Origin of the sequence: Mesorhizobium sp. LSJC285A00, from assembly GCF_000503155.1 — a bacterium.
GTDB lineage: Bacteria > Pseudomonadota > Alphaproteobacteria > Rhizobiales > Rhizobiaceae > Mesorhizobium.
In genome coordinates this window covers 1-113,105 of the sequence record NZ_AYVK01000011.1, presented here as the reverse complement: position 1 = coordinate 113,105, position 113,105 = coordinate 1, and the positions used below count along the sequence as shown (strand labels likewise).

The following is a 113,105-nucleotide window of genomic DNA, read 5'->3' as shown; positions in this document are numbered from 1 at the left end:
ATGGGGCCGTCTGGCGTTGGCAAGTCTACCATTGCCTGCACCTATTGCTATGCCGCACTCGAGCGTGGCGAGCGTGTGCTGGTGCTGTTGTTTGACGAGACAAAGCGCATCTTCTTGGCGCGCGCCGCCGGGCTCGGCATGGACCTGGAGCCGTTTGCCGAGGACGGCACGCTGATGCTTGAATCTGTCAATCCGGCTGAGCTTTCACCAGGCGAATTGTCTTCGCGCATCCAAGCGGCCGTCGAAGAATCCAATGTGCGGATCGTCGTGATCGACAGCCTAACTGGCTATCTCAATGCCATGTCCGAAGAACAACATCTGGTGCTTCAGATGCACGAGATCCTCACCTATCTCAATCAGAAGGCAGTGGCGACGATCCTGCTGTTGGCCAATCACGGGCTGTTTGGGCAAACGGCAGCGCCGGTCGACATGACCTATCTCTGCGATTCCATCATGCTTCTGCGCTTCTTCGAGAACGCAGGTCAGTTGAGACGCGCGATTTCCGTTGTCAAGAAACGTGTCGGCCCCCACGAAGAGACGATTCGTGAGTTTAAAATCGGCGGTAACGGCGTGGCCGTAGGTGAGCCACTGGAACAATTCCGCGGCATCCTGATGGGATCTCCGGAATTTGAAGGCAAGCCGACAGACCTTCTGAGGGATAAGGCGCTGTGATGTCGTCCAGCCCCGCCGTTCTCGTGCTGGCGCCGCTTGGCCGTGACGCGAGGATCGCGGCCTCCATCCTGGCTACAAACCAGATTGCCTCGCGTGTGTGCGGCAGCTTGGAAGAGGCAGTGCCGCTTCTCGACGAGGCTCAGTGCCTTGTCGTGGCCGAGGAGGCCCTGCTCAGTTCCGATCGAACGCAGTTTGCGGCCTGGCTTGAAGCCCAACCCGCATGGTCGGATTTTCCGATCGTGCTTCTGACGATGCGGGGGAACGAAGTCGACACGCGGATGGCATTTCTGGACCGCTATCTGATCGTGCTTGAACGGCCATTTCTGGCTTCGAGCCTCGCCAACTCGGTGCGCTCCGCCTTGCGTGCCCGCGCCCGCCAGCGTGAGGTCCAGTCCTACATCGAACAGAAGCGGGAGGTCGCCGATCGGCAGAAATTGCTCATCCGCGAGCTGCATCACCGCGTCAAGAACACGCTGGCCAACGTTCGCGCCATGATGGGCGCGACGGCCAAGTCGAGCGGCAACGTCGATGATTTCGTACGCGATTTTTCAGCCAGGCTCGTTTCCCTGGCCCAGACCCATTCGATGCTTACCGACGATTATTGGCAGACTGCCTCCCTGCACAAGCTGCTCGAAAGCGAGCTTGACCACTATGAGACGCGCGACAGGCCGCGTATCGTTCTGGAAGGCCCGAACGTAGCGCTAGTCGCCGACATTGCGGTCCCTGTCGGGATGGCTTTCCACGAACTGGCCTCCAATTCGTCGAAGTTTGGCGCGCTTTCGCAAACGGGAGGCCGCCTTGATGTCCGCTGGTCGTTAGGCGGGTCCGGCGATACACAGATCGTCAATCTTGACTGGCGGGAACGAGATGGGCCGAAAGTCGAGCAGCCCAGTCGCCGGGGGTTTGGCACGACACTTCTGGAAAAAGTCGTGACCGTGCAATGCAACGCCAAGATCGAATTGAACTACCATCGTGACGGCTTGCAGTTCACCATGGCCTTGCCGTTGCGAAACACGCGCCTTGTGCCGGCTTACTGAGCGGCAACGGAAAGGCTGGCTGGGCGCCGCGATAGGGATTAACTGAGCGTCACTCGGCAGGCTGGTCTAGCGCTTTAGCCAAAACATCAGTTCCGAAAAAGACCGCCTCTATATCTCCCATATGCCTCTGCAACATTGCGAGAGCTCCGGCGTGGTCTATGCGGCCGACCTTGGTGATGAAGTCGAACTCGTGCCGCGGCGCTGTGACCCGGGTCATGCGTCCTAGACGAAACCTTGGGCTCCCGGAGCGCAGTTTTGTCGCCTTCGTGGTCACCCCCCGCCATTTTGCTCACGATCCTCGTTGATAGCCCGGATGCGCATCTGAATCATCTGCGACCCGTCTGGGTTCCGACTGGCGTCGTAAAAAACCAAGAGGCCCGCAGACAGGCTCGATCGACGGTCAGCTATCCCGAACAGCAAACGAAATCACCCTTGCCTTTGGCCAACCAACTTTCGCCAGATCACCTTCGCAATGGCTGCGGCCCCAGTACGGTCGGACAGCCCGCGCCTCTGGCGGCCGAAGTGAGGCGCCGGGAACATACAACGTCGGTCGTTGTTTCTCTGATCAGGAGGAAAGATGATGGCAGACGATAAGAGCAAGCGTGATTTTCGAGATCGCAACCGTGTATCAGTCGATGAAGATTATGAGGTTGGCTATTTCGCCAAACAGCATCGTATCACGCCAGAACGCGCGAGCTAATCAGAGAACACGGCAACGACCGGAAGAGGCTCGGACGCGAGGCAAGGAAACTCGCTGATACCGGCTGATGGTCGCGACGCATCACGCGGCTTTTCGACGAGCGGGTCTGAAAGGCTGCGCGAGCGTGAAAACGTCTGGCCGGATGCCCGCCTCGACTTGCTTCCATGTGACCGGGTGGGCAATTGGGAAGCCGGGCCGCGCTCGCGGGGAAAAAGCGCCTATTGCGGTATTGCCCTGTCCGTTGCGGAGATAGTCGAGAAAGATCCGGCCTCCTCGGGCTGCGGGGTCAGCTGACAACAGGTATCGGTCAGGATCGGTATCAACCAGACGGTGGGCGAGCGACTTGGCCAGTTTCCGGGCGCTGTCATGGGTCATCTTCGCAACGAGCGGGGCCATCAAGTGGATGCCTTTGCCGCCAGTGACCTTTGGCCAGCTCTCCAAGCCTGCCGCTTCCAAGATGCCCCGTAGCGCCAGCGTGGCCTCGATCACATCGTCCCATGGAACGCCTTCTCCGGGATCGAGGTCGAGGACGAGCCGGTCCGCATGTTCGATGTCATCAATCGTCGCGTTCCACGGATGAAGCTCAACGGCATCCATCTCGACCAAGCCAAGCAGACCATCCATGTCATCTATCCATACCCGAATGCCTTCGCCGCCTTCGCGCTTTTGAACCCGGAGCTGATGTACGGACGCCGGTATCCGAGGTAGCGGTCCCTTGTGATAGAAGGTTGCGCCGGAGGCGTGGCGGACCAGCTTCAGCGGTCGCCGAACCAGATCAACTAGAGCTTGATCAGCGACCCGCCGCCAATAGTCTGCCAGCTCTTCCTTGGAAGGTGCAACCGCATCGGGTAGCAGCTGGAGAATGTTCTCGCGCGGGACGCCGTGTTGGCCTTCCGACCTCCGCTTGGAGGGCGACGGAGGCTTGGGCGGGATTGCCTGAAGGTCCTCGCGGAGTCCCTTGAAGACCGCCTCACGCAAGATGCCCCGGTCCGACACGCCACTGAATTGCACCTCGGCAAGAACGTCTGGTTCGACCCATGTCGCCTTGGGCTTCTTGATCGGCTCCGACAGCGGTGACTTGGCGGTTACAAGCGGATCAAGCCGCTCCCTAACGCGCCGGGCTGCGTCCAGCGTATAGCCGGTCTGGGCCTTCCCGGCATAAAGCAGCCGGTCGCCCTCTCGCCTGCCGATGTACAACGATGCGATGCGGCGCGGCTGCGCGCCAAGTTTCTCGACGAAAGCCACGATTGGAAAAGTGTCGCTCTTGACACATTTGACCTTGACCCAACTGGTCTGGACGCCCGAGCGGTAGTGAGCATCCGCTCGCTTGGATACGATTCCCTCTATGCCCATCCGGCAGGCATGGTCGAACATATCATTGCCGTTCACCTCCAGATGCTCGGCATAAGTCAGGGTTGGCTCGGTTTCGGTCAGCAGCTTCTTCAGCGCAGCCTTGCGCTTCACTAACGGTTGTTCCCGTAGATCACGGCCATCGAGGTACAGGAGGTCGAAAGCGTAGAGAGTCATCCGCAGCGAACTTGGGTTGCCCAGCTCACGTTCCAGGGCTTGATAGTCCGGCAGGCCGGTGTCGCCCAGGACGACAGCTTCACTATCGATGATAGCGGATTTGACCGGCAGGCTTGCCGCGGCCTGAACAATCCTCTTGTAACGGTGGGACCAATCGTGGCCGCGACGTGTGAATGCTCGCGCCTTTCCGCCTTCAACGACCAGCTGCGTCCTGTAGCCGTCATATTTGATCTCGTGAAGCCAATCTCCGCCTTCGGGAGCTTTCTCGACCAGTGTGGGCGATTGGAACTCGATGAACGAAAGCCGGTCAATGGCACTGGTCATATGCTCGCGACTCCAGGAATCGCGACTCAAGCCCCAGCGCCCCTGTCGGTTCCGAGCCTTTTAGAAGAATTGCATCGCGACGATTGCTTATCCGCCTCACTTGTTGATGTGACGGCGCAGCAGTCTGATGTTGCGATTGTTCGCCTTAAAATAGACGTCGAAGATCGAGCCGAGAATTGGGACACTTCCTACGAGCGTATCCAGCAGCACGTTGCCTAGCATGCGGGCGACCAACCCATTTCCGGCACCGACGTTTCGAGCTCGCAAGACGATGTAGGCCGAGATAATGCCCGTCGCCGCATCTCCGAGTACGGGAACCAGACCTACGAGCGCATCCAGTCCAAAACGAATTGATGTGCCTGGAATGCGCCAGCGGGAATCGAGTAGCGCGGCCAATAGATCCAACTCGGCAAGTACGTTTGCTGTATGACCACCGTGACCGCCCTGCCCGATCATGCCAACTCGCGCGCCAGTACGATTTAGTATCTCTCCCTGATGGATAGCCGTCACCTTAGATATCGCTTTGACCGCCTGAATTCGCTTGCGTCCTGTGCGATGGCACGTCGTCGAGCAAGGTCGTCTCACCGGAGCTTTTCGGCGCCTCAACGGGCAATTCACCAGTAGGCGTCATCTTGCTGACGGCCTCAGGCAAATCTCGCGTGATCCGGCTTATGAGTTCCTCGCGCGAAAGGCCGGTCTGCATCGAGAGGGAAGTCAGGGTTTCTTCGTCTATGGCTGCTTCCACCTCGCTTGGCTGGATCGGCTCGTTCGGCCCGGTGCCTACCCACGAATCGACCTTCGATCCGGCGCCTGCCCCTCTGAACCGGTCGAGAATATCGCCAAGCGCGGTCCCCGAAACGCCTTTTGAAAGCTGATCCAGAATCCCGCCTTGCGGATCATTTGGGTTGCGATCACCCGCTCCACGGATCATGTCGCCGATCTTGTCGCGATTTTGGTATGCCAAGACGCCGAGCATCGCGATCGCCAATTTTCCCAGGTTAGCCATTGGTACCTCCACTGTTCAATGGACAAGGGCTCAACATCACAAAAGTTCCGACCGGCGACGATCTAATTGAATAAGGGCTGGCGTATCGACACAGACGTGAGCGGTGCTGCCTAACCGGCTTGTTTCCGTTTGCGGTGCGGCTTCGGCCTCGCAGACGCTGATCGTGCAAAGCTCGTTGCCTGCCTGATCGCGCATGCGCACTAACCATCCGGTCATATCGTCATCGCCCGATTACGCAACGGATCGCTTCGGCGCGAGCGGCCTCAAAACTTGGCGTCTCGGCAGGCGGAACCTGGCGAGCCTGGTCGGCGTCGCGATAGTAGAACGTATAAGCGAGATGGATCCCGCGCGCTGCCTTAGAGTATGGAACTACCACCCTCATCTTTGACGGGGGTTTGGCCAAACAGCGAACATCGGCTAGGCCTAAGACGATCGATCGAGGTCGACTCGCGCGACGGCGTAGGCGCCAAGCGAGATGCTTTGATCATCCAGCGGTCTTGCGGAACTTTCCATGAAGTCGGGATCGGTTGCCGCCCGCTCGAACTGCTCGGCGCCGAGAAGAGCAATGCGGGCGCTGCTCGGCGAATCCGAAAGCCTCACAGATTGCGTCTTGGCGGTAAGGTTAGCGACCCACAGGGTCACGCGGCGATCTTTTTCAGCCGCGATCGTCACGACGCCGTCACAGCCGGAAGTTCCTACGGACAGCAAGGTGGCTCCGCCGAGCTTTGAGAGACCAGCCAAGACATGGAAAGCGGGATAGACCGTTGGGCCATCCTGCTGGTCATACCATGGCTGCACGAAATCAGCCTTCCTATGGATTTGGCCAAAGGGGCCGGCGAAGTCACCGAACGCGACGGCATCGATTCCTTCGCGAGCGCAGGCCGCGAAATATCCGACAGTCCAAGCCGCATTGAACAGCCCGCGCTGACGAGGATCAATGCGCGATAGACAGACGCGAGCGTTCGCTTCATTCGGCGTAGTGGATTTTCCGTATGGGTTCTCACGGCAGCCGAGCTGGATGGGACCGATACGCAGTGGCAAGCGTTCCCCCATGAAAGCATGCGCGGAGCGGATTAGATGGGGGATTGCCTGAAGTGTCTCCATCACCGAGACATCATCTGCGGCGTGCACGCTGGGACAGGTGGTGAAGGTCACGTAGTCGAGCGCTTCGGCTGGCGGACGCTTGCGGTTGAGTTCGGTGAAGTAAGCGGCCATGCCGCCGCCCAGCGCGATGCCCGGGAAAGCCCGGCGAGCGGCGGAGTAGCTTTCGTGGAAGCTGGGCATAGTCGGCCACGGTGCTCCCGGCTGTACGGATGTCATGTCCTGCGCCGGAAAGACGGAGACAGCTTCTAGTTTGAGGCCGAGTGAGTGGACAGCATCCGCGACCGGCGCCAATTCGCCGAATGGATCGCGCGTGCCCTTGGTGATAATCTCGAGGACCACTCCAGCGCCGGTCAGCCGTGCGAGCGCGGCGTAGCTTTCTAGTTCGTCCTGGCCGTGTGCGATCCGGAGATCGACCTGGCAGACCATCCACTGGGGAGCCATTCGTCGTAGGAGCTCGGGGGTTTCGAGCGCGTGCTTTGCCTCGTCGGCGGCGACGCCGACGCCAGTGCGGGGCACTCGGCCGACCGGTCCGCCGATCGTCAGGTTGATGAGTGGATTGCGATTTTCAGACGTCCCGGCAGGGAGCGTTCCTGACACGTGAAGCCGGACGGCCTGCGTGAATTTCTGGCCCCTGGGCAGTCTGTAAGGCCACGGGCGACGCAGAGGGCGGACATATGTTTTATACGAGGCGTCAGACCAATTGCGTTGGTCCTCCATCTCAAAGGCATCACCCTCCATGGTGCATGTCGCCCAGATCCCAGGCGCGATCTCGTGCGACAACGCCCGGATGTCGGTGAACGGACATTTTGGATCGATGTGGTCCGGCAAGAACGATAGCTCGTCGTGACCATCCTCATGCAGCACCTTTATCGGCTTGCCGGCTAAGCCCTCGATCGGATGAAGGACGACGAAGCCGGTCCGATTCGTCAAAAGGTCGGTCTCGGGCTCTGCCTCCGCCACAAACGACAGCGCACCATCGCCACGGCCTGAGACGCGCGCCCGGTAAATCAGGCGGCCGGATGTTGCAGCACATGTTGCACGGTATTCAATGGCGAACGCATCCGGCCTCTCGTCGATCCGCAGATCATCGAGAACGGTGGTACATGTTCCCCAGTTTTCGTCCCGTACAAGAAACGAGATTCCGCGCAAGACCTCGATCGTCCCAACGTGGATGTAACGCAACGCCCCATTGTCGAACGCGACCGACAAGGATCCGGCGCGCAGCGTGCGCAGCGGTGCCTCGAGCTCTTCGGTGCCACACAAGCGGACTGCCAGGGAAGCTGCCGAGGTCAAATTGCGCGCTCCGTCGTGGCGTCGAAGATCGAGGCCCGGTTCATGTTGATGTCGATCGCAAGCTTCTCGCCCGGACGGCTGACATCGTGCGCCTGCAGCTCAGCCATCACCGGCGCGCCGGCCAGTCGGAATGTCGCGTAACTGCGCGAGCCGGTCGGCTGCAGCAGGTCGATCGTTGCCTCATAGCGAAACGTGCCCTGCTCCGGCGTTGCAGTGTGCGCACGAGTGAGGTGTTCTGGCCTCAACCCGAGCAGCACCTGCTGTCCGTCCGCGACGCCCTTCAGCCCCCTGCCGCGCGCTAAAGGCAGCAGTGCATCCGCGAGCCGGATGGCAGCGGCGCCTGCGTCCAAGGCAAGGGTACCTGGCAGGAAGCTCATCCGCGGCGAACCCAGGAACCCAGCGACGAACGTTGAGGCCGGGTGCTCGAACAACTCGAGTGGCGCGCCCTGCTGCTCTATCAACCCGTCGCGCATCAGCACGATGCGGTCAGCCAACGTCATCGCTTCGATCTGGTCATGGGTGACGTAGATCATCGTTGTCGCAATGTCCTGGTGAAGGCGTTTGATTTCGCCGCGCATTTCGTCGCGAAGCTGTGCGTCGAGGTTGGACAGCGGCTCGTCGAACAAAAAGATGCGCGGGTTGCGGACTATGGCGCGGCCGATGGCGACGCGCTGGCGCTGGCCGCCGGATAATTGGCGCGGAAAACGCCCCAGCAAGGGAGTGATGCCAAGCATGCGTGCCGCCTCGGCCACGCGCACCTCGACCTCTGGCTTCGGCATCTTGCGAGCCTTGAGGCCGAAGCCAATGTTCTTGGCCACGCTCATATGCGGATAGAGCGCATAATCTTGAAACACCATTGCCACGTCGCGATCGCGCGGCCGGAAATCATTGACCACCTCGCCGCCGATCTCGATCGTGCCTTCCGATATCTCCTCCAGGCCGGCGATGGTCCGGAGCAGCGTGGACTTGCCGCAGCCGGACGGTCCAACCAGAACGGTGAACTGGCCGTCGCGAATGTCCAGGTCGATGCCGCGCACGGCATGGAACGCGCCGTAGCGCTTGTGCAAGCCGGTAATTTTGACTTCGGCCATGCGGGAGCTTTCCTAACCGCGAACGGCGCCGAGCGTCAGCCCGCGCACCAGATGACGTTGAGCAAGGACCCCAAGGGCGATCGATGGCACAAGGGAGACGATGGCAAGGGCCGCGGCTTCGCCATATTGCGCGCCCTGGAAGCCGATGAAGGCGCGGAAGACCGTTGGCAGTGTAAAGGCAGTTCGGCTGGTCAAGATCAGAGCGAAGAAGAACTCCGTCCAGCATGCAATGAAGGCGAAGACAGCCGCCGCGACGATGCCCGGTGCTGCGAGCGGCACGGCAACGCGCCAGAACGCCTCCCATCTCGTGCAGCCATCGACGAGGGCCGCCTCCTCCATCGACTTCGGCATGCCGCGGAAATAGGCGAACATCATCCACACCGAGACCGGCAGCGTGAAGACCGTATAGGCGATGATCAGGCCGACATGAGTGTCGTAGAGCCCGACCTGGCGATAGATCAGGAACACCGGCAGCACGATCCCGATCGGCGGCAAAAAGCGCTGCGACAGCACCCAGAAAGACAGATGCTTGCCGCCGGTGTCGTAGCGCGCCAGGCTATAGGCCATCAGCGTGCCGAGCAGCGCCGAAAGCGCCGTGGCCGAAAGCGAAATAATCAGGCTGTTGATGAGCCCGTCGAGACCACGATAGGCGAACAGCGCAGCTTTGTAGTGGACAAGCGTCGGAGCGGCGGGGAACCAGACAGGCGGTACGGTGAGGTAGTCGTCGCTGGGCTTGATGGAGGTGTTGAACATCCAGTAGAGCGGCCAGAGCACGAACACCAGGAAGAACCCCAGCAGCAGAATTCGGCCGATCGGCAACGACCGGCGTTTCCTGCGGCGGGCGGGCGCGACGGCGGCCATCAGACCGGTTCCACCTTCAAGAGCCGACGCACCAGCAACGTCACGATGAGCGCCGTAAAGATCAGGAACAGCCAACTTCCTGCTGTTGCCTGCGACAGATGAAACTGCGTGAAGCCTATGGTATAAAGATAATAGGAGGCCGTGTAGGTTTGTGTTCCTGGGCCACCCCCTGTCATGATGAAAATGGTATCGAACATACGGATTGCGTCGAGCAGACGGAAGGTCAGCGCCAGCAGCATCATCGACCCGAGATGCGGGAGCGTGATCGCCCAAAAAACCTGCCAGGCGTTGACGCCGTCGAGTTCTGCCGCCTCATAGAGATTGGGTGGGATTGCGGTCAGCCCGGCGAGCAGGATGACGAACATGAACGGCGTCCACTGCCAGACATCGGCGATGATCAGCGAGACGTAGAGCCACGGGCGCTCCGTCATCCAGCCGATCGTAACCTCCTGCCCCAATAGTTGCGTCAGGACATAGTTGGTCGGTCCAAAAGGCCGCTGTAAGAGCAGCGTCCAGGCTTGGCCAACGATGACCGGGCTGATGAACAGCGGCACGATCAGGATCGACATGATCACACCGCGGCCCGGAAAGCTGCGCACCATTGTCAGCGCCACCAGGAGGCCGAGAACGAACTCTATAGCGACGCTGATGCCCGACAGCGATGCTGTCAGCAACAGCGACCAACGTGCTACGGGATCGAACACGACCCGCTCGAAGTTCTTCAATCCGACAAAGGCGTGGCCCGGCACCTGGAAGTCGTAGTTGATGAAGGATACCACCAGCGAGAACAGAAGCGGATAGATCGACAGTGCCAATATCAGCAGCACAGCGGGGGCGACCAGCAGCCACTTGAAATGACGGTCAGCCCATTGGGCAAAGGCAGACAGCCGGGGCGGTGCGCCGGCGGCCTTCAAATGGCGGATCGTGGCTGTGGGCTGCATAGGCGTATCCAATCGCCGCTTAGCGGGGAGGTGTTGCGAGCCAAGCGCCCGCAACACCAATTGCTCCAGAGAGTCCGCCTCCCTTCAGAGGGTGACCGCCATGCCAAGTTTTTCCACCGTGTTGTCGGCGGTGGCGCCAGGCAGTTTCAAGAACTCGGTGTAGAAGCCCTTCTGCGAATCCACACCCAGTCGGTCGGTCGTCTCGTTCCACTCGGCGGCCGCCGTTTCAAGCGACGCCTTCGGATCCGCACCAGCCCACACCGCCGTGCACATGCGATCGATGCTCAAGAAGTAGTCCTGCGCGCCTGGCATGATCGGGTCGAGCAGACCGACGTTTGCCGAGTTGTTGAGGTTGGCAAGGTACTCCTTGGCACTCGGGAAGAGCGCGCCGTAGAGCTCGGACTTGAAGTGCGAGATGCGGTACGGGTCGCGTAGCGCGTAGGGCAGCATGCAACGTGCCAGCGAGACGGGTGGCGAGCATACCCACTGCATGAACAGATACGCCGCCTCAGGGTTGGGCGAGTCGGCCGACAGTGCCTTGTTGTAGCCGGTGGCATGTTCCGGATTTCCCGGAACCACGGCATAGCCGACCTTGCCGGCGATTTGGGACTGCGGAATGAAGTTGATTGCCGTGGCCGACTGCGAATAGTTCGCCGCCATACGGCCGCTAGGAGGCCAGGAATAGATCATCGCGACTTTGCCGGTCAGGAAAGCCGCCCACAAGGAGACGGCGTCGAGCTCGTTGTTGCCGGGGATCGAGGCCTTGTTTGCGGCGAGCATGTTTGTCAGCGTCTTGACGCCGGCATCCGAAACCAAACCTGCCTTCATGTCGTCGCCGAAGAGTTTTCCGCCGTTGGCCCGGTACTGCTGCAGAAAGTCGAACTGATTGCCGGGGCTGCCCGCCTTGCGGAAATGTCCCGCGCCATAGACCTTTGGCGCCATCTGGTCGGTGATGAACTGGGCGATCTGGGCATATTCTTCCCATGTCTTGGGCGGTCCAAGCTTGGTGTTGAACTTCGCCTGGAAAGCCTCCATCATTTTCGGATCCTCGAAAATGTCCTTGCGGTAGTAGAGAGCGAACATGTCGCCGTCGTCGAAGAACCCCCAGATCTTGCCCTTGTAGGTCGGCAGCGCCTTGTACAGGGGATGATAGTCCTCGAGGTCTGCCGGGTTCATGTATTTGGCGATGTAGTCGTCTAGCGGGGCGATGACGCCGCCATCGGCAAGCGACGGCGTCCAGGCCGGCGAGATGTCGAGGACGTCATAGGCACCCGAGCCGGCGATGTGCTCGGCGACCGCCTTGGAGTACTGGTCCGGGTTCGACAGCTCGACGACATTCGACTTCATCCCGGTAAGCTGCTCCCACATCGGCCCGCTGAAATTGCGCGGGTCGAGTGCCTGCAGGCCAGCCTCGTAGGTCATGTTGAGGGTGACGCCCGAATGCGCCTTGGCCGCCTCCGCCGCGCGAAAGGCGGAACCGTCCGCAGGCCCTTCCTTCGATGCTTTCAGGGCTGCGGCCTGCGCCTGGCCGAGCGGCGACGTGCCGTCCGCCAATTCCAATGTTTGCTGCGCCAGCGCCCAATCGGTCATCATCCCCAGCAGCGGGCCGGACACGGCCAACATGCCGGTCATCTGACCGAAGCGGGTGATGAAAGTTCGGCGGGTGGTTTCGCCGCGCATGAAGGCGTCGACCTCTGCTTCGAGACCTGCCTGAAAGTCACGTTTTTCACGATCGTTCATAGTGCTTGGTCCTCCCATTTTCCTTTTGCTTCACTCGTCCGCCGGCGCAGCGGTCAAGCATTTCCTCCCGTAAGGTCGCCGCAAACAGGCCGCGGCGGCGCGCCGAAAATCAGTGTCACTCCTAGGTTCCAAAGCGGGCGGCGAGCCCAGACAGCCTGGTCTTCCACAGCTCGCTCGAAAGCACCTCGCGATTGACCACGCCGCGCGGCTCGCGACCGCGCTGCACCTCCATTACCGCTTTGACGTCCGCCGCACCGTTGCCGGCAAAGCACTGGTCGGTCCAGCAAAGCGCGTGCGGCGCCAGGATGACATTGTCGAGTTTGAGGATCGCATCGTCTGCGTCGGGAGGCTCTTGTTCCAGCACGTCGAGACCGGCGCCGGCGATGCGGCGCTCCTGCAGTGCTTGCGTCAGCGCTTTCTGGTCGACGATCGGGCCGCGCGCGGTGTTGATCAGGTAAGCTGTCGGCTTCATCAGGGCGATCCGCTCGGCATTGACGATGTGGTGGGTCTGGGGTGACAGGGGGCAACTCACCGACAGCACGTCGGCGCGGCGAAACAGATCCTCCAGCCCTACCAGCTCGACGCCCAGGTCGGCAGCGACCCCCTTGTCGGCAAACGGGTCATGGGCAATGAATTGCATGTCAAAGGGCTTCGCCAAGCGGAAGACCTCGGCACCGATGTTGCCGATGCCCAGCGACCCAAGCGTACGCCCGACGAGGCCGACCCCCATATGTTCGGAGCGCTTCTCAAAACCAACAGACCCTTTGCGGGTGAGCGCGTCCTTTGTCAGCAGCTTGCCGGTCAGCGCCAGCATGAAGGTGACGACGGATACGGCGACGGGCCGTCGCACGCCATCGGGCGTGATGACCAAGGCAATACCGGCTGCGGTGCATGCCTCAACGTCGACAGTGTCGTAGCCGACCCCGAAGCGGGCAACGACGGCCAGGCGGCCGCTCCTGGGGACACTCGTGGCATCGAAACGATGGGCGAGGAGGATCAGCGCATCGAAATCCTCAAGTTGGTCGGCGCGAAGCGGACTGTTTGACTCCAGGAACACCATCTCGACAGCTGTCGCATTGCGCAGCGGCTCCAGATCGAAATCTGGGTAGGTCGGCGAGCCGTCCGGCCTGCGGAAATCACCGGAAAGCGCCACCCTGAATTTCACGCTGTCCATCGTCTCCTCCGCTCCTATTGGCACCCGGCCCGGATCTTGGAAACCGCGTCGGCGATCGCGTCGTGCAGGACCCAAACGTCGCCTGAATAACAAATGAAATCGAAGCCCTGTGCGTAGAACTCGTGTCCCTGGGCGACGTTGGGCACCAAGCGTCCAAGCGATTTGTTGTGCTTCTTGGCGGCGGCAACGATTTTGGCCATTGCAGCAGTGAAAGTGGGGTGGGCGAAGTCGCCAGGAATGCCGAGCGAGACGGACAGATCGAAATGTCCGACCCACAGACAATCGACCCCGTCCAGTCCCGCGATGCCGTCAATGTTCTTGACGCCGTCGGCGGTCTCGATCAGGCAGATGAACGTCGAGCGCTTGTTGGCGGCATCGAATTTGTCAGCGACCGAGCCCGGACGGTAACGGTCATGAGCGATCTGCAGCGCCACGCCGCGGGCGCCGGCAGGGTGGTATTTCATGGAGTTGATGATGTGCTGCGCCTGTTCGACGCTGCTCACCATCGGCGCGATCAGGCCTTCGGCGCCCATGTCCATGGCGCGGGCGAGGAAATGGTAGTCCTGCGACGGCACACGCACCATGACCGGCAGATCGGCCGCCTCGAAATAACGGATCGCACTCTTCAGCGTTTCCAAGCTAAATCCCGAATGCTCCATGTCGAAAAAGACGAAATCGCAGCCAGCGGACTTCAGGATGTGACCGATTCCCGGCGTGGCGAACTCGGCGACGAGCGTACCGAGCTTGACCCGCCTGTGAGAAGCTAACGCCCTGAGACTTGGCTCCGACATGCACTTCCTCCCGTTCGCCCCAATGGGCCAATCCGCCTATGTTCGCTTCAATGCGTGGCTTCAAGAACGAGGTCGCAGGTCGTCACCAACTTGGTCACGACGAGCGGCGCGCTCTGCGTATTGAATTCGTCGAAATGAGCGGTGCGGCAGTGGTCCTCGAATGCGGCCTCGCTATCGTAAATCTCATAGAGCAGGACCCGATCCAGTTCGCCGCGCGCCTCCGTCACGTCAAAGCGGCGACAGCCGGCCTCGGTGCGCATCGAGGCGGTCGCATTGGCGTCGACAAGTTCTCGGAATCTGTCCCGGGCACCAGGCCTCAGGCGGAAATCGACCCAGACGACAAATCCGGTCATCACTTGGGCCTCGCAAGTTGCAGATACCGCTTGGCCACATATTCGAGATGGCTGCGCATGGCCGTCTCTGACGCGTCTGGATCGCGCGCGGCGACGGCCTCGAAGATTTCGCGATGAGCCTGGTAAGCCTTGCGGTCTTCACCCTTGGCCAATGTGGTGCGACGCTGTTCGAGCAACCATTCAGCCAAGGCCGCGTGAATAGCTGTAAAGATCCGATTGCGGGTGATTACCGCCAGCACGTAATGGAAGTCTACGTCCGTGCGCTCGAAGCGCGCCAGATCGCCGATCGACTGCCGGTTGAGTTCGAGCGCCTCATTGAGGCTGTCAATGTCTTCCGGGGTAGCATGCACAGCGGCGTTGCGGGCAAGACCGACCTCGAAAAACAAGCGCGCGCTCTGGAAGTCGTGAACGCCTCCCGGCGCCGAAATCATGTGCCGAGCCGGCCCTGAAAGGGCGTCAATCACGAATTGAGGAGTGGGTCGAGTGACGCGGGCACGCTCCCCCGATTTTACCTCGACAAGGCCCATTTTGCTCAGATGCAGCAGCGCCTCACGGATGGAAGGCCGCCCTACCCCGAACTGCCGCATGAGTTCCCGTTCAGATGGGAGACGGTCGGCTTCGGCCAACTCTCCCTCTCGGATCATCCGTTCGAGGTGCGCTGCCACCTCGTCCGAAAGCTTCCGCTGCTTGATCAGAACTCCGATCATGTGGCATACCTGTTATACCAGTCAGGTACGTTATGATCCCATAGCACCCTTGTCAACGATGTCTAAGCATCCGGTAGCCGAGCCGTTTAATCACTCCGCCGATGTCGAGGCGTCCTTTGCACACGCCTTCAACGTCTTCACCAAGGATATCGGTGACTTGAGGAGCGCGAGCACACTCTGCTCGGTGTTCCGATCGGGGACCGTCTTCGAACCCTGGGTCGGGTGGTCAGTTTCAACTGCGGTGTGGACCGCAGTGAGTGCCACCGGGCCGTGTGCTGGCCGAGACCTACCCAACCGCCTGCTTATGAGCCGCAACATGAGCCCTCGATGGCAAAGTAGACCTCGACCTGAGCAAGACCAGCGAATGGAAGTGGGGTTCACAGCCGAGGCGGAAAACGCGAACTCTCGCTGGTGGACCCATTTGGCAATACGCCTGCTCCATCTCGTAATCTTTTTGCGCCGCCGCAATGCCGCAAAGGAAGGTGGTGTCGGGTCAGTTCTCTCTAGGCTCCAGAGCGCTCGTCACGTTGTGCCCATCCTCGTGCGGTGGGCGGCCGCCGCTTGAGGATGCGCATTTGAAACTGGTTTTCTCAAGATCTTTTAGTCCTGAGGGCCTCAGGCGGGGGCGCTTGCCATTTAGTTATCGTCACCTGCAAATGCCGAACCCGCACTCGACGCCAATCTACGCGTTGGCCAGTTTGCGACATCTGGTTTCGGCGATTCCGCTTTCAGTAGCGACGATCATGCTGGACGGCTGATATGAGGCGCGTTCCCGCCTGGCAGCTTAGGGGCAGCAAGCAGGACGTCGGCTTTCTTGCCTCGACCTGGCCTAAGCAGTCATTCAATTCGTGGCCTCAAGCAGCTCATCCACGCTCCTCCTGACGCGGCGCGCCATCCAGCCGATCTCGGGCTGATGTGCGTGGACGGCAGTCGTCCTTTGACCACCGCTTCTGGCGGCGCCGATTGGCGAGCCGCCTCGCCATCATTAGCTATGGAACGGAAAAGAAACCATTCAGCATCAGACTACCGCTTTTCGACGCACCTTTTCGAATATGTCGGAACGAGCGCTTGTCGCGCAGCCCACGATGCCCCCCATTGGTGAACCGGTTCCATGAAGAGTCTGACAATACGCCACCGCATCCTCGTCAGTTTCGCAGCCGTTCTGGTGGTCATGTCCGTGATAGCCCTCATCGCGTACGCCTGGTTTCTTCAGGCGGGGGAGGAGGCGACTGAGGTCGAGAAGGGCATCCTTCCGGACCTTTATCACAGTACCGAGATCATGACGGGCCAGATGGCGGCCCATAGTCTGCTTCAGGAATATGCCCTTCAGGACAACCCGTCAGACAGAAGCACGGTTGAAAACGCGATCACGACCAATCGCAACCAGGTGCAGCGGTCGATGGACGACTATGAGGCAACGATCGTCTCCGATATCGACAAGCAGAATTATGCAGCCGTCAAACAACTCGCCAACCAATTCCGTCTGGCTGAAACTGCTGTGCTGGAAACAAGCCGGGCTGCCTTGTCGAAAGGTGAAACTCCCAATGAAAGCCCAGCTATCAAGAACGAAGTAGAGCCGATCTTTGTAAAATTGCAGTCCGCTCTGCAGGCCATGGTTGAGGATCACAGAGGCGAGGCAAACAGCGCGACGCAGCGGATCAGCTCGATCGTCAGAACGGCCGAAGTCGGTTTGAGCGTTGGCTTGTTGATAGCCCTCGGGCTAGCCCTTCTTTTGGGTTACCAGCTGTTTCGCGCCATTACAGGTCCGCTCACCCGTTTGGTCGACTCGGTTCAATTGATGCGGCAAGGCGACTTCAGCGAACGGCTCGATCTGAGGCGCCGAGACGAATTCAGCGTGCTTGCCGACGGCTTCAACGCAATGGCGGACGATCTCACAACCCTCATTGGTCAGGTTCAAAGGTCCAGCATACAGGTCGGCACGTCGATAACTGAGATCGCCGCCACCTCCAAGCAACAGCAGGCAACTGCGACTGAAATCGCAGCGACCACAACAGAAATCCGAGCGACAGCCAAGGAAATCTCCGCCACATCAAACGAACTGGTCCGCACGATGAACGAGGTCTCCACAGTTGCCGAACAAACCGCTGCCGTGGCTGGCGGGGGGCAAGCGGGGCTGACCCGTATGGAAGAAACCATGCAGCAGGTCATGGAAGCGGCTGGCGCGATCAATTCCAAACTGGCGATCCTGAGCGAGAAAGCCGGCAGCATCAATCAGGTGGTGACGACCATCACCAAAGTGGCCGATCAGACGAACCTGTTGTCGCTCAACGCTTCCATCGAGGCGGAGAAGGCAGGCCAATATGGCCGGGGTTTTGCAGTGGTGGCGACGGAAATCCGAAGGCTCGCGGACCAGACAGCTGTCTCCACCTACGATATCGAGCAAATGGTCAAGGACATCCAGTCGGCAGTCGCGGCCGGGGTGATGGGCATGGACAAGTTTTCCGAGCAGGTCCGTCGGGGTATGCAGGACATCCAGCAGGTCGGCGGGCAACTCTTCGAGATCATTCAGCAGGTTCAGGGGCTGGTGCCACGTTTCGAAGTCGCCAATGAAGGCATGCAAGCACAGGCGACCGGCGCGGGGCAGATCAGCGACACGCTAACCCAGCTAAGCGAGGCAGCTCAGCAAACAGTCGAGTCCCTTCAGCAATCGACGCTCGCGATCGACGAGCTCAATCAAGTCTCAGGCGGCATGCGAAGTAGCATATCGAGGTTCAAGCTACGAGCATAGCGAGCCGGCAGTAGGAGGTGACAATGCTATTCCTCGCCTTCAGCATGGGTCCGGATCGCTACTTGATCGATGTCCACAAAATTGAAGAGGTGCTGCCCTATATCGACGTGAAAGTTCTTCCGGGTGCGCCAACTGGTGTGGTGGGTTTGGTCAGCTATAACGGAATACCCATCCCCCTGATCGATGTCACCCTTCTTGCGCTTGGCCGACCATCGGAGCGCCTGTTGAGCACCCGGATCGTTGTGACGCGCTATCCGGCGGATGATGGCGAGCGACGCCTGCTGGGGCTGATCGCGGAACGGGTGACGGATACGATCGAGCGAGACCCGGCCGATTTCGCGCCGTTCGGACTGGAACCAGGAACCCCGCCCTATCTTGGGCCGGTGGCTTCCGATGGTTCGGAGATCATTCAGTGGGTCAAAGTGGAAGCGCTGCTTTCGGAAGAGATTCGTACCGCTTTGCTCCGCCAGGCGGCAATAGGTGATCAATGACCGGAGCAATAGAAAAGCTCCTGACGGAAACCATTGGACTAGACAGTGCCAGCGTTGGTCCGACAGTGGTTCGTCAGGCGGTCAGAGAACGGATGGAAGCATGCCGGATAACCAACCCTCAGGCCTATAGGGAACACTTGGCCGGTTCCTCGCAGGAGCTGCAGGAGCTGATCAATGCGGTGGTGATCCCAGAGACCTGGTTCTTTCGCGACCGAGAAGCGTTCACGATGCTGGCGCGGCATGCGCGCGCGCACAAGCCTGCTCAGCCGATAAGAATCCTGAGCCTGCCATGTTCAACCGGCGAAGAGGCTTACTCGGTCGCCATGGCCATGTTCGATGCCGGCTTTGAGGCGCGTGAGTTCAAGATCGATGGCGTGGACGTCAGCAGCCGCAATATCGCGACGGCTGAACGCGCCATCTATGGCCGCAATTCGTTTCGCGGCAGCCATCTCGAATTCAAGGATCGCTATTTCGAAGCGACCGAGGGCGGGTTGCGGCCTGTTGCTGGGGTGCTGAAACAGGTTCGGTTCATGGTAGGAAACCTGTTCGGTTCTCACGCGCCTTTCGGGCAAGAGGTCTATGACATCCTGCTTTGCCGCAATTTGCTGATCTATTTCAATCGAGAGCTGCAGGATCGCGCATTGATCTGCCTGAAGGACCTGCTGGCCAAAGACGGACTTCTTCTGGTCGGTCCGGCGGAAGCAGCTCTTCCAAGGGTGCATGGCTTTATTTCCGCTGAATGGCCATTGGCCTTCGCCTTTCTGAAATCGGAGCCCGTCAAGACCACGGCGCCGAAAGTTTCGGCCGCCGTCCCGGTGCGGACGCCAAGCCCTAAGGTCAACAAGAGCGAGCCTCTTCGTCCGTTCCGACCGACAATTGGCAATGAAGGCCGCGGGCAGGCTCCGGCCAAGCCGCTTGCACACGCCTCGGAAAGCCTCATCGCGGTTGAACGGATCGCCAATGCAGGACGCGTAAAGGAGGCACAGGAGGTCGCCCTGGCGCATCTCAAGGAGTTCGGTCCTTCCGCAGAAATCTTCTACCTGCTGGGCCTCGTCCAGGATGCGGATGGTTCTGCACCCGAAGCCGCGCAAAGTTATCGCAAGGCGCTCTATCTCGCGCCAAATCATCGAGAAGCTCTTGTCCATCTGGCCTTGCTGCTTAGCAAGCAAGGCGACCATAACGGCGCCGAGGCGCTGGCCGGCCGGCTGGGTCGGGTCCAGAAAAGGAGCGGCAGTTGATGGCGGCTTCGACAAGGATCGCTCAGCCGGTGGAGCAGATCGAAATCAACGACTGCTGGCGGCAAATAGGCGTACGGGGTGACAAGTCATGTCCGCTACTAGAGCAGCATCTCCACTGCCGGAATTGCCCGACCTACAAGAAGATCGCACGACGCCTCCTCGACCGTGCAGCTCCCTCGGCATCTCGCGACGAATGGCCTGACAACGCTGGTCGTGCAGGGATCGATTCGGCAGACAACGACGCGCTGCAGACGGCCGTTCTCTTCCGTTTGGGGGAGGAATGGCTGGCACTTCCAGTCGGTATTCTTCATGAAGTGGCTGAATCTCGTCGCGTTCATTCACTTCCACATCGCAGGAACAGTGCACTGCTCGGCATTGCGAATGTCCGTGGTGAATTGCTCATTTGCCTTTCCCTGGCCGAATTGCTCGGGATAGACGAGCGCAAGGAAGGGGAACAAGGCACACGAACCAAGGTATTTCGCCGCCTTGTCGTGGTAGGCGAGCGCGACAAGCGGGTTGCTTTTATGGTTGATGAGATCCACGGCTTACATCGGTACCAGGAACGCGACACTCTCGCTGTTCCGGCCATGATTGGCAAGGCACTGTCGGCCGCTACGGTTGCCGTGCTGCCATGGCAAGGACGAGCCGTTGGCTGTCTCGATCCACGACAACTGCTCACGATGCTGGATCGGAGCATCGCATGACAGATGAAGACTTCAGCCAGGTTTCGATGCTCAGCCTCTTCCAGGCCGAACTGGAGACGCAGTCACGGGCTCTAACCTCTGGACTTCTGGCACTCGAACGCGATCCTATCGCCGCCGACGCCCTGGAAGCATGCATGCGTGCCGCGCATTCTCTGAAAGGAGCTGCCCGCATCATCGACCTGATGCCCGCAGTCAAAGTTGCAAATGCGATGGAAGACTGCCTGGTCGCAGCGCAACGCGGGCATCTGAGGGTGCGACGGGAGCATATAGATGCGCTTCTGCAAGGTTCTGACCTTTTGAAATTGATCGCATCGGGATCATCGAGCGAGAGCGCCAACTCAGAAGTCGAAACCTTTCTCGCGAAGTTCGAGGGGTTGTCCCTCCCCCAGGCAAAGCCCGGGCCCCAAGATTCTGCAGCTGATTTCGCAACTCCAGATCACGCCCAGGAGCAACTGGCGACGACCTCTTCAGCGAACCTCCTCGTTGGGGCGGTACCGCAAGCCCACGGCAGCATCGGCTCTGATAGAATGGTTCGGGTGACGGCAGACAGCCTGAACCGATTGCTCGGGCTGGCTGGCGAGTCGCTGATGGAAGCTCGGCGGCTCAGGCCATTCGCTGACGGGCTGCTACGGCTGAAGCGACTTCAATCGGACCTCGCAAGTGCGTTCGACAATCTTCATGCAGTGCTGCCGCCGGTTTCAAACGATGCGGCGGTGGTGGAGGCGCTGGCTGAAGCGCAGCGAAAGCTTCGGTTGAGCCAAGCGTTCCTGGCGCAGCGTTTCGATGAGTTGGATTCAGTGGATCGGAAAGCGACCGATCTTGCCAACAGATTGTATGACGAAACGTTGGCGAGCCGGATGCGGCCTTTTGAGGACGGCGTGCGACACTATGCGAGAATGATCCGCGACCTCGGTCGTACCCTTGGCAAGCGGGTGCGACTGGAGATCGTAGGCGGCTCGACCGGCATCGACCGCGATATCCTCGAGCAGCTCGACGCCCCTTTGGGGCACCTTCTGCGCAACGCTGTAGACCATGGGCTTGAACCGCCTGAGGAGCGCCTCGCGATGGGCAAACCCGAAGAGGGGCTCATCAGGCTCGAAGCGAGGCACAATGCCGGGCTGCTGCAGATAGCCGTGGTGGACGACGGCAGGGGGATAGAGCTCTCGAAGCTGCGCGAGACCGTCGTCGCCCGGCAACTTGCAACCAGGGAAAGTGCTGAAACACTCAGCGAAAGCGAATTGCTCGCATTTCTGTTTCTGCCAGGCTTTTCCATGAAAGCGGGCCTTACCGACGTCTCAGGTCGCGGTGTGGGGCTCGATGCAGTGCAAGCCATGACGAAGGAAGTCCGGGGAGTCGCAAGCGTCTCCTCAGAATTTGGCCACGGAACCCGATTTCAACTGCAATTGCCGCTGACACTGTCGGTCCTGCGCACGCTGCTCGTCGATGTCGATGGAGAGCCCTATGCTTTTCCACTCGCTGCCATTTCCAAGACTTTGAAACTGCAGCGGACGGAGATCAACGTCCTGCAGGGCCGGCCGCATTTTCGATTGAACGATCGACAGATCGGGCTGGTCACCGCTCGCGAGGTGCTCGATCGAGGTGAGCCCGGATCGGAACCGAACGAACTATCCGTCGTCGTCGTGGATGCGGGTCGGGGCGATGCGTACGGCCTGATCGTTGACCGTTTTCTCGGGGAACGCGAGTTAGTGATCAGACCTCTCGATCCACGGTTTGCCAAGATCAAGGACATCAGCGCAGCGGCCCTGATGGAAGACGGTTCGCCTGTTCTGATCTTCGACGTCGACGATCTGATCCGATCGGTGGAAAAGCTTGCATCGTCCAGCGGATTTCGAGCTCTTCGGCGCGCCGCGGGCGGTCCCGAAGCGAGCAGGCGCAAGCGCGTGCTCGTGATTGACGATTCACTGACGGTTCGCGAACTCCAGCGCAAGATGCTCGGCAATTACGGTTATGAGGTCGAAGTGGCGGTAGACGGCATGGACGGGTGGAATGCCGTCCGGTCTGGTCCTTTCGATCTCGTCGTCACCGACATCGACATGCCTCGCATGGATGGCATCGAGCTGGTGAGTTTGATCAGAAAGGACGCTGATCTCAAGAACACACCCATTATGATCGTTTCATACAAGGATCGGGAAGAAGATCGCGCGCGCGGGCTCGACGCAGGTGCGGACTATTATCTGACCAAGAGTAGTTTTCAGGACGAGGCGCTGATCCATGCCGTCGTGGACATGATTGGCGAGGCGGCTGAATGAGATCGAGATTGGAAGCCAGCGAATGAGAATCGGCGTAGTCAACGACATGCCGATGGCGGTTGAACTTCTGCGTCGACTGGTCCTGTCGACCGGCGAACATCAGGTCGCGTGGATCGCGACCAATGGGCGTGAGGCGGTCGAGGTCTGCAGACGTGATCTGCCGGATCTGATACTCATGGATCTAGCGATGCCAGAGATGGACGGCGTGGAAGCGACGCGCAGAATCATGGCGGAAACCCCGTGCTCAATCTTGCTGGTGACCGCCAGTATCGAAGCCAACCTCGCCGGCGTCTACGAAGCAATGGGTCATGGCGCGCTTGACGCAGTCGATATTCCGTCGGTGGGCATCGAAGGCAACGCGTCCTCGCAATCCGCCCGGCTTTTGACGAACAAGATACGAACGATAGGCAAGTTGATCGGTGATGCGCCTACCCAGGCAAAAAGGCGGATGTCACGTGCGGCTGAGCCGTCAACTCGACACGTGATAGCAATCGGCGCCTCTGCGGGCGGGCCGGCTGCCGTTGCCGCAGTCCTGAGCGCGTTTCCCGTTGATTTTCGCGGCGCGATTGTGCTCGTCCAGCATCTCGATGCTCAGTTCGTTCCAGGCCTTGTTGATTGGCTAGGGCAGCATACGCGTCTCCCGATCCGTCCGGCGGGGGAAAGGGACAGTCCTCAAGCGGGCACCGTTCTCGTTGCCAGTTCTGCGGATCATCTGGTTTTCAAGTCAGCTCAGCAACTTGGCTATACGCCCAGCCCCAAGGACAATGTCTATCGGCCGTCGGTAGATGTGTTCTTCGAAAGTGCGGCGCAATGGTGGCCTGGCTCGGTGATTGGTGTTCTGCTCACAGGCATGGGCAGGGATGGTGCGCGCGGGCTGAGACAGCTCCGTGACAAGGGACATCTCACAATCGCGCAGGATAGAGCAACCAGTGCCGTCTATGGCATGCCGAAGGCCGCCGCCGACATCGGCGCGGCTGTTGATATTCTTCCTTTGGGTGCGATCGGCTCACGTATAATCGAAGCCTGCGAGCGCTCCACGTGAAAGGCCCCTTCCGATGACGCAAGAACCAGAGTTGGTCCCGCCACTCGCAGATAACTATTCATCCATGGTTCTGCTCATCGATGATCAGATCATGGTTTGCGAGGCGGTCAGGCGCGCCCTAGCCAACGAGCCCGATATTTCCTTACACTTCTGCACCGACCCGTTGAGAGCGATGACGGTCGCGGATGAGGTAAAGCCAACCGTCATCCTGCAGGATCTCGTCATGCCCGGGGTGGATGGGCTACATCTGGTGCGAGAATACAGGAAGCATGCGTCGACACGCGCGGTTCCAGTCATTGTGCTGTCGAGCAAGGAAGATCCAGCCACCAAGGGCGAAGCCTTCGCTGCGGGCGCGAACGACTATCTCGTCAAACTGCCGGATCGTATCGAGTTGATTGCACGCATTCGATATCACACGCGGGCCTATCTGGATCACGTCCAGCGAGACTCGGCACACCGAGCGCTGAGGGAAAGCCAGCGACAGCTGATCAGTGCAAATCTAGAGCTTGAACGTCTGACGCGGATCGATGGCCTGACGGGTCTCGGTAACAGGCGCTATTTTGACGAATATCTGGCGGCTGAATGGAAACGCGCTTTTCGCGCACAGTCCCCACTGTCGCTGTTGATGATCGATGCCGACAACTTCAAACGATACAACGATACCTATGGCCATATGGCCGGCGACGATGTGCTCAAGCAAATCGCCCGCGTAATCCAGAGCGGTTCCGGCCGTTCCACGGATCTCGCTGCGCGGTACGGAGGCGAAGAGTTCGTCATCGTGCTGGTCGACACTATACTGGAACAATCCAGTGCGATCGCCGAGCGGCTCGTCCAGAGCGTGCGAGAGTTGAACATACCCCACGGCCCGGATCGCGTGACCATCAGCGTCGGCGTCGCAACAGCGGTGCCCACCGAGAACGAGACGCCAAACGATTTCGTCAATGCCGCCGATTTGGCTCTGTTTCGTGCCAAATCGGAAGGACGAAATCGTGTTGCGCTTCATATGTCCCGCAGCTAGAGAAGCTCACATCTCAGTCAACGAAGCGCGCCCTGTTCGATTTGAGGACGACCTCGGCGAAGTCGGGCATCTCGAGACCTTGCCGCACCAGGCCATCAAGAGTTTTCTCAGCCGCCCTGATGGCGGAGAGCCGGGCCAGCACCGTCTCAGCCTCCAGGCGAGGCACCACGGCGAGACCGTCGCGGTCGCCGACCAGTATGTCTCCCGGCGAGATAGTCACTCCTCCCACCACCACCGGGAATCCGACCGTGCCTGGACCATTGCGCGCAGGCGAGTTCGCAATGATCCCGGCACAGTAAACCGGCAACCCGACCGCCTCGATCCCGACAACGTCGCGCACGAGGCCGTCAGTGATGAAGCCGGCGACCCCCTTGTTGCGCGCCATGCCGAGCACGAGATCGCCAGTTACCGCCGTACCGGCAAAGCTGTCGGTGGCCGCGACGATGACATCGCCACTTGCTGCGGCATCCAGTGCTCCAAAAAGGGCGAGGTTGTCGGCGGGACCGCAGTGACAGGTCACGGCGACGCCGACCATCGTCGCAGTAGCTGGCGACAGTGGCTTGATCGCATAATGTAAGGCGCCGCGTCCCCCCATCGCGTCTACGACCTGGCTAACCGGCACGCCCGCAAAAGCACTGATGATTTCTGCTGCGGGCCGTTCGAAACGGCGCTTGATGGTGAGCAGTGGTGGGTCTTCAATCATGTAGCGGCCCCATTCCCTGAACGAACGAAATACAGTCCGGCCCGAGGTCGCGCAGGCTCCGCGCGCCCATCAGTCCCATGACGCGGTCGATTTCCTTGCGGTAGAGTTCGAGCACGTGGCGTACCCCCTCCTCGCCGGCGACCGCGAGCCCCCACAACTGCGGCCGCCCGATCAGACAGCACGAGGCACCGAGCGCCAGGGCCTTGACGACGTCAGAGCCTCGCCTGATGCCGCCGTCGATAAGCACTGGTACGCGGCCGGCGACAGCCGCGACAACTGCCGTCAACGCGTCCAGGGATGCGGCGGCGCCGTCAAGCTGACGTCCCCCATGATTGGATACGATGATGCCGTCGATTCCTCGGGCTACAGCCTCGGCGGCTTCGCTGGGATGCAGGACGCCTTTCAGCAACAACGGTCCGGACCAGACAGTGCGCAGCCAGTCGACATCGGCCCAGGAGAGTCCGGGATCGAGCATTGCGGCCATCCGGCCCGCCAATGCACCGACCGTCGCCGTATCCCCGGGGCGCGCGTAGTTGCCGAAGGTCAGTTTCGGGAGTCGGGTGCGCATACGAAGAAGCCACGCCGCCTTGGTGGCGGTCGCGAGGGTTCCGGCCACACCGAAGCGCGGCGGGATGGCAAAACCGTTGCGGATGTCGCGTTCACGGTTGCCAAGCATCTGGTTGTCGATGGTGAGCACCAGCGCGTCGTAGCTTGAGGCACGCGCCCGATGCACCATTTCTCGGGTGAAGCCACGATCGGTGTAGACGAACACCTGCATCCACCGTGGGCTACTTCCGGTGGCTGCTATGTCCTCCAGCGTGCAGACGGATCCGTGGCTGGCGCAGTAGAATGTCCCTGCGGCCGCTGCGGCTCGGGCGGCTGCGCGCTCGCCGTCGGGCCAGAACAGCCCAGCCAGGCCGGTTGGCGCGATGCCCAGCGGGATGGCAAGTTTCGCGCCGAAGAGGTCAAGGGAAAGGTCTCGCGTCGTTGCACCGTTGAGTGGTCGCGGCAGAATGGCAACCTCGTTAAAAGCTTGCTCGTTCCGGCGCAGCGTTCGCTCATCCTCGGCACCGCCATCGGCGAAGTCGAACACCGGGCGTGGCAAAGTCCGCCGCGCGGCGGCGCGGACCGTGGCCACGCTGTACAGGCACTTCAACGCCGCCATCGAAGCAGACGATGCCGCACCGCCGGCACCGCGGTCATCGCCTGTGTTTGAGGCGGACGAGGAGCTACTCACGGTTGCTTTCCGCCGATGCGACCATGATGCGTCGGTCCACCACCTCCCGGAACACGCACGCAGGAGAGTGTTCCCTCAAAGGAGGGATCGCTGCCGGTCGCCAGCACGCCGGCATTTGTCACCCAAAGCATCTCGCCCGAGAAGACGCAGTTGGTCGTTGCCTTGCCGCAGACGAAGAAACCTTCCTCTGTGCCGTTGGGCTTCAGAACGTGAATGCCGTTGGCGGCAATATCCGTGACATAAAGGCGGCCATCGGCTCCGACCTACAGCCCGTCCGGGATCGGATTGGGCCCAGGCAAGCGGCCCAGGTCTTCGACGGAACCATCCGGACGCTGCCGCTTGACGCGCCCCGTATAGGACTCCCCCCAAATGATCGAGCCGTCGGCTTCGATCGCCACACCATTGGGGAAGGTCGGCTTGTCGAAGCCGAGAGCAAGGTACGCACTGCCGTCGGGGTTGACGGCAAAGATGTAGCTTGGGTCCGGATTCCCCGGGTTGTATGTGCCGGGATCGCTGAAGATGAGCCGGCCGTCAGCAGCAAATACAAGATCGTTTGGCCCATTGAGCCGAATGCCCGCGACTTCGCTCAGCAGGATTTCCGGCTTTCCGCCTTCGGCAACCCGCTGGATCGATGGCGTCGTCATGTCCGCGGCCCGCCAAGGTCCGGTCGTGCCGCCGTTCTGGCAGACATAGAGCAGGTCATCCGATCCGAGAACGCAGGCGTTGGGCGCTCCGGCAACATACGCGAACTGGCGAGCACTTCCGTCGCGATCTATGGCCGTCAGCTGGCTGCGATAGCTTTCGACGATGACAATTCGGCCATCGGGCAGCACCGTCGGGCCCTCGGGCCAGCCAAGGCCGGTCGCGACAACCTCGACGGCCAGCTTTTCAACCTCGTTCATCGTGCGACCCCCAGAACGGCAGCCTATCAAGATTTGTCGGGTATAATCCAGCCTGGCGGTCTCCGGACCCGGCGACTCGAAAGATAGCTAGGCTGACGTGCGCGTTGCTGGGCCCCCCCCTAGGCCGGCCCCCCACCCCGACGCCGGTGAACCCCGACGGGCGGAGGCCTATGGCTACAGCGCGAGCCGATCGGTGTCTACATAGCTCGGTAGCACTGGCTTGCTCCTCCAGGTTGCGTGGCAGGATTAGGTGCTGCTGAGGCCAGCGTGCAAGGACCAAGTGCAGGTGGAGAAGGTTGAATCTCAGTTCCTCTCCCTCTAACACTCACAAAGTCCAACAGTTCTCTGCTCCGCTGCCAGGCGCTCTTGAGCCGAGCGTTTGCAGGGCGTGCGTGTGGCCAAAAGCTGGGGAGCGCCGCAGCGCCCAGGCGTGCAAATTGCTCTCTGAACGCCGATCCTTCTCCGAAGCTGGGGAGTAGCCCCAAAATCCAACAGCAATATCATGCCTCAACGGCGGTTTTGCCACTACCAGTTTGCGGTTCGCTCGCCTGTCAAAAGGGACAGTCTTTCGGGTCACGATCCGGAGTGGGTTTGCCAAGGCTCCCGGAATCGAGGTGGCCCACTTTTGCGTCGGGGCTCCGCCACTCTTCAGATCAACAGCAACCAGCACCAATACGCACCAATCACCATTTGCACAACGAACGCGGTGAACCTGAGACTGACCGCGAGTTGGCTGGTTGAGACGAGGTGGATCACCGACTGCACTATACGTGCGCCTAACATCGTGGAGGCCAAGGGATCCGTGACATCTGTCTTTGAAATGATGATCGCGACTCCGAGCAGACCTCCGAAGATTGGAAGCCCTTCAATGCAGTTGGCGTGGGCACGGGCTAACCTCCGCATAAACGGGGAGAGGGCTCCGTTATCTGGCGTAAAGCCGTTTGCCGGGACTTGCCCAGAGATCACCAGGTAGCTCCGGATAACTTACATTACGATCAGCAGGGCCAGCGCCCACGAGATGAAGCCAGTCAATGCGTAAGCACTCGCCGACATGTGCCCTCCCCGTTGCTAGCACTCTAGGTCGTTGTAGCCGATCAACTAGTCTAATGCTATTCGACGAGGAGGGGCGGCCTGTAGTGGGGCCGAAACGGAATAGCAGCTTTTGGACGTTGTGCCCGGAATAGCTGCCGTTCAGCCAATCAGCAGTGATTGACCGCTTTCGCCCTTTAGCGACCCTTCCGCGCCAGATCAGTCGATGCTTGAAGCTGCCATTCGCAGAGTGAAAGCGGCGTCGAGCATGGTCAGAAAGGCGCGCACGGCGGGGTTGGCGCGTCGGCTTGCCGGCCAGAGCACGGTGACATTGTTTCGCTCGACCGCGAACGTGGACAGCACTGGGACCAGTTCGCCGCACTTCACATAGGGAGCCGCCATGAAGGAGGCGCCTATGCCTATCCCACCGCCGGCTGCCAGCATGATGAGCACGGCATCGCTGGCATCGGCGACCACACCGGAATTGGGCACGATCTCGATTTCACGGTCGCCAATCCGGAAGGGCCAGCGAAAGGCCTGGCCTGTGCTCTGATATCGAAGGTTGACGGTGTCGTGCCCTTCCAGGTGATCGGGATGGGTCGGTGTGCCGCGTTCCTCGAGATAGGCTGGCGAGGCGAAGCAGCAAAGCCGATGGGGTGCGAGCTTGCGTGATAGTAGCCGGGTGTCAGCCAGATCACCGATGCGTATGGCGACATCGATCCCTTCCTCGATCATGTCCACCATCTGGTCACCCAGCCTGAGATCGACGATCAGGTTCGGATGGAGCCGACGGAAAGCCGGTAAAGCCGGAGCGATCAGATGCAGTCCGATCGGCAGCGACGCGGCCACGCGCAACGTGCCCGATGGTTCGGAGCGCGCGGTCATTGCCGCCTGCTCTATTTCCTCCGCCTCGCGTAGCAAACGCAGCGCGCGCTCATGCAGGTCGCGCCCTTCGGGCGTGAAGGTGAGCGAGCGCGTTGTACGGGTAAACAGCGACACTCCTAAATGCCGCTCGAGCCGCTGGACGCTCTTGCTGACCGCCGACGGGGAAATCGACTGCGCGCGCGCCGCTGCCGTGTAGCTGCCCAGCGATCCCGCACGCGCGAAGGCGATGATGCCAGTGAGCCGATCCAAAGTGATATGTTCCGCCATGGCATTACTTAACCGCCATCGGCACCGATTATCAACCGGCGGTCATGCCGCTAGATTCGCTCCAATGACATGGATGATTGGAGATTTCACCAATGAGCGATAAGATGAAGGCAGTCCGTCTGCACGCATTCGGTGGTCCCGAGATGCTGGTGTACGAAGACGCGCCTAGGCCGGGTGTGAAGCCCGGCGAGGTGCTTGTCCGTGTCCAGGCGGCCGGGCTTAATCCGCCCGACTGGTATCTGCGGGATGGCTATCGCGCACTGCCGCCAGAATGGCGACCCAACGCGTCCTTCCCACTGATTCTCGGCACGGACGTGTCGGGCGTCATTGAAGCGGTTGGCGCTGACGTCGCTGAGTTCAGCATCGGGGACGAGGTCTACGCAATGGTTCGCTTCCCCGATAACTTGATGACGGGTAGCAATGCCTACGCGCATTATGTCAGTGTGCCGGCATCGCATGTTGCGTTGAAACCAGCCGGCATCGACCATATTCATGCGGCTGGTGCGCCGATGTCGCTTCTGACGGCATGGCAGTTCTTGATCGAACTTGGCCACGACGAGCCGAATCCGTTCCAGCCCTTACCGCATGAGCCGGTGCCCCTCGACGGCAAGACGGTGCTCATCAATGGTGCCGGAGGCGGTGTCGGGCATCTGGCCGTCCAGTTGGCGAAATGGCGGGGCGCTCGCGTCATCGCCGTGGCATCGGCGAAGAACGAGGCGCTGATGCGCGGTCTCGGCGTGGATCAGTTCATCGACTACAAGACGACCGGGGCGGAAGATGTCGTCCGAGACGTCGACCTTGTCCTCGACGCGGTGGGCGGCGCGGACATGGAGCGCTTCTTCCAGGTTCTGAAGCCGGGCGGCGCGCTGTTCCTGGTCAACCCGCTGGGCTTCGCTGGTCACGAAGAGACAGAGAGGCTGGGGATCACGGTCTCATCCGCACAGGTCCGATCCAATGGCGCGCAGTTGGCAAAAGCCGCCCGCCTGCTCGACGACGGCCTTGTGCGTATCGTCATCGACAGCACATTCCCTCTGGCCGAGGCGTCGCGCGCACATGAGCGCGCCGCCGACGGCAGTATTCAAGGCAAGATCGTGCTGGCCGTCTGAATTGTTGCTTTCAGTCGCCCGACCATCGGGAGTGCAGACGGTCGGGCGGGATTACGCCGTTCAGCCGACGAAGACCACCGACCGACGTCCGGCTAAATCGTGCTCGACTACAAGTGCCGCGATGGCTGCCGCGATCTTCGCGCCGCCTTGCACTGACGGTTCGATAGGATTGGCGAAGTCCGCGTCCTCATTCGATACCAAGCGCAGGTCGACGAGCGGCAAACCGCGCGAGAACGCCGCCCGGGTGATGACGTCGTTGAGGACCGTCAGGGCAGTTGCGGCAAGTCTACGACGCTGTGGGTCGGGAAAGCGCGCCTCGTAGATCGTGCAGACAGCGGTGGGTAGGTTTTGGCCCAGCGCCCCCTCGAGCATCGTACAGTAGTCGTGCTCGAATTCTTCCCGGATATCGCTGATCCTGTCCAGAACCTCGGCCACCGAACAGGCCCCCTGCTCCAGAATCCCTGCATGACGAAGAGCATCATTGCCACCGACGCTGACGACAAGATGGCTAGCATCCTGGGGGAGCCGTTCAAGCTGCCGCTCGACGCCGCTTGTGACGGCTCCGTCGACGGCGTTTAGCGTTGCACGCCACCCCTCCGGCAAGCGCTCCCGCAGCTGCCGCACTACGTCGGGCCCGTGCGCGACATAGGCAGCGTTGTCAAAGATCGAATCCCCGAGAAGGACGACGTGTGGCATCGGATGCTCCGTTGAGGCCTCTGCAATGCTGCATCAGCAGAGGAGGTAAGGTGGTGGGTTGTGACCGCGGCAGCGAGCACGGTCAGGAGATCACGGCGAGTCAGGCCACCTGCAGAACGGAACGGCATCTCAGCCGTCCAGGAACGCCAGAAGCGCGGCATTCACCGCGCTGGCCTCTTCGCGCTGTACCCAATGCGTTGCCTTCTCGAACGTCTGCAGGCCCTGATCGTTGCAAAAGGCCAGACTGCGCTCGGCCAGGCCATATTCCAGAGCTTGGTCCTGCATCCCCCACAGTACAAGGGTCGGTGTCCTGATCCGCTGCTTCAGGCTTGGGCGGAAGCGCAGCGCCCGATACCAGTTGAGCATGCCGGTCAGCGCCCCCGGCCGTTCCCAGGCCTGCCGATACTCTGCGATTTCCTCCGCCGTGAAGGCATCTGTTCGGCTGGATTTGATGAGCGCCCGTGCCAGCAGAGCCGAGTGCCCTGCTCCCAGAACAGCCTCCGGCAGCAAGGGGAACTGGAAGAAGGCCGCATAGCTGCTCCGCAGGAACTGGGTCGGAGATCGCAAGGAATGGGCAAGCAGCACCTCGGGATGGGGCGCGTTCAGGATGACGAGCCTTTCCAGACGGTGCGGCAGCTTTGCGCCTGCCGCCCAGGCGACGATACCGCCCCAGTCATGACCGACGAGGTGAAACCTTCCGATGCCGAGCGCGTCGGCGATGGCAACGACATCGCCGACGAGCTTGGGGAGCGTGTATTCACGGATGGCTTTCGGCTTGTCACTGGTGTTGTAGCCCCTCTGGTCGGGGACGATGACCCGGAATCCGGCGGAAGCGAGCGCATCGATCTGCCGTCTCCAGCCGATCCAGAAGTCGCCGGGAGCAGTCTGTCCCGGTCCAGCCGCTAGGCTGGCAGCAGCGGAGGCGTCGATCAGAGTTAATATCTCGCGGAGTTGACGAGGAGTTCTGATAAGCAAGTTTCAATTTCGCGCTTTTTCCCGCAAATTCGAGAGCGTGAGGAATTGAAACCATTCGTTGATGAATCAGGCGTTTTCGCCGGCCTGTCACGCCGGAGGTCGCGGGTTCGAGCCCCGTCACTCGCGCCATTTCTCCTCAGGAGAAATGTGACATAATCGTCTAAAATCATGGTCTTGCATGTGGAAATTCAGATCCGGTCGGATCTGAATTCGGTCTCTCCCGCAACGACGTCACCCCTCGGCCAGCAGCGCCTCGACCTCATGCAGCGTCGGCATGGATGGCGCAGTACCCGGCCTTGTCACCGAAATGCCGGCGACGGCGCAGGCGAAGCGGACGGCTTGCAGCGGCTCCACGCCTTTGGCGAGTGCGGCGGCCAGGCCGCCATTGAAGGCATCGCCCGCGCCGGTGGTTTCGACCACCGGACCGGCACTGACCACGGGAACATGGTCGGACCGAGCGGCCGTGTGCAGCAGCGCGCCTTTTTCGCCGAGCGTGATGATGACCGAGCCGACGCCCTTTTTGAGCAGGCTGTCGGCGGCGCGGCGAGCCTCGTCGATCGAAGAAACCTTGATGCCGGTCAGCTCTTCGGCCTCGGTCTCGTTGGGGGTGACATAGTCGCAAAGCGTATAGATGCGGTCCGGCAGCTTGGCCGACGGCGCCGGATTGAGGATGGTGGTCACCCCTGCACCGCGCGCGATTTCGAGTGCGCGCAGTGCCGCGTCGATCGGCTGTTCGAGCTGGATGACGAAGACGCCGGCTCCACGGATCAGGCCGGCATTGGCCTCGATGTCTTCAGGCGAGATCAGCATCGCTGCACCCGGGCTGACGATAATGGCGTTGTTGCCGGTTGTCTCCTCGATGAAGATATAGGCCGCGCCGGTATAGCTTTGCGGCGTGTCGATGACGGCGGATTTGACGCTCGCCTCTGCCCAGGTCGCCTTGGCCATGTCGGCGAAAGCATCGACGCCAAGCCGGGTCAGGAAGGTGACGTCCGCGCCGAGCTTGCCTGCCGCCACCGCCTGGTTCGAGCCCTTGCCGCCAGGTCCCAGCTTGAAGGAATTACCAAGAATGGTTTCACCCATGCGCGGCTGTCGATCGGCCCGGTAAGCGGTGTCGGCGACGAAAACGCCCAGAATGACGACAGGTTTGCCCGACGCCATGGCCCTACTCGGCGTCCGGCGGCACGACGCCCTTGCGAAAGGCGAAGCAGCCATAGAAGCGGCGCTCGCCGGTCTGGATGACGCAATAGGCTTTCTTGGCGCGCTCGTAGAAGGCGTAGCGCTCGACCGAGATCATCGGCCAGGCCTTGCCCTCGGCCTTGTCGATCTCCTTTTGCACCTCTTTTTGCACCGGCGGGATCTCGTCCGGCTTGCCGACGATCTCCATGCGCGCGGCCGCATCGTCGACGAAAGTGTCCAGCGGATAGAGCGACAGCACCGCCTTGACCACATCGGCCGCCGAGGCGTCGATGTGCAGCAGCTTGCCGAGCACGGTCTGCTTTGCCACCGAATCGGCGGGGAAATTGGTGTCGGCGATGATCAGATCGTCGCCGTGTCCCATTGCCCTGAGCGCCTGGAGCACATCGGCATTGAGCAATGGGTTGATCCCTTTGAGCATGGCAGTCCTCGTCAAACAGGTTTGGTCAAAGTCGATTGGAAATCAGAGCCGGTTGCCGGTCTCGGCGTCGAAGAGATGGACCTGGTCGAGGCGCGGCTTGAGATTGAGCGTGTCGCCGGGCTTGAAGTCGTGGCGCTCGCGAAACAGCGCCACCATCTCGCCGCTGTCGCCGAAGCGCACGAAGACCAGCGTTTCGGAACCCGTGGGTTCGACCACCGAGATCTTTGCCGGCACGCCGTCGGGATGGATTTCGAGATGCTCGGGCCGCACGCCATAGACCACGGCCTGGCCCTCCTTGGCGGCGCTGCCGGCCGCAATCGGGAACAGCGTGCCTGCTATCTCGACCTTGTCGCCCTTGCGCACCACGCCTTTGAGCAGGTTCATCGACGGCGAGCCGATGAAGCCGGCGACAAACAGATTGGCCGGCCGGTCGAACAATTCCAATGGCGCGCCGACCTGCTCGATACGGCCATCGCGCATGACGACGATCTTGTCGGCCATGGTCATGGCCTCGATCTGGTCGTGGGTGACGTAGATGGTGGTGGTCTTCAGCCGCTGGTGCAGTTCCTTGATCTCGGTGCGCATTTGCACGCGCAGCTTGGCGTCGAGATTGGAGAGCGGCTCGTCGAACAGGAAGACTTGCGGATTGCGCACGATGGCGCGGCCCATGGCGACGCGCTGGCGCTGGCCGCCGGATAGCTGGCGCGGATAACGTTTCAGGTACGGATTGAGGTCGAGAATGTCGGCGGCGCGCTTGACCCGCTCGGCGACCACGGCTGGATCGGTCTTGCGCAGCTTCAGCGCAAACGCCATGTTCTGCTCCACCGTCTTGTGCGGATAGAGCGCGTAGTTCTGGAACACCATGGCGATGTCGCGCTTGGCCGGCGGCAGATTGTTGACGATGCGCTCGCCAATGGCGATCGTGCCGCCGGAGACGGTCTCCAGCCCGGCCACCATCCTGAGCAGCGTGGACTTGCCGCAGCCCGACGGGCCGACCAGCACCACGAACTGGCCATCGGCGATGTCGACGCTGACCTCGTGCANCACCATCCTGAGCAGCGTGGACTTGCCGCAGCCCGACGGGCCGACCAGCACCACGAACTGGCCATCGGCGATGTCGACGCTGACCTCGTGCAGGACCTTGACGGTTCCGAACGCCTTGGCCACATTGCTGATCGCGACTTGAGCCATCGTCCCCCCTTTTCTCGCGGTGAAGCTAGCCATTGCCAACGGCAAGGGCAAGTCGGTATGTTATCGATAAAAAGCCATTCGTGTTGACAAGGTAATCGATTACGCAAATATTGGCTGTTGCCAATCCGGCAGTCGGATTTTTATCCGAAAATCGGAGCTCCAGGCGACGCAGGGTGGGGTCCCACGTCCCCGTATGATAAAGGAGAACCGCCGACGTTTCGGCGTCGGAGGGATTGGCATTTTAATTCACGACTGTTGTTCTGGGAGGAATAGATGAGAGTCGGTCTGTACGAAAAACTCGTCCGCGCGGGTGCCACCCGGCGTGACATACTCAAAGGCGCGGCCTCGATGGCCGCGATCGCCGCCGCATCGGGCGCTGGGCTCGGCGCTTTCACCCGCCCGGCTGAAGCCGCCAGCGAGCTACGCTCCAAAATTCTGCAGATCCCCGGCGTCGGCAAGGGTCAGCCGACGGATGCCGATTTCCAGAAGGTCGGCGAACTCTGCCTGGAAGCCACCAAGGCCAACGTCAAGGAAGGCGAATTCGCCGGCGTCGAGCTCACCTTCATGGGCCTCAACAACCAGAACCTGCACAATGTGCTGTTCCGCGGCTTCCTGAAGCCGTGGGAGGCCTATACCGGCGCCAAGATCAGCTGGATCGACCTGGCGCAGGCCGACTACAATGCCCGCCTGCAGCAGTCGATCGCCACCGGCACCGTCGACTTCGACATCATCGAGATGGGCGCGCCCTTCGAAGGCGATGTCTGCGGCAAGGGCCTGACGTCCGAGATGCCCGACTGGGTCAAAGAGCAGATCGACATGAAGGATGTCGTGGCCTATCTGCAGCCGCCGGTCGGCACCTGGGACGGCAAGCAGTACCGGATCACCGTCGATGGCGATGCGCACAACTTCAATTACCGCACCGACGTTTTTGCCGATGCCGACCTCGCCAAGGCGTGGAAGGACGGCGGCGCGGCCACCGAATGGGGTGTGCCGAAGACCTGGCAGGAAGTCCAGGCCGTCACAAAATTCCTCAAGGGCAAGAAGTTCAAGGACCAGGACGTCTTCGGCTATCTCGATGCGCCCAAGGCCTGGGGCGGTTTCGGCTTCTACTTCCTCGGCAGCCGCGCCACCGCCTATGCCAAGCATCCCGACGACAAGGCCTGGCTGTTCGATGCCGACACGATGAAGCCGCGCATCAACAACCCAGCCTGGGTGCGAGCCATCCAGGACGTCATCGACGCGCTGCCTTCGGAGCCCGCCGACCAGATCAACGCCGACCCGAACACGACAGCCTTCCAGCAGTTCCTGGCCGGCACCGGTTCGATGGTCACCTGGTGGGGCGACGTCGGCTCCAACGTCAAGACCAATGATAGCTCGGTCATCGGCGACGTCACCGGCTTCTCGATCCTGCCGGGGTCCGACGACGTCTACAATGCCAAGACCGGCGCTTGGGACAAACTCGCCAGCGGCCCGAACTATGCGCCGAACTGCGCCTATCTCGGCTGGGGCGTCTACGTCATGGCCCGCGTCGATACGGACGAAAAGAAGAAAAAAGCGGCATGGTCGGCCGCCGCTCATCTCGGCGGCAAGGACCTGTCAATCTGGACGGCGATGTATCCGTCCGGCTTCCAGCCCTACCGCAACTCGCATTTCGACATTCCCGAATGGGTGGCGGCAGGCTACGACGAGGCGTTCATCACCTCGTATCTGAAGTCGGAAGCCGACAGCTACAACCATCCGAACGCGGCGATCGAGCCGCGCATCCCCGGCATCTTCCAGTATTATTCGGCTGCCGAGGACATTCTGGCCAACACATTCGCCGGCAAGATGAAGGCGCAGGAAGGCGCCGACGCCATTGCCGCGGCCTGGGAGAAGCTGACCGACCAGATCGGCCGCGAAAACCAGATCAAGCTCTACAAGGCCTCGCTCGGCGTGTAGGCTGATCCTATCGTGACAACAGGTCCGGCGGTGCAAGCCGCCGGACCTGACCGGCTCGGGCCGGTCGCAGGCTTGATTTTTTAAACGGACGGGGACGCGTGGCTGACCAGACCACCAATGCATGGCCGGCCAACGCCGGCCCAGCCGATCTGATCTCGCCGGCCCGCAAGCGGGCGGGTTTTGCCCTGATGGCGGCCGCCACGCTTGGCCTGCTGGCGGTGATCGCGTTTGAGATCCTCTACAAGAACGAGATCACCACGCTCGGCTTCGAGACCTGGCGTCCGATCGTCTATGCCTATGTTCTGTGGGGCGTGGCGCTCGGTATCGGCCAGGTGCTGACGCGCGGCGAGGACGGCCAGCGCGCGCTGTTCCTGCTGCCGGCGCTGCTGTTCACCATCGCCATGGTGATCTTCCCGACGCTGTTCGGCTTCTACATCGCGCTGACCGACTGGAACCTGTCATCCTTTTCCGGCCGCAAGTTCAACGGGCTCGACAATTTCTGGCAGATGCTGGCCGATCCCTACTACCGCAATGCGCTGTTCAACATGGTGCTCTATGTGCTCGCCGTGATGGTCGAATATGTCATCGCCTTCGGCCTGGCGCTGCTGCTCAACGCGCAAATCCGGGCGCGCAAATTTTTCCGCGTCGTCTTCCTGATGCCGCTGATGCTGTCGCCGGTCGCGGTGTCGTGGATGATCGGCAAATCGCTGATGGAGTACCGTTTCGGGCCGGCGGCGACGCTGGCGCGCCATCTCGGCTGGGAGAACCCCGCCTTCTTCTCCAACCCGATCACCGCCCGTATCTCGATCATGGTGCTCGATGCCTGGACCTTCATCCCGTTCATGATGATCATGCTGCTGGCCGGCTTGCAGGCGATGTCGCGCGACGTGCTGGAAGCGGCGCGCGTCGATGGCGCCACGCCCTGGCAGACTTTCTGGCAGGTCACCTTCCCGCTGATGCTGCCGGTGTCGGTGACGGCGGTGATCCTGCGCATCATCTTCAAGCTGAAGCTCGCCGACATCATCATCACCGTGACCTCCGGCGGGCCTGGCGGCGCCACCGATTCGGTGTCGAGCTTCATCTACCGCGAATACCGGGACCGCTCGAATGTCGGCTACGGCACCATGCTGGCGATGGCCTATCTCGTCATCATCGTCGTGTTCGTGACCTGGCTGTTGAAATTCGCCAATCGCTTCGTGCGCAACGTGAACTGACGAGGCACAATGAGCGTCCAGACCACCGACTATGCTGCCTCGGAAATCCGCTCGCCGCTGGGTTTTCTGGCCAATCGCATCTTCATCTATGGCGCGCTGGCGTTCTGGGCCTTCATCTGCCTGTTCCCGATCTACTGGACGATCACCACCTCGTTCAAGACCGCGGTCGACGTCACGCAAGGACACCTCATCCCGTTCGTCGACTTCCAACCGGACTGGAAGGGCTGGCGCTCGCTCGGCCTGTCGCCGGATTCGATCTTCCAGACCTCGACGGTGCGCGAGGAGTTTTTCAAACGCTTCATGAATTCGGTCATCACCTCGGTCGGCGCATCGAGCCTCGCCATCGTCATTGGCAGCCTCGCCGCCTATGGGCTGACCCGGTATCGCTATCAGTTCGCCTGGTTCAAGAACGAGGACATCTCCTTCTTCTTCCTGTCGCAGCTGATCCTGCCGCCGGTGGTGCTCGCCCTGCCCTTCCTGGTGCTTTACCGGGAAGTCGGCCTGCTCGACACACGCATCGGCCTGATCCTGCTCTACACGCTGATGGTGCTGCCGATCGTCATCTGGATCATGCGCGACCAGTTCAACTCGATCCCGGTCGAGCTCGAGGAGGCAGCGCTGGTCGACGGCCTCTCGATCTGGGGCGCTTTTTTCCGTATCGTCATGCCGATTGCGCTGCCGGGCATGGTCGCCGCCTTCATCCTGGCGATGGTGCTGTGCTGGAACGAGTACTTTTTTGCAGCACTCCTGACGTCGACCGACGCCAAGACCATCCCGGTGATGGTGGCGAGCCAGACCGGCTCGCAAGGCATCAACTGGTGGTCGATGGCGGCGCTAGCCACCGCCGCGATCGCACCGCTGGCGGTCATCGGGATTGCGCTTGAACGCTATCTGATCATGGGCATGACGGCGGGGGCGGTGAAGTAGGCGAGAGGCGGCGTGCCCCTCTACTGTTGACCTCGGCGGGACAGCACCCCCTCTGGCCTGCCGGCCATCCCCCGCAAGGAGGGAGATCGGCAGCTTTGGCTGCATCGCTTTTCTTGCGACGTAGGTGATTGGCGAAAGCGGAAATGACGTCTGATCTCCCCCCTTGCGGGGGAGATGTCCGGCAGGACAGAGGGGGGTGTGAAGGATAGCTACAGAGCGACTTTGTCTGCTAGCCGCCCAATATCGCCCTCAGGTGATCCATGATCATCGCCACACCCTTTCGCCCCAGCTCCGCCGAGGCCTCCGGCGCACTCGCCGTATACCACGCGGTATTCTCGCCAAAACGCCCGGCATCGACCGCTTCCGGACACAGTGCCAGCATCAATGATGTCTCGCCAACACCGGCGTGATCGAACGGATACTTCCCGTTCATGGCAGCCGACATCAGCGGGTGCACCTGCACCCAGTTGAAGAAATTCTCGCCGGCGGCGTGCCCGGCATAATAATCGGCCATCTCGTCTGAGCCCCACCAGCCCTCGCCGCGCTGCTTCTCGAGGAAGCGGAAGATCGCCTGGCGGCCGGCGGCCTTGAAGGCGAGATCGGTCGGCATGCCGGCGGCAAAGTTCTCGGTCTGGTGGTGGATGACGGCGTTGATGTTACGAAAGCCGATGCGCAGCAGGCTGTAGAACAATTCTTCGGCGAACGGCGCCAGCTGGTTGCCGCCGACCTGCACTGAGCCGTTGCCTTCGGGTGCTGCCACCACATAGCTCGCCGCACCGTAGTAGAAAGCCGGCAGGATGACGATGTCGGCCTCCCTCTCGTAGAGCTCCAGCGTCTTGATGACGGCCAGCGTGTCCATGCCGACGGCCATGTGCTCGCCGTGATATTCGAGCACGCCGAGCGGGAGAGCGACCGGCCAATTCTCGGCGATCGCCTTGCGGATCTGGTGCGGCAGCATCAGTTCGTAGCGCATGATCTATTCCATGTTGGTGTGGCGGGCGCGCATGGCCTCGGACGACTGGCCGGTCAGCGCCTTGAGCTTCAGCACCATGACCTCGAACAGCAGGAACAGCGCCCCTTCGAAGACCGAGCCCATCGGCAGCAGCGATGTCTTTTGCGGCCCTTGGTCACGCGCCATGGTCTGCGCCGGGATCAGCAAGGTGAAGTCGGCAAGCGCGACCGCACTGCTGCCTGCCTCGGCGGTGAGCAAAAGCACGGTGGCGCCGGCCTTGCGGGCGACTTGCATCAAGGTGAGCACCGTCGTCGTCTCGCCCGGGCCGGAACTGACCAGGAAGACATCGGCTGCGCCAAGCGGTGGCGTGTTCATGTCGCCGACCACCGACACCTCAAGCCCGAGGTGATAGAGGCGCATGGCGAAACCCTTGAGCTGCAAGGCCTCGCGGCCGCAGCCATAGACGACGATCTTTTGCGCGCGGGCCAGGGTTTCGCAGGCGGTGTCGATGCCGGCTTCGTCGACGCGCGCCAGTACGGCGCCCAGCTCTTGCAGGGCGGTCGAAAACATATCCGAGCCGGCATTCGTCATGAGAGTCCCATCTGTCCGGCTGGGTTTGTGGCCGGTGATTTCGGGTTGCGCGCTTTCGGAAAAGGCTTGTTTTTGTTCATGCTATCACCGCGAAAATGCCTGTCCAACGGCCATGGCGGCTTTTGCTGAGCCAGCGGCGTGATAGTGTCATGTCAGACAAATCAGTCCAGGAAATCAGCACGACATGAAGACACGGCATTTCGACCGCATCGGCAATGGCGGCCTCGACTTCACCGAGCTTGGCTTCGGCAGCGCGCCGCTCGGCAACCTTTACCGCGCCGTCCCCGACGCGGATGCCAACGCAACGCTGGAGGCGGCGTGGGCGACCGGCTGCCGTTACTACGACACCGCGCCGCTCTATGGCCTGGGCCTTGCCGAAACACGGCTCAATGCCTTCCTGCGCGGCAGGAAGCGTGACGATTATGTGCTGTCGAGCAAGGTCGGTCGCCTGTTGCGCGCCTGCCCGCCGGAGGAACGAACCGGCATCGGCAAGTTCTTCGACACACCGACGCGCAAGGAGGTCTACGACTACAGCTATGACGGCGTCATGCGCTCGTTCGAGGCGTCGCTGGAACGGCTTGGCGTCGACCGCATCGACATCCTTTTCGTCCATGACCTCGACATCTTCACCCATGGCAGCAAGGAGGCGTCAGACCAGCGCATCGAGGAATTCATGGCCTCGGGCTACAACGGACTGGTTGCGCTGCGCGACCAGGGCGTGATCAAGGCCTTCGGCGGCGGCATCAACGAATGGGAGGTTTGCCAGACGCTGGCGGAGCGTGGCGACTTCGACCTGTTCCTGCTGGCCGGGCGCTACACGCTGCTGGAACAGGAAGCGCTTGCCACCTTCCTGCCGCTCTGTGAGCAACGCGGCATCGGCATCGTTCTCGGCGGTCCTTACAATTCCGGCATCCTGGCGACCGGGCCGAAGCCAGGCGCCTATTACAATTACTCCGAGGCGCCAAGGGACATCATGGATCGCGTCGGGCGCATCGAGGCCGTCTGCCAGCGCCATGGCGTCAGGCTGATCGAGGCGGCGCTGCAGTTTCCGCTGCTGCACCCTTCCGTGGTGTCGGTCATCCCCGGCGGCCAGCGGCCGAGTGAAGTCGAAAGCAACCGCGCCCTGCTCGATGCCAAGCTGCCTGCGGCGCTGTGGGCGGACCTCAAGCAGGAAGGCCTGATGCGCGCGGATGCGCCGGTGGGCTGAAGGCTCGCCTCAGCGGGCTGACGGCCTGCCGCCATCGAGGCAAAAGAAAAGCCGGGCGAACCCGGCTTTTCAACATTCTCTGAAAAATTTTTAGTTGACCGCGTCCTTGAGGCCTTTGCCGGCCGAGAACTTCGGCACGGTACGCGCCGGAATCTTCACTTCCGCGCCAGTCTGCGGGTTGCGGCCAGTCGATGCCGCACGCTTGGAGACGGTGAAATTTCCGAAGCCGACGAGCCGTACATCGCCGCCCTTCTTCAGTTCGCCAGTGATGACGGAGAACACCGCCTCAACCGCCGACTGTGCGTCACCCTTCGAAATGCTCGCGGATTCAGCGACAGCGGAAACCAGTTCGTTCTTGTTCATAAAAATTCCCTTCCATGAGAAAACCGGAACTTTCGACTCATCCGGCAGGAGAGGGACTTTAGAAAGAAGCGCTCGCAAACCCAAGTCAAAAAGCCGGAAATAAGTTGAAAAAAGCCCGGAAAAGGTGGGTTTTTCACATGAAAAAGCCGGGCTCAAGGCCCGGCTCTCTCTTTGTGCACTGCAACTTTAGTAGTTTCTAATGTGCAAGCGACTTTCCAGCATCGTCAACGGTATCGGTGGAAGCCGGCGGATTGACCGGCTCGACCCACTCGATCGGCTCCGGCATGCGCACCAACGCGTGCCTCAGAACCTCGCCGACACGTGAGACCGGAATGATCTCCATACCGTTCTTCACATTGTCCGGTATCTCCGCCAGATCCTTGGCGTTGTCTTCCGGGATCAGCACCTTCTTGATGCCGCCGCGCAATGCGGCGAGTAGCTTCTCCTTGAGGCCGCCGATCGGCAAGATGCGGCCGCGAAGCGTTATCTCGCCAGTCATCGCCACATCGGCCCGGACCGGAATCCCCGTCACGACAGACACGATGGCTGTCGCCATGGCAGCACCTGCAGACGGACCGTCCTTCGGCGTGGCGCCTTCGGGCAAGTGGACGTGGATGTCACGCTTGTCGAACAGCGGCGGCTCGATGCCGAAATCGATGGCCCGCGAGCGGACATAAGAGGCCGCCGCCGAGATCGATTCCTTCATCACGTCGCGCAGATTGCCGGTCACCGTCATGCGGCCCTTGCCGGGCATCATGACGCCTTCGACCGTCAGCAGCTCGCCGCCGACTTCCGTCCAGGCAAGACCGGTGACGACACCGACCTGATCGTCAGCCTCGACCTGGCCGAAGCGGAAGCGCGGAACACCGAGGTAATCGGCGAGGTTCGCCGCCGTGATGCTCACCGTCTTCTTCTTCGTCTTCAGGATCTCGGTCACCGCCTTGCGCCCGAGCTTCATCAGCTCGCGCTCCAGGCTTCTGACGCCCGCTTCACGGGTGTAGGTCTGGATGATGCCGCGGATCGCGTCCTCGCCGACGGAGAATTCCTTCGGCTGCAGGGCATGATCGCGGATCACCTTGGGCATCAGGTGACGCTTGGCGATCTCGATCTTCTCGTCCTCGGTGTAGCCGGCGATACGGATGATCTCCATGCGGTCCATCAGGGGCGCAGGGATGTTCAGCGTGTTCGCCGTCGTCACGAACATCACGCTCGACAGGTCGTATTCGACCTCGAGGTAATGGTCCATGAACGTCGAGTTCTGCTCGGGATCGAGCACCTCGAGCAAAGCCGATGACGGATCGCCGCGGAAGTCCTGGCCCATCTTGTCGATCTCGTCGAGCAGGAAGAGCGGGTTGGACTTCTTGGCCTTCTTCATCGACTGGATGACCTTGCCGGGCATCGAGCCGATATAGGTGCGGCGATGGCCACGGATCTCGGCCTCGTCACGCACGCCGCCAAGCGCCATGCGGATGAACTCGCGGCCGGTCGCCTTGGCGATCGACTTGCCGAGTGAGGTCTTGCCGACGCCGGGAGGGCCGACGAGGCACAGGATCGGCCCCTTCAGCTTCTTCTGGCGGCTTTGCACGGCGAGATACTCGACGATGCGGTCCTTGACCTTGTCGAGGCCGAAATGATCGGTGTCGAGCACGTTCTGCGCAAACGCCAGGTCCTGCTTGACCTTGGAGTTCTTGCCCCACGGGATCGACAGGATCCAGTCGAGGTAGTTGCGCACGACGGTCGATTCCGCCGACATCGGCGACATCGTCCGCAGCTTCTTCAACTCGGCTTCCGCCTTTTCGCGGGCCTCCTTGGAGAGCTTGGTCTTCTTGATGCGCGCCTCGATCTCGGCGGCCTCGTCGCGGCCGTCCTCGCCTTCGCCGAGCTCCTTCTGGATCGCCTTCATCTGCTCGTTGAGGTAATATTCGCGCTGCGTCTTCTCCATCTGGCGCTTGACGCGCGAGCGGATGCGCTTCTCCACCTGCAGGACGGAGATTTCGGCTTCCATGAAACCCATCGCCTTTTCCAGCCGTTCCTTGACGGACAGCGTGGCCAGCATCTCCTGCTTCTCGGGGATCTTGATGGCGAGGTGCGAGGCAACCGTATCGGCGAGCTTGGAATAGTCGTCGATCTGGCTGGCGGCACCCACCACTTCAGGCGAGATCTTCTTGTTCAGCTTGACGTAGTTTTCGAAGTCGGTGACGACCGAACGGGCGAGCGCCTCGACCTCGACCTCTTCCTCCTCCGGCTCGACCAGCGCCGTGGCGGTAGCTTCGTGGAAGTCCGGACGGTCGGTGAACGAGACGATCTTGGCACGCGAAGCGCCTTCGACCAGCACCTTGACGGTGCCGTCGGGCAGCTTCAGCAATTGCAGCACATTGGCGAGCGTGCCGATGTCGAAGATCGCATCGGGCTCGGGATCGTCATCGGCGGCATTCATCTGGGTGGCAAGCAGGATCTGCTTTTCCTGACCCATAACCTCTTCCAGCGCCTTGATCGACTTTTCACGCCCGACAAAGAGCGGAACGATCATGTGCGGGAACACCACGATGTCGCGCAGTGGGAGGACTGCGAAGACGCCGTCGCTGGGAGCCTTGGATATTTTGGCCATTGTCCAACCTTTCATGTCGCGGCCGCTAATTGAGCCAACCGCGAATCTCATATTAACGACCGGGGATCGTTCCGCCTACCACCGTTTGTGACGGGAGTTTTACAGCACAGAATTCGGCACCACGGCCTTCCGATGTTAGTTGGATGCACGAGGGGCAAAGATCAAGGGTCGACACGTTCGTTCATCCACTCCGTCACAAGGATCGGTACCTCACCACAGCAAAACGGCGCCCCGCGGGCGCCGTTCCATAAAAAGGTTAGGCCAGATGCCAGATCAGGCGCTGACGTTGCCCTTCTTTTCCTTCTGCTCGGAATAGATGTAGAGCGGCCGGGCGCTGCCGGTCACCACTTCTTCCGAAATCACCACTTCGCGCACGCCTTCCAGGGCGGGCAGTTCGAACATGGTGTCGAGCAGGATCGCTTCCATGATCGAGCGGAGGCCACGGGCGCCGGTCTTGCGCTCAATGGCGCGCCTGGCGATCGCCGACAGCGCATTCTCATGGAAGGTCAGGTCGACACTCTCCATCTCGAACAGCCGCTGATACTGCTTGACCAGCGCGTTTTTCGGCTCGGTCAGGATCTGGATCAGCGCCGGCTCGTCGAGGTCTTCCAGCGTCGCCAGGACCGGCAGACGGCCGACAAACTCGGGGATGAGGCCGAACTTCAAGAGATCCTCGGGCTCGACCAGGCGGAACACGTCGCCGGTGCGACGATCCTCGGGCGAAGCGACAATGGCGCCGAAGCCGATGGAAGTCTTCCTGCCGCGATCCGAGATGATCTTGTCCAGCCCGGCGAAGGCGCCGCCGCAGATGAACAGGATGTTGGCGGTGTCGACCTGCAGGAACTCCTGCTGCGGATGCTTGCGGCCGCCCTGCGGCGGAACGGAGGCAACGGTGCCTTCCATGATCTTCAGAAGCGCCTGCTGCACACCCTCGCCCGACACGTCGCGGGTGATCGATGGGTTGTCGGACTTGCGCGAGATCTTGTCGATTTCATCGATGTAGACGATGCCGCGCTGGGCGCGCTCGACATTGTAGTCGGCCGACTGCAGCAGCTTCAGGATGATGTTTTCGACGTCCTCGCCGACGTAACCGGCTTCGGTCAGCGTCGTCGCGTCGGCCATGGTGAAGGGCACGTCGATGATGCGGGCCAGCGTCTGGGCAAGCAGCGTCTTGCCGCAGCCGGTCGGGCCGATCAGCAGGATGTTGGACTTCGCCAATTCGACGTCGTTGTTCTTGCCGGCATGCGCCAGGCGCTTGTAGTGGTTGTGGACAGCCACCGACAGCACGCGCTTGGCGTAGGGCTGGCCGATGACATAGTCGTCGAGAACCTTCAGGATCTCCTGCGGGGTCGGCACGCCCTCGCGCGACTTCACCATCGAGGTCTTGTTCTCCTCGCGGATGATGTCCATGCACAACTCGACGCACTCGTCGCAGATGAACACCGTTGGGCCGGCGATCAGCTTGCGCACCTCATGCTGGCTTTTGCCGCAAAACGAGCAATAAAGCGTGTTCTTCGAATCACCGCTGTTGTTGCCGACTTTGCTCATTTTCCTGTCCTTTCATGGCCGCCCGCCGATGGTCTGGCTGAAAGGGCGCATATTCTATCTATCGCGGGAATTCGCCGCCGCCAGTGTCCCGGCTCCCGCAACGCATTCCGTACGAAACACAAATCAGAAAACGTCGCAATGATTCGCGCCAACCCTGCACAAAGCTAAGCCGTCGAAAATCAACATAGCCTTAACGTAGGCAATCCCATCCACCGAGGGAACAGCCAATTGTGGCCGAAATGCCGCAAATCCCAGCAAAAGCGCGTTATCCCGCCATCCAACTGCCATGCAGCGCTTATGCCACAGCGCCTTCGACCGGCTCGCGCGACGAAATGACCTTGTCGATGAGGCCGAAATCCTTGGCTTCGTCGGCGGTCATGAAATGGTCGCGGTCAAGCGTCTTTTCAATGTCTTCGTAGCTCTTGCCGGTGTGTTTGACGTAGACCTCGTTGAGGCGGCGCTTCAGCTTGATGATGTCCTGCGCGTGCCGCTCGATGTCGGAGGCCTGGCCCTGGAAACCGCCGGAAGGCTGGTGAACCATGATACGGGCGTTCGGCGTGGCAAAACGCATGTCCTTGTGGCCGGCGGTCAGAAGCAGCGAGCCCATCGACGCCGCCTGGCCGATGCACAGCGTCGACACTGCCGGCTTGATGAACTGCATGGTGTCGTAGATCGCCATGCCCGAGGTCACCACGCCGCCCGGCGAGTTGATGTAGAGATTGATCTCTTTCTTCGGGTTCTCGGCCTCGAGGAACAAAAGCTGTGCACAAACCAGCGTCGCCATACCGTCTTCGACCGGGCCGGTGATGAAAATGATGCGCTCTTTCAGCAGGCGCGAGAAAATGTCGTAGGCCCGCTCGCCGCGATTGGTCTGCTCGACCACCATCGGAACGAGGTTCATGTAGGTTTCGACGGGGTTCTTCATGGACTACCCTTTTTGGAGATGGGGATTCCGGCGCCGGGAAATCGGGCAGAATCGGTTCTTGATGGTTAGAATGTAAATAGGATGCCGGCTCACCCTAGCGCAAGGCCGCCTCTCCTAGCCATCTGGTTAAGTCGAATCAAGGTTTCCGCGCAAGGGAAAGTCCGAACGCGGCCAGCGGCGTTTTTGCGGTGTAGCAATTCCTTAACCGCGTCGCTTAACGAAATGCGGCGAAACCGCTTTCCCCCGGAGAACCTTCCCCTACAGTTCAACGTTGAACCTCACCTTCTCGCGTTCAAACAGGGGGAGTGCCATGATCAGGAAAACTGTTTGCCTCGCCATTTCCGGCCTTGCCGGTCTCGGCATCGTGTCCGATGCGGTTGCCGGCGGCCGGGCCGCCGAATGCTATGAGCCGGTGCACAGGCCGGCGCTCTATGACACCGTCTATGAAGACGTCATGGTCAGTCCCGGCGGGCAGCTGGTCGACTATGATCCGCCGATCTATGGCACTATGGAGCGCGTCGAGCAGATCGCGCCGCCCCGAGTCACCTATGACATCGTACCGGCGAGAACCCGCACCGTTTACCGCACGGTCCAGGTCGACGATGGCGGCTATGCCTGGGAATGGCGCGTCATCCAGGGCCGCAAGGTGCTGTGCAAGGTGTGGCGCAAGGCCCGCTACGCGCGTGTCGCCGAAACGGTGATGCTTGAACCGGAGCGCACACGCCGGGTTGTGCTGCCGGCCGAATATGAAAGCGTCGCCCATGAAGTGCTGGTGCGGCCCGAGCGGCGGCACGTCACCCAGATAGCGCCGTCATACCAGAGGGTGGCGCGCCGGGTGGTGGTGCAGGAAGGCTCGACCAGCTGGCGCCGCGTGCATATTGCCAGGCATTGCCAGGATTAGACTTCGGTACTTCGCCGAGGTCCGTCTCGGTTGGCTCAATTCATAGGCCCGTCGGGGCCAACATACGGTCTGGCACCAAGCCGGCAAGCCGCGCTAATGGTCTGGCATGACCACATCCATGCCGCCCTACCTCGCCTTTGATCCAGCCACGCGCCGCCTGCGGCTCGATCCGCACGAACCGGCGTTTTTCCAGAACCCTTACGACGCCTATGCCGTCCTGCATGGCGCATCGAATGCCTTCTTCTGGGAGGAATTCGGCTTCTGGTGCTTTGGCGGCTTCGACGACGTCAACCGGCTGTTGCGCGACCGCCGCTTCGGCCGCCAGAACCCGGCCGGCATTCCCGACAGCCGCGGCATCGGCGAGGATCGCTCGCATTTGGCCGCTTTCGACGGCATCGAGAGCAATTCGATGCTGGAGCTGGAGCCGCCGGTGCACACCAGGCTCAGAACCCTGGTCAACCGCGCCTTCGTCTCGCGCCAGGTCGAGCGGCTGCGGCCGCGCGTGGAGGCGCTGGCCAATGAGCTGATCGACCGTTTCGAACCGCGCCAGGTCGATCTTTTGCCCAGCTTCGCCGCGCCGTTGCCCATCACCATCATTGCCGAAATGCTTGGCGTGCCGGTCGAAATGGGGCCGCAACTGCTCGACTGGTCGCACCGGATGGTGGCCATGTACATGCATGGCCGCACGCGCGAGACCGAGCAAGCGGCCAATCGCGCCGCGCGCGATTTTTCCGACTTTTTGCGCGGCTATGTCACCGAGCGGCGCAAGAAGCCTGGCGACGACCTGCTGTCGCTGCTGATCGCGGCGCAGGAGGATGGCCAGAAGCTTTCTGAGGACGAACTGGTGTCGTCCGCCATCCTTTTGCTCAATGCCGGCCACGAGGCGACCGTTCATCAAACCGGCAACGCCGTGCGCACGCTGCTGGCGCAAGGCGGCGACCCCGCCCGCTTCTTCACCTCGCCGGAAGCAACGGCTGCAACGGTCGAGGAGTGCCTGCGCTTCGACGCGCCGCTGCATATGTTCACCCGCTACGCCTATCTAGAGGTCGAGGTGACATCGGGGGTTGTCGTACAACCGGGCGAGACGATCGGCCTGCTACTCGGCATGGCCAATCATGATCCGCTTGCCTTTGCCGAACCCGGCGCCTTCCAGCCCGGCCGACTAGACCAGAAGAATGTCTCGTTCGGCGCCGGTATCCATTTCTGCATCGGTGCGCCGCTGGCGCGGCTGGAATTGCAGGTGTCGCTGAAAACCCTGTTCGAGCGGCAGCTGCAACTCCATCTTGCGGAGCAGCCGCGCTTCCGCGACACCTATCATTTCCATGGGCTGGAAAAGCTTATTGTGAGCTTGTGAGGACGGCGGAGCCGACGCATGCCCGAGAAAATGAGATTCGCCTTTCTACAAGAACCACCCTTCTGCTTTATCGACGGATCGGGACGTCTGGGCGGCAGCGATGCCCAACTGGCCAAGAGGGTCTGCCTGACGCTCGGGCTGGAACTTTTGCCCATCGAGACCGAGTTTGCCGAGCTGCCGCCTGGGTTTGCCGAAGATCGGTGGGACATAACCACCGGCCTGTTCTTTTCCGACGACCGCCGGAAGCTGGTCGACTTCACAAGGCCGATCTGGATGCTGGCGGATGGATTGCTGGTCGCGAAAGACAATCCCCGCGCCTTCGATGGCTATCGGTCCGTCGCCAATGATCGGACGGCGCTGATCGGCGTCATATCGGGCCAGATCCAGCACCGGACGGCCCTGCAAAACGCTATTCAGCCCGAACGGCTAAGGATATTTGCCACTCAGCCCGAAGCAGCTAACGCCGTCGCGGCCGGCGTGGTGCATGCCTATGCGAGTGCAGCGCTCGCGCATCGCGGCTATCTGAGCCGGCGACCCGACGCGCCTCTCGACGTCGTCGACGTCCCGGCAGTCGAAAAACAGCCAGCGCCCGGCGCTTTCGCTCTCGCCAAAGGCAGTGCCACCCTGCTCCAGCGCGTTGATTTATGTCTCAGTGATTTGCTTGGAAGTCCCTGGCACAGGGAGATGATGAGCGGATACGGCTTTTCCGACACTGACATCGATCGGCTTTTGTGAAGTCCAAGCGCGACCGAGCGGTCAGAGCTTGATCACATACTCCTTGCGGGTCGTTTCAAGCACTTCCCAACTGCCCCTGAAGCCTGGCCTGAGCACGAAGCTGTCGCCGGCGCGCACCGTGCGCGCCTCGCCGCCATCCTCGGCAACCACCGAGACGCCGGACAGGATGTGGCAGAACTCCCATTCGTCATATTCGATGCGCCATTTGCCCGGCGTCGCTTCCCAGATGCCGGCATAGAGGCGGCCATCGCGCTCCTCGACATTCCAGGTGCGGAACTTCGGATCGCCCGCAATCAGACGATCCGGCGCCGGGGCGCCATGTTCGGCGTCGACGCTGTCGGTCGATATTGCCAAGTAATGCGCGGACAGGGTTTGCCTCCAACAGATTAGTGAGTAGTGAGTAGTGCAGTGAGTAGTGAGTAGTGAGTAGTGAGCGGAAAGCGCTCCCTCGAACGGGTGGCTAATCACTAGTCACTGCTAACTAGTGAATACCGACCACTACTCACTACTCGCTCAAAAATCAAACCTTGGTCAAAGCCTGTTCCAGATCGGCGACGATGTCGTTGACATCCTCGATGCCGACGGAAAGCCGGACCGTGTCCGGTCCCGCGCCCGCCTTGACCTTCTGCTCGTCGGAAAGCTGGCGATGCGTGGTCGATGCCGGATGGATGACCAGCGACTTGGTGTCGCCGACATTGGCGAGGTGCGAGAACAGTTCGAGCGCCTCGACGAACTTGATGCCGGCCTCGTAGCCGCCCTTCAGGCCGAAGGTGAAGACAGCACCGGCGCCTTGCGGCGAGTATTTCTTCTGCAGCGCGTTGTTCTTGTCGCTGGGCAGGCCGGGATAGTTGACCCAGGCGACCTTGGGGTGGTTGGACAGCCAGCCGGCTACGGTGATCGCATTGTCGCAATGGCGCTGCATCCTGAGCGGCAGGGTCTCCAGCCCGGTCAGGATCAGGAAGGCATTGAACGGCGAAATGGCCGGGCCGATGTCACGCAGGCCAAGCACGCGCGCGGCGATGGCGAAGGCGAAATTGCCGAAGGTTTCGTGCAGGACAAGGCCGCCATATTCGGGGCGCGGCTCCGACAGCATCGGATATTTGCCGGATTTCGACCAGTCGAACGTGCCGCCATCGACGATGGCGCCGCCGATCGAATTGCCGTGGCCGCCGATGAACTTGGTCAGCGAATGGACGACGATGTCGGCGCCATGCTCGATCGGCCGCACCAGATAGGGCGAGGCCAGCGTGTTGTCGACGATGAGCGGCAAGCCGTGCTTGCGGGCGATGTCGCCGATTTTCTCTATGTCGACGAAGGTGCCGCCGGGATTGGCCAGGCTCTCGATGAAGATCGCCTTGGTCTTGTCGTCTATCTGGCTTTCGAAGGTGGAGACGTCGTTGGTGTCGGCCCAACGCACCTCCCAGCCGAAATTCTTGAAGGCATGGCCGAACTGATTGATCGAACCACCGTAAAGCCTTGTGGCGGCGACGAAATTATCGCCAGGCCGCATGAGATTGTGGAACACGATCACCTGTGCGGCATGGCCGGAAGCAACGGCAAGTGCAGCCGTGCCGCCTTCGAGCGCCGCGATCCGCTCTTCCAGCACCGCCTGGGTCGGGTTCATGATGCGGGTGTAGATGTTGCCGAAGGCCTTCAGCCCGAACAGCGAGGCGGCATGGTCGGCATCGTCGAACACAAAGGAGGTCGTCTGGTAGATCGGCGTGGCGCGTGCGCCCGTCGCCGGGTCGGGCTTGGCGCCGGCATGGACGGCGAGCGTGTTGAAACCGGGCGTGCGGGTCATCGAAAACCTCCCTGAGCGGTAAACGTGTGAATGATGAAATGGTCAATGGTGAGCGATGAATGGTGGTCGCAAAGTCGGCCAGTCCCACCTTGATTGCAAGCCGCTCATATGCGGCTTTACCCGGCTTCCAGGAAAATCCTTCTATTCACCATTCACCATTCACTGCCTTACTTCTGGCGCACACCGAAACTCTGGAATCCCGACCGCATCAGCGGCTTCTTCGACGAAAGCACACCGGAGTTGACGCCGGTCCAGCCGATCTCGCCCGACAGCTTGCCATATTCGATCTTCGGGCAGCGGTTCATCACCACCTTGATACCGGCCGCCTCGGCACGCGCGGCCGCCTCGTCATCGCGCACGCCAAGCTGCATCCAGACGACTTTCGGCAAGGGGTCGAGCTTCAGCACCTCATCGACAATGCCGGGCACCGCTGCGGAGGCGCGAAAGATGTCGACCATGTCGACCGGTTCAGGCAGATCGGCAAGGCTGGCATAGGTCATGCGGCCGAGGATTTCCTTGCCGGCCTGCCCCGGATTGATCGGAAACACCGAAAAGCCCTTGGCCAGCAGGTATTTCAGCACGAAAAAGCTCGGCCTGACATCGTTGGCCGACGCGCCGACCATGGCGATGGTCTTCACAGAATTGAGGATGCCGCCGATGTAGGCATTGTCGTAGCTATCGTGATTCACTCGTCGGTCTCCCTCAGTGCTTCCTCCATAAAGGCCTGCGGGTCCGTGCAGAAGTCGCGCATCATGCGAAAATGATCGGTATCGGTGAAATCTGTGGGGTCGAGGCCGAAGCGGCTGATGCGGAACAGCCGCGCGCCCGGACAGGCCATCAGCAGCGGCGAGTGCGTCGCCATGATCACTTGAGCCGTGCCGGACCGGTCCATGCGCCGCAGCATCTTCAGCAGCTCGATCTGCCGCGATGGCGACAGCGCGCTTTCGGGCTCGTCGAGGATGTAGATACCTTGCCGGCGGCAGCGCTCCTCGAAGAAGCGGATGAACCCTTCACCATGCGACCAGGACAGGAAATCCGGCGGCGCCCCGCCAGATTCCAGCGCCGCCTGATCGAGATAGCGGGCAACCGAGTAAAAAGATTCGGCGCGGAAGAACCAACCCGCTGTGACCTTCGGCAGCCAGTGGCCGCGCAACGTGTCGGCAAGCGCTGCACCACTCTCGTCGATGGCGCCGGAGTGGTCGACGGGCATGTAGCCCTTGCCGCCGCCGGCTTCGTCGTAACCGGCCAGCGCGCCGATCGCTTCCAGCAGCGTCGATTTGCCGGTGCCGTTTTCGCCGACAATGATGGTGATCGGCGTGGTGAATTCGAGCTCGAATTCGCGGCCGCGGAACAGAGGCAGGTTCCAGGGATACTTGTCCCAATCTTCCACGCGCTCGGGGTCAATCAGGATGCGTTTGAGATAAGGCGCCTTAAGCCGGGTCAGTTGCTTGCGATAGCCCATGCGGACGCTCAGTCCGGCAGCGAGATGGTGCCGTCATCCGCGATCGGGAAGGCCGGATTGTGTGCGACTTCCCAGACATGGCCGTCGGCATCGGCGAAATATCCATACCAGCCGCCCCAGAAGGCGCGGCCTGCCGGCTTGACGATCCTGCCGCCGGCCTTCTCGGCGGCCGCCAGCACGTCGTCGACTTCGGCATCGGAGCGGGTGTTGTGGGCGAGGTAGACCGCCGACGGTGCTGCGGCGAAGGCAATGCCTGAATCCTCCTCGGCGCTTGGCCTCGGGAACAGGCCGAGAATGGCGCCGCCCATCTGGAAGAAGGCGACGCCATCGGTGATGCCGGCGTGGCGCTTCAAGCCCATGCCTTCGTAAAAGCGCACCGCGCGCTCGAGATCGTCGGTGGCGATGGTGATGATGGAGATGCGCGGTTCCATGGATCGAAAACCTATTCGTCCGTCCATTCCGGTTTGCGCTTGCCGATGAAGGCACCGATGCCTTCCTCGGCGTCGCGGGCCAGCATGTTCTCGACCATGACGCGGCCGGTATAGGCATACGCGTCCGCCAACCCCATCTCGGCCTGCGCGTAAAAGGCTTCCTTGCCGGTCTTGACCACCAGAGATGATTTGGAGGCAATGGTTTGCGCGTATTTGGTGACGATCTGATTCAGGTATTCGCGCGGCACGACGCGGTTGACCAGGCCGAATTCCTTGGCGGTTGCGGCGTCGATGGTCTCGCCGGTGAGCAGCATTTCCATGGCGTGCTTGTGAGACACGTTGCGTGACAGCGCCACCATCGGCGTCGAACAAAACAGGCCGATATTGACGCCCGGCGTGCAGAAGGTCGCTTCATGCGAGGCAATGGCGAGGTCGCAACTGCCAACCAGTTGCAGCCCCGCAGCGGTGGCTAGGCCATCGACTTCGGCGATGATCGGGAGCGGATGGCGCACGATCTGCTGCATCAACGCCGCGCAAGCCGAAAATGTCTGCTCGAAAAACCCCTTGCCCTTGTCGGCGTCGGCGCGGCGCGCGGTCATTTCCTTGAGATCGTGACCGGCGCAGAAGACTTTCCCGGCGGCCGCCAAGACGATGACGCGGACCGATTTGTTGGCCTTGGCACGGTCGAGCTCGGCGCTCAATGCCGCCATGACGGAAAGCGACAAGGCATTGGCGGGCGGATTGGCGAGCGTCAGGCGCAGCACGCCCTTGTCCAGCCCGGCGATGACCGGCCCGTCTATGGCAACAGGTTTGATCGAAAGGATTTCGGCCATGACAAGGGTCTCCGCGATTCCGCCGGGCGCCGCCAGACTATCTAATATCGGATCGAGTTTCATCAACACCCATCGCTTGCGCCAAGGTGTTGCCAGAAGCGCATCATTGCGTTCATACAGGCCCGGCATAGAACGAGAGACCGACATGCCCGCCCAGGATAATCTCAAGCCGGTGCTGACGGCGGCTGAAGTCAATGCGCTGATGGCCAGCGTCTACCCGCAGCTCAACGACGAGTTCACGTCGTATGAGGCGCTCGACGTGTTTCCGGGCGGCTGCACGGTGCGGCTCAATGCCGACGAGCGGCATTTGCGGCCCGGCGGCACGGTGTCCGGGCCCTCGCTGTTCACGCTGGCCGACATTGGCGGCTATGTCTGCGTGCTCAGCCATGCCGGGCCGGATGCGCTTTCGGTTACCGTCAACCTCAACATCAATTTCGTCCGCAAGGCCGAGGCCGGCCCGATCGACGGCCATTGCCGCATCCTGAAGCTGGGCAAGAGCCTGATGGTGTTCGATATCGACATCGTCGGCGGACCGAGGGAACACACGGTAGCGCATGCGACCGGCACCTATTCGATCCCGCCGAAGCGCGCCGCCGATGTGGTAAAATAATACCTTTTGGTCAAACCTTTGTTTTTATTACACTTTGCGAGCAGACGTGCGTTTCCTGCGCCTTGACGTGCCCACTCCCCTCGCCTATAAGCCGTCACGAAGCAGCGGCCCGCAAAGGCCGCCGTTTTGTTATTGGCGGCGGGCAAGTGCCTTGTCGCCAATCCAAGCAACAAGAAACGCCTTCTTCGGAAGGTCAAAATCGAAAGCAGAAATCCATGGCAACCTTTTCGCAGAAGCCTGCGGATGTGGTGAAGAAGTGGGTGCTGATCGACGCCGAGGGTCTCGTCGTCGGCCGTCTCGCCACTGTCATCGCCAATCATCTTCGCGGCAAGCACAAGCCCACCTTCACCCCGCATGTCGACGACGGCGATAACGTCATCGTCATCAATGCCGACAAGGTGGTGTTCACCGGCAAGAAGTTCACCGACAAGGTCTATTACTGGCACACCGGTCACCCCGGCGGCATCAAGGAGCGCACCGCGCGCCAGCTGCTCGAGGGCCGTTTCCCCGAGCGTGTCGTCGAGAAGGCCGTCGAACGCATGATCCCGCGCGGGCCGCTCGGCCGTCGCCAGATGAAGAACCTCCGCGTCTATGCAGGCACGGAACATCCGCATGTCGCCCAGCAGCCCGTCACCCTCGACGTCGGCGCGCTGAACGCCAAGAACAAGAAGGTTGCATAAGATGGCTGAGCTTTCCTCGCTCGCAGAATTGGGCGCCGCCACCGGCAACACCAACACCCAGCCGGCAGCACCCGTCCATGTCCAGAAGCTCGACAAGTCGGGCCGCGCCTATGCCACCGGCAAGCGCAAGAACGCCATCGCCCGCGTCTGGGTGAAGCCGGGTTCGGGCAAGATCGTCGTCAACGACAAGGAATTCGCGACCTATTTCGCGCGTCCGGTCCTGCAGATGATCCTCAACCAGCCGATCATCGCTTCCAACCGCGCCGGCCAGTACGACATCGTCGCCACCGTCATCGGCGGCGGCCTCTCCGGCCAAGCCGGTGCCGTTCGTCACGGCATTTCCAAGGCGCTGACCTACTACGAGCCGGCACTGCGCGCCGTGCTCAAGAAGGGCGGCTTCCTGACCCGCGACAGCCGCGTCGTCGAGCGCAAGAAGTACGGCAAGGCGAAGGCCCGTCGTTCCTTCCAGTTCTCGAAGCGCTAAGCGCTGCGACGTTCCAGACATCGAAAGGCCGCCTCCGGGCGGCCTTTTTTGTTTTGCGGTCACGGCAGTCACCCCGCCCGCGCCTTCGGCGCGACCTCCCCATCGAGGGGAGGTAGGGGTCACGGCAGTTTTGCCGCCCTGAACAATCCACGGGGGCTCGGCTGACACCAAAACCCGACCATAAGAGCGCGACGCCCTACCTCTCCTCGATGGGGAGGTCGGCGCGAAGCGCCGGGTGGGGTGATGGCGCCGGCCTCGGTTCAAGTCTCAGAACTTGCCGGCCTTGATGTAATCGATAAACGCCCGTAGCGGCGCTGGAACCAGACGCCGTCCGGGATAGTACAGAAATGGTCCGGGAAAACTCTGCCACCACGGTTCGAGCACGGGCTCCAGGGCGCCGCTTTCGAAGTGAGGGCGAAGCCAGCCCTCGAAGAGAGCGACGATGCCGCTGCCGGCAATGGCCGCATGGACGGCAAGATCGCTCGCCCCGCCGATCCGCACGATCAACGGCCCCGTCGTGTCGACCCGCACCACCTCGCCGTCGCGCTCGAATTCCCACGGCAGCATCGCACCGCTGGCAAAACGACCGCGCAGACAAGCATGGCCAAGCAGGTCGCTCGGGTGCTGCGGCCGCCCATGGCGATCGAGATAGGCGGGGCTGGCCCCAGTGGCGAAGCGCTGGACGCGCGGTCCGATCGGCACCGCGATCATGTCCTGCTCCAGTCGCTCGTCATAGCGGATGCCGGCGTCGCAGCCGGCCGCCAGCACGTCGACGAAGTTCTCATCGGCGATGACCTCCAGCCGAATGCCGGGATAGGCGGCGAGGAAGCCCGGAACGATGTCGGGCAATATCAGCCGCGCGGCGCTGACCGGGACGTTGAGGCGCAGCGAACCGGCCGGCCTGTCGCGAAAGCCATTGACCACGTCGAGGGCCGCCTCCACCTCCGACAGCGCCGGGCCAAGCCTTCCCAAGAGGCTGAGGCCTGCGTCGGTTGGAACAACGCTGCGTGTGGTGCGGTTGAACAGCCTGACGCCGAGCTGCGTCTCCAGGCGGCGCACCGCTTCGCTCAGGCCCGACGCGCTGCCGCCGCCGGCGCGAGCCCCTTCGCGAAAACCGCCGGCACGCGCCACCGTCACGAAAGCATTCAGATCGCCAAGATCCATCATTGTTCGCCATTCCGCACAAGCTGTACGGATTGTACCTTATTATCCCAAGGTTGAGCAGCGTCTATCTTCGCCTCCTCAAAGGAGATCGACCATGTCCACCATCCAAAAATCCGGCACATTCACCCTCGGCAGCCACACCGTGAAACGGCTCGGCTACGGCGCCATGCAACTTGCCGGCCCGCACGTTTTCGGTCCGCCGAAAGATCGGGACGCGGCCATTGCTGTGCTGCGCGAAGCGGTGGCGTCCGGGGTCAACCACATCGACACCAGCGACTATTATGGCCCGCATGTCACCAACCAGCTGATCCGCGAAGCGCTGGCGCCCTATCCGCAAGACCTCGTCATCGTCACCAAGATCGGGGCGCGGCGCGGCAGCGACGGCTCATGGCTGCCTGCCTATTCCGCCAAGGAACTTGAGCAGGCCGTGCACGATAATCTCAGGAATCTCGGTCTTGAGGTGCTGGATGTCGTCAATCTGCGCATCATGTTCGGGGTGATGGGTCCCGCCGAGGGCTCGATCGGGGCGCAATTGACCGCGCTTGCCGAATTGCAGCGCAAGGGCCTGGTGCGCCATATCGGCCTGAGCAACGTCACCCCTGCGCAGGTCGAGGAAGGCCGTGGGATCGCCGAGATCGTCTGCGTGCAGAACCAGTACAATCTGGCGCATCGCGACGACGACGCGTTGATCGATGAACTGGCGCGCGCCGGCATCGCCTACACGCCGTTCTTCCCGCTCGGCGGCTTCAGCCCGCTGCAGTCGTCGACCTTGTCGGATGTGGCCGCGCGGCTCGGCGCCACACCCTTGCAGGTCGCGCTCGCCTGGCTGCTGCGCCGCTCGCCGAACATCCTGCTGATCCCGGGGACGTCGTCGGTCGGGCATTTGAGAGAGAACCTGGCGGCGGCGGAACTGGAGCTGTCGGCTGATGTGCTGTGGGAATTGGATGGGGTGGCGAAAGCGGCGTGAAGATTTTGCGGGCGGCGCTGTCACCCCNCCCGCGCCTTCGGCGCGACCTCCCCATCGAGGGGAGGTAGGAGGTCGCGGCAGCCTTGCATGCCTCGCAATCGCTACGACTGTCGGAATCTAAAGCGCCAACGCCCTACCTCCCCTCGATGGGGAGGTCGGCGCGCAGCGCCGGGTGGGGTGATGGCGCCGACGTACGATTTCTAATTGATACTCGCCGTATTCGCGGCTCGGCCGGCTTCCCTCATCCACATAAGGCGCCCGAAACCCATCGGCCCCCAGCCAGCCAATCGCAGCCTTCGGTTCTTCGGTCTGGATGATGGTGGCGCCGCGTTCGGCCCAGAAACCGTGTCTCGGCCGGCATGCCGGCCCGCACCGCCAGTTCATCGCCGCGGCCGCCGGAGAGGAGTCGCCGGGCCTTGCGCCTTGGCGATACAAATCCTGTGTCGCCCCTCTAGAACGCTATGGCGTTTCGCCAAGCTGTGACTGGCATCTTGCGTGCCGGTTCTGTAGTTGTGGCAGCCCGATGAACAAAGAAGGACCCGTAATGGCGAACCAGACCATCGACAACGCCTTCACCGCCCGCTCCAAGACGGGGCCTTCCTTCGAGCCGACCTATGCCGGCGCGCTGTCGTTCATGCGGCGCAAATACACCAAGGATGCAAAGGGCGCGGACGCCGTCGTGTGGGGCATTCCGTTCGATGCCGCCGTCACCAACCGGCCGGGCGCGCGCTTTGGGCCGCAGGCGATCCGCCGCGCCTCGGCGATCCTCGACAACGACCCGCAATATCCGTTCTCGCGCGACCTGTTCGAGCATCTCGCCGTCATCGACTATGGCGATTGCCTGCTCGATTCGGGCAATCACCAGAAGACACCAGGCACGATCGAGCGCGAGGCGGCGAAGATCCTGAAATCGGGTGCCTTCCTGTTGTCGCTCGGCGGCGATCATTTCGTCACCTGGCCGCTGCTCAAGGCACATGCCGCCATCCACGGGCCGCTGGCGCTGGTGCAGTTCGATGCGCACCAGGACACCTGGCCTGACGATGGCAAGCGCATCGACCATGGTTCGTTCGTCGGCCGCGCCGTCAATGAAGGCATCATCGACCCCGACCGCTCGATCCAGATCGGCATCCGCACGCATGCCCCCGATACGTTCGGCATCAAGATCCTTTACGGTCACGAGATCGAGGAGATGCGGGCTTCCGACATCGCCTATGCGATCGTCGACCGCACCGGCGGCAGGAAGACCTATCTCACCTTCGACATCGACTGCCTCGACCCGGCCTTTGCGCCCGGCACCGGCACGCCGGTTGCCGGCGGACCGTCCTCGGCGAAAATCCTGTCGACGCTGCGCCAGCTCGGCCAGGTCGATATTGTCGGCGCCGACGTCGTCGAGGTTGCGCCGGCCTATGATCACGCCGATATAACGGCGATCGCCGGCTCGATGGTGGCCATGCACTATCTCGGCCTGGTGGCCGAGCGAAAAGCGCGGGCGGAAGAGCTGAACAGCGGCAACCATGGCGCGGCAAACCATGGCCAGGGCATATAGGCTGAATTAGCAGGGAATTGACGGGCACATGAAACCGAAAATCTTCATCGATGGCGAACACGGCACCACCGGCCTGCAGATCCGGGCGCTGCTGGCCGAGCGCGGCGACCTCGAGATCATCTCGATCCCGGCCGAGCGCCGCAAGGAAACGGCGGCGCGCGCCGAGTTCCTCAATGCAGCCGATGTCGCCATCCTGTGCCTGCCGGATGCGGCTGCCAAGGAAAGCGTATCGCTGATTGCCAACGACACCACCAAGGTGATCGACGCCTCCACGGCGCATCGCGTAGCCGAGGGCTGGGAATATGGCTTTGCCGAGATGGAAAAGGGCCAGGCCAAGATCATCGCCAATGCAAAACGCGTCGCCAATCCCGGCTGCTGGCCGCAAGGACCGATCGCGACACTGCGGCCGCTGGTCGCCGCCGGCCTGCTGCCGGCGGATTTCCCGATCACCGTCAATGGCATTTCGGGCTATTCGGGCGGCGGCCGGCCGATGATCGAGGACTATGTCGCCAAGGGCGAGGATGCCTCTGAATTCCAGGTCTATGGGCTGACCCTGCAGCACAAGCATGTGCCGGAGCTGCGCACCTATGCGAAGCTGTCGCACGATCCGATCATGCAGCCGGCGGTCGGCAATTTCGCCCAAGGCATGATCACAGTGGTGCCGCTGCAGCTCGGCGGGCTCGACCATGTGCCGGCCGGCGCCGAACTGCACGCGGCAATCGCCGACCATTTTGCCGCCATCAAGGGCGGCGTGGTCGAGGTAGCTCCTTACGAGCACGTGGAGCGCCTGCCCGAGATCAATCCCGAGGTCTATAACGGCACCAACCGCATGAAGGTCTATGTCTTTGCCAATGACGACAGGGCGCAGGCGCTGCTGATTGCGGTCTATGACAATCTCGGAAAGGGCGCCTCGGGTGCTGCCGTTCAGAACATGGATCTGATGCTCGGCCTTTAATTCAGTTGGAGAGAGCATGTTGCCCGAAAACCGCTTAACACTTTTCGGCATCACGCTCTGAATGGACGCGCCTGCATTTCCAAAGCGCTGGAAGATCAGCGCGCCCGAGCTCATTGCGGAGACGTTTTCGAGCCGCATCTGGAAGGTGCGGCGTGAGGACGGCTCGCCGGCCATCGTCAAGGCGCTCAAACCATTCGACGATGTCGAGGACGAGTTGCGCGGCGAGCACTATCTCGCATGGCGGCGCGGCGAAGGCGCGGTGCGGCTGCTTGGCCGGGACGGCCACCGCATGCTGCTCGAATATGCCGGCGACACCCTGCTTTCCGACGTTCTGGCCAAAGAAGGCGACAACGCCGCGACCGCAATCGCGGCCGAGTTGATGGGGAGACTGTTCTCGCCCTCAAGACACCCTGCCCCGCCGGACCTGCAGCCGCTGCGGACACGGTTTGCCAGCCTGTTCAAAAAGGCCGGAGCCGATCGCGACGCCGGAGAGCACAGCCTCTATATCGAGGCCGCCGAAATCGCGGACCGGCTGCTCGATGCCCCGCATGCGGTCAAGCCGCTGCATGGCGACCTGCATCACGACAACATTTTGCACGGTGCGCGCGGCTGGCTGGCGATCGACCCGAAGGGCGTGCTCGGCGATCCCGGCTTCGACGCCGCCAATCTGTTCTACAACCCACTGGGGCGCGACGACCTCTGCCTCGATCCCGAGCGCATCGCGCATATGGCTGAGATCTTCGCCAGGACACTCGGCCAGACGCCGGCTGCCATTCTCGACCATGCCATCGCCTATGGCTGCCTGTCGGCCGCATGGCATCATGAGGACGAGAATGCGGTCGACGAGAACCGCGAGCTGTCGGTTGCGGGAGTGATCCGAAAGGTGCGGCTCAGCTTCTGACCGGCGCAGCCTCGCGCTTTAGACGTAGCGAGGCAGTTCGTTCGCGAAATAGATTATTGCGACGGCCAAGACACCGTAGACGATGTACCTGCGTTCATGGGCGGCCGCGTTGGCAGTGGATAGGCGCCCTTGTTGCCGCGCCAGTGGGCGGCGGCAAATCCCAGCAGGACCAGCGCGAAGGCCTGATGGGTCAGCGCCATGTGCAGCGGCACCTGCATCAGCAGCGTGCCGATGCCGATCGAGGCCTGCACCAGCACCAGCAGAAACAGCAGCGTTGCGCGGCGTGCGTGTGTCGTGCCCGGCAGCCGCCGGCGCGTCGCTATCATATGCCAGAGCGCGATGGCAAAGACCGTATAGGCGCCGAGCCGGTGGACGAACTGCACCGTCTTCGGGTTCTCGAAGAAATTGCGCCAGGCCGGTTCGAGCAGCAGCAGCTCGCCGGGGATGATCTTGCCGTCCATCAGCGGCCAGGTGTTGTAGCTCAGGCCGGCGTCGAGCCCTGCGACCAGCCCGCCGAGATAGATCTGGACCAGCGCCAGCAGCACGATGAAACCGGCCAGTCTTTGCGTCGACCGGCCGGCGGCAGGCTCCGAATGCGGCGCCAGCCCGCGCGCGACCACCATGGTGGCAGTGAAGATCAGGGCGGCAAGCGTCAAATGCGTCGCCAGCCGGTACTGGCTGACGGAGACGCGGTCGACCAGGCCGGAGGCCACCATCCACCAGCCGATGGCGCCTTGCAGGCCACCAAGCAGCAGAATACCGACCAGCTTTGGCCCAAGGCCGCGCTCGATGCGGCGCGTCGCCCACAAGACCAGCAACGGCAGGCCGAAGACCAGGCCGACACTGCGCGCCAGGATGCGGTGCGCCCATTCCCACCAGAAGATCGATTTGAAGGCGTCCAGGCTCATGCCCTTGTTGAGCTCGGCATATTGCGGAATCTTTTGATAAAGCTGGAATTCCTCCTGCCACTCCGCGTCATTGAGCGGCGGTATCACACCGTGGATCGGCTTCCACTCGGTGATCGACAGGCCGGAATTGGTGAGCCTGGTGGCGCCGCCGACCAGCACCAGCGCAAACAGCACCAGAAGCACGACATACAGCCAGCCGCGCACCAGCGCCCGATTTTTCAAGTCGCGATCGCGGTCAATGTAAGGCGCGGCGGCTGATATGGCGGCCATGGTTGGTCCCGGCAGGTTGACGTGGCGGATTGGTGAACCATCGCAACCCGGCTGACAAGACCGGACGGCGCGGCACGCCGTCGCGCCGCATCTCCCGGGTTGCACAGGCGCGCGGTTGGGCCTAAGCGGAGGCGATCAACGAGAACGCTCATGCCCATCCGCCTGAAAAAGCTGATCGGAACTTTCCTGCTGGTGGCGCTGGTCATCATCTATGCGCTGGTCGCGTCGATCATAGCGGTCGCGCAGCTGTCGCAATCCAGCCCGCTGGTGCACTTCCTGTTCTTCCTGTTCAGCGGCCTGTTCTGGGTGCTGCCTGCGATGGGCATCATCAAATGGCTGATCCTGGAGCCGCCGCCGAAAGGCTGAAGAGCCCGCCCCAGGTTAGATGGTGACCACCATTTTGCCGGCATTGGCCAGCGGCGTCGTTAAGCCCGACAACATGGTGCGGATATGGGCGACGCTCTGGTAGCGGCCGTTGATCGAAATGCGCGGCAGCGCGTGCAGGAAGCCGGCGTGCTCGGCGTGCAGCACGCCGTGGCGAGTGGTCACCGCCGAGGCGTAGCCGGCGTCGCGGGCAAAGCCCACTTCGCGGCAGCCGACAGCGCTGGCGTAACCATAGGGGTAAGCGAGATGACGGGGGTCTTCGCCGAGCTGCGCCTGCAGTTGGCGCCTGACGTCGACGATCTCATGGCGCGCATCGCCTTCGTCGAGCCGCTTCAGATTGCGGTGGTTGACCGTATGCGCGCCGATCGTCACCAGCCTGTGCCCGGCCACGGCGCGGATGTCGTCCCAGGTCATCAGCGTGCTTGGGCGCAAGCCATCGAGGTCGATGCCGTTCGAGTGCGCCAGATCGCGCAGCACGGCGCGCTGATCCTCCTCGCGCACCTCGAGCGTCAGATAGGCATGCAGACGCGCATTGGCGTGGAGTTTCTTGCCGTGGGTCGAGCAGTCTATGGTCACCGGCCCCTTCGGCGTCGCCAGCGTCAAACGCTCCCGCGCGTTGACGATATCCTCGACCACGTCCCACCATAAATCGGCGCTGCCGTCGATCAGACCCGGCGCGACATAGATGGTGATCGGCGCGTCGTGCTTTTCGAGCACTGGCAGCGCTTCGGTCATGTTGTCGCGATAGGCGTCGTCGGCGGTGATGGTGGCGAACTGGCCGTCCTTGCCGCCGGCCTTGATGCGCTCGATCGCCTCGTCGAGGGTGACGAAGGCATAGCCCCTCGACTTCATGTCGGCGACGAGAGCGTCGAGGAATCGCGGGGCGATGTTGAGGTGGCGGTTAACGCCGTCCGGCTTCTCCGGCGTGGCGGTGACCCGATGCAACATGAGGATGGCGCCAATGCCGCCGACAAACGGCTTGGCCAGCGGTGCAAGGCCGGTAAAGCGGGCGATATTAAGCGCCAGTTTCCGAACTGCCTCACCACCGTCGATCATTCATTCACCTTTTGCGCCTAGGCTCGATCCAAGCACGGAACGCGCCGACGCGAACTCCTGATCGCGACGAATACGCCTTAAGGATTGAGGTATGGTTGACGCCACCGCGTCATTTGACGGCAATCGGCTCGCCGCAAGCAAGGCGTCTGCGCGCACGCCGGCTGCCGACCAGACCAGTCTGTCGGTGTCGATCGCAGATGCTGCCGCGCTCGCCTCTTACGGCGAATTCTGCCGTTCGGCGCTGTTTGCGCCGGCGCAAAGCGCGGACTGGGTTCGTGCCTGGACGGCGCAGGCTAATCCCGATGCCGTCATTGCCACGCTGACAATCGAGGACAGGCCGGTCTTTGCACTGGCACTGGAAATCACGCGAACTGGTCCATTCCGCGTCGCCCGCTTCATGGGCGGGCGCCATGCCAACGGCAATTTCGCCGCCGCCGATCCGGCATGGCTGGCAAAGGCAGATGCTGGGGGGATCCGCAGGCTGGTGACGGCGATCGGCAAGGCGCGTCCCGACATCGATCTCGTTGCCTTGGAAAGGCTTCTGCCCGACCTCGATGGTGTTGCCAATCCGCTGGTGGCGTTCTCCAACTTTCCGAGCCCAAACCTGTCGCTCGCCGTCAATCTCGACGGTGGTTTCGATGCGCTGCTGTCGCGTGTGGGCGGCAAGCGCAAGCGCAAGAAGCACCGTTCGCAGACACGAAAATTCGAGGCGGTCGGCGTTCATCGCCGCATCGAGGCGCAGACACCCGAAGACGTGAACCGGCTGCTCGACGCTTTCTTCGAGATGAAGGAGTTCCGCTTCGCCAAGATGGGCATCGCCAATGTCTTCGGCGAGCCGGAGGTGCGGGCTTTCTTCCGTGCCCTCTTCGCCGGCGCGCTGGCCGAGGAGAAACCGGCCTTTGTGCTGCATGGGCTCGAAGTGGCCGGCAAGCTGCGTGCAATCACCGGCTCGAGCCGCTCGGGCAAACGCCTGATCTGCGAATTCGGCGCCATCGCCGAGGACGATCTCGGCCACACCAGCCCCGGCGATTTCCTTTTCTTCGACATCATCGAGGAAGCCTGCCAAACAGGCTTCGATGTCTATGATTTCTCGGTCGGCGACGAGCCCTACAAGCGGCTCTGGTGCGATATCGAGACCCAGCATTTCGAGGTGCTGGCGCCCCTGACGCTGAAGGGACGCGCCCTGGCGTCGGCGCTGCGGCAGGGCGCACGGGCGAAAGCCTTCATCAAGAACAACCCGACGGTCTGGAAGCTGACCAAGATGCTGCGCCGCAAGGCCGCCGGACAGGCAGCGCCCGCTCCCACGGACGACGAAAACTAGCGTTCAGAAATTCAGCGCTTCGCGGAGCGCCGGGCCGGCCCTGACCCGCAGGTCGAGATCTGCCTCGATGTGGTCGATATGGTGCAGCATCAGCCGGCTCACCAACCCGCAATCGCCGCTTTCCAGCGCGCCGACCATTTCCGTGTGCTCACTGTGTCCGCAGGCCGACACGCCGGATCGTCCGTAAAGGGCGATGACCAGCGACGAACGCGCCACCAGCTCCTCCATGAAGCGCTGCAGGATGGCATTGCCGGCGACGGAGGCGAGCAGCAGATGGAAATCGCCCGACGCCTTGATTTCGGAGCGCCGGGCGGTTGGGCCGCGCTCGGCGATGAAGCGGCCTTCCTCGTCGAGCTGCGCGCGGAACGCAGCGATATCGGTGGCTGTGACCCGCCCACAGGCGGCAATGGCTATGCCCGGCTCGATCAGCCGGCGCGATGCGAACACCTGGCGCGCTTCCTCGGGCGAAGGGTTGGCGACGAAGGCGCCACGGTTGCGCTCGGTACGCACCAGCCCCTCGAAGGACAGCATCTGCAGCGCCGCGCGCGCGACGGTGCGCGAGACGTCGAACAGCGTGCCGACCTCGCCTTCCGACAGCTTGGTGCCGGGCGTCAGCCGACGGTCGACGATGGCGTCCCGCAGATTGTCGCGAATCGCCTGGGCGCGATCCTGGTTGGCGCTGTCGGCGGAATGGATCTGATCGGCAATGTTCATGGCGATGATGGTTCCCAGCCTCTTCTAGCGCGACTCGTCGCCTGCGCACGAGAGGCAAAGTGGACACGAAGCCAAAAAAGATTGCATACGATTCTTGTGCAGATCGCGCACAATCGCCCATAATTTGTGCAATGCACAAGATAGCCTACCGGCTAGGCAGTGGGCAAGAACCCCGATTTCGCTGTCGATTCAAACGCTTGGGCCGATTGCCGCCGATTGGCACGCATAATGCATTGGTTAATGCGACCAAACGGGGAAGCCTGAATGTCCAAAGCCGCCGAGATCGACATCGTCTCCGTTTCGAAAGTGTACGGAACGACGACTGCCGTCGAGGCCATCAGCCTGAAAATACCGGCAGGCACCTATTGCTGCCTGCTTGGCCCCTCCGGCTGCGGCAAGACCTCGACGCTGCGCATGATCGCCGGCCACGAAAGCATTTCGTCGGGCGATGTCCGCCTCGGCAACATTGTCGTCACCGACCTGCCGCCGGCAAAGCGTGGCACGGCGATGATGTTCCAGTCCTATGCGCTGTTTCCGCATCTCGACCTTGTCGACAATGTCGCCTTCAGCCTGAAGATGAAGGGCGTCGACAAGGAGCAGCGCCGTGCCAAGGCGCTCGACATGCTCAAGCTGATGCAGATGGAGGCCTATGCGACGCGCCGGCCGGCGCAGCTTTCCGGCGGCCAGCAGCAGCGTGTTGCACTCGCCCGCGCTCTGATCACCGATCCCGAGGCGCTGCTGCTCGACGAGCCGCTGTCGGCACTCGACCCGTTCCTGAAGATACGCATGCGCGCCGAGCTGAAGAAATTGCAGACCTCGCTCGGCATCACCTTTGTCCACGTCACCCACAGTCAGGAGGAGGCCATGGCATTGGCGGACCTGATCGTGGTGATGAATGACGGCCGCATCGAACAGGCTGCGCCGCCACGAGATGTGTTCGAAAGGCCGGCCACCGCCTTCGTCGCGCGCTTCATGGGCGACCACAATGTCATCTCCGGCCGGGTCACCGGCGCGCGCGACGGCATGGTCGTCTTCGACGTCAATGGTGGCGCCTCGCTCGCCGCCCGCGGGCAAGGCCGGGAGGCGGGCCAGGAGGTGGGCACGCCGATCGACATCGCCATCCGCACCGACCATGTGCGCATCGGCGAAGCACCCTCTCCCGGCCTCGGCTTCACCGGCATCGTCTCCAACATCGAGTATCGCGGCGCCACGGTGAAGCTGTCGGTCACCGGTGCCGGCATCGACGATTTCACCGTTATCATCGACGATTCCGACTTCTTCGCCAAACCCGTCGCCCTTGGCGGCGCCGTACCGCTCGCCTGGGATTCCGAGGACGCCATCGTCCTCGGGCGCCTTCATTCATGAGTTCGCAAAACAAAACAGGGGAATAGGAATGACAAAAACAGTAGAAACAAAGACCGGAATTTCGCGCCGTTCGTTGCTCAAGACAGGTGCGGCCGCCGTCGGCCTCGCCGCAGGCTCGGGCGCCATTACAGGCTTCCCGACCATCTGGGCGCAGTCCAACATCACGCTGCGCCAGTTCGGCACCGGCGTGTCGAACCTGAACGCGATCGCCGACAAGTGCAAGGCCGACCTCGGCATCACGCTGGAAATGACGGCGACCGATTCGGACGCGGCCGCCCAGCGCGCCGTGACCCAGCCCGACAGCTATGACATCGCCGACATCGAATACTGGATCTGCAAGAAGGTGTTCCCGAGCGGCGTGCTGCAGCCGATGGATGTCAGTAAGCTGAAATACTACGACGAGCTGGTGCCGTTGTTCAAAACCGGCAAGCTGACGCCCGACAGCATCATTGCCCAGGGCACCGCGCCGCACACGGTCGGCTATGTCCAAGCGCAGGACTCAAAGACCTTCGCCAAGGCGCCGACCAAGTGGTTCACCATGGTGCCGACGATCTACAACGCCGATACGCTAGGCATCCGGCCCGACCTCGTCGGCCGCGACATCACCACCTGGGCCGACATCATGGACCCGGCCTTCAAGGGCAAGACCGCGATCCTCAACATCCCGTCCATCGGTATCATGGATGCGGCCATGATCATGGAGGCCACAGGCAGCATCAAATATGCCGACAAGGGCAACATGACCAAGGAAGAGATCGACAAGACGATCGACTTCCTCATCAAGGCCAAGCAGGCCGGCCAGTTCCGCGCCTTCTGGAAGTCGTTCGACGAGAGCGTCAACCTGATGGCATCGGGCGAAGTGGTCATCCAGTCGATGTGGTCGCCGGCCGTCGCCGCCGTCCGCTCCAAAGGCATCGCCTGCCGCTTCCAGCCGCTCAAGGAGGGCTACCGCTCATGGGGCGGCGGCCTTGGCCTTGCCGCCCATCTCAAGGGCGCCGAACTCGACGCGGCCTACGAATACATCAACTGGTATACGTCGGGCTGGGTCGGCGGCTATCTCAACCGCCAGGGCTACTATTCCGCCAATATGGTCTCGGCCAAGAAGTTCATGTCCGACGACGAATGGGGCTACTGGATCGAAGGCAAGCCGGCCAAGGGCGAGATCAAGGCGCCGGACGGCACCGTCATGGAAAAGGCCGGCGCCGTGCGCGACGGCGGCTCGTTCGAAGAGCGCATGGGCAAGGTCGCCTGCTGGAACTCGGTCATGGACGAGGACCGCTACATGGTGAAGCGCTGGAACGAGTTCATCGCGGCGTAGAGCGGACGCGTTCACTGGGATGTTGCGATCCTTCGCGCCCCCCTCTGTCCTGCCGGACATCTCCCCCACTTGGGGGGAGATTGGCAGCGTCATGGCCGGCTCTTCGTTAGCAACGTTGGAGTTTGGCGAAGGCCGTTATGAGAGTTCGATCTCCCCCCTCGTGGGGGAGATGTCCGGCAGGACAGAGGGGGGCGCGAAGGATCGCAAGTCATCGCGATCACGCGGAGGATTTTCCCAATGACAGTCGCGCTCGAACGCCCCGCCATCGCAGCAGCCAAGCCCGCCAGACGCCGGCGCTTCTCCATCAGTGCCGTCACGCCCTACCTCCAATCGGCGCCGCTGGCGCTCATCCTCGGTGCGTTCCTGCTCTTGCCAATCATCATGATCGTCGTCGTCTCCTTCTGGGATTATGACTTCGCCGCCATGTATCCGGATTTCCTGACGACGAACTATTTCGACGTGCTGGGATCATGGGTCACCTGGAAGACCTATCTCAGCACCATCAAATTCGCTGCCATCGTCTGGGCCCTGACCTTGTTCATCGGCTTCTGGGTGGCCTATTTCCTCGCCTTCCATATCCGCACCACCGCCATGCAGATGGTGCTGTTCCTTGTCTGCACGGTGCCGTTCCTGACCTCCAACATCATCCGCATGATCTCGTGGATCCCGGTGCTTGGCCGCAACGGGTTGATCAACTCGGCGCTGGTGCAGTTGGGGCTGGTGCCAAAACCCATCGAATGGCTGCTCTATTCGGAATTCGCCGTGGTGCTGGCCATGGTGCATCTCTACACGCTGTTCATGGTAACGCCGATCTTCAACACGTTGATGCGCATCGACCGCTCGCTGGTCGAGGCCGCGCGCGATGCCGGCGCGTCCGGCTGGCAGGTCTTGTGGAACGTCGTCATCCCGCTGGCCAAGCCCGGCATGGCGATCGGCACCATCTTCGTCGTCACGCTGGTGATGGCCGATTTCTCCACTGTGCAGGTGATGTCGGGCGGCCAGAGCGCGTCGGTCGCACTGATGATGAAGAACCAGATGTCGCTGCTGCAGTATCCCGCAGCCGCCGCCAATGCCGTAGTGTTGCTGGTGTTGGTACTGTTGATGGTCGCGGGCATCCTGCGCATCGTCGACATCCGCAAGGAGCTTTGAGGTGAGCCACGAAAAACGCACCCTCGAATTCTATGTGCTTGCGGTCTTCTTCACTCTGTTCGTGCTGTTCCTCTACGGCCCGCTGTCGGCGATCCTGATCCTTTCTTTCCAAGGCGAGACCGGCGGCCTCACCTTCCCGCTCAATGGCGTGTCGCTGCACTGGTTCGCCAATCTGTTCGAGCGCCAGGCGGTCGGCGATTTCGGCGGGAGCTTCAAGCGCTCGCTCGTGCTCGGCCTTATGGTGATGATCGTCACCGTCGTCGTGTCGCTGCTGGCAGGGCTCGCTTTCCGGCAAAAATTTCGTGGCGCCACCGCTTTGTTCTACCTGGCGGTCGCCAGCCTCGTAGTACCCTCGATCATCATTTCGCTCGGCATCGGCGTCGTCTTCCAGCAGGTCGGCTTCCGCCCAGCCTGGTACACATCGGCCTTCGGCGCGCACCTGACCTGGACCTTGCCCTTCGGCGTGCTCATCATGTTCGCCGTCTTCAACCGCTTCTCGCCCGCCTATGAGGAAGCCGCGCGTGACCTGGGCGCCAACTCCTGGCAGACCTTCGCCCATGTCGTGCTGCCGATGATCGCGCCGAGCCTGATCGGCGTCGGCCTGTTCGGCTTCACGCTGTCCTATGACGAGTTCGCCCGCACGCTGATGACGTCGGGCACCTTCAACACGCTGCCGCTCGAGATCTACGGCATGACCACCAATGTCACGACGCCGGTGCTCTACGCGCTGGGCACGGTGACCACCGTGTTCTCCTTCCTGGTGATCCTGGCCACACTGGGCGCCATCCTCTATGTTGGCCGCAGGCGGGCCAGGGTTTGATTGTGCAGATACTGGTGGTGAACCCCAACACGACGGCGAGCATGACCGAGACGATCGCGGCGGCGGCGCGCGGCGTTGCCGGCGCCGGGACCGAGGTGATCGCGGTCACCTCCTCGATGGGCCCGGCCTCGATCGAGGGCTATTATGACGAGGCATTGGCCGTGCCCGGCCTTTTGATGGAGATCGCCGCCGGCGAACGTGCCGGGGCTCAGGCCGCCATCATCGCCTGCTTCGACGATACCGGCCTGGATGCGGCACGCGCCATGGCCTCCATTCCGGTCATCGGCATCTGCGAGGCCGCACTCAGTGTCGCCTCCTACATTGCCCAGCGCTTCACAGTGGTGACGACCACCGAACGCTCGCGTGTCCCTGTCGAGGGGCTGGTGCAGCGCTATGGCATGGCCGGGCGTGCCCGCGTGCGCGCCGCCGACATTCCCGTACTCTCGCTTGAAGACGCTGCTTCCGGCGCTGTCGAGAAACTGCGCGCCGAGATCGCCCGCGCCATAGCGGAAGACCGCGCCGAGGCCATCGTGCTCGGCTGCGCCGGCATGGCCGACCTGGCACACCGGTTGCAGCAAGAGTTCGACCTGCCCGTCATCGACGGCGTCGGCGCCGCCCTCAAACAGGCCGAGGCGCTGATCGCATTGGGCCTGTCGACCTCGAAGCGCGGCTCCTATGCTAGTCCGCTGGCCAAGCCCTATCGCGGCGTGCTGAAATCCTTCTCGCCGGGGGTGGTCGCCGCGGAGTGAACGCTATGAAGCCTACCGTCCGCGCATTGTCTCCGCCGGAACTGACCGTTCTCATCGACTGGGCGGCGGCTGAAGGCTGGAACCCTGGCCTTGACGATGCCGCGGCGTTCCGGCCAACCGATCCTGAAGGGTTCATCGGCGCTTTTGTCGACAACGAGATGACCGCCGCCATCTCGGCTGTCGCCTATGGCGGCAACTTCGGTTTCATCGGTCTCTACATCTGCCGACCAGACATGCGCGGCAAAGGCCATGGCAAAGCAGTCTGGAATGCGGGCATGGCCAGGCTGGCCGGCCGAACGGTCGGCCTCGACGGGGTCGCCGCGCAGCTGGCGAATTATCGCCGCACGGGATTCAGCTCGGCGTACGAAACCATCCGCTTCAGCGGCCGTATCGCGACCCCGCCCGTCCGAAGCGAAGGGGTGCGCATGATAACCACGCAACTCGTGCCCGACATCATCGTCTATGACGCCCGCTGTTTCCCCGCGCCTCGACGAGCCTTCCTGCACCGCTGGGCGCAGCCGCCGCATTGCGGGTTCGCCGCGATCAGTTCACTCGGCACCATAGGCTACGCCGTGGCTCGTCCCTGCCGTTCGGGTTACAAGATCGGCCCGCTGTTTGCCGACGACACCGAGACGGCGATGCAGCTCATGGGCAGTCTGGCTGCCGCATGCGAAGGTGGCGACCTGCATATCGACGTTCCTGCCGAAAATTTCGATTTCACCACGGCGCTTTCAGCAATTGGTTTCAGGCCGACCTTCACCACCACGCGCATGTACAAGGGCCCGCCTCCGAAGGTCGACTCGCGCCGAATATTTGGCGTGACGACCCTGGAGTTGGGGTAGATCCCGGCGCCGACTGACAGGCTTGGTTTTTCGGGAGCCGGCGGGCGATGGACGAGCCGATCCGTAGTAGCGCCGCCTAAGTCGAATTGTCTGATGTCTCAGGCGGCGCTACGTCGTCCCGGCACGGGGTTACCCGGCGTCTCGTGGCCGATCGGCGTCACCAGAGTGAGGTCGGGATAGCCGCTTTCGATCAGCTCGACGGCGGCCTGCGCCACCTCATCGTCCGCCTGCAGCATGGACATGAAGACCTCGGTGCTGTCGCCGACCAGTCGGCTGATGCCTTGCGCATCGGCCGGTCCGCATTCGACGATGACCAGATCATAGGCGGTGGTCAGCGACTGCATGATGATCGGCAGCCGGTCGGCGGCGCGCATGGCGCGAACCGGATCGGCGGTGCCGACGGGAACGACATGGCAGTCCGAATAGAGGTCGGCGTGGATGACGTCGCTGAACTGCGCTTCCGAAGCCAGCAGATTGGTGATGCCGGGGAAAAGTCCGCTGTCCAGCATCGGCCGCGAGGCGGCACCTGACGCCGTGAGATCGAGCAGCAGCACGCGCAGGCCAGCGTCGGAGACTTCGCGCGCTACCAGCACTGCCGATGCAGCCGCCTCATCGCCTTCGGGCGACACGAAGATGGCGCGCGCAGCACCGCTGGCGATCAGCTTTTCCGCCGCCTTCTCGACATCGATCTCGCCAAGGCTGGAGCGGACAGGTTCGGCTTGCGGTTCGGAACCGGCAGCCGCTGCTCCTTCCAGCACTGAAGGAGCCGGCTCGGGCTCTGGCACCAGTTCAGACTCCACGGTCGTCGGCTGATCGTCCACTTCCACGACCTCAGGAGCCGGTTCCGGGTGGACGACCGGCGCCGACATTGCCGGCATCGCAACCTGCTCGATACGCTCGAAGCGCGCCCCTGGGGCCGGACGCATGGCGCGGCCGGAAAACAGCTCCTGCAGCAGCGTGATGACCGACATCAGCAGCAGCGAGCCGACTAAGGCGGCGCCGACGATCGGCACGAGCTTGGGGAAATAGGGTTCCGACGGCACGCGCGCCTCGGAAAACACGCTGGCATCGACCGGCAGGTAATTCTTGCGCGAGGACACTTCGCGGAAGCTCGCCATATAGGATTCAAGCTGCTGGCGCCGGACGTTCGCCTCGCGCTGCAGCGCATCCAGCTGGACCTGCTCCTCGCCGGCCCGCGACGACGCCGCTTTCAGCTTGTTGACGTCCGATATCAGCTGGTTTTCGCGCGCCTGGGCGGTCTGCGCCTGCGTCAGCAACCCGCGCATGATTTTTTGCGCTTCGTTGCGGATCTGGCCGTCGAGATCGGCAAGCTGCGACCTCATCGCCCGCAGGCGGGGATGGTTGTCGAGCAAGGTGGTGGAAAGATCGGCGATGTTGGTTCTGAGCTCGATCTGACGCTCACGCAGCCGCTGGATCAGATCGGAAGACAGCACTTCGGGTACAGCGTCCAGCGAACCGCCATTCTGCAAAGCCTGGCGCACCCTTTCGGCCGTCGCCTCGGCCGAAGCGCGGCTGGCGCGCACACGCGACAGTTCGGTCGATAGCTCGGACAATTGCTGTGTCGCCAGCACCGAATTGTTGCCGCCCATCAACAGGTCCGACTGGGCGGAACGGAAGGCCGCGACCTTGGCCTCTGCATCCCTGACCTGCTTCTGCAGATCGTCGATTTCCGGCCCGAGGAAGGCGGTCGCGGCGGCGTTCGACTTGGTCTTGGCGTCCGCCTGATAGGCCAGGTAGGCCTTGGCGATAGCGTTCGGAATGTCAGCGGCAAGCTGGGGATCTTCAGAGGAAAATTCGACGGCGATGACGCGGGTCTTTTCCACGCCATAAACATTGAGCTTGTCGCGCATCTTCGTCAGCACGCGCTCTTCGAGCGGAATTTCTTCCGGATCGCTCTTCAGCCCGGCAATGACCAGGAGCCGGGTGACCGGCGACATGCCGAGCGCATAGTTGAACTCGGGCTTGTCGCCCAGCTTAAGGTCGGCAGCCACCTGCTTGAGAATGTCGGACGAGGAAATGACCTGAACCTCGGTTGCTACACCTTCCGCATCGAGCACAGGTTTGTCGTCTTCATTGGTGCCGGCAGGCCGCGTATAGGCCGATTCGCTCAACTGGATTTTCAGCTGCGTCGTGGCCTTATAATGTGGCGTGGCAAGCCACGCGAACGCGAAGGCGAGACCAGTGACGAGAAGCGTGATCACAAGAACGCGCAGCCAGTTCCGCGCCAGGCTGGCGAAGAGCTGTCTCAGGTCGACATCGACATCTGCGGCCGCGGACTGGTCGGACATGCATTCCTGCTCCGGACATGAGGCTAGATGGTAGCGTAAACAACTATGGTAACTCAGCCGTTAAGATCGCGGTAAGCAGCTGTTAGGGTTTGCTGACATCCGGTAAACAAAGCCAGCAAAACTATACGGCTTTTTGTCGATTGCCGCCAAATCGGCCGCGTCCCTTTACCGGCCATTAACCCTAACAGGATGATAACGAACCCAGATCCTTAAGGTTTGCCGCCGTGTCCTGGCGGCCATAGCGACGAAGGTGTGTGTCCGATCATGAAAAGCGCTGCTGGTCTGTTTCGCGCTCTGCTGGCCGTGTCGATGCTCGCCGGCTGCTCCAGCTACCGGCCGACGCCGGCGGCCTTCCACGAGGTACTCGACCAGCCCTATCGGCTCGGCGCCGGCGACCGTGTCCGCGTCACCGTGTTCGAACAGGACGGTCTGACCAACACCTACAGTGTCGATCAGTCCGGCTACATGTCCTTCCCGCTGGTCGGCGCGGTGCCGGCGCGCGGCCACACGGCCCAGCAGCTGGAAAAAGCGCTCGCCGACAAACTGCGCCAAGGCTATCTGCGCGACCCCGACGTGTCGGTCGAGATCGATCGCTACCGGCCGATCTTCGTCATGGGCGAAGTGGGCGCCGCCGGCCAGTATTCCTACGTGCCGGGCCTCACCGTGCAGAAGGCCATCGCGATTGCCGGAGGTTTCTCGCCGCGCGCCAACCAGGAAAGCGTCGACATCACCCGCGACATCAACGGCAAGGTGATGACAGGCCGGGTGGTTACCTCCGATCCGCTGCTGCCGGGCGACACGGTCTACGTTCGCGAACGCCTGTTCTGACATCAACGTGGCGGACCAGCTCAGGATCGTCCACTGCTTTCGCTCACCCGTCGGCGGGATCTTCCGGCATGTGCGCGACCTGACGGAGGCCCAGCTCGCCGCCGGACATGTTGTCGGCATCGTCTGCGATTCGACCACCGGCGGCGAATACGAGGAACGCCTGTTCGACCAGATGAAGGACAGCCTGGCGCTCGGCATCCATCGCACGCCGATGCAGCGCCATGTCGGGCCGGGCGACTTCGCCTCGGCCTGGCGTACCTATCGAATCATCAAGGAATTGCGGCCGGACGTGTTGCACGGGCACGGCGCCAAAGGTGGCGCCTATGCCCGTCTGTTCGGCTCATTGTTGCGGGTATCTAGGTCTCGCGTAGCCCGCCTCTATTCGCCGCATGGCGGCTCCCTCCACTATGACGAAACGACGACGACCGGGAAGCTGTTCTTCGCGCTCGAGCGCTTCATGGCGCGCTTCACCGACTGCCTGCTGTTCGTCTCCGACTATGAGCGGCGCACCTATCGCAAGAAGGTCGGCGAACCGCCTATCCCGAACACGCTGGTCTATAACGGCCTGCGCGCCGCCGAGTTCGAACCGGTGGTCGCACAGCCCGACGCAGCCGACCTGCTCTACATCGGCATGATGCGCGACCTCAAAGGGCCTGACATTTTCATCGAGGCGCTGGTGCTGGCCGGGTCCCAGCTTGAGCGCCGCTTGACCGCGGTCATGGTCGGCGATGGCGACGACCTGCCGCGCTACCATGCGCAGGTGAAACGGCTGGGCCTCGAAAAACAGGTCCGCTTCTTGCCGCCTATGCCAGCCAGGGAGGCATTTTCGCTGGCCGATCTGGTCGTCGTCCCCTCCCGCGCGGAAGCCATGCCCTATATCGTTCTGGAGACGCTAGCGGCCGGCAGGCCGATGATCGCCACGGCCGTCGGCGGCATTCCCGAAATCTTCGGTGAGGGATCCCCTGCCCTGATCCGTCCCGATCCGCGCCAACTCGGCGACAAGGTGGGTGAAGCGCTGCGCGATCTCGACGCCTACCGGCGCGTCATGCCCGATACGGCCAGCCTCAAGGCGCGATTCGGCGCCGATGTGATGGCCGCCGAAATCGAAAAGGCCTATTTCGCCGCACTTAACAGATAGACGACCCTCCAAAACCACAAGTTGTCTCAAGGTTTTTTTAGCTCTCTTTCTGCTATCGTCATCGCGGAAGCTTGTGGGAAACCCGATGAACGAGACCGACCCCACGCGCCGCTTTTCGGCCGATGCGGTGCGCAAATTCGACAGTCCTGCCGAGAGCCCCACGCCCGGCGGCATGAACAGTGTTGCCCGCCAGGTCGCCTCGCAATACCGGCGCGATACGATGTCGCCGGTCATGGTCAGCGGCGTATTGCGCATAGGCGAATTCGGCTTGCTGTTCCTGTCGGGGCTCGCGCTCTACTTCCACTTTGTCGGCTTCTTCAACTATCTCGCCTGGCAATATCCGCTGACCATTGCCGCGGCGTCATTCGTGGCCGTGGTGCTGCTCGACGTCAGCGATTGCTACCAGATCTCCGCCTTGATGCGACCGATCTCCAATCTCGGCCGCGTGCTGATGGTCTGGGCCGGCACCTTCGCGCTGATGGCGCTGACGGCCTTCATCATGAAAATGTCGGAGGATTATTCGCGTCTGCTGTTCGGCACCTGGTTTGTCGTCGGCCTGCTTCTGCTGTTCGGCCTCAGGCTGGTGATGTCGAAGCTGATCCGGCGCTGGGCGCGCAACGGCCGCATGGAACGCCGCGCCGTCATCGTCGGCGGCGGCAAGGCGGCCGAGATGCTGATCCGCTCGGTCGAGAAGCAGCCAGACAACGACATCCGTATCTGCGGCATCTTCGATGACCGCGGCGACAAGCGCTCGCCGCCGATCGTGGCCGGCTATCCCAAGCTCGGCACCATTTCGGAGCTGATGGAATTCGCCCGCATCGCGCGCATCGACATGCTGATCGTGTCGCTGCCGCTGACTGCCGAAACGCGCGTGCTGCAACTGCTGAAGAAGCTGTGGGTGCTGCCGGTCGACATCCGGCTCTCGGCGCATTCCAACGCGCTGCAGTTTCGCCCGCGCGCCTATTCCTACATCGGCTCGGTGCCGATGCTCGACATCTTCGACAGGCCGATCAACGACTGGGATTCGGTCGCCAAGCGCGCCTTCGACATCGTCTTCTCGCTGATCGGCATCATCCTGTTTTCACCGGTGATGCTGGCGACTGCCATCGCCATCAAGCTCGACAGCAAGGGTCCGGTGCTGTTCAAGCAGAAGCGGCACGGCTTCAACAATGAGATCGTCGAAGTCTACAAATTCCGCTCCATGTATACCGACCGCTCCGACCCGACCGCCAAGCAGACGGTGACCAAGAACGATCCGCGCGTCACCCGCGTCGGCCGCTTCATCCGCAAGAGCTCGATCGACGAGCTGCCGCAGTTCTTCAACTCGCTGTTCGGCACGCTGTCACTGGTCGGTCCGCGCCCGCATGCGATTGCCGCGCAGTCGCACAACCTTCTCTACAATGAGGTGGTCGACGGCTATTTCGCCCGCCACAAGGTCAAGCCCGGCGTTACCGGCTGGGCGCAGATCAATGGCTGGCGCGGCGAGATGGACACCAATGAGAAGATCCGCATGCGCACGGAATACGACCTCTATTACATCGAGAACTGGTCGATGCTGTTCGATCTGCGCATCCTGCTCATGACGCCGCTGCGGCTGCTCAACACGGAAAACGCCTATTGAGCGCGATTTCCCATGATGTGCCGAAGGCTGCGGTCAATGCCAAGCTGATCGCGCTGATATCCTCGGGCGCGGTGTTTTTCGGCGTCTTCCTGTCAGGCTTCGTCATCGACGAACCGGCGCCCTACGATCTTTTCATGCTCGGGCTGATCGGGGTGTGGGTGCTGTTTGGCCTGCGCATATCGCGCGCCGCCGTGCCGCTGCTCGTGCTGCTGATCACGATGAACATCGGCGGCATGATTGCCATGACGCAGATGGCCGATCTCGCCAACACACCGCTCTATCTCGCCGTCTCGCTGTTTCTCGCGTTCACCGCGGTGTTCTTCTCGTCGGTGACGGCGGTGCAGCCCGGCCTCTACCGGCTGATCTTCATCGCCTATGTCGTCTCCGCGGTGGTGACCTCGCTGCTCGGCATTGCCGGCTATTTCCACGCTTTCCCGGGCGCTGAAATCTTCACCAGATACGACCGCGCCCAGGGCGCCTTCCAGGATCCGAACGTGTTCGGACCATTCCTGGTGCTGCCCGGCATCTATCTGCTCTATCTCCTGTTGACCGGCTCGATCGCGCGCATGCCGCTTCTGGCGGTGCCGCTGCTGATCATCACCGCTGGCATTTTCTTCTCCTTCTCGCGCGGCGCCTGGGGCATGTTCGCCGTCTCGGCCATCCTGCTCACCGGCGCCCTGTTCCTGCAAAGCAACAGCGGCAAGTTCCGGCTGCGCGTCATCATCATGAGCATTGCCGCCGTCACCCTGCTGGTGGTCGCCATGATCGTCATCCTGCAGCTGCCCGGCGTCGGCGAGATGTTTTCCAGCCGCGCCCAGCTCGAACAGAGCTACGACACGGCGCGCCTTGGCCGCTTTGCCCGCTACACGATCGGCTTCGAGATGGCGCTCGAACATCCGCTCGGCATCGGCCCGCTGGTGTTCGGCACCATTTTCGGCGAAGACACGCACGACATCTGGCTGAAGACGCTGATGGATTATGGCTGGCTCGGCTTCGTCTCGTTCCTGTCGCTGACGCTGTGGACGATCGCGGCCGGCTTCCGCATCCTTTTGCGCGACCGGCCGTGGCAGCCCTATCTGCTCTGCGCCTACGTCGCTTTCATCGGCAATATCGGGCTCGGCACCTTCATCGACATCGACCACTGGCGCCATGTCTACCTGCTGCTCGGCCTGATCTGGGGCGCGATCGCGCTGGAATACAGGCATCAGCGCGGGTTGCGGGCGGTGGCGCAACCGAACCGATGGGAAAGCAGACGGGTTCGAGTGGCCCCGCCCTCGGGACGAATTGCGACCGACGATTATCTCGCGATACCGGTCACCCGCTCGGGATACTGCACTGCCAGCATCGATTTGTCGGCTTGATCGGCGAAGATGGCGCTGACCTTTTCGGCGTCGAATCTCGCCCTGCGTTTGCGCTTCTCGTCGTTCAACAAGATGCCGCTGATGGCATCGAACTTGCGGCCAAAATTCTTCATCAACCCTCTCTTGACCGGCCAGCTGCGGCTGAAGCGTCCTGCCCAGGGGGTGCCTTTCGCCAGGTCGCGATAGACCGCCATGGCGTCGACCTCGACACCGACTGGCCGGGGCTCCCAGGGTTTGCCCCACGCGAAGTGCCGAGCATAGCACCTGCTGAAAGGAATCTGGCTGCTGTAGTTGGTCATCACGTTCCAGAACGGGTGCATCGTCTGCCATCGGCCTTCGAAGGCCACGTTCAATGCGCCCTGATCCATTCCGTAGACATGCTCGGACGCCAGCTGCCGCGTACGCTCCAGAAGCCCCTCAGCCCTGAGCAGGGGCATGTTGAAGAGAAGAACGCCGGCGTTGAATTTCGGCGCTCCAGGCTGCATCGGCAGATGTTGCCTGTACTTTGCATCGAAGTAACTCTGCTCGTCGTGAGCGGCCAGCAACGGTGCATTGAGCGGGGTGTTGCAGAGATCGGCTATCGATCGGTTGAAAAGCACATCGGCGTCTGAATAGGCGATGCGGTCGTATGGCTCGAATTCAGGCAATTGATCGGCAAACAGCCTGATGTAGGTCGCAAGGGTGGGATGCGTTCCACGGTTGAAGTTCGTCGCCTCCATGAATTTCGTCACGTCGATGATGCCGATCCTCCCATCGAGCAAACGCTCGCCGGCAACCCGGTCTTCGGCGGAGATCATGCCAGTGTGCAGGATAAAGCCGTCGACCGGTGCCGAAACATCCAGGACGCGGCGAGCCGCCAGACAGGCAAAGGGGAAGAATTTTTGGTCGGCAGCAAAAAAGAAACATGATCTCTGTTGCATGCTACAATACCCGCCCGTTGACTGTGGCCCGTCGTAGCGGCTCAAGCGAACCCTCCCAGTACTTCTGGGAAACTGACAGCCAGGGCCCCGGAATCAGCTTGCTCCGCATAGATCTTGTGGGTCTTGCGGCCATCATAGTAAGCTCGCCGTTTCTTTCTCTTATCGTTGAGCAGAAGCCCCCGAGCGGCATCGATCCGGCGCCCCAGCCTCTTCAGCACGCCTCGCTCGAATGGAATGCGTTGCCGAAAGCGTTGAAGCCAAGGCGTGTCCTTCGCAAGGTCGCGATAGACCGCCAAGGCGTCGAGCTCTACGCCGACCTGGCTTCCCCATGGCTTGCTGCCTGAAAAATGCCGGGCGTATGCCTGAGAGAATCGATACTCTTTCGTGTAGTTGGACATCAAATTCCAGTTCGGATGCATCGTCTGCCACTTGCCTTCGAAAGCGATGTTTAGCGCGTTCTGGTCGTTCAGCTTTTTCTCGATGGCGACTTGACGGGTATGCTCCAAAAGCGATTGGGCACGCACAGATATCATGTCAAACAGCAGCACGCCCGAATTGAAGTACGGAGCTCCCGGCTGCATCGAGAGCTTCTGCCGATAGGTCGGCAGGAAATACATATAATCATCATGGGCCGCCAGCAGCGGGGCCTGAAGCTTCTGGCCTGTCAGGTCGCCAATGTCTCGGTTGAACAACACGTCGCAGTCCGTGTACGCGATACGATCATAAGCTTCGAATTCAGGTATCTGGTCCGCAAACAGTCGAATGAACGCGGCAATGCCGCTGTCGCGAAATCCGGATCTCACCTTCTCCATGAACGACGAAACGTCGACCAGTTCGACTTGACCCTTGAGCAGGCGCCGCGCCACACGCATGTCATCGTCGCCTGCGCCAACGTAAAGAATGAAGCCTGGCGTCGTCGGCGCCGAGACGTCCAATATTCTGCGCGCTGTCAAGCATGCATACGGAAAATAGCCCCCGTCAGCCGCAAGAAAAAAGCAGGAGTTCACGTCCAATCCTTCTCGTCGCTCGAGCGCGAGCCATATCCCCTTGGTGTTTCATCGACAAGTTGGATGTTGGTGCTCACTATTGAACGTTTGCCTGGATATTTGGGTGCGTCCCACTTTCTCAGCTATCCGCAGAGCCGCCGCGATTCGGCACGCTGTCGCCAAGCGAGGTGATATTCGTTCGGCTCGTTCACATGCGCCGTTTTAGCCCTTGCACCACAACTCTCGAAAATATAAGGCTTTGCGCGGTCCGGAGTGTAGCGCAGCCCGGTAGCGCACTTGACTGGGGGTCAAGGGGTCGTCGGTTCGAATCCGGCCACTCCGACCAAACAACACAGGCGACTAGCTGCTTCCCCCAAAGTGGCCATGCAATTTCTCAGCCCCACTGCAGCGACCAGCAAGATGCGTTCTTACGGTGTCGCACCGGCATGTCGCTCCAAGAAAAATTCGATCGGGCCGGTAAGAAAAGCAGCCTCCTGCTTGATCTTCTCGTCGCTCCATTCCCACCACCGGATCGCCAGCAACTTCCCAATGACATCATCTGAAAAGCGATAGCGGATGAGCTTGGCCGGGACCCCGCCGACGATGGCGTATGGCGGCACATCCCTGGTGACGACGGCCCCGGCCGCTACAATGGCGCCATCGGCGATGTGAATGCCTGGCATGATCAGCGCATCGCGGCCGATCCAAACATCATTGGCAATGGTGATGCCCACGGGTTCGCCACCGTGCTCAGTGGGATCAACTGATTCCATCAAGCGGCTATGGATCGGGAATGTGGTTGCAGCCCAGGGCGTGTGACTTCCCCCCGAACACTCAAAGCTGACATTGCCGGCCACCGAACAAAACGCCCCTATGGTCAACGGAGTGGCGGCAGACGTTCCAAACACCTTCCTCCGGCTCACCCCATAGGTGTGACGTCCGAGGATCACGCTTGAGGGCAGCCTGGACCGAAACGGATTCCTCATGCATAGCCACCCCGTCACAGTGACTTCCTATGCTTCTGATGCCATAAATCCAAGGGCGTCCGCCACAGACGATATCTACCGGCCTTTGCAACCTGCTGGCCGACTGGCACCGAGCCGTAAGCATTAAAGAACGCATGTACGCGCGGCTCAGCGAACTGCTTTTTGCCTCGGGTGTTGTAGTGCCGGATCGGCAGGCGATGCGGGCTGATGGTTCGGCCGTTTTGAGAAAGGGCTACCCCGAGGCAAAACTGCTCCGGCGCCCATGTGTCGGTCACCTCATGAACCACCTTGATAGCGGCGAAAGCGTCAACCATAGCACTGAGGCTTTCTCGGTGAATTCCAACGATGCCGCTGTTCCACATCGGCTCCTGGCCGGTCAAAACCTGGCCACCGATGCTGATGTTCTTGCCCGGCAGCGCACGTTGATAGATGCGGTGCTTCCCTTCGCACAGGCGCATGATGGAGTGGATCGCAGAAATCGAGTGGAAGCCCTTCGACGGGTCACCCACCGGGTACATGTCGGTGTCCATGAAAAGCAGCCGATCAGCTCGCCGCAAAAGCTCACGCATCGTCCCGGCCTTGATGCCGAAATGATAGCTTCCACCGAAAGACCACTGCTCTTTCTGTTCGGTCGTTATAAGCATTGTCTCAATGGGATAACCGCGAAAGAGTTCAGGCCTGTCCGTTGCGACAGTTATTCTGGCGGTCGGGCAATGGTGCAAAAGCTTGAGGGCGCTGAGCAGCGCGCCGCGATGGTAAAGCTCGTTCTCACCATAGGCGATGTAACCAAAAACGTCGTTCATTCCGCCACGTATAATGGGTCGTTCAATCTTCTACTAGCTGCGCTCGCAGTCGTTTTGCTCCCAGAAATCTCCTGCTGAAATCAGCCGACGATTCGCTACTGGCACACATCGACCCATTCGGCGCCGACAATCTGTGCCATGCGCTGCGGGCTGAGCCTTACAGCGGCGTTGGTGGCGCCGGCCGCGGGCACGACTTCATCGAAGGCGCGCAGCGAGACGTCGCAATAGACCGGCAGCGGCGCCGGCAGGCCGAATGGGCAGACGCCGCCGACGGGATGGCTGGTAATCGCGACAACCTCGTCGGCGTCAAGCATGCGCGGCTTGCCGCCGAAACGGTCCTTGAATTTGCGGTTGTCGAGCCTCGACATGCCGCCGGCCACGATCAGCATGGTCTCACCGCCGACGCGCAGGCAGATGGTCTTGGCGATCTGCGCCGGCTCCACGCCATGCGCCTCAGCCGCCAGCGCCACCGTCGCGGAACTCGCTTCGGTGACGAGCACTTCGACATCGGGCGCATGGGCAGCCAGGAAGGCGCGCACGGATTCAAGGCTCATCTCGGCATTGTCCCATTCGAAAACGGTTAGCGTTCACACTGGATAGCTTCACGCTCGGTCGGCGGCAACCTCCCCGCCCCTCGACGGCTGCAGCGGTACCAGGCCGGGCGGGTCGCGCCGCATGTCAGCAACACAAGGCGCATCCCCCGTGCGGGAGATGTGTTCGGGCTGCTGCATTGGTAGGTCGCAATGGATCAGGGCCGGCGCTGATGCTGTGCTCCCACGACCAACCGGAGAGATCATCATGCTCAAGCTCGCCTCGGCTCTGGCGCTGCTGCTTATCGGGACGGCACCGCTGCTTGCCGACGACATGCCGATAAACGCGAACGCCATCAAATGGGGCCCTGCTCCTGCTGTGCTGCCCGCCGGCGCGGACGTGGCTGTCATCGCCGGGGACCCCTCGAAGGACGGCATCTACGTGCTGCGGTTGAAGCTGCCGGCCGGCTACAGGATTGCCGCGCACAACCATCCCACCTCGGAATATGTGACGGTGATTTCCGGCAATTTTCATATCGGCATGGGCGACAAGCTCGACGAGACCAAGGGCATCGAACTGACCGCCGGCGGCTTCGGCGTAGCCCCACAGGGAATGAACCATTACGCCTGGACGACAAGCGCTACGATCGTCCAGGTTCATGGCGAGGGGCCGTTCGCGATCCCTACGTCAACCCGGCGGACGATCCGAGCAAGAAGTGACATTCGCCGTTGGGCGAATGCAACAAGCCCGCCAGGGCAAACCATGGCGGGCTTGTTGAACGACGCTTGGCCGTTGTTTATGAAACGGACCGGTTTTCCACAGGCGCCGTGGGCGCCGGGGCATCGATCAGGGCCGTTTCCGGCAATTGCAATGCTGCGGCGATCCGACGAAGTTTCGTCGAATCGGTGTCCTTGCCGCTCTCTATGTCGGCAATCTCGCTGGTCGACAGACCGCAGGTCAGGGAAAGCTCTTCAATACTGTATCCCTTTGTCTCCCGGATGGCTTTGAGGCCGGGGTGCTCGAGCGCAACGTCGGCCGCCAGCCTGGAGAAGGGTTCGTGTTTTGCAGTTTGGGGCATTGGCAACTCCATGGGGCTAAAGAGTTTTGGATCAAATGATAGGGTGTTGCCTGAGAGCCGGGACAATGCCCGCTTGACGGCGATTTGCCAAGGCCCAAACCGACCGTCACAGCATCGTGAACCGGCGTCAAAACCGCAGGCGCCAGGGCACATATAGGATCTCCGCCCCGATCTCCCAATCAAGTTCTTTTGAAGGGCCGCAGGCCGAAGTGTTCAGCGGTTTTGCGCCGCTCGCGCGTTAGCCTGATGTTGCTGGCAGCCGCATCGGGCCAGCTTTTCCCAAGAGGATCAGATCCATGACATTCAAGACATCAGCCATCGTGCTCGCCACGATTTCAGGCCTCGCTGGCGCGAGCATGGTCGCGGCGCAAGCCGCCGAGGCCGTGCGCATTCGCGGCACGGTGACCGCCTTTGCCGGAGCGACGCTGACGGTGAAGACCCGCGAAGGCGCTACCGACGCCATCGCGCTGGCTGAAGGGTGGAAGATTTCCGGCGTCGCCAAGGCGGATGCCGGGGATATCAAGCAAGGCGATTTCCTCGGCATTGCCTCTGTTTCGAAGGCCGATGGCGGCAGCGGCGCGCTCGAGGTGGTGATCTTCCCGGCCGCGCTGAAGGGCGCCGGCGAAGGCGACCGCCCGTGGGATCTCGAGCCCAACAGCCGGATGACCAACGGCACGGTCGCCGATGTCACCGAGATTGCAGGTCGCACGGTGACGCTGACCTACGACAATGGCCAGAAAAAGCAGATCGCGATCCCGCAGACGACGCCGGTGGTGACCTTCGCGCCGGCGACGCCCGCCGACCTCAAGCCTGGCGCTGTGGTGTTCGTCAACGCCGAGCGCGGCAGTGACGGCAAGCTGACCGCGGGCCGGGTCGTTGTCGGCACAAACGGCGTCATTCCGCCGATGTAAGTTGCCGACGAAGCCGCCAGACACAATCCAGAAACAAAATTCTACAGTCCGGAAAAACTGTCGAAAAGTTCGGAGGCGATAGTCATGACTGCGGGGTTCACCGGCACCGATCTTGCTCGGTGACGGCCAAATTCAGCCCGCGCAGAAAAGGAAACGAAGTCATGAAGAAGTCCCTCCTGTCGGCTCTCGGGCTGGCTTTTGCCCTGGCTGTCTCTCTGCCGCTCATCGGCGCCAGCAGCGCCGACGCAGCACCGCTGCACAAGAAGCATCACCACCATCATCATCATCACAACAAGCATCACCGCCATCACCATCACCATCACCACCACCACCACCACCACAAGAAGGTGGAGGCCAAGAAGGCCTGACACGGCCGACTTGCCCAACGGGAAGGCTGGCCCTGGAGTCCTCGCCAAGGCCGCCTTCCCGTTGGTTTTTGCCAGGCGACACGTGGAAAAGCTGAAGGCAGGATTCGATGGCGCCGATGCGCCAGAACGCGAGCAACCACAGCGCACCCCAACGAACGTATCAGGCGCAAGGCCGACAACACAGCGGTTGCCAGTTGCAGGACACCACGGGTCTCTCAATGCTGTCGGAACCCGCTAGGACGGCGCCGCGAACGCGAGCACTATTGCGATCAAAATCAAAAGCGGTCCCATCCATTTGAAATGCTTCGCGACCTGCAGCCACCATGGCTGCTGACCTTTCTGGGCCTGAAAAGGACTTTGGAGCAGCCCAAAACCAACGCCTGTCATCCACAGCCCAGCGCAGAACATGATGAACTCGTCGATGTAATTTGCGACCACGCCCGTCTCCTCCGCCGGTACCTTTGGACTGGCGTTATAGTCGCAGCCGGGAGTGGCAGAAAGCGCGGTGCCAAGTGGCGGCAATGACTGCTGCCGCCACCTGACAAGAGCCGGGCGCGGACTAGGTCTTGGCCGGCCATTTGGGCACGCCACGGTGTGACCTTCGCATGGGATGCCGCGCCGCTACCTCAGCGGCCTTCACGCGAAAATGCATGATCGATGCCGCCCCCGCCAGGCGCCGTCCGTTGGCGAAGGCTAAAAATCGACGTCGCGAAAAAACGCGAAGAAAATTCGAACCACGCATGAACCTTTGCTTTGGAGGCCGCACTAACCGGCATGGACGCCGAGAAGGCGATCCCAACACAGAAGGACGCCATGGTGGCGATCCTCGATCCAGAGAAGGAAATGCTCAAATGACCAACTTCAAGCGCATCACGCTCGCCGCGGCCCTCATCGTCTCGGCCTTCGGTTCGGCTTCCGTTCCGACCTCGGCTTTCGCCAACGGCACGCATCCCACGGGCGACGGCGGCGCGGTTTGCAAGGGCTCCGGTCATTGCCTGGTGCTCTCGATCGAGTGCAAAGGCACCTATACCGACGCCACGGACAAGAATGGCACTGTCTATGGCAAGTGCAGCCAGACCGCGCAGGTTTCGCCGCAGGCCAAGATCAAGCTCGCCAAGTAATCGGCCGCAGATCAGGGAAATGGCGGTCGTCCGCGGGACGGCCGCCATTTTCTTTTTGTTTTCGTGAATTGTTTTAGCGCCGGCTGAGCAACAGGCTGGCGAGAAGGCCGACCACGACCAACCCAACAGCAGCGGCTGTTGCCGGACGATCGCGCGCCGTCTTTTCGATCGCCCTGCCCTGCTTCCTGATCGCCGGCAGCGCATCGCTGACAAGGTCGGCAAGCTGCCCATAATAGTCCGAAGCGGCATCGCGCCCGTCCTCGTAGTAAGCACCGCCGCGTTTGGCCACGACTTTGCGCAACGCGGCGAGCTCTTTGGAAAGGGTCGCGACCTGCTTTTCGAGATCGAGATCGGAGAGGGTCGAAAGCGATACCATGATTGTTTTTCCTTCTTTTGAGAGAAGGCCAAACGCATGGCCGCAGAACCGGTTCCGGTCTGCTTGCCCGAGGGCAGCGGAAAGGTTAGCGCACCTGGTCGAGCAGGCGCTTGCACTCCAGGAGGTCAAACAGCGCCTCCTGCAGCAAGGCCCGGTTGTCGCGCGACAGTTTCGATGCGCCGGGCTGGACCGGACCTTCCTCCTCGGTCTTGCCCAGGCCGAAAAAGCGGCGGCTGGGTTTTACCTTGGGCTGGCCGACCAGCATCTCGTCATCCATGCCGCGCGGCTGGGCGGCTGGCGTCAGCGGCACCTGATCGGCCTGCCTGCGCTGCGAGATCGCTTCGACGGCAGCCATGTCGCCATTGCCGATGGCGACCAGGAAATGGTTGCCGTTCTCGCGCAGCAGTTTCTGCACGCCCTTGATCGTGTAACCCTGGTCGTAGAGCATGTGGCGGATGCCCTTGATCAGTTCGACATCCTGCGGCCGGTAGTAGCGGCGGCCGCCGCCGCGCTTCATCGGCTTGATCTGGTTGAAACGGGTTTCCCAGAAGCGCAGCACGTGCTGCGGCAGATCGAGATCCTCCGCGACCTCGCTGATGGTGCGGAAAGCGTCGGGGCTCTTGTCCATGGGCGAAATCCTCACGCTGGACGGCGATCCGGCCCAGTCTGCCGAATCGGGTATCATTTCAGCGGTTTATGAAACAATATTCAAGCCCGGCGTCAAAACGGCCCGGCGTTTTCAACCGAAGCCTGCGGCAGAACCTATTTGCCGCCCTTGGCCTTGCTGTTCTGGTGCGAGCGCAGGATACGGCTTTTCAGCACGTTCGACGACTTGAAGGTCATCACCCGGCGCGGCAGGATCGGCACTTCCTCGCCGGTCTTGGGATTGCGGCCGATGCGTTCGTTCTTGGAACGGACGTGGAAGGTGGCGAAGGACGACAGCTTCACCGTCTCGCCGCGTACGATGGCTTCGCAGATTTCGTCCAGCACCGCCTCGACGAGTTCTGCCGATTCAGTGCGTGACAAGCCGACCTTACGGTAAACAGCTTCGGCAAGGTCGGCGCGCGTAAGTGTCTTTCCCCCCATGCGACCGTCCCATCAGTTCAAAAAACATAAATCGATACAGGTAAAGGCAGAGCCTAAGTAATTGATCCGGCAAGGTCAAGGACCGAAACCGGACCGTTCGGCACTTACCAGCGAACGAGAACCGCGCCCCAGGTGAAGCCGCCGCCCATCGCTTCCAGGAGCACGAGATCACCCTTCTTGATGCGACCGTCGGCGACGGCCACCGAAAGCGCCAGCGGCACGGAAGCAGCCGAGGTGTTACCGTGCAAATCGACGGTGACCACCACCTTTTGCTCAGCAATCCCGAGCTTCTTGGCCGAAGCGTCAATAATGCGTTTATTGGCCTGATGCGGCACGAACCAGTCGAGGTCGTCGGCGGTTATGCCGGCCTGCGAAAACGTCGCCTCGATGACGTCGGTGATCATGCCGACGGCGTGCTTGAACACTTCGCGACCTTCCATCCTGAGATGGCCGACCGTGCCGGTGGTCGAGGGACCGCCATCGACGAAAAGCTTGTCCTTGTGGGCGCCGTCGGAGCGCAGGCTCATCGCCAGCACGCCACGGTCGGCAATGCCGCCGGTGCCCTCATCCGCTTCCAGCACCAGCGCGCCGGCGCCGTCGCCGAACAAGACGCAGGTCGAGCGGTCGCTCCAGTCGAGGATGCGCGAAAAGGTCTCCGCGCCGATCACCAGCACGCGCTTGGCGAGGCCGCCTCTGATGTAGAGGTCGGCGGTGGTCACCGCATAGACGAAGCCCGAGCACACCGCCTGCAGGTCGAAGGCAAAGCCGTGATGCATGCCGAGCCGGTTCTGGATCTCGACGGCGGTCGCCGGAAAGGTGTTGTTGGGCGTCGAGGTCGCCAGCACGATCAGGTCGATGTCGGCAGGCGTAAGACCAGCATTGTCGAGCGCTGCGCGCGCCGCCGCCTCGCCCAGCGACGCCGTCGTCTCGTCATCAGCGGAGATATGACGCTGGCGGATGCCGGTGCGCTGGGCGATCCACTCGTCCGAGGTCTCGACCATGCCTTCGAAATCGGCATTCTTCATGATGCGGCGGGGCAGCGCAGCACCGGTGCCGCGCACGACTGATCTGATCAAAGCTCTTTCCTATTCCTTTTCGTCGACGGTGGCGTCGGATTTCCTGTTTGCCTGGGCATGCGGGTTGCGCGCATGGAACAGGTCGAGATCGGCCTCGATGCGGTCGATCAGATTGTTGCGCACCATGTCGTAGCCAAGCTCGATGGCCGCCGCGAAACCGTCCGAATCGGCGCCGCCATGGCTCTTTACCACGATGCCGTTCAGACCCAGGAAAACGCCGCCATTGGAGCGGCCCGGATCGAGCTTTTCGCGCAGGCGGTCAAAAGCGCCCTTGGCGAAGACATAGCCGATCCTGGCCATCAGCGTGCGGTTCATCGCGGCGCGCAGATAGCCTGAGATCTGGCGCACAGTGCCTTCTGCCGTCTTGAGCGCGATGTTGCCGGCAAATCCTTCGGTGACGACCACGTCGACCGTGCCCTTGCCGATGTCGTCACCCTCGACGAAGCCATGATAATTCATCGAGGCCATGTTGGCCTCGCGCAGCATGCGCCCGGCTTCCTTGACCTCTTCCTGACCCTTGATCTCCTCGACGCCCACATTGAGCAGGCCGACTTTCGGCCGGTCGATGCCGAACACCGAGCGCGCCATGCCGGTGCCGAGAATGGCAAAGTCGATCAGCTGGTGCGCATCGGCGCCGATGGTGGCGCCGACATCCAGCACCACGCTCTCGCCGCGCATCGTGGGCCAGATCGCCGCGATCGCCGGACGATCGATGGTCGCCATCGTGCGCAGGCAGAATTTCGACATCGCCATCAGCGCGCCGGTATTGCCGGCCGAAATGCAGGCCTGCGCGCTGCCACTCTTGACTGCTTCGACAGCCTTCCACATCGACGACTTCCAGCGGCCGTGGCGCAGCGCCTGGCTCGGCTTGTCGTCCATCCTGACCGCGACTTCGCAATGGTGGAACTCGCTGACCTCGGCCAGTTTGGGAAATTTGGCGAGTTCGGGGCGCACCAATTCCTCGCGCCCATATATGACGAAGCGGATGTCGGGACGCCTGACGGCGACCGTCATGAGTGCCGGGATGACCACGTTTGGCCCGTGATCGCCACCCATGGCATCGATGGAAATCCTGATCACGCGGTCTTTATCTCACTAGCTTGGGCCAGGGCACATGGCCCGCGAAAGAAATACGAAACTCGCGAAATTCGGGGGCTCGCGAAGGTTCGGCGAAAATAGCGGTTTTGGGCAGCCGCACAACCGGCTTTTCTCCGATCTCTTCGTGTTTTAGGATTTTCCAAGCAAGGATCGCAGCTTTTGCTGGAATTCATTCTCGACGGGCTCGTCCGGGCCGGCGGCATCGAGAGAGGCGCCTGCCTTGCGCGGATAGGGATCGATCGCCAGCCCGAAGAACTGTTCGGCGAGCGCGCCGACGTCGATCGTGTCGCCGGAGAATGTTTCCGGGCCGTCTGGCCCGTCGGCGTCGAGCAGGATCTCGCCGCCGCCTTCGAAACCTTGCCGTCCGAGTTTGGATTGTTCGGGCAAGAACAGCGCCTCGACCTCCTCGTCGATATGGGCCGCGACCGGCTCAAGGGTGACGATGCAGGCCTGGGTGATATCAGCCTCGACGCGGCCGCTGACCTTGACGCCATTGCGCTTCCACGGCGCCACCAAAAGCTCAGCACGGTAGTTTTCGACCGAAAGCAGCTCGTGCTCGCGCGCAAGCATTGCGCGCTGCGCGGCGTCGGCGTCGATCACCACCTGCAAACCTTTGTGCGGCAGGCGGCCGACATTGGCCGCAAATGAGACCGGGCTAGGCGTGTCCACATGTTTCATCTTGGTCTCCCCTCCTCACTCCGCTTTCGCGACGGGAAACGCCACGGCACCGGAAACGATCGATTCGGACGGCTGTGCTTCAAGCTGCCTTGCGGCATCGATTACATAGGACGCCAGCGGCAAGGCTTGCGGCCAGGCGCCGGCATCGGGTCTGACATTGCGCGCCAGGGCGGCAGCAAGCGCGTCGCGGTCGCTGCGTTCCAGCGCGTCGTCATAGGCGGCGGTACGGCCGTAGAACATTTTGGCCAGCCTCTTCATGCGCTTGGGCACGCCGACATCGCCAACGCCCAGTTCCCGCAGCGAATGCTCGACATCGAGAAAGAACTCGTCGATCAGCACCTGCGCGACCTCATGCGCGACGCCCTCTTCGCCGCGGAGCCGGTGCTGAAACAGGAACATATGCAGCGACAGCATCTCGAAACGGCCGAGCGGCGTATCCGGCACATTCCAGTGGGAATAAAACACGGTCTGCCGCGCCGCCGCCACGATTTGTGCGTAAAGCGCCTCGGTGATAGCGCGGTTGGCGTTGCGTTCGCGGCCAAAAAGGCGCTGGAACATTGAGGGTGGTCTCCTGGGGACCGATTGTTTGAATGGGCCTTGTTGCATCGGCAAGCAAGCTGGTTTACCGGTTTTGCCGCCCAGCGCAAGTTGCGGCCAGCTAATGGAGTTGTTGTTGCGCGCGCTGAAATTCAAGTCGACTTTTCTGCCTGGGGCCACCGCCGCGGTTTCGCTGGTGCTGGTGGCTTCCGCGCTGTCGGGCTGCAATTCGTCCAAGATGTTCGGCGACCTTAACCCTAGCGAGACGCTGACGCAGGGCTATGTTATCGACCAGCAGGCGGTCGATTCGGTGCCGGTGGGCTCCAGCCGCGAACAGGTGCTTCTGGCGCTCGGCACGCCATCGACGAAAGCCACCTTCGACAATGAGGCGTTCTATTACATTTCGCAGACGCGCAAGCGCTATGTCGCTTTCGACAAGCCGCGCCTGGTCGACCAGAAAGTGCTCGCGGTCTATTTTGGCGAGGACGGGCGCGTCACCCAGATTGCCAATTACGGTCTGAAGGACGGCAAGATTTTCGACTTCATCTCGCGCACCACGCCGACCGGCGGCAAGGACCAGAACTTCCTCAGCCAGATCATCAAAGGCGCCAGCAAGCTGGCGCCCCCCATTCCTGGCGGCGGCGCCTAAGAAGCGACCGCCTTCCTTAGATTTTTGCTTCCCCCGAAGCGACACCATCTCAGGCGACCAAAAGCCCGCGGGAGCGATCCTGCGGGCTTTTGTTTTGAGGTCATGCGGCCGCAACACCCGTCGCGCTTTGCCGCGCGTGGCCTGTTCGGCCGCCGGGCTCCAGCGAGGCGCGGTGCACAGCCGCACTCTGCCGCGCTTCCGAAGGCGTCATGCCGAAATGCCGGCGGAAGGCGTGGTTGAAGGTCGAGAGATCGCCGAAGCCGGCGTCGAAGGCGATGGCGCCGATGGTGCGGTGTGCCAGGCGCAGGTCGGCTAGCTTGCTGCAAACCAGCGCCAGCCGCCGGCCAAGCACGAACTGCGACAGCGAGGTACCCTCACCCTCGAACAGCTTTCTGATATAGCGCGCGCTGACGCGGTGGCGCCCGGCCAGGGCGTCCGACCCGACATCGCCGGAAGCCAGATTGCTTTCGATATCGGCTTTGATGGCGCGCAGCCGCGCGGCGCGTATGCCGCGGCCTGCGGCGACCTCGGTGGCGTCCTGCGTTGCCCCGACCACGACCGCGACAAGGTCCTGTATGTGCTTGGCGGCAAGCCAGCGCAATTCGGACGCGGCCAGGTTCGGCTCCTGCATCAGCAGACGGACATAGCTGGTCAGCAGCAAGAACTTTTCGCCCACGCATGACATCGGCGTCATCAGGGCGGCGTCCGCATTCGCAGCCATGGGCCCGAGCGCTGCCTTGGGGATGGTGATGAAGAGATGATGCGACATCGCCCGCTCGATCACATGCGGATCAGAGGAGGACAGAAGGATTGCCTGGCCGGCCTCGATGCTGGCCTCGCGGCCGAGATGCGAGAAGGTGGCAGCGCCCTCCAGACACATGAAGAAAATGTAATCATCGGTCCCCTTGGCCATGGCGCGGGAACGGATGGTGCGGAAGGCGGTGGTCCTCGAATCGGCAATGCCGACGCCCGGCAGCCGCAGGATGGTCGCGTCGACGGAGAGCTTTTCCTCCGTGACGTTAAAATCCATGTCGGTCACCATCCGGCGCAACAGGTCGCAATAGACGTTTCGCCATTCCGCTCGCGGCCACATGGAGGTCGAAAAGCGCGCATGCGCAAACTCGGGGGGTCGAATAGTCATGGGGTACTCCCAAGCGATTGTCTTCATTTCACTGTCGTTCGTGGTCGAGGCTCGTTCCATGAACGGCCTCTCATCCGACGGCGGCAATCGGGGGGCAGTGGATGGCTACAATGATTTGCGCACTTGGACAAAAGACTATTTACGAAGCTATGGATGAGCTTAGTTCATTCATGCTAAGAAACCCAGGGGCAAGATAGGGTAACGGCAGATGACAAGACGGCTTCCACAACTGGAATCCATTCGGGCTTTCGAGGTCATTGCCCGGCTGGGCAGCTTCAAGCGCGCTGGCGATGAGCTGAATGTTACGCCAAGCGCGCTCAGCCACCGCATCGCCGATCTCGAAGCCGATCTCGGCGTGCTTCTGTTCACCCGCCATGTCCGCCGCGTCGAACTAACGCTTGAAGGCGAAAGATTGTCCGCGGGCGTGAGACGCGCACTGCTGGAAATCCAGAGCACGATCGCGAGTGTCGCGCGCAACGAGCGCACGAGGCTGAGGGTCACCGCCATTCCTTCGCATGCCGTGCGCTGGCTGGCCCCGCGTCTGCACAGGTTTCGCAAAAAGCATCCCGAAACAGAGATCGACATCAATGCGGATCTTGCAGTCGTCGACCTTTCGCAGCGAACAGTCGACATCGCATTGCGCTTCGGCGGCGGACACTATCCGGCCGTCGAGACCGAATGGCTGATGGCTGATGCGATCTTTCCTGTCGTCAGTCCCGACTATCTCGCCGCCAACGGCCCGGTCAGAGACCAGCACGATGTGCTGCGACTGTTTCGCATCCTCGACACGACGGCCGAAAATGACGAGAGCGGCGCCAATTGGCGCCACTGGTTCGAGAGAAACAATCTGCCGCTGGATACGGTTGGCGACGGCATGAATCTGAACGGCACCTTGCTGGCGGTCGAAGCGGCGGCCAGCGGTCTGGGCGTCGCTATCGCGAGGAAGTCGCTGGTCGAGAGCGATTTGCGCACCGGCAGGCTCGTGCGCCTCCTGACAACGGACATACCGACGAACTGGAACCACTACGTCGTCGTCCACCCGTCCATCTCCGCCTGGGAGCCTGCCAGATCGTTCATCAACTGGCTGAAGGCGGAAGCCGGCGACAGCGCCGGCGCCGGTTGACCTCGGCGGCCGTTTGGGAACTCTCCTCGGGAGGTCAGCAGAAGGTGCCCCCCGGTGCTCACGGACTCATTGCACCGGCCGGTTGCTCATCCTTGCGGCCCGACTGGTTCGCGGCCTTGGCGGCAAGCGCTGCCGCCATCTGGCTCTCCAGCTCGCGCAGCTTGGCGTCGAGTGTCGCCATGCCGCCCCAGCCGAATCTCGCGCGGTACAGCGGTGCGACCTCGGGCGTCAGGAATTCGACGAGGGTTTCGTCCTCGACCCAGACCTTGAGCACCTTGAACAGGCGCGCATCGATCAGCTCGCTATGCCAGCCCATGCGGGCGGCAATGCCCTGGATGGTTTCGGTCGAATTGGGCGTGCTGAGCAGCACATGCGAGCCGGAGCGCAGGCGCATGTTCGGGTCGAAGCCGATGCCGAGCGGCGCTTGCTGGTCCAGAACCGTGCCGCACGGCAGGATTTCGATCAGCGAGCCGAAATTGTCGCCGAGGCAGACAAACCATGCGCCCTCAGGAAATGGCGGCGACGGCGCACGAACCGCGGTGGCGACAAGCATTTCGGCAAGGACGCTGGCGACGGCCTGCGGATCGCGGGCGTTGAATGAAGCGTGATGCAGCATGGCAATACTCCTGTTTTCAACGCCGGCGGCCGGCAGAAGTGCCGACCCATGCCGCGGCGTTCCGCAAAAACTGAATCACCGGCTGAGCGTCAGGATGACCGCGGCAAACAGGCAGGCGTATTCGGCCAGTCCAAGCACAAGGCGCAAATTGTGGTTGGCCGCCCAGCTGTCGCGCGTCTGCGCCCAATCATCGGGGATGGTCACCGGCGTCCAGCTCTGCACCTGTTTGTTGAGCGGCACCTGACGGCTGACGGTGAAGCCAATGTCGATCACCACCAGCGCCGCGGCGACGATGGTCAGGATGCGCGGCAGGCCGGCATCGACCGCAAACATCGCCATCGCCGCGATCAGCACCAGCGTCGTCAGCCTGACGAACGGCATCACCCGGGTAAACGTCCGGTCGCGCATCTGATGCATGGCCATGTACTGGCCGGCGGTAAGATCATCGATGCGAAAATCGTGGATTACACCCGAGACGTAGATGCCGGCAATAATTCCAGCCAGCGCAAGCGAAGCCGCCATCAAGAAAATGTCCATGTCTTTTCCCTGCCCGAATGTCGTTTCCCTGGCCAAAATCGCCGCAGAGGCGAGCCCGACACCGCGTCGATCGCAATGTCCTGGCCAATGGCCGGGGTATTAAAGCAGGCGAACGGTCCGGGCTTGGGTAGGATGGAACGATGTTTTGGGCAATGCGGCCCTCCGATTGCGTCGGAAACATCAAGTGCCGTGAGATCGAAGCCTATCAGCAAACCTTGACGCGTACTTGCCAGCGACCGGTCAAATTCGTATCAGACCGTGCTGGCCAATGGCGCATCACGCTGAATTGGGAGGAGCATCCGTGCCGGAAAAAACCCGGACAAAACCGACAGGCTGGATGGCGACCGGAACGGCTGACGGCCAGGTGGTCACGCCTGACTGGATACCCATCGAGCCGGTGGCGATCGATGGCGTGAGGGTCAAGGAGATCAGGCCGGTCGCAACCTCCACCGGCTATCTGACCGAGATCTTTCGCGAGGAGTGGGAGCTCGATTCGGAGCCGGTCGGCCAGGTCTTCCAACGCACCTTGTATGCCGGCGCGGTGACTGGCTGGCATGCACACGCGGTGACCACCGACCGGCTGTTCTGCTGCGTCGGCAGCGTTCGCATTTCGCTGTTTGACGGACGCAAGGCCTCGCCGACCTTCGGCGCCGTCTGGCACAAGATTATCGGCCCGTTGCGCCCGGCGGTCGTCATCATTCCACCCGGAATATGGCACGGTGTTGTTTCGCTCGGAGCGGAGACGGCGGTGCTGCTCAACCTCGTCGACAAGGCCTATGCCTACGATCAGCCCGACCATTGGCGCCTGCCGCCAGACACCGACCACATTCCCTACAGACTGGTGTAGCGTGGAAGCATCGGCGCAGCGCGATCAGGCCGGCGGCGAACCGCTGGTTTCGATCGTGATCGCGACGCACAACCGGCCGGCAGCACTGCGGCAGGCATTGACCAGCGTCATGCGCCAGACGTTGCAAGACTGGGAAGCCTTGGTCATCGGCGACGGTTGCAGGCCGGATACGGCGGCCGTTCTCGCTGAATTTGACGATGCCCGCATCGTCTACATCGATCTTCCTGTCAATTTCGGCGAACAGTCCGGTCCCAACAATATCGGCTTTGCCAGGGCGCGTGGCCGCTTCGTCGCCTTGCTCAACCACGACGATCTGTGGTTTCCCGACCATTTGGCGGCGATGACCGGCTGGATCGACGCCTCGGGCGCCGACGTGGTGCTGGCGCGCGGTGCCGTCATCCAGCCGCCGTGGGCGGCCGGCAATCCTGTCAATTCGATCTTCGGGATCGGCAAGGATGGTTATTACGACCCCGTCACGACGGAAGGATTTGGCTCGGCACACATGTTTCGCCGCGCTTCGTTCAGCCTGCTCGGACCTTGGCGACCCGCCAGCCAGTGCTTTTGCGAAAGCTCGCAGGACTGGCTGTTTCGGGCATGGCGAAAGGGCGCGGTGATCGCGACGATGCCGCACCTCACGGTGATCAAGTTGCATTCCGGCATACGCAAGGGTTCCTATCTCGGCGACAATGCGCAGGAACAGAAGGATCTTCTGGATGCCATGCAGACGCCAGACGCCTTGCGCGTGAAAATCCTTGGCTGCGCGGGCGAACCCATTCGCCTGGCGGCATCGAGTTATCTCAGGCGCAGGCTGATGGCGGCTCTTGGCATCCATCCCCGCGCCCGCGCCTTCCGCCGCAAGTATAAGCGAGGCGCCTTCCTTGCCAAGCTGCGGCGCCTGCGTGGCCTGGCGCCGATGCCTGAGCGCGAACCTGGCGTGAGCGAATTGCTGGATCGCTACAGCAAGCGCGGCGATGCCGGGACCGAGCCGGATGAGGGTTGACTGCCACCAGCGTAAATCTCAAACAAAAACCCGCGGGATCGCTCCCGCGGGTTTGTTCCTGAAGCAGTGGCGTTGCCTTAGCCGTGCGCGAGCACGGCCAGCAGCAGAAGCGCCACGATGTTGGTGATCTTGATTGCCGGGTTGACCGCCGGGCCGGCGGTGTCCTTGTAGGGATCGCCAACCGTGTCGCCGGTGACCGAAGCCTTGTGCGCTTCGGACCCCTTGAGGTGCTTGACGCCGTGCTTGTCGACAAAACCGTCCTCGAACGACTTCTTGGCATTGTCCCAGGCGCCGCCGCCCGAAGTCATCGAGATGGCGACGAACAGGCCGTTGACGATGACGCCGAGCAACGAGGCGCCGAGTGCCGCAAAGGCGGACGCCTTGGAGCCCGAGATCAGCTGCACGCCGAAATAGACGACGAGCGGCGCCAGCACCGGCAGCAGCGAGGGGATGATCATTTCGCGGATCGCCGCCTTGGTCAGAAGGTCGACGGCGCGGGCATAGTTCGGCTTGGAGGTGCCGGCCATGATGCCCGGGTCCTCGCGGAACTGCTTGCGCACCTCCTCGACGATGGCGCCCGCCGCGCGGCCGACCGCCGTCATGGCGATGCCGCCGAACAGGTACGGGATCAGGCCGCCAAAGATCAGGCCGGCGACAACATAGGGATTGGAGAGGTCGAAGGAGACATCGCCCATGCCCTGGAAGTATGGATATTTGTCGCCATTGGCGGCAAAGAACTTCAAATCGTTCGAATAGGCCGCAAACAGCACCAGCGCGCCAAGACCGGCCGAACCGATGGCATAGCCCTTGGTCACCGCCTTGGTGGTGTTGCCGACCGCGTCGAGCGCGTCGGTGGAGTGGCGCACTTCCTTGGGCAGGCCGGCCATTTCGGCAATGCCGCCGGCATTGTCGGTGACCGGGCCGAAGGCGTCGAGGGCGACGATCATGCCGGCAAGGCCGAGCATGGTGGTGACCGCGATCGCCGTGCCGAACAGGCCGGCGAGCTGGTAGGTCGAGATGATGCCGCCGACGATGACGATTGCCGGCAGTGCGGTCGATTCGAGCGACACCGCAAGTCCCTGGATGACGTTGGTGCCGTGACCGGTCACCGAGGCCTGGGCGATGGAGTTCACCGGGCGCTTGTTGGTGCCGGTATAGTATTCGGTGATCACCACGATAAGACCGGTCACAACGAGACCGATCAGGCCGCAGATGAACAGGTTCTTGCCGATGATGGTCATGCCGGCGACGGTGCCGACCTCGCCCCAGCCGACGGTTGCCGAGGTAGCGACACCGAGACCGACGATCGACAGCAGGCCGGTGACGATCAGGCCTTTGTAGAGGGCGCCCATGATCGAGCCGTTGGAACCGAGCTTGACGAAGAAGGTGCCGACGATCGAGGTCAGGATACAGGCGCCGCAGATGGCGAGCGGATAGAGCATCGCCGCACCCAGAGCGGCGGTTCCGCCGAAGAAGATGGCAGCCAGCACCATGGTGGCAACGACGGTCACCGCATAGGTCTCGAAGAGGTCGGCGGCCATGCCGGCGCAATCACCGACATTATCGCCGACATTATCGGCGATGGTGGCCGGGTTGCGCGGATCGTCTTCGGGAATACCGGCTTCGACCTTGCCCACGAGATCGCCGCCGACGTCGGCGCCCTTGGTGAAGATGCCGCCGCCCAGACGGGCGAAGATCGAGATCAGCGAAGCGCCGAAGCCGAGCGAAACCAGCGCATCGATGACGATGCGGTCATTGGGCTGCAGGCCCATCGGGCCGGTCAGAATATAGTAGTAAATCGACACGCCGAGCAGCGCCAGGCCAGCCACCAGCATACCGGTGATGGCGCCCGACTTGAAGGCGATGTCGAGACCGGCGGCGAGGCTGTTGGACGCCGCCTGCGCGGTGCGCACATTGGCGCGCACCGAGACGTGCATGCCGACGAAACCGGCGGCGCCCGAAAGCACGGCGCCGATCAGGAAGCCGACCGCGGCGGTGATCGAAAGCAGCCACCAGGCGAGCACGAGCACGACCACGCCGACAATGGCGATGGTGGTGTACTGGCGCGCCAGATAGGCTTGCGCGCCTTCGCGGATGGCGGCGGAGATTTCCTGCATGCGTGCGTTGCCCTGATCGGCTGCAAGAACCGATCGTGTCGCCCAGATGGCGTAAAGGATTGAAAGCAAGCCGCAGGCGATGACGGCAGAAATGATGGTCATTGCCGAATTTTCCTCGATTGATGGCCCAAAAGAACCCCTCCCTGGGCCGTTGGTGCGGGGAGCGGATAAAGCCTAGGCGGAATCCGTCCTTCGCAGCGGTGTATGCGAAACAGGGCTCGGAACGTCAAGATATTGTTCGGTTTTTGCCCCGCTTTCAGCCAAAAGTTTAGGCCAGAACATTCCCGTGGCCGATGCCTTGCTATTAGATCGGTTGAAATGACGCTGCGTCAGTCACTGCTTGCCCGCAGTCCAGCGAAGGTCAGTCGCCAGTCTCCTGCCCCATCTTGCGCGCCGTGTAGCGTTCGACCGCCGAAAGGCCGTCATAGATCAGCACCGCAAGGGCAGCGACGATCAGGCCGCCTTGCAGGACGAAGGCGAGATTGTTGGACAGCAGGCCGGCGATGATCACCTCGCCCAGCGTCTTGGCGGCAACCGTCGAGCCGATCGTCGCCGTGGCCAGGCTGATCACCACCGACAGCCTTATTCCGCCCAGAATGATCGGCGCGCTCAGCGGCAATTCGACCTTGACCAGTCTTTGCCAGCCCGTCATGCCGGCGCCGCGCGCGGCCTCCATGATGTTGCCGGGCAGCGTTGTGAGGCCGGTCAGCGCGTTCTCGAAGATCGGCAGCAGGCCGTAGAGAAACAGCGCAATCAGCGTCGGCTTCTCGCCGAAACCGACGGCGGGCACCGCCAGCGCCAGCACCGCCACCGGCGGAAAGGTCTGGCCGATATTGACCAGACTGCGCGACAGCGGCAGGAATTCGGCGCCCGCCGGCCTGGTCACCAGGATGGCAAGCGCCACGGCAACGATGGTTGCGGCGACGGTAGCGATCAGCACGGTCCTGAGATGCAGCAGGGTCAGCGTCAGCAGGCTGCCCTGATTGTAGATCGCCGGCGCATTGTTTTCGGTCAGCGGCTTCAACAGCGGCTCGAACCAGCCGGGATTGGTAACGAAGGCTATGAGAAGCACCACCAGGGCAAGCCTGAGCAGCGAAGGCAGCCAGGCTTTTAGACCGGCCCCTTTCATGCCGGCCTCGCCGCGCGCTTCACCAGCCCGTCGACGGTGACGCGGCCGAGCAGCTTGCCGTCTTCGCCCTTGACCGGCAGCGCCGGCCGGCCCGACCACAGAAGCTCGGCCAGCGCGTCGCGCTGGCTGGCGTCGCCTGGGATCGCCTCGCCTTCGGCAGTCCCCTTTTCCACGGCGTCGCGCACGCGGCCGAGCGACAAGAGCCGGAACGGCTTTTCGCTGGCGCCGACCAGGGTTTCGACGAAGGCGTTCGCCGGCCGCGCCAGGATTTCTTCCGGCTTGGCGTATTGCACCAGCTTTCCGGCATCCATGACGGCGATCTTGTCGCCCATGTGGACGGCCTCCTCCATGTCATGGGTAACGAGGATGATGGTGGTGCCGAAGCGCTTCTGGATTGCCAGCAGGTCCTCCTGCGCCTTGGTGCGGATGATCGGGTCGAGTGCGCCGAACGGTTCGTCCATCAGAAGCACATTGGGCTCGGCGGCGAGCGCGCGGGCGACGCCGACACGCTGCTGTTGCCCGCCGGACAGTTCGTGCGGGTAGCGCTGGCCATAGGCCTCGGGGTCGAGCTGGTAGAGTGTCATCAACTCATCGACGCGGGCCTTGATGCGGTCCTTGTCCCAGCCCAGCAGGACCGGCACGGTGGCGATGTTCTGCGCAACGGTGCGGTGCGGGAACAGGCCGTGGCCCTGGATAGCGTAGCCGATGCTGCGGCGCAGCTCGTAGCCGGGCAGCGTGCGGTTGTCGTTGCCGTCGAGCTTGATGACGCCGGCGGTCGGCTCGACCAGCCGGTTGATCATTCGCAGCAGCGTCGTCTTGCCGGAACCGGAGGTACCGACAATGACGCAAACCGTGCGCGGCTCGACGACCATGGACACGTCGTCGACCACGGTCGTCGCGTCATAGCGCTTGGTAATGCCTTCGATCTCGATCATGCCGTTTCAACCCTGCGCCTGGTGGCGGTCATTTCGATCACTGCGTCGAGGATGATGGCCGCGGCGAAGGCCAGCGCCACCGTCGGCACGGCGCCGAGCAGCACCAGGTCCATTGCGGTCTGGCCGACGCCCTGGAAGACGAAGACGCCAAAGCCGCCGCCGCCGATCAGTGCGGCGATGGTGGCCAGGCCGATGTTCTGCACCAGCACGATGCGGATGCCGGTGAGGATCACCGGAAAGGCCAACGGAAACTCGACGCCGAACAGGCGCTGGCCATCGGTCATGCCCATGCCGCGCGCTGCATCATTGGCCGCGCGGGGTACGCCAGCAAGCCCGACCACGGTGTTGGCCACCACCGGCAGCAGCGAATAGAGGAACAAGGCAACGAAGGCCGGCGCGGTGCCGATGCCTCTGACACCGAGCGCTGCGGCACCCGGAACATGCGCGGCGACCCAGCCGAGCGGCGCGATCAGCAGGCCGAACAGCGCGATCGAGGGTATGGTCTGGACGATGTTGAGCACGTTGAGCACACCGGCGCGCACCCGTTCGACGCGATGGCATAGAATGCCGAGCGGCAGGCCGACGATCACCGCCGCCGCCAGCGACCCCAGCGCCAGTGTGATGTGCTTGGAGCCTTCGGCCCAGAAACTATCGGCGCGGTTTGCATATTCCTTGAGGATCGACAGGCTGTCCCACTGCCCCGATATCAGCAACAAGCCGATGGCCAGCGCCGCGACGACGAGCACGCCGACGCGGGCCGGTGGCGACAGGTTGAGCCTGGTCAGCACGTCGGCTAGCAACAATGTGAAGGCAAAGATCAACAGCCAGAACCCGGAAGCCGGCGAGATGCGGGCGAAGGTGTTGCCGGCCGGCATCAGGAAGGTGCCGGCGACACCGATCAGGATGGCAAGGGCGGCGAGCGCCACGACGCTTGCGGCCAGGCGCAGGACAAGCGGGGTTTTCAGCAAGGCAACAATTGCGGCCACGACGACGGTCGCCAGCAGTAGCGGCCCGACTGTGGCCGGCAGCGCGTCCAGGATCGAGCGCGCCTGACCGGGAACGATACGATTGGCGCGGAAGGTGGCGAACGGGGCCAGAAACGCCGCATAGGCAACGATCGCCGCGATAACCATGCCGAGCTTGTCGAAACGCAGGGTCATGGATGCCCCTCACGAGGAGCGATTTTCCACGTTGCGCAGACTACGCTGGTGATCGGCGAAAGCCGACGCGAAATCCGATCTCCCCCCTTGCGGGGGAGATGGCCGGCAGGCCAGAGGGGGGTGTGAAGGATCGCCAGCTTTCGAGCGTCGGCTTGTTCAGAAGCAACCCTGTCGAGGCACGCACCTGCTACCGGTTGTGAGGTCGGCGGGACAGCACCCCCCTCTGTCCTGCCGGACATCTCCGCCGCAAGGGGGGAGATCAGCAGCTTCCAGAGAGGGGTGTCTCGCACCAGCGTCACGATCAGCTATGCGCTGACTACTTCAAAAACCCGTCCTTCTTCAAAAAGGCCTCGGCGACACCCTTGACCGGCTCGCCGCCGACCTGGACGCGGCCGTTGAGTTCCTGCAGCGTGACGAGGTCGAGCTTGGCGAACACCGGCTTCAACAGCGTCTCGATCTCCGGATGCTCTTTCAGCACCGCTTCGCGGATGATCGGCGCCGGCTGGTAGACCGGCTGCACGCCCTTGTCGTCGGCGAGCACGACCAGGCCGGACGGCGCGATGCCGCCGTCGGTGCCGTAGACCATGGCGGCGTTGGCGCCGTTGGTCTGGTTGGCGGCAGCACCGATCGTCGCGGCGGTGTCGCCGCCCGAAAGCGTGATCAACTGCTCGGGCTTCAGCGTGAAGCCGTAAGTGGTCTGGAACGCCGGCAGGGCTGCCGCCGAATTGACGAACTCGGCTGAGGCCGCCAAAACCACCGTGCCGCCACCGGCGACATATTTGCCGAAGTCGGTCAGGGTCGCCAGCTTGTTGGTCTCGGCAACCTCCTTGCGCAGCGCGATCGCCCAGGTGTTGTTGGCCGGTGACGGCGACAGCCAGACGATCTTGTTGGCATCATAGTCGAGCTTCTTGGCGGTCTCATAGGCCTTGGCGGCATCCTTCCAGACCGGATCGTCGGCCTTCTCGAAGAAGAAAGCGGCATTGCCGGTGTACTCGGGATAGATGTCGATCTCGCCGGCAGTGATCGCCTTGCGTACCACCGGCGTGCCGCCGAGCTGGATGCGGTCGGTGGTCTTGATGTTGTTGGCGTTGAGCACAAGCTGGATGATGTTGCCGAGCACGCCGCCCTCGGTGTCGATCTTCGAGGAGACGACCACCTGGGCATTGGCGGAGGCGGCCGTGATGCCGAGCGCCAACGCCGCGCCGGCCAGAATCTTGACTGAAAACATTGTGAAAACCCCTTGCTTTGGACCGAAATGCGGTGGCCGCATATGAGCATGGCTTCAACGCCCCGTCGGGCCACGGTTTCATAACAATGGGTACAGACGCAATAATTTTGTGCGGTCGCCGCGATTCGGTCGGCGCCATGCTGACACGTCGTGCCAAGCCAAAGATAGAACCGGATCAGGCGCGCGCTTTGCGCGATCCGGTCAGTTTGAGCGCGCCGAGGGCGACGAAGCAGAGGGCGACGACCGGGAAAACCAGCCAGTTCAGCATCTCCCAGCCCCACGCATTGTAGATGGCGCCCGACATTAGCGAGGCGAAGGCGACGGAGCCGAACAGGACGAAGTCGTGGAAGCCCTGCACCTTGCTCTTTTCGGACGGATGGTAGCTGTCGGCGACCATGGAGGTGGCGCCGATGAAGGCAAAATTCCAGCCGAGGCCAAGCAGGATCAGCGCCGTCCAGAACTGCCACAAATGCAGGCCGGACAATGCCACCGCGGCGCAGCCGATGAGCAGGACCAGGCCGGTGGCGACGATGCGTTCGGCGCCGAAGCGATGGATCAGCGATCCGGTGAAGAAGCTCGGCGCAAACATCGCCATCACATGCCAGGAAATGCCGAGCGTGGCGTCGTCCGTCGACAGGCCGCAGCCGACCATGGCCAGCGGCGCGCCGGTCATGACGAAACTCATCAGCGCATAGCTGCCGACGGCGCAAAACAGTGCCGCGACGAAACGCGGCCGGGTGACGATCTCGGACAGCGGCCGGGCGTCGCTTGACGCGACTTGCGCGTGGCCGGGAGCCCTGGCCGGGATGCGCAGGAATGACAGGATGATGGCGCCGGCCGCCGCCAGAACCGGAATGGCCACGAACGAGCCGGCAAACATCACCGGCGCCAGCAATTCGCGGGTGAAGATGACGATCTGCGGCCCGAGAATCGCGGTGATGACGCCGCCGGCCAGCACGAAGGAAATGGCGCGCGCCTTGAATTCGGGCGGAGCATTATCGGCGGCGGCGAAGCGGAACTGCTGGACGAAGGCGCCGCCGACGCCGATCACCAGCAGCGCGAAAGCGAACAGCCAGAAGCTGGCGTGGAACAGAGCCAACGTGGAGATGACGCCGCCAAGCGCGGTGACGATGGTGCCGGTCATGAAGCCGCCGCGCTGGCCGAGCCAACGGATGATGGCCGCGGCCGGCAACGCGCCGAGCGCCACGCCGATGTTGAAGCCGGTGATTGGCGCCGTTGCCAGCGACTTATCGGGGCCAAGCAGATATTGCCCGGCCAGCCCGCCCATGGAAATGGCAATCGGCGCGGCCGAACCGATAATCGCCTGCGACGTCGCCAGGATGATCGCCGTGCGGCGCGCTTCCCTTGCTGCGCCGGCGACGGTGCCGGTCACAATGCGTCCTTGCCGCGCCCCTCGCCCCGCACCCGGCGCGACACACGGTCGAGCACGGCGTTGGTCAGCTTCGGCTCGTCTTCCTCGTAGAAGGCCTTGGCGATGTCGACATATTCCGAAACGATGACGGCCACCGGCACGTCGTCGCGCTTCATCAGTTCGTAGACGCCAGCGCGCAGGATGGCGCGCAACGTCGAATCGAGTCTGGACAGCGGCCAGTCTTCCGTCAGCGCCTGGCGTATGATCGGATCGATGGTCGTCTGGTTCTCGACGACGCCGGCCAGGATGGCGCGGAACCACTGCGCGTCGGCCTCCCGATAAAGCGCGCCGTCGACTTCCTTGCCGAGCCGGAACGCCTCGTATTCGGCGGTGATCTCGAAGACGCCGCTGCCGGCCACGTCCATCTGGTAAAGCGCCTGCACGGCGGCCAGACGGGCGGCGCCACGCTTATTGGCATGGCGTGTCGCGGGCTGGCCGGGCGAAGCGGGTTCGCTCACGATTGCGCTCCCAGCTTCTCCTTGAGCGCGATCATGGTCAGCGCCGCGCGCGCGGCAAAGCCGCCCTTGTCGCCCTCCGAGCGCTTGGCGCGCGTCCAGGCCTGCGCGTCGTTCTCGGTGGTCAGGATGCCGTTGCCGATCGCAATCGCTTCCTGCACCGAGAGATCCATCAGCGCGCGGCTCGATTCATTGGCGACGATGTCGAAATGATAAGTGTCGCCACGAATGATGGTGCCGAGCGCGACAAAACCATCATAGTCCTTGCCGCCCTCGCCCATGCCGTCGAGCGCAAAAGTGATCACTGCTGGAATTTCCAGCGAACCGGGAACGGTGATGACGTCATAGGTCGCGCCGGCTTCGTCGAGCGCGCTCGTCGCGCCGTCGAGCAGCGCGTCGGCAAGATCGTCATGAAAGCGCGCCTCGATAATCAGAAGGTGGGCCTTCTTCTTCGGGCGAATGAACGCTTTGCCGTGTTGGGATGTGCCTGCCATGAATGTCTCCGGGGGTACCGGTGACTTAGGCTGAAGCGGTCACATTCGCAAGCTTTGTCCGACGCTCAGGCCCGGTCTAATTTCCCAGGGGGGCTCAAAGCCCCTCTTTCACTGCCTCGACCAGTCGCGCGGCGTAGCGGGCCATGGTGTCGATCTCGAGGTTGACCTTGTCGCCCACCTTGCGCTCGCCCCAGGTCGTCACGGTCAGCGAATGGTGGATCAACAGCACGTCGAAACGGGCGCCTTCGACCTTGTTGACGGTGAGCGAGGTGCCGTCGAGTGCGACGGAACCCTTGGGCGCGATGAATTTCGCCAGTTCGCGCGGCGCCTCCAGCGTGAAGCGCACGGCATCGCCCTCGTCCTTGCGCTCGACGATTTCGGCCATGCCATCGACATGGCCCGACACGATGTGGCCGCCGAGTTCGTCGCCGATCTTCAGTGCCCGCTCGAGATTGACCTTGGTGCCTGATTTCCAGCCCGACGCCGTGGTCAGCCTCAGTGCCTCTTCCCAGGCTTCGACCTCGAACCAGCGGGCATTCGAGCCGCCATCTGGCAGCGCCGTCACCGTCAGGCAGACGCCGCCGCAGGAAATCGAGGCGCCAATAGCGATGGTCGCGGGATCATAGGCAGTGTCGATGCGCAGGCCGACGCCTTCGCTCAGCGGCTTGATGGCCGCGACAGTGCCGATATCGGTGACAATTCCAGTGAACATTTCAGATATCTCTCACCCATTCGGCATAGCTGTCTTCCCCGAAGCGCATCTCGCGCAATTTGCGGAAGCCTGCCGGGATATGGTTGGCGTCGATGGGCGATGCAATGCCGCCCTCGCCGATCGCTTCCGGTCCCTGGAACAGCACGATGCGGTCGACCAATCCCTCGGCGAGGAAGGCGCTGGCCACCTTGGCGCCGCCTTCGACCAGAACGCTGGCCATGCCGAGCGCGCCGAGATCCTCGAGCAGTTCCGGCAAGGCAATGCCGCCTTCATGGGTTTCGGTGCCGATGAAGCGCACACCGGCACGCTCCAGCACCGACCGCCGCAGCGGGTCGGCCTCCAGGCTCGCGGCGATATAGAGCGGCACGCGGTCGATGCCGGAGACCAGCTTCGAGGCTTCGGGCAGCCTGATCTGGCGGTCGAGCACGATGCGCGCCGGCGAGCGGTTCTCCAGCCCCGGCAGCCGCACGGTGAGCGCGGGATCATCCTCCAGCGCCGTGCCGATGCCGACCAGTATGCCATCGGCTTCGGCGCGCATCAGATAGACTTCGCGGCGGGCGACATCGCCGGTGATCGCAACCTGGCCGGCGCCATGCCTGCCGATCTTGCCGTCGCTGGAAAGCGCAAGCTTCAGAGTCACTTCCGGGCGCTTTTTCAGGGATCGAATCAAATAGCCGGCCATCTGCTCGGCGGCTTCCTCGACCAGCACCTTTTCGACCACTTCGATGCCGGCGGCGCGCAGGATGGCATAGCCTTTGCCGGAGACGCGCGGATCGGGATCGCTGGCGGCGCCGACGACCCGCGCCACTCCGGCATTGACCAGCGCGTTGGCGCAAGGCGGGGTGCGGCCATGGTGGGCGCAGGGCTCCAGCGTGACATAGGCCGTGGCGCCGCGCGCCAACTCGCCGGCTTCAGCCAGCGCCTCGGTCTCGGCATGCGGCCGGCCGCCAACAGCGGTGACCCCTGTGCCGACGATCATCGGGCCGGCGCCATCGTCGCGAACGATTATGGTGCCGACGGAAGGGTTGGTCGAGGTGCGGCCGGCATTCCTGCGCGAGAGCCTCACCGCCGCGGCCATGAAGCGGCGATCGAGGGCCTGCTGATCGGCCTTCCCTGACGTTTGGCTTGCCATGCTCAGCCGGCGTCCTCTTCGCTCTTCAGCTCGTCGCCCTTGAGCTCGTCGCCTTTGAGCTCACCCAGCACGTCATGGAAGTCCTTGGCCTCGCGGAAATTGCGATAGACCGAGGCAAAGCGGACATAGGCGACGTCGTCGAGCGACTTCAGCGCTTCCATGACGAGCCGGCCGACCTCGCCCGAGGCGATTTCAGTCTCGCCGGAGCTTTCGAGCTGACGCACGATGCCGGTGACGGCGCGGTCGATGCGCTCGGGATCGACATTGCGCTTGCGCACCGCGATCTCCACCGAACGCAAGAGCTTGTCGCGGTCGAACGGCACCTTTCTGCCGGACTTCTTCACCACCACGAGGTCGCGCAACTGGACGCGCTCGAAAGTGGTGAAACGGCCACCGCAATCGGGACAGACGCGCCGCCGGCGGATCGCCGCGCCATCCTCGGCGGGGCGCGAATCCTTCACCTGCGTATCTTCGGACTGGCAATAGGGACAGCGCATGGAGAGCCTTCAGGTTGGCGATTCTGGCGGAACGATAGGCTTAGAGGTTTTTGCCGGGACGGCAAAGGTTCGGCAACGGCCGCTGGCGCCCTCAGAGATAGCGAGGCGGGAGGAAAATTGCCAGCCGCGCCAGATATGTCAGGGGGCGACGTCCTTGGTCGGGAAGCCGCAGGACGTTCCGAGGTTGCGGTAGGCCTTGGTGAAGCCGTCCATAGGGATGCTGGCGACGGCTTGCTTGCCGAACGTCACGTCGAGCGAGATGACCTGGCGCATGGCCCGCAACAAAGCGAGACTGGTCTTGGCCTGGTTGTCGACGGTCCAGCTCGGGCGGCCGGCATCATTGGAATAGACGGTCGCGGAAACCTTGACGCCGGGGTCACCGAAGGTCGCGGCGATCTTCTTGCCGGTCGGCAGCTCCTTGTTGGCGACGGTGAACATGATCGCCGGATAGGCATCGGGCGGCAGGGCGTCGCCAGTCGAGATCGAAAGCGTCAGCGTGCCGGCATTGCCGCCGCCATCGACAAAGGCCGTGGAGGCAGCGCAGGTCTTGTGGGAATCCTGGCCGGTGTCGAGCGCATCGATGATGGTGGTCCACCTGCCAAAGGTGTTTGTGGCGGGGATATCCGTGCCCGGCTGCGGCTGCTCCTGGGCGATCGCGCCCGACACGGCGACAGCGGCAAGCGAGCCGATGAAGGCCAGAACGGCAGGACGGAACACGCGCATCGTCAGATCTCCAACAGGCCGCGCCGCCCGAACAGCAAGCGGCGCAGAGCGCGGGATAAAAGACGATGCGCCGCTGGCGGTCAACCGAGATAGGGATAGAGCGGGAAACGATCGGTCAGCGCCACGACCTTGGCCTTCACGGCTGCTTCCACAGCCGCATTGCCTTCGTCGGAATTGGCGACCTTCAGCCCGTCCAGCACCTCGGCGATCAACTTGCCGATCTCGCGGAACTCGGCCTGGCCGAAGCCGCGCGTGGTGCCGGCCGGCGTGCCCAGACGCACGCCCGAGGTGACGAAAGGCTTTTCCGGATCGAACGGGATGCCGTTCTTGTTGCAGGTGATGTTGGCGCGGCCGAGCGCTGCCTCGGCGCGCTTGCCGGTGGCGTTCTTGGGCCTGAGATCGACCAGCATCAGATGGTTGTCGGTGCCGCCGGAGACGATGTCGAGGCCGGTTTCCTTGAGGCTCGACGCCAGCGCCTTCGCGTTGGCGGCGACACTCTCGGCATAGAGCTTGAAGCTCGGCTTCAGCGCCTCGCCGAAGGCGACCGCCTTGGCGGCGATGACATGCATCAGCGGGCCGCCCTGCAGGCCGGGGAAAACCGCCGAGTTCATCTTCTTGGCGATGTCCTCGTCATTGCACAGGATCATGCCGCCGCGCGGGCCGCGCAGCGATTTGTGCGTGGTCGTGGTCACGACATGGGCGTGCGGCAGCGGTGACGGATGCACGCCGCCGGCAACCAGGCCGGCGATATGGGCCATGTCGACCATCAGATAGGCGCCGACCGCATCGGCGATCTCGCGAAAGCGCTTCCAGTCCCAGATGCGCGAATAGGCGGTGCCGCCGGCCAGGATCAGCTTTGGCTTGGTCTCATGTGCGGTCTTTTCGATCGCGTCCATGTCGAGCAGATGGTCGTCCTTGCGCACGCCGTAGGAAACGACTTTGAACCATTTGCCGCTCATATTGACGGGCGAACCGTGCGTCAGGTGGCCGCCGGAATTCAGGTCGAGGCCCATGAAGGTGTCGCCGGGCTGCAGCAGCGCCAGGAAGACCGCCTGGTTCATCTGGCTGCCGGAATTCGGCTGGACATTGGCGAAGTTGCAGCCGAACAGCTTTTTGGCGCGCTCGATAGCGAGTTCCTCGGCGACGTCGACGAACTGGCAGCCGCCATAATAGCGCTTGCCCGGATAACCCTCGGCGTATTTGTTGGTCATGATCGAGCCCTGCGCCTCGAGCACGGCGCGCGAAACGATGTTTTCCGAGGCGATCAGCTCGATCTCGTGACGCTGGCGGCCAAGCTCGTTGCGGATCGAGCCGAAGATCTCCGGATCGGCATCTTCCAGCGTGGTTTCGAAGAAGGATTCGAACTTGTTCGACGCTGCCGCTGCAGTTGCCATGGCCTGAAATCCTTCGGTTCGGGGCATCTATCTATGCATATCGCTGCCCCGAAACCGCTGCACGGTTCCGGGCGACATGCATTGCCGCGCCATTAACACAGTTGTTTTCGCCTCGCCACGTTTGCAGCGCGAAATTTGCTGGCCGGATTGCGCCAGAGCGGCCCTGAACCGCTATTTTCGCTCCTGCCGCCCCTGCAGCAAGGCTTCGGTGAGCGTGATCTCGGTAAACAGCGCCCGCGCCGTATGGTCGTTGATCGCGCCGCTGCTTAACATGTCGCGCACGGCGATGCGCTCGGCCTCGATGCCGGCAAGCCGCATTTCGAGCTCCAGCCGCCCGGCTTCGCGGGCCTCTGCCCGGGCGTCGTCGGCCTCGTCCGAAGTGGCGATCCGGCGCCGGTAGCCGGCGACGATGTTTTCGGCGGCGGCAAGCCTGGCGCCGGGCACCTCGCCCTGGTCGTCGTCGCTGGCGCCCGCCATGCTTTCGACGCGGGCGATGGCCGCCTTGGCGGCGCCGATGCGGGCGAGACGCTCCTCGAT

112 protein-coding genes, 1 tRNA gene and 3 pseudogenes (1 of these 116 running past the window's edge) are annotated in these 113,105 nt (G+C 62.2%); 46 read left to right on the top strand and 70 right to left on the bottom strand.

Annotation, left to right across the window (positions count from 1 at the left end; genetic code table 11):
* The 3 genes from X726_RS157050 to X726_RS1000000172370 all read left to right on the top strand — a co-directional run.
* Positions 1-672: the final stretch of an ATPase domain-containing protein gene (locus X726_RS157050; RefSeq protein ID WP_023669465.1), read on the top strand. Its footprint begins 816 nt before the window's first position; only the last 672 of its 1,488 coding nucleotides appear in the window; the start codon falls outside the window, past its left edge; the stop codon is at positions 670-672.
* On the top strand, positions 669-1,709 hold the full coding sequence (locus tag X726_RS157055) for a sensor histidine kinase (RefSeq protein ID WP_023669464.1): 1,041 nt from the start codon (positions 669-671) through the stop codon (positions 1,707-1,709). The genes X726_RS157050 and X726_RS157055 overlap by 4 nt, the downstream gene beginning before the upstream one ends.
* A 580-nt stretch (positions 1,710-2,289) precedes the next feature.
* Positions 2,290-2,409: a DUF3606 domain-containing protein gene (locus X726_RS1000000172370; RefSeq protein ID WP_306413631.1), complete on the top strand. Its 120-nt coding sequence runs from the start codon at positions 2,290-2,292 to the stop codon at positions 2,407-2,409.
* Positions 2,410-2,490: 81 nt separating this feature from the next.
* Here X726_RS1000000172370 and ligD read toward each other — a convergent pair whose 3' ends face one another.
* From ligD to nanR, 12 genes are all read right to left on the bottom strand, one after another.
* Entirely contained in the window at positions 2,491-4,260 is a 1,770-nt protein-coding gene (ligD, locus tag X726_RS157060) for a DNA ligase D (protein WP_023669461.1), read from the bottom strand.
* A gap of 96 nt (positions 4,261-4,356) precedes the next feature.
* Entirely contained in the window at positions 4,357-4,716 is a 360-nt protein-coding gene (locus X726_RS157065) for a DUF4112 domain-containing protein (protein WP_023669460.1), read from the bottom strand.
* 55 nt (positions 4,717-4,771) lie between these two features.
* Positions 4,772-5,266 (bottom strand): YidB family protein, encoded by a 495-nt coding sequence (locus X726_RS157070; RefSeq protein ID WP_023669459.1) that lies wholly within the window; start codon positions 5,264-5,266, stop codon positions 4,772-4,774.
* Between the two features lie 423 nt (positions 5,267-5,689).
* On the bottom strand, positions 5,690-7,663 hold the full coding sequence (locus tag X726_RS157075) for a hypothetical protein (protein WP_023669458.1): 1,974 nt from the start codon (positions 7,661-7,663) through the stop codon (positions 5,690-5,692).
* Positions 7,660-8,754 carry a sn-glycerol-3-phosphate ABC transporter ATP-binding protein UgpC gene (gene ugpC / locus X726_RS157080; RefSeq protein ID WP_023669457.1) on the bottom strand — a complete coding sequence of 365 codons (1,095 nt, stop codon included), beginning with the start codon at positions 8,752-8,754 and terminating at the stop codon, positions 7,660-7,662. Before ugpC (X726_RS157080) ends, X726_RS157075 begins: the two co-directional genes overlap by 4 nt.
* 12 nt (positions 8,755-8,766) lie before the next feature.
* On the bottom strand, positions 8,767-9,615 hold the full coding sequence (locus X726_RS157085; RefSeq protein WP_031214852.1) for a carbohydrate ABC transporter permease: 849 nt from the start codon (positions 9,613-9,615) through the stop codon (positions 8,767-8,769).
* Positions 9,615-10,613 (bottom strand): sugar ABC transporter permease, encoded by a 999-nt coding sequence (locus X726_RS157090; protein ID WP_245260549.1) that lies wholly within the window; start codon positions 10,611-10,613, stop codon positions 9,615-9,617. The genes X726_RS157085 and X726_RS157090 overlap by 1 nt, the downstream gene beginning before the upstream one ends.
* A gap of 27 nt (positions 10,614-10,640) precedes the next feature.
* Positions 10,641-12,296, bottom strand: coding sequence for an extracellular solute-binding protein (locus X726_RS157095; protein WP_023669454.1), 1,656 nt, complete (start codon positions 12,294-12,296; stop codon positions 10,641-10,643).
* A 121-nt stretch (positions 12,297-12,417) separates the two neighbouring features.
* Positions 12,418-13,470 carry an NAD(P)-dependent oxidoreductase gene (locus tag X726_RS157100; protein WP_023669453.1) on the bottom strand — a complete coding sequence of 351 codons (1,053 nt, stop codon included), beginning with the start codon at positions 13,468-13,470 and terminating at the stop codon, positions 12,418-12,420.
* 14 nt (positions 13,471-13,484) lie between these two features.
* Entirely contained in the window at positions 13,485-14,261 is a 777-nt protein-coding gene (locus tag X726_RS157105) for an aldolase/citrate lyase family protein (RefSeq protein ID WP_023807875.1), read from the bottom strand.
* A gap of 47 nt (positions 14,262-14,308) precedes the next feature.
* Positions 14,309-14,614, bottom strand: a complete 306-nt coding sequence (locus X726_RS157110) for a putative quinol monooxygenase (RefSeq protein ID WP_023669450.1) — start codon at positions 14,612-14,614, stop codon at positions 14,309-14,311.
* The gene (gene nanR, locus X726_RS157115; protein WP_023669449.1) at positions 14,614-15,321 is read right to left on the bottom strand and encodes a transcriptional regulator NanR; all 708 of its coding nucleotides are present in this window, start codon (positions 15,319-15,321) and stop codon (positions 14,614-14,616) included. Before nanR ends, X726_RS157110 begins: the two co-directional genes overlap by 1 nt.
* Before the next feature lie 1,111 nt (positions 15,322-16,432).
* Here nanR and X726_RS157125 point away from each other — a divergent pair.
* From X726_RS157125 to X726_RS157160, 7 genes are all read left to right on the top strand, one after another.
* Complete coding sequence (locus X726_RS157125) at positions 16,433-18,070, top strand: methyl-accepting chemotaxis protein (RefSeq protein WP_023669447.1); 1,638 nt, start codon at positions 16,433-16,435, stop codon at positions 18,068-18,070.
* A 23-nt stretch (positions 18,071-18,093) separates the two neighbouring features.
* Positions 18,094-18,561 carry a chemotaxis protein CheW gene (locus X726_RS157130; RefSeq protein WP_023669446.1) on the top strand — a complete coding sequence of 156 codons (468 nt, stop codon included), beginning with the start codon at positions 18,094-18,096 and terminating at the stop codon, positions 18,559-18,561.
* A gap of 137 nt (positions 18,562-18,698) precedes the next feature.
* The gene (locus X726_RS157135; protein ID WP_245260550.1) at positions 18,699-19,799 is read left to right on the top strand and encodes a protein-glutamate O-methyltransferase CheR; all 1,101 of its coding nucleotides are present in this window, start codon (positions 18,699-18,701) and stop codon (positions 19,797-19,799) included.
* Entirely contained in the window at positions 19,799-20,503 is a 705-nt protein-coding gene (locus X726_RS1000000168815; RefSeq protein ID WP_084630708.1) for a chemotaxis protein CheW, read from the top strand. The genes X726_RS157135 and X726_RS1000000168815 overlap by 1 nt, the downstream gene beginning before the upstream one ends.
* Complete coding sequence (locus X726_RS157150; RefSeq protein ID WP_023669442.1) at positions 20,500-22,773, top strand: hybrid sensor histidine kinase/response regulator; 2,274 nt, start codon at positions 20,500-20,502, stop codon at positions 22,771-22,773. Before X726_RS1000000168815 ends, X726_RS157150 begins: the two co-directional genes overlap by 4 nt.
* A gap of 22 nt (positions 22,774-22,795) precedes the next feature.
* Positions 22,796-23,815 carry a chemotaxis response regulator protein-glutamate methylesterase gene (locus X726_RS157155; RefSeq protein ID WP_023669441.1) on the top strand — a complete coding sequence of 340 codons (1,020 nt, stop codon included), beginning with the start codon at positions 22,796-22,798 and terminating at the stop codon, positions 23,813-23,815.
* A 64-nt stretch (positions 23,816-23,879) separates the two neighbouring features.
* The gene (locus X726_RS157160) at positions 23,880-24,833 is read left to right on the top strand and encodes a PleD family two-component system response regulator (protein WP_023669440.1); all 954 of its coding nucleotides are present in this window, start codon (positions 23,880-23,882) and stop codon (positions 24,831-24,833) included.
* Positions 24,834-24,846: 13 nt separating this feature from the next.
* Here the strand turns inward: X726_RS157160 and X726_RS157165 are convergent, their stop codons facing one another.
* The 4 genes from X726_RS157165 to X726_RS157175 all read right to left on the bottom strand — a co-directional run bounded on the left by X726_RS157165 (position 24,847) and on the right by X726_RS157175 (position 29,856).
* Complete coding sequence (locus X726_RS157165) at positions 24,847-25,536, bottom strand: aldolase (protein ID WP_023669439.1); 690 nt, start codon at positions 25,534-25,536, stop codon at positions 24,847-24,849.
* Positions 25,529-26,701 (bottom strand): alpha-hydroxy acid oxidase, encoded by a 1,173-nt coding sequence (locus tag X726_RS157170; RefSeq protein WP_050588526.1) that lies wholly within the window; start codon positions 26,699-26,701, stop codon positions 25,529-25,531. Before X726_RS157170 ends, X726_RS157165 begins: the two co-directional genes overlap by 8 nt.
* 335 nt (positions 26,702-27,036) lie before the next feature.
* Positions 27,037-27,675, bottom strand: coding sequence for an SMP-30/gluconolactonase/LRE family protein (locus X726_RS1000000168055; protein ID WP_023669437.1), 639 nt, complete (start codon positions 27,673-27,675; stop codon positions 27,037-27,039).
* 1,248 nt (positions 27,676-28,923) lie between these two features.
* Positions 28,924-29,856, bottom strand: a complete 933-nt coding sequence (locus tag X726_RS157175) for a LysR family transcriptional regulator (RefSeq protein WP_023669436.1) — start codon at positions 29,854-29,856, stop codon at positions 28,924-28,926.
* Between the two features lie 92 nt (positions 29,857-29,948).
* Here X726_RS157175 and X726_RS157180 point away from each other — a divergent pair, with 92 nt between their 5' ends.
* Positions 29,949-30,962: an NADP-dependent oxidoreductase gene (locus X726_RS157180; RefSeq protein WP_023669435.1), complete on the top strand. Its 1,014-nt coding sequence runs from the start codon at positions 29,949-29,951 to the stop codon at positions 30,960-30,962.
* Positions 30,963-31,022: 60 nt separating this feature from the next.
* On the opposite strand, the gene X726_RS157185 is transcribed toward X726_RS157180, so the two are convergent.
* The 5 genes from X726_RS157185 to ugpC (X726_RS157205) all read right to left on the bottom strand — a co-directional run bounded on the left by X726_RS157185 (position 31,023) and on the right by ugpC (X726_RS157205) (position 35,442).
* Positions 31,023-31,658 (bottom strand): SGNH/GDSL hydrolase family protein, encoded by a 636-nt coding sequence (locus X726_RS157185; RefSeq protein WP_023669434.1) that lies wholly within the window; start codon positions 31,656-31,658, stop codon positions 31,023-31,025.
* 129 nt (positions 31,659-31,787) lie between these two features.
* Positions 31,788-32,633 carry an alpha/beta hydrolase gene (locus tag X726_RS157190; RefSeq protein ID WP_023669433.1) on the bottom strand — a complete coding sequence of 282 codons (846 nt, stop codon included), beginning with the start codon at positions 32,631-32,633 and terminating at the stop codon, positions 31,788-31,790.
* Positions 32,634-32,864: 231 nt separating this feature from the next.
* Positions 32,865-33,794, bottom strand: a complete 930-nt coding sequence (rbsK, locus tag X726_RS157195; protein ID WP_023669432.1) for a ribokinase — start codon at positions 33,792-33,794, stop codon at positions 32,865-32,867.
* A gap of 4 nt (positions 33,795-33,798) precedes the next feature.
* Positions 33,799-34,251, bottom strand: a complete 453-nt coding sequence (locus X726_RS157200; RefSeq protein WP_023669431.1) for an RbsD/FucU family protein — start codon at positions 34,249-34,251, stop codon at positions 33,799-33,801.
* Positions 34,252-34,293: 42 nt separating this feature from the next.
* Positions 34,294-35,442: a sn-glycerol-3-phosphate ABC transporter ATP-binding protein UgpC gene (gene ugpC, locus X726_RS157205; RefSeq protein ID WP_023669430.1), complete on the bottom strand. Its 1,149-nt coding sequence runs from the start codon at positions 35,440-35,442 to the stop codon at positions 34,294-34,296.
* A 273-nt stretch (positions 35,443-35,715) separates the two neighbouring features.
* On the opposite strand from ugpC (X726_RS157205), the gene X726_RS157210 reads away from it, so the two are divergent.
* The 3 genes from X726_RS157210 to X726_RS157220 all read left to right on the top strand — a co-directional run bounded on the left by X726_RS157210 (position 35,716) and on the right by X726_RS157220 (position 39,521).
* On the top strand, positions 35,716-37,380 hold the full coding sequence (locus X726_RS157210; RefSeq protein ID WP_023669429.1) for a sugar ABC transporter substrate-binding protein: 1,665 nt from the start codon (positions 35,716-35,718) through the stop codon (positions 37,378-37,380).
* Positions 37,381-37,478: 98 nt separating this feature from the next.
* Positions 37,479-38,594 (top strand): sugar ABC transporter permease, encoded by a 1,116-nt coding sequence (locus X726_RS157215; RefSeq protein ID WP_023669428.1) that lies wholly within the window; start codon positions 37,479-37,481, stop codon positions 38,592-38,594.
* A gap of 9 nt (positions 38,595-38,603) precedes the next feature.
* Positions 38,604-39,521: a carbohydrate ABC transporter permease gene (locus tag X726_RS157220; protein WP_023669427.1), complete on the top strand. Its 918-nt coding sequence runs from the start codon at positions 38,604-38,606 to the stop codon at positions 39,519-39,521.
* A gap of 229 nt (positions 39,522-39,750) precedes the next feature.
* Here X726_RS157220 and X726_RS157225 read toward each other — a convergent pair whose 3' ends face one another.
* A complete protein-coding gene (locus X726_RS157225; protein WP_023669426.1) occupies positions 39,751-40,494 on the bottom strand; it encodes a creatininase family protein in 744 nt (247 codons plus the stop codon).
* Between the two features lie 3 nt (positions 40,495-40,497).
* A complete protein-coding gene (locus tag X726_RS157230; RefSeq protein ID WP_023669425.1) occupies positions 40,498-41,064 on the bottom strand; it encodes an SIS domain-containing protein in 567 nt (188 codons plus the stop codon).
* Positions 41,065-41,248: 184 nt separating this feature from the next.
* Here X726_RS157230 and X726_RS157235 point away from each other — a divergent pair, with 184 nt between their 5' ends.
* Positions 41,249-42,271: an aldo/keto reductase gene (locus X726_RS157235; RefSeq protein WP_023669424.1), complete on the top strand. Its 1,023-nt coding sequence runs from the start codon at positions 41,249-41,251 to the stop codon at positions 42,269-42,271.
* Between the two features lie 90 nt (positions 42,272-42,361).
* On the opposite strand, the gene X726_RS157240 is transcribed toward X726_RS157235, so the two are convergent.
* From X726_RS157240 to clpP, 4 genes are all read right to left on the bottom strand, one after another.
* Positions 42,362-42,634, bottom strand: coding sequence for an HU family DNA-binding protein (locus X726_RS157240; RefSeq protein WP_023669423.1), 273 nt, complete (start codon positions 42,632-42,634; stop codon positions 42,362-42,364).
* Positions 42,635-42,830: 196 nt separating this feature from the next.
* Positions 42,831-45,242: an endopeptidase La gene (gene lon, locus X726_RS157245; protein WP_023669422.1), complete on the bottom strand. Its 2,412-nt coding sequence runs from the start codon at positions 45,240-45,242 to the stop codon at positions 42,831-42,833.
* Positions 45,243-45,515: 273 nt separating this feature from the next.
* On the bottom strand, positions 45,516-46,790 hold the full coding sequence (gene clpX / locus X726_RS157250) for an ATP-dependent Clp protease ATP-binding subunit ClpX (RefSeq protein WP_023669421.1): 1,275 nt from the start codon (positions 46,788-46,790) through the stop codon (positions 45,516-45,518).
* A 295-nt stretch (positions 46,791-47,085) separates the two neighbouring features.
* A complete protein-coding gene (gene clpP, locus X726_RS157255) occupies positions 47,086-47,715 on the bottom strand; it encodes an ATP-dependent Clp endopeptidase proteolytic subunit ClpP (protein ID WP_023669420.1) in 630 nt (209 codons plus the stop codon).
* Between the two features lie 310 nt (positions 47,716-48,025).
* Between clpP and X726_RS157260 the strand changes: the two genes are divergently transcribed.
* The 3 genes from X726_RS157260 (at position 48,026) to X726_RS157270 (ending at position 50,705) form a co-directional block, all read left to right on the top strand.
* Positions 48,026-48,616 (top strand): hypothetical protein, encoded by a 591-nt coding sequence (locus tag X726_RS157260; RefSeq protein ID WP_023669419.1) that lies wholly within the window; start codon positions 48,026-48,028, stop codon positions 48,614-48,616.
* 106 nt (positions 48,617-48,722) lie between these two features.
* Positions 48,723-49,970, top strand: a complete 1,248-nt coding sequence (locus tag X726_RS157265; protein ID WP_023669418.1) for a cytochrome P450 — start codon at positions 48,723-48,725, stop codon at positions 49,968-49,970.
* 18 nt (positions 49,971-49,988) lie between these two features.
* Positions 49,989-50,705, top strand: a complete 717-nt coding sequence (locus X726_RS157270) for a transporter substrate-binding domain-containing protein (RefSeq protein ID WP_023669417.1) — start codon at positions 49,989-49,991, stop codon at positions 50,703-50,705.
* Between the two features lie 21 nt (positions 50,706-50,726).
* Here the strand turns inward: X726_RS157270 and X726_RS157275 are convergent, their stop codons facing one another.
* The 6 genes from X726_RS157275 to X726_RS157300 form a co-directional block, all read right to left on the bottom strand.
* The gene (locus X726_RS157275) at positions 50,727-51,074 is read right to left on the bottom strand and encodes a cupin domain-containing protein (protein WP_023669416.1); all 348 of its coding nucleotides are present in this window, start codon (positions 51,072-51,074) and stop codon (positions 50,727-50,729) included.
* 151 nt (positions 51,075-51,225) lie between these two features.
* Entirely contained in the window at positions 51,226-52,506 is a 1,281-nt protein-coding gene (locus tag X726_RS157280) for an O-acetylhomoserine aminocarboxypropyltransferase (RefSeq protein WP_023669415.1), read from the bottom strand.
* Positions 52,507-52,673: 167 nt separating this feature from the next.
* A complete protein-coding gene (locus tag X726_RS157285; RefSeq protein ID WP_023669414.1) occupies positions 52,674-53,195 on the bottom strand; it encodes a CoA-binding protein in 522 nt (173 codons plus the stop codon).
* Entirely contained in the window at positions 53,192-53,968 is a 777-nt protein-coding gene (locus X726_RS157290; RefSeq protein ID WP_023669413.1) for an AAA family ATPase, read from the bottom strand. The genes X726_RS157285 and X726_RS157290 overlap by 4 nt, the downstream gene beginning before the upstream one ends.
* An 8-nt stretch (positions 53,969-53,976) precedes the next feature.
* Positions 53,977-54,399 carry a VOC family protein gene (locus tag X726_RS157295; protein ID WP_023669412.1) on the bottom strand — a complete coding sequence of 141 codons (423 nt, stop codon included), beginning with the start codon at positions 54,397-54,399 and terminating at the stop codon, positions 53,977-53,979.
* A gap of 11 nt (positions 54,400-54,410) precedes the next feature.
* Positions 54,411-55,232 carry an enoyl-CoA hydratase gene (locus tag X726_RS157300; RefSeq protein WP_023669411.1) on the bottom strand — a complete coding sequence of 274 codons (822 nt, stop codon included), beginning with the start codon at positions 55,230-55,232 and terminating at the stop codon, positions 54,411-54,413.
* A 145-nt stretch (positions 55,233-55,377) separates the two neighbouring features.
* Here X726_RS157300 and X726_RS157305 point away from each other — a divergent pair, with 145 nt between their 5' ends.
* The 3 genes from X726_RS157305 to rpsI all read left to right on the top strand — a co-directional run bounded on the left by X726_RS157305 (position 55,378) and on the right by rpsI (position 57,006).
* Positions 55,378-55,842: a PaaI family thioesterase gene (locus X726_RS157305; protein ID WP_023669410.1), complete on the top strand. Its 465-nt coding sequence runs from the start codon at positions 55,378-55,380 to the stop codon at positions 55,840-55,842.
* Positions 55,843-56,057: 215 nt separating this feature from the next.
* Positions 56,058-56,522, top strand: coding sequence for a 50S ribosomal protein L13 (gene rplM, locus X726_RS157310; RefSeq protein ID WP_023669409.1), 465 nt, complete (start codon positions 56,058-56,060; stop codon positions 56,520-56,522).
* Position 56,523: 1 nt separating this feature from the next.
* Positions 56,524-57,006 (top strand): 30S ribosomal protein S9, encoded by a 483-nt coding sequence (rpsI, locus tag X726_RS157315; RefSeq protein WP_023669408.1) that lies wholly within the window; start codon positions 56,524-56,526, stop codon positions 57,004-57,006.
* Between the two features lie 267 nt (positions 57,007-57,273).
* Here the strand turns inward: rpsI and X726_RS157320 are convergent, their stop codons facing one another.
* Positions 57,274-58,173, bottom strand: a complete 900-nt coding sequence (locus tag X726_RS157320) for a LysR family transcriptional regulator (RefSeq protein ID WP_023669407.1) — start codon at positions 58,171-58,173, stop codon at positions 57,274-57,276.
* Positions 58,174-58,264: 91 nt separating this feature from the next.
* Between X726_RS157320 and X726_RS157325 the strand changes: the two genes are divergently transcribed.
* Complete coding sequence (locus X726_RS157325) at positions 58,265-59,137, top strand: aldo/keto reductase family oxidoreductase (protein WP_023669406.1); 873 nt, start codon at positions 58,265-58,267, stop codon at positions 59,135-59,137.
* 200 nt (positions 59,138-59,337) lie between these two features.
* Here X726_RS157325 and X726_RS1000000171620 read toward each other — a convergent pair.
* Positions 59,338-59,540: pseudogene (locus X726_RS1000000171620) on the bottom strand (glycerophosphodiester phosphodiesterase); the annotation flags it as partial.
* A 141-nt stretch (positions 59,541-59,681) separates the two neighbouring features.
* Between X726_RS1000000171620 and speB the strand changes: the two are divergent.
* The 3 genes from speB (at position 59,682) to X726_RS157340 (ending at position 62,539) form a co-directional block, all read left to right on the top strand.
* Complete coding sequence (gene speB, locus X726_RS157330; protein ID WP_023669405.1) at positions 59,682-60,683, top strand: agmatinase; 1,002 nt, start codon at positions 59,682-59,684, stop codon at positions 60,681-60,683.
* Between the two features lie 28 nt (positions 60,684-60,711).
* On the top strand, positions 60,712-61,638 hold the full coding sequence (argC, locus tag X726_RS157335; RefSeq protein WP_023669404.1) for an N-acetyl-gamma-glutamyl-phosphate reductase: 927 nt from the start codon (positions 60,712-60,714) through the stop codon (positions 61,636-61,638).
* Positions 61,639-61,699: 61 nt separating this feature from the next.
* Positions 61,700-62,539 (top strand): aminoglycoside phosphotransferase family protein, encoded by an 840-nt coding sequence (locus tag X726_RS157340; protein ID WP_023669403.1) that lies wholly within the window; start codon positions 61,700-61,702, stop codon positions 62,537-62,539.
* A gap of 53 nt (positions 62,540-62,592) precedes the next feature.
* On the opposite strand, the gene X726_RS157345 is transcribed toward X726_RS157340, so the two are convergent.
* Positions 62,593-63,717 carry a COX15/CtaA family protein gene (locus X726_RS157345; protein WP_023669402.1) on the bottom strand — a complete coding sequence of 375 codons (1,125 nt, stop codon included), beginning with the start codon at positions 63,715-63,717 and terminating at the stop codon, positions 62,593-62,595.
* A gap of 150 nt (positions 63,718-63,867) precedes the next feature.
* Here X726_RS157345 and X726_RS157350 point away from each other — a divergent pair, with 150 nt between their 5' ends.
* A complete protein-coding gene (locus X726_RS157350; protein ID WP_023669401.1) occupies positions 63,868-64,083 on the top strand; it encodes a DUF2842 domain-containing protein in 216 nt (71 codons plus the stop codon).
* Positions 64,084-64,098: 15 nt separating this feature from the next.
* On the opposite strand, the gene X726_RS157355 is transcribed toward X726_RS157350, so the two are convergent.
* Positions 64,099-65,157 carry a polysaccharide deacetylase family protein gene (locus X726_RS157355; protein ID WP_023669400.1) on the bottom strand — a complete coding sequence of 353 codons (1,059 nt, stop codon included), beginning with the start codon at positions 65,155-65,157 and terminating at the stop codon, positions 64,099-64,101.
* A gap of 91 nt (positions 65,158-65,248) precedes the next feature.
* On the opposite strand from X726_RS157355, the gene X726_RS157360 reads away from it, so the two are divergent.
* A complete protein-coding gene (locus X726_RS157360) occupies positions 65,249-66,478 on the top strand; it encodes a GNAT family N-acetyltransferase (protein ID WP_023669399.1) in 1,230 nt (409 codons plus the stop codon).
* Positions 66,479-66,481: 3 nt separating this feature from the next.
* Here the strand turns inward: X726_RS157360 and X726_RS157365 are convergent, their stop codons facing one another.
* A complete protein-coding gene (locus X726_RS157365) occupies positions 66,482-67,192 on the bottom strand; it encodes a GntR family transcriptional regulator (RefSeq protein WP_023669398.1) in 711 nt (236 codons plus the stop codon).
* A 264-nt stretch (positions 67,193-67,456) separates the two neighbouring features.
* On the opposite strand from X726_RS157365, the gene X726_RS157370 reads away from it, so the two are divergent.
* The 6 genes from X726_RS157370 to X726_RS157395 all read left to right on the top strand — a co-directional run bounded on the left by X726_RS157370 (position 67,457) and on the right by X726_RS157395 (position 73,435).
* A complete protein-coding gene (locus tag X726_RS157370; RefSeq protein WP_023669397.1) occupies positions 67,457-68,557 on the top strand; it encodes an ABC transporter ATP-binding protein in 1,101 nt (366 codons plus the stop codon).
* A gap of 28 nt (positions 68,558-68,585) precedes the next feature.
* Positions 68,586-69,875 carry a PotD/PotF family extracellular solute-binding protein gene (locus X726_RS157375; RefSeq protein WP_023669396.1) on the top strand — a complete coding sequence of 430 codons (1,290 nt, stop codon included), beginning with the start codon at positions 68,586-68,588 and terminating at the stop codon, positions 69,873-69,875.
* A gap of 237 nt (positions 69,876-70,112) precedes the next feature.
* On the top strand, positions 70,113-71,024 hold the full coding sequence (locus X726_RS157380) for an ABC transporter permease (RefSeq protein ID WP_023669395.1): 912 nt from the start codon (positions 70,113-70,115) through the stop codon (positions 71,022-71,024).
* A 1-nt stretch (position 71,025) separates the two neighbouring features.
* Positions 71,026-71,844, top strand: coding sequence for an ABC transporter permease (locus X726_RS157385; protein ID WP_023669394.1), 819 nt, complete (start codon positions 71,026-71,028; stop codon positions 71,842-71,844).
* Positions 71,845-71,846: 2 nt separating this feature from the next.
* The gene (locus tag X726_RS157390; protein ID WP_023669393.1) at positions 71,847-72,593 is read left to right on the top strand and encodes an aspartate/glutamate racemase family protein; all 747 of its coding nucleotides are present in this window, start codon (positions 71,847-71,849) and stop codon (positions 72,591-72,593) included.
* A gap of 5 nt (positions 72,594-72,598) precedes the next feature.
* Positions 72,599-73,435: a GNAT family N-acetyltransferase gene (locus X726_RS157395; RefSeq protein ID WP_023669392.1), complete on the top strand. Its 837-nt coding sequence runs from the start codon at positions 72,599-72,601 to the stop codon at positions 73,433-73,435.
* A 98-nt stretch (positions 73,436-73,533) separates the two neighbouring features.
* Here X726_RS157395 and X726_RS157400 read toward each other — a convergent pair whose 3' ends face one another.
* Positions 73,534-75,744 carry an exopolysaccharide transport family protein gene (locus X726_RS157400; RefSeq protein ID WP_023669391.1) on the bottom strand — a complete coding sequence of 737 codons (2,211 nt, stop codon included), beginning with the start codon at positions 75,742-75,744 and terminating at the stop codon, positions 73,534-73,536.
* 264 nt (positions 75,745-76,008) lie between these two features.
* On the opposite strand from X726_RS157400, the gene X726_RS157405 reads away from it, so the two are divergent.
* The 4 genes from X726_RS157405 to X726_RS157420 all read left to right on the top strand — a co-directional run bounded on the left by X726_RS157405 (position 76,009) and on the right by X726_RS157420 (position 80,692).
* Complete coding sequence (locus tag X726_RS157405; protein ID WP_023669390.1) at positions 76,009-76,572, top strand: polysaccharide biosynthesis/export family protein; 564 nt, start codon at positions 76,009-76,011, stop codon at positions 76,570-76,572.
* Positions 76,573-76,579: 7 nt separating this feature from the next.
* Entirely contained in the window at positions 76,580-77,710 is a 1,131-nt protein-coding gene (locus tag X726_RS157410) for a glycosyltransferase (RefSeq protein WP_023669389.1), read from the top strand.
* Positions 77,711-77,795: 85 nt separating this feature from the next.
* On the top strand, positions 77,796-79,331 hold the full coding sequence (locus X726_RS157415; RefSeq protein WP_023669388.1) for an undecaprenyl-phosphate glucose phosphotransferase: 1,536 nt from the start codon (positions 77,796-77,798) through the stop codon (positions 79,329-79,331).
* Entirely contained in the window at positions 79,328-80,692 is a 1,365-nt protein-coding gene (locus X726_RS157420; RefSeq protein ID WP_023669387.1) for an O-antigen ligase family protein, read from the top strand. Before X726_RS157415 ends, X726_RS157420 begins: the two co-directional genes overlap by 4 nt.
* Here X726_RS157420 and X726_RS157425 read toward each other — a convergent pair.
* Positions 80,629-81,657, bottom strand: coding sequence for a glycosyltransferase (locus tag X726_RS157425; RefSeq protein ID WP_156940636.1), 1,029 nt, complete (start codon positions 81,655-81,657; stop codon positions 80,629-80,631). The genes X726_RS157420 and X726_RS157425 overlap by 64 nt on opposite strands.
* The gene (locus tag X726_RS1000000168050; RefSeq protein ID WP_210164288.1) at positions 81,654-82,619 is read right to left on the bottom strand and encodes a glycosyltransferase; all 966 of its coding nucleotides are present in this window, start codon (positions 82,617-82,619) and stop codon (positions 81,654-81,656) included. The genes X726_RS157425 and X726_RS1000000168050 overlap by 4 nt, the downstream gene beginning before the upstream one ends.
* Positions 82,620-82,867: 248 nt before the next feature.
* Between X726_RS1000000168050 and X726_RS157430 the strand changes: the two genes are divergently transcribed.
* Positions 82,868-82,944 (top strand) — tRNA-Pro (locus X726_RS157430).
* 82 nt (positions 82,945-83,026) lie between these two features.
* On the opposite strand, the gene X726_RS1000000171615 is transcribed toward X726_RS157430, so the two are convergent.
* The 3 genes from X726_RS1000000171615 to X726_RS157445 form a co-directional block, all read right to left on the bottom strand.
* Complete coding sequence (locus X726_RS1000000171615) at positions 83,027-83,332, bottom strand: CatB-related O-acetyltransferase (protein ID WP_050587086.1); 306 nt, start codon at positions 83,330-83,332, stop codon at positions 83,027-83,029.
* A 266-nt stretch (positions 83,333-83,598) separates the two neighbouring features.
* Positions 83,599-84,387, bottom strand: a complete 789-nt coding sequence (locus X726_RS157440; protein ID WP_023669383.1) for a hypothetical protein — start codon at positions 84,385-84,387, stop codon at positions 83,599-83,601.
* 95 nt (positions 84,388-84,482) lie between these two features.
* On the bottom strand, positions 84,483-84,941 hold the full coding sequence (locus tag X726_RS157445; protein WP_023669382.1) for a YbaK/EbsC family protein: 459 nt from the start codon (positions 84,939-84,941) through the stop codon (positions 84,483-84,485).
* A 121-nt stretch (positions 84,942-85,062) separates the two neighbouring features.
* Between X726_RS157445 and X726_RS1000000172365 the strand changes: the two are divergent.
* A pseudogene (locus X726_RS1000000172365) lies at positions 85,063-85,533 on the top strand (cupin domain-containing protein); the annotation flags it as partial.
* 181 nt (positions 85,534-85,714) lie between these two features.
* On the opposite strand, the gene X726_RS157450 reads toward X726_RS1000000172365, so the two are convergent.
* The gene (locus X726_RS157450; RefSeq protein ID WP_023669380.1) at positions 85,715-85,996 is read right to left on the bottom strand and encodes a helix-turn-helix transcriptional regulator; all 282 of its coding nucleotides are present in this window, start codon (positions 85,994-85,996) and stop codon (positions 85,715-85,717) included.
* Positions 85,997-86,292: 296 nt separating this feature from the next.
* Here X726_RS157450 and X726_RS157455 point away from each other — a divergent pair, with 296 nt between their 5' ends.
* Together X726_RS157455 and X726_RS1000000168790 are read left to right on the top strand one after the other, a co-directional pair.
* On the top strand, positions 86,293-86,907 hold the full coding sequence (locus X726_RS157455; RefSeq protein WP_023669379.1) for a hypothetical protein: 615 nt from the start codon (positions 86,293-86,295) through the stop codon (positions 86,905-86,907).
* A gap of 161 nt (positions 86,908-87,068) precedes the next feature.
* Complete coding sequence (locus tag X726_RS1000000168790; RefSeq protein ID WP_084559020.1) at positions 87,069-87,275, top strand: hypothetical protein; 207 nt, start codon at positions 87,069-87,071, stop codon at positions 87,273-87,275.
* Between the two features lie 234 nt (positions 87,276-87,509).
* Here the strand turns inward: X726_RS1000000168790 and X726_RS157465 are convergent, their stop codons facing one another.
* Positions 87,510-87,713: a hypothetical protein gene (locus tag X726_RS157465; protein WP_023669377.1), complete on the bottom strand. Its 204-nt coding sequence runs from the start codon at positions 87,711-87,713 to the stop codon at positions 87,510-87,512.
* Positions 87,714-88,126: 413 nt separating this feature from the next.
* On the opposite strand from X726_RS157465, the gene X726_RS157470 reads away from it, so the two are divergent.
* Positions 88,127-88,396, top strand: a complete 270-nt coding sequence (locus X726_RS157470) for a hypothetical protein (protein WP_023669376.1) — start codon at positions 88,127-88,129, stop codon at positions 88,394-88,396.
* 73 nt (positions 88,397-88,469) lie between these two features.
* On the opposite strand, the gene X726_RS157475 is transcribed toward X726_RS157470, so the two are convergent.
* The 7 genes from X726_RS157475 to X726_RS157505 form a co-directional block, all read right to left on the bottom strand.
* The gene (locus X726_RS157475; RefSeq protein WP_023669375.1) at positions 88,470-88,772 is read right to left on the bottom strand and encodes a hypothetical protein; all 303 of its coding nucleotides are present in this window, start codon (positions 88,770-88,772) and stop codon (positions 88,470-88,472) included.
* A gap of 85 nt (positions 88,773-88,857) precedes the next feature.
* Entirely contained in the window at positions 88,858-89,400 is a 543-nt protein-coding gene (locus X726_RS157480; protein ID WP_023669374.1) for a MerR family transcriptional regulator, read from the bottom strand.
* Positions 89,401-89,534: 134 nt separating this feature from the next.
* The gene (locus tag X726_RS157485) at positions 89,535-89,858 is read right to left on the bottom strand and encodes an integration host factor subunit alpha (RefSeq protein ID WP_006201891.1); all 324 of its coding nucleotides are present in this window, start codon (positions 89,856-89,858) and stop codon (positions 89,535-89,537) included.
* Between the two features lie 104 nt (positions 89,859-89,962).
* Complete coding sequence (locus tag X726_RS157490; protein WP_023669373.1) at positions 89,963-90,934, bottom strand: beta-ketoacyl-ACP synthase III; 972 nt, start codon at positions 90,932-90,934, stop codon at positions 89,963-89,965.
* 9 nt (positions 90,935-90,943) lie between these two features.
* Entirely contained in the window at positions 90,944-92,014 is a 1,071-nt protein-coding gene (gene plsX, locus X726_RS157495; protein ID WP_023669372.1) for a phosphate acyltransferase PlsX, read from the bottom strand.
* A gap of 147 nt (positions 92,015-92,161) precedes the next feature.
* Positions 92,162-92,710, bottom strand: a complete 549-nt coding sequence (locus tag X726_RS157500) for a DUF177 domain-containing protein (RefSeq protein ID WP_023669370.1) — start codon at positions 92,708-92,710, stop codon at positions 92,162-92,164.
* Positions 92,711-92,725: 15 nt separating this feature from the next.
* On the bottom strand, positions 92,726-93,268 hold the full coding sequence (locus X726_RS157505) for a ubiquinol-cytochrome C chaperone family protein (RefSeq protein ID WP_023669369.1): 543 nt from the start codon (positions 93,266-93,268) through the stop codon (positions 92,726-92,728).
* Positions 93,269-93,383: 115 nt separating this feature from the next.
* Between X726_RS157505 and X726_RS157510 the strand changes: the two genes are divergently transcribed.
* Complete coding sequence (locus X726_RS157510) at positions 93,384-93,896, top strand: outer membrane protein assembly factor BamE (protein WP_023669368.1); 513 nt, start codon at positions 93,384-93,386, stop codon at positions 93,894-93,896.
* A 100-nt stretch (positions 93,897-93,996) separates the two neighbouring features.
* On the opposite strand, the gene X726_RS0134990 is transcribed toward X726_RS157510, so the two are convergent.
* Entirely contained in the window at positions 93,997-95,037 is a 1,041-nt protein-coding gene (locus X726_RS0134990; protein ID WP_198037304.1) for a helix-turn-helix domain-containing protein, read from the bottom strand.
* A gap of 208 nt (positions 95,038-95,245) precedes the next feature.
* Here X726_RS0134990 and X726_RS157515 point away from each other — a divergent pair, with 208 nt between their 5' ends.
* A complete protein-coding gene (locus tag X726_RS157515) occupies positions 95,246-96,160 on the top strand; it encodes a LysR substrate-binding domain-containing protein (protein WP_023669366.1) in 915 nt (304 codons plus the stop codon).
* A 58-nt stretch (positions 96,161-96,218) separates the two neighbouring features.
* Here the strand turns inward: X726_RS157515 and X726_RS157520 are convergent, their stop codons facing one another.
* Complete coding sequence (locus tag X726_RS157520; protein WP_023669365.1) at positions 96,219-96,776, bottom strand: hypothetical protein; 558 nt, start codon at positions 96,774-96,776, stop codon at positions 96,219-96,221.
* 75 nt (positions 96,777-96,851) lie between these two features.
* Positions 96,852-97,313 (bottom strand): DUF1772 domain-containing protein, encoded by a 462-nt coding sequence (locus tag X726_RS157525; protein ID WP_023669364.1) that lies wholly within the window; start codon positions 97,311-97,313, stop codon positions 96,852-96,854.
* Between the two features lie 301 nt (positions 97,314-97,614).
* Here X726_RS157525 and X726_RS157530 point away from each other — a divergent pair, with 301 nt between their 5' ends.
* Positions 97,615-98,160: a dTDP-4-dehydrorhamnose 3,5-epimerase family protein gene (locus X726_RS157530; protein ID WP_245259899.1), complete on the top strand. Its 546-nt coding sequence runs from the start codon at positions 97,615-97,617 to the stop codon at positions 98,158-98,160.
* A 1-nt stretch (position 98,161) separates the two neighbouring features.
* Positions 98,162-99,160 (top strand): glycosyltransferase family 2 protein, encoded by a 999-nt coding sequence (locus X726_RS157535; protein ID WP_023669362.1) that lies wholly within the window; start codon positions 98,162-98,164, stop codon positions 99,158-99,160.
* Between the two features lie 77 nt (positions 99,161-99,237).
* Here the strand turns inward: X726_RS157535 and X726_RS157540 are convergent, their stop codons facing one another.
* The 14 genes and pseudogenes from X726_RS157540 to X726_RS0134985 all read right to left on the bottom strand — a co-directional run.
* Positions 99,238-101,379 (bottom strand): sodium-translocating pyrophosphatase, encoded by a 2,142-nt coding sequence (locus tag X726_RS157540; RefSeq protein ID WP_023669361.1) that lies wholly within the window; start codon positions 101,377-101,379, stop codon positions 99,238-99,240.
* 259 nt (positions 101,380-101,638) lie between these two features.
* Positions 101,639-102,406, bottom strand: coding sequence for an ABC transporter permease (locus X726_RS157545; RefSeq protein WP_023669360.1), 768 nt, complete (start codon positions 102,404-102,406; stop codon positions 101,639-101,641).
* Positions 102,403-103,341: an ABC transporter ATP-binding protein gene (locus X726_RS157550; protein WP_023669359.1), complete on the bottom strand. Its 939-nt coding sequence runs from the start codon at positions 103,339-103,341 to the stop codon at positions 102,403-102,405. Before X726_RS157550 ends, X726_RS157545 begins: the two co-directional genes overlap by 4 nt.
* Complete coding sequence (locus tag X726_RS157555; RefSeq protein WP_023669358.1) at positions 103,338-104,501, bottom strand: ABC transporter permease; 1,164 nt, start codon at positions 104,499-104,501, stop codon at positions 103,338-103,340. Before X726_RS157555 ends, X726_RS157550 begins: the two co-directional genes overlap by 4 nt.
* A 316-nt stretch (positions 104,502-104,817) precedes the next feature.
* Positions 104,818-105,729 carry an ABC transporter substrate-binding protein gene (locus X726_RS157560; protein WP_023669357.1) on the bottom strand — a complete coding sequence of 304 codons (912 nt, stop codon included), beginning with the start codon at positions 105,727-105,729 and terminating at the stop codon, positions 104,818-104,820.
* A 175-nt stretch (positions 105,730-105,904) separates the two neighbouring features.
* On the bottom strand, positions 105,905-107,122 hold the full coding sequence (locus X726_RS157565) for an MFS transporter (RefSeq protein ID WP_023669356.1): 1,218 nt from the start codon (positions 107,120-107,122) through the stop codon (positions 105,905-105,907).
* Positions 107,119-107,619, bottom strand: a complete 501-nt coding sequence (gene nusB, locus X726_RS157570) for a transcription antitermination factor NusB (RefSeq protein WP_023669355.1) — start codon at positions 107,617-107,619, stop codon at positions 107,119-107,121. The genes X726_RS157565 and nusB overlap by 4 nt, the downstream gene beginning before the upstream one ends.
* Positions 107,616-108,110 (bottom strand): 6,7-dimethyl-8-ribityllumazine synthase, encoded by a 495-nt coding sequence (gene ribH, locus X726_RS157575; protein ID WP_023669354.1) that lies wholly within the window; start codon positions 108,108-108,110, stop codon positions 107,616-107,618. The genes nusB and ribH overlap by 4 nt, the downstream gene beginning before the upstream one ends.
* A 94-nt stretch (positions 108,111-108,204) precedes the next feature.
* Complete coding sequence (locus X726_RS157580; protein WP_023669353.1) at positions 108,205-108,822, bottom strand: riboflavin synthase; 618 nt, start codon at positions 108,820-108,822, stop codon at positions 108,205-108,207.
* 1 nt (position 108,823) lies between these two features.
* Complete coding sequence (gene ribD, locus X726_RS157585; protein ID WP_023669352.1) at positions 108,824-109,954, bottom strand: bifunctional diaminohydroxyphosphoribosylaminopyrimidine deaminase/5-amino-6-(5-phosphoribosylamino)uracil reductase RibD; 1,131 nt, start codon at positions 109,952-109,954, stop codon at positions 108,824-108,826.
* A gap of 2 nt (positions 109,955-109,956) precedes the next feature.
* The gene (gene nrdR / locus X726_RS157590; RefSeq protein WP_023669351.1) at positions 109,957-110,451 is read right to left on the bottom strand and encodes a transcriptional regulator NrdR; all 495 of its coding nucleotides are present in this window, start codon (positions 110,449-110,451) and stop codon (positions 109,957-109,959) included.
* A 138-nt stretch (positions 110,452-110,589) separates the two neighbouring features.
* Complete coding sequence (locus X726_RS157595; RefSeq protein ID WP_023669350.1) at positions 110,590-111,174, bottom strand: hypothetical protein; 585 nt, start codon at positions 111,172-111,174, stop codon at positions 110,590-110,592.
* 80 nt (positions 111,175-111,254) lie between these two features.
* Positions 111,255-112,568: a serine hydroxymethyltransferase gene (gene glyA / locus X726_RS157600; protein WP_023669349.1), complete on the bottom strand. Its 1,314-nt coding sequence runs from the start codon at positions 112,566-112,568 to the stop codon at positions 111,255-111,257.
* Between the two features lie 171 nt (positions 112,569-112,739).
* Positions 112,740-113,105: pseudogene (locus tag X726_RS0134985) on the bottom strand (Na+/H+ antiporter); the annotation flags it as partial.

Coding starts and splice junctions, on each gene's coding strand:
- X726_RS1000000172370 (WP_306413631.1), top strand. CDS start 2,290: ATGGCAGACGATAAGAGCAAGCGTGATTTTCGAGATCGCAACCGTGTA.
- ligD (WP_023669461.1), bottom strand. CDS start 4,260: ATGACCAGTGCCATTGACCGGCTTTCGTTCATCGAGTTCCAATCGCCC.
- X726_RS157065 (WP_023669460.1), bottom strand. CDS start 4,716: ATGATCGGGCAGGGCGGTCACGGTGGTCATACAGCAAACGTACTTGCC.
- X726_RS157070 (WP_023669459.1), bottom strand. CDS start 5,266: ATGGCTAACCTGGGAAAATTGGCGATCGCGATGCTCGGCGTCTTGGCA.
- ugpC (WP_023669457.1), bottom strand. CDS start 8,754: ATGGCCGAAGTCAAAATTACCGGCTTGCACAAGCGCTACGGCGCGTTC.
- X726_RS157085 (WP_031214852.1), bottom strand. CDS start 9,615: ATGGCCGCCGTCGCGCCCGCCCGCCGCAGGAAACGCCGGTCGTTGCCG.
- X726_RS157095 (WP_023669454.1), bottom strand. CDS start 12,296: ATGAACGATCGTGAAAAACGTGACTTTCAGGCAGGTCTCGAAGCAGAG.
- X726_RS157100 (WP_023669453.1), bottom strand. CDS start 13,470: ATGGACAGCGTGAAATTCAGGGTGGCGCTTTCCGGTGATTTCCGCAGG.
- X726_RS157105 (WP_023807875.1), bottom strand. CDS start 14,261: ATGTCGGAGCCAAGTCTCAGGGCGTTAGCTTCTCACAGGCGGGTCAAG.
- X726_RS157110 (WP_023669450.1), bottom strand. CDS start 14,614: ATGACCGGATTTGTCGTCTGGGTCGATTTCCGCCTGAGGCCTGGTGCC.
- nanR (WP_023669449.1), bottom strand. CDS start 15,321: ATGATCGGAGTTCTGATCAAGCAGCGGAAGCTTTCGGACGAGGTGGCA.
- X726_RS157125 (WP_023669447.1), top strand. CDS start 16,433: ATGAAGAGTCTGACAATACGCCACCGCATCCTCGTCAGTTTCGCAGCC.
- X726_RS157130 (WP_023669446.1), top strand. CDS start 18,094: ATGCTATTCCTCGCCTTCAGCATGGGTCCGGATCGCTACTTGATCGAT.
- X726_RS1000000168815 (WP_084630708.1), top strand. CDS start 19,799: ATGGCGGCTTCGACAAGGATCGCTCAGCCGGTGGAGCAGATCGAAATC.
- X726_RS157150 (WP_023669442.1), top strand. CDS start 20,500: ATGACAGATGAAGACTTCAGCCAGGTTTCGATGCTCAGCCTCTTCCAG.
- X726_RS157155 (WP_023669441.1), top strand. CDS start 22,796: ATGAGAATCGGCGTAGTCAACGACATGCCGATGGCGGTTGAACTTCTG.
- X726_RS157160 (WP_023669440.1), top strand. CDS start 23,880: ATGGTTCTGCTCATCGATGATCAGATCATGGTTTGCGAGGCGGTCAGG.
- X726_RS157165 (WP_023669439.1), bottom strand. CDS start 25,536: ATGATTGAAGACCCACCACTGCTCACCATCAAGCGCCGTTTCGAACGG.
- X726_RS157170 (WP_050588526.1), bottom strand. CDS start 26,701: ATGGCGGCGTTGAAGTGCCTGTACAGCGTGGCCACGGTCCGCGCCGCC.
- X726_RS1000000168055 (WP_023669437.1), bottom strand. CDS start 27,675: ATGAACGAGGTTGAAAAGCTGGCCGTCGAGGTTGTCGCGACCGGCCTT.
- X726_RS157175 (WP_023669436.1), bottom strand. CDS start 29,856: ATGGCGGAACATATCACTTTGGATCGGCTCACTGGCATCATCGCCTTC.
- X726_RS157180 (WP_023669435.1), top strand. CDS start 29,949: ATGAGCGATAAGATGAAGGCAGTCCGTCTGCACGCATTCGGTGGTCCC.
- X726_RS157185 (WP_023669434.1), bottom strand. CDS start 31,658: ATGCCACACGTCGTCCTTCTCGGGGATTCGATCTTTGACAACGCTGCC.
- rbsK (WP_023669432.1), bottom strand. CDS start 33,794: ATGGCGTCGGGCAAACCTGTCGTCATTCTGGGCGTTTTCGTCGCCGAC.
- X726_RS157200 (WP_023669431.1), bottom strand. CDS start 34,251: ATGCTCAAAGGGATCAACCCATTGCTCAATGCCGATGTGCTCCAGGCG.
- X726_RS157210 (WP_023669429.1), top strand. CDS start 35,716: ATGAGAGTCGGTCTGTACGAAAAACTCGTCCGCGCGGGTGCCACCCGG.
- X726_RS157220 (WP_023669427.1), top strand. CDS start 38,604: ATGAGCGTCCAGACCACCGACTATGCTGCCTCGGAAATCCGCTCGCCG.
- X726_RS157225 (WP_023669426.1), bottom strand. CDS start 40,494: ATGCGCTACGAACTGATGCTGCCGCACCAGATCCGCAAGGCGATCGCC.
- X726_RS157230 (WP_023669425.1), bottom strand. CDS start 41,064: ATGACGAATGCCGGCTCGGATATGTTTTCGACCGCCCTGCAAGAGCTG.
- X726_RS157235 (WP_023669424.1), top strand. CDS start 41,249: ATGAAGACACGGCATTTCGACCGCATCGGCAATGGCGGCCTCGACTTC.
- X726_RS157240 (WP_023669423.1), bottom strand. CDS start 42,634: ATGAACAAGAACGAACTGGTTTCCGCTGTCGCTGAATCCGCGAGCATT.
- lon (WP_023669422.1), bottom strand. CDS start 45,242: ATGGCCAAAATATCCAAGGCTCCCAGCGACGGCGTCTTCGCAGTCCTC.
- clpX (WP_023669421.1), bottom strand. CDS start 46,790: ATGAGCAAAGTCGGCAACAACAGCGGTGATTCGAAGAACACGCTTTAT.
- clpP (WP_023669420.1), bottom strand. CDS start 47,715: ATGAAGAACCCCGTCGAAACCTACATGAACCTCGTTCCGATGGTGGTC.
- X726_RS157260 (WP_023669419.1), top strand. CDS start 48,026: ATGATCAGGAAAACTGTTTGCCTCGCCATTTCCGGCCTTGCCGGTCTC.
- X726_RS157265 (WP_023669418.1), top strand. CDS start 48,723: ATGACCACATCCATGCCGCCCTACCTCGCCTTTGATCCAGCCACGCGC.
- X726_RS157270 (WP_023669417.1), top strand. CDS start 49,989: ATGCCCGAGAAAATGAGATTCGCCTTTCTACAAGAACCACCCTTCTGC.
- X726_RS157280 (WP_023669415.1), bottom strand. CDS start 52,506: ATGACCCGCACGCCCGGTTTCAACACGCTCGCCGTCCATGCCGGCGCC.
- X726_RS157290 (WP_023669413.1), bottom strand. CDS start 53,968: ATGGGCTATCGCAAGCAACTGACCCGGCTTAAGGCGCCTTATCTCAAA.
- X726_RS157295 (WP_023669412.1), bottom strand. CDS start 54,399: ATGGAACCGCGCATCTCCATCATCACCATCGCCACCGACGATCTCGAG.
- X726_RS157300 (WP_023669411.1), bottom strand. CDS start 55,232: ATGGCCGAAATCCTTTCGATCAAACCTGTTGCCATAGACGGGCCGGTC.
- X726_RS157305 (WP_023669410.1), top strand. CDS start 55,378: ATGCCCGCCCAGGATAATCTCAAGCCGGTGCTGACGGCGGCTGAAGTC.
- rplM (WP_023669409.1), top strand. CDS start 56,058: ATGGCAACCTTTTCGCAGAAGCCTGCGGATGTGGTGAAGAAGTGGGTG.
- rpsI (WP_023669408.1), top strand. CDS start 56,524: ATGGCTGAGCTTTCCTCGCTCGCAGAATTGGGCGCCGCCACCGGCAAC.
- X726_RS157320 (WP_023669407.1), bottom strand. CDS start 58,173: ATGATGGATCTTGGCGATCTGAATGCTTTCGTGACGGTGGCGCGTGCC.
- X726_RS157325 (WP_023669406.1), top strand. CDS start 58,265: ATGTCCACCATCCAAAAATCCGGCACATTCACCCTCGGCAGCCACACC.
- speB (WP_023669405.1), top strand. CDS start 59,682: ATGGCGAACCAGACCATCGACAACGCCTTCACCGCCCGCTCCAAGACG.
- argC (WP_023669404.1), top strand. CDS start 60,712: ATGAAACCGAAAATCTTCATCGATGGCGAACACGGCACCACCGGCCTG.
- X726_RS157340 (WP_023669403.1), top strand. CDS start 61,700: ATGGACGCGCCTGCATTTCCAAAGCGCTGGAAGATCAGCGCGCCCGAG.
- X726_RS157345 (WP_023669402.1), bottom strand. CDS start 63,717: ATGGCCGCCATATCAGCCGCCGCGCCTTACATTGACCGCGATCGCGAC.
- X726_RS157350 (WP_023669401.1), top strand. CDS start 63,868: ATGCCCATCCGCCTGAAAAAGCTGATCGGAACTTTCCTGCTGGTGGCG.
- X726_RS157355 (WP_023669400.1), bottom strand. CDS start 65,157: ATGATCGACGGTGGTGAGGCAGTTCGGAAACTGGCGCTTAATATCGCC.
- X726_RS157360 (WP_023669399.1), top strand. CDS start 65,249: ATGGTTGACGCCACCGCGTCATTTGACGGCAATCGGCTCGCCGCAAGC.
- X726_RS157365 (WP_023669398.1), bottom strand. CDS start 67,192: ATGAACATTGCCGATCAGATCCATTCCGCCGACAGCGCCAACCAGGAT.
- X726_RS157370 (WP_023669397.1), top strand. CDS start 67,457: ATGTCCAAAGCCGCCGAGATCGACATCGTCTCCGTTTCGAAAGTGTAC.
- X726_RS157375 (WP_023669396.1), top strand. CDS start 68,586: ATGACAAAAACAGTAGAAACAAAGACCGGAATTTCGCGCCGTTCGTTG.
- X726_RS157380 (WP_023669395.1), top strand. CDS start 70,113: ATGACAGTCGCGCTCGAACGCCCCGCCATCGCAGCAGCCAAGCCCGCC.
- X726_RS157395 (WP_023669392.1), top strand. CDS start 72,599: ATGAAGCCTACCGTCCGCGCATTGTCTCCGCCGGAACTGACCGTTCTC.
- X726_RS157400 (WP_023669391.1), bottom strand. CDS start 75,744: ATGTCCGACCAGTCCGCGGCCGCAGATGTCGATGTCGACCTGAGACAG.
- X726_RS157405 (WP_023669390.1), top strand. CDS start 76,009: ATGAAAAGCGCTGCTGGTCTGTTTCGCGCTCTGCTGGCCGTGTCGATG.
- X726_RS157415 (WP_023669388.1), top strand. CDS start 77,796: ATGAACGAGACCGACCCCACGCGCCGCTTTTCGGCCGATGCGGTGCGC.
- X726_RS157440 (WP_023669383.1), bottom strand. CDS start 84,387: ATGAACGACGTTTTTGGTTACATCGCCTATGGTGAGAACGAGCTTTAC.
- X726_RS157445 (WP_023669382.1), bottom strand. CDS start 84,941: ATGAGCCTTGAATCCGTGCGCGCCTTCCTGGCTGCCCATGCGCCCGAT.
- X726_RS157450 (WP_023669380.1), bottom strand. CDS start 85,996: ATGCCCCAAACTGCAAAACACGAACCCTTCTCCAGGCTGGCGGCCGAC.
- X726_RS157455 (WP_023669379.1), top strand. CDS start 86,293: ATGACATTCAAGACATCAGCCATCGTGCTCGCCACGATTTCAGGCCTC.
- X726_RS1000000168790 (WP_084559020.1), top strand. CDS start 87,069: ATGAAGAAGTCCCTCCTGTCGGCTCTCGGGCTGGCTTTTGCCCTGGCT.
- X726_RS157470 (WP_023669376.1), top strand. CDS start 88,127: ATGACCAACTTCAAGCGCATCACGCTCGCCGCGGCCCTCATCGTCTCG.
- X726_RS157475 (WP_023669375.1), bottom strand. CDS start 88,772: ATGGTATCGCTTTCGACCCTCTCCGATCTCGATCTCGAAAAGCAGGTC.
- X726_RS157480 (WP_023669374.1), bottom strand. CDS start 89,400: ATGGACAAGAGCCCCGACGCTTTCCGCACCATCAGCGAGGTCGCGGAG.
- X726_RS157485 (WP_006201891.1), bottom strand. CDS start 89,858: ATGGGGGGAAAGACACTTACGCGCGCCGACCTTGCCGAAGCTGTTTAC.
- X726_RS157500 (WP_023669370.1), bottom strand. CDS start 92,710: ATGAAACATGTGGACACGCCTAGCCCGGTCTCATTTGCGGCCAATGTC.
- X726_RS157505 (WP_023669369.1), bottom strand. CDS start 93,268: ATGTTCCAGCGCCTTTTTGGCCGCGAACGCAACGCCAACCGCGCTATC.
- X726_RS0134990 (WP_198037304.1), bottom strand. CDS start 95,037: ATGACTATTCGACCCCCCGAGTTTGCGCATGCGCGCTTTTCGACCTCC.
- X726_RS157515 (WP_023669366.1), top strand. CDS start 95,246: ATGACAAGACGGCTTCCACAACTGGAATCCATTCGGGCTTTCGAGGTC.
- X726_RS157520 (WP_023669365.1), bottom strand. CDS start 96,776: ATGCTGCATCACGCTTCATTCAACGCCCGCGATCCGCAGGCCGTCGCC.
- X726_RS157525 (WP_023669364.1), bottom strand. CDS start 97,313: ATGGACATTTTCTTGATGGCGGCTTCGCTTGCGCTGGCTGGAATTATT.
- X726_RS157540 (WP_023669361.1), bottom strand. CDS start 101,379: ATGACCATCATTTCTGCCGTCATCGCCTGCGGCTTGCTTTCAATCCTT.
- X726_RS157545 (WP_023669360.1), bottom strand. CDS start 102,406: ATGAAAGGGGCCGGTCTAAAAGCCTGGCTGCCTTCGCTGCTCAGGCTT.
- X726_RS157550 (WP_023669359.1), bottom strand. CDS start 103,341: ATGATCGAGATCGAAGGCATTACCAAGCGCTATGACGCGACGACCGTG.
- X726_RS157555 (WP_023669358.1), bottom strand. CDS start 104,501: ATGACCCTGCGTTTCGACAAGCTCGGCATGGTTATCGCGGCGATCGTT.
- X726_RS157560 (WP_023669357.1), bottom strand. CDS start 105,729: ATGTTTTCAGTCAAGATTCTGGCCGGCGCGGCGTTGGCGCTCGGCATC.
- ribH (WP_023669354.1), bottom strand. CDS start 108,110: ATGGCAGGCACATCCCAACACGGCAAAGCGTTCATTCGCCCGAAGAAG.
- X726_RS157580 (WP_023669353.1), bottom strand. CDS start 108,822: ATGTTCACTGGAATTGTCACCGATATCGGCACTGTCGCGGCCATCAAG.
- ribD (WP_023669352.1), bottom strand. CDS start 109,954: ATGGCAAGCCAAACGTCAGGGAAGGCCGATCAGCAGGCCCTCGATCGC.
- nrdR (WP_023669351.1), bottom strand. CDS start 110,451: ATGCGCTGTCCCTATTGCCAGTCCGAAGATACGCAGGTGAAGGATTCG.
- X726_RS157595 (WP_023669350.1), bottom strand. CDS start 111,174: ATGCGCGTGTTCCGTCCTGCCGTTCTGGCCTTCATCGGCTCGCTTGCC.
- glyA (WP_023669349.1), bottom strand. CDS start 112,568: ATGGCAACTGCAGCGGCAGCGTCGAACAAGTTCGAATCCTTCTTCGAA.